Source organism: Verminephrobacter eiseniae EF01-2 (assembly GCF_000015565.1).
In the GTDB taxonomy this organism is placed as follows: domain Bacteria; phylum Pseudomonadota; class Gammaproteobacteria; order Burkholderiales; family Burkholderiaceae_C; genus Acidovorax; species Acidovorax eiseniae.
This window is the reverse complement of sequence record NC_008786.1, coordinates 5448908-5564250: the sequence shown is the minus strand read 5'-3', so window position 1 is coordinate 5564250 and position 115343 is coordinate 5448908. Positions and strand designations below refer to the sequence as shown.

Genomic DNA, 115343 nt, shown 5'->3' with positions numbered 1-115343 from the left:
TGGTGCTGTACTGGCTGACCAACAACATCCTGTCGATTGCGCAGCAGTGGATCATCAACACCCGCATGGGCGTGCCGCCGCAGTTCAATCTGCCCAAGTTCCGGTGAGGCGGCATGACCCCATCGTGGCCATCGCCAGCGCTGCCGGACGCGGGGCGATCGGCATCGTGCGGGTCTCGGGCAACGCGCTCGGCGCGCTGGCGCAGGCCCTGTGCGGGCGCGCGCTCCAGCCGCGCATGGCGACCTACCTGGCTTTTCGCGACGCCCGGGGGCAGCCCATCGACCAGGGGCTGGCGCTGTACTTTCCAGGCCCGCACAGCTACACCGGCGAAGATGTGCTGGAGTTGCAAGCCCATGGCGGGCCGGTGGTGCTGCAACTGCTGCTGGCGCGCTGCCTGGAGGCCGGCGCCGGCGCTGATCCGGCCACCGGGCGGCCCTGCCTGCCCGGGCTGCGGCTGGCGCAGCCGGGAGAGTTCACCGAGCGCGCCTTCCTCAACGACAAGATCGACCTGGCCCAGGCCGAGGCCATTGCCGACCTGATCGACGCCAGCACCGAGGCGGCGGCGCGCAGTGCCAGCCGGTCGCTCAGCGGGGCCTTTTCCGCCGGAATTCATGGCCTGTGCGATGCGCTGATAGCGCTGCGCACGTTGGTCGAGGCCAGCCTCGACTTTCCGGAAGAGGAGACCGATTTCCTGCACCAGGCCGACGCGCGCGGACAACTGTCGAGACTGCGGCAAGCGCTGGGCGCGGTGCTGCAACAGGCGCGCCAGGGCGCATTGCTGCGCGATGGCATCGAGGTGGTCATTGCCGGCCAACCGAATGCGGGCAAGAGCTCGCTGCTCAACGCGCTGGCCGGGGCCGAGTTGGCCATCGTCACGCCGGTGGCGGGCACCACCCGCGACAAGGTGCAGCAGACCATACAGATCGAGGGCGTGCCGCTGCGCATCATCGACACGGCCGGCTTGCGCGCCAGCGACGATGAGGTCGAACGCATCGGCATCGCGCGCAGTTGGGAGGCGATGGCCGCTGCCGATGCCGTGCTGTTCCTGCACGACCTGGCGCGCGCGCAGACGCCAAAATACATCGCTGACGACGCCGAAATAGAACGCGCGCTGGCCCGGAAGCTGCCTCCAGGCGTTGCCGTGATCGATGTCTGGAACAAGCTCGACTGCGTTGCCGCTCCGGCCGAATTGGCCGCACCGACCGCACCGACCGAATCGGCCGCCGTACCCCCCGCATCCGCCCGCCCTGCACCTGCCCCGCGCCCGGCGGTGCAACTGTCGGCCCGCACCGGTCAGGGGCTCGATGGCTTGCGGCGCATCCTGCTGGAGGTGGCGGGCTGGCAATCGGTCCCCGAGGGCATTTGCATCGCCCGCGCCCGGCATGTCCAGGCGCTGCAAATGGCGGCGGCCCATTTGGAGCAAGCCGCAGACCAGTTGCAGGCCCGGGGTGCGGCGCTGGAACTGCTGGCCGAAGAACTGCGGCTGGCGCAAAACGCGCTCGACAGCATCACCGGCGCGTTCACCAGCGACGACCTGCTCGGGGCCATCTTCGCGCGCTTTTGCATCGGCAAATAGGGGTCAGGCTGCTGCGACCAGCGCCTGGGCGGCAGCCCCCGTCAGCGCCGCAGACAGCGCATCGAGCAAGGCCGATTCCAGGTTCCAGCAATGCCAATACAGCGCAATCGGCAACGACCTGCCGGGCGCCAGGTCGACCATGCTGCCGTCGGCCACCGGGCCACGGGCCAGTAGTTCGGGCACCACGCCCACGGCCCAGCCTGCGGCCACGGCGCGCATCTGTGCCTCCGACCCCGGCACGAACAATTGATTGAGCGCCACGCGCCTGAGCCCGAACGCGCGCGCCACGAACTCGGCGGCCATGTCGTCCTTGCGGTTGAACGACAGAAACGACACCGCCCGGAAGTTATGGGCGCTCAGCCCCTGCGGCAGGTGCTGCTGCGCGTAGCCCGTCGCCGCCACGGCCACGTAACGCATGGCCCCCAGCGGCACCATCTTGCAACCGCGCAAAGCCTGGCGCAGCGTGGTCACGCAGCCGAGCACCTGGCCGCTGCGCAGCCATTCCTGGGTGAAGTCCTGGTCATCGACGATGATCTCCAGCGGCAGACGCTGCTGCACCAGAGCGTGCAACGCGCCCATGGCCCAGGTGGCAATGCTGTCGGCGTTGATGGCGATCGCGATGCGCTCGTCCTCGCGCGTGCCAGCGGGGGCGCTCGGGGCCAACTCTTGCAAGTCGCGCTCCAGGCCGGCGCGCAGCAGCCGCAACTGCTTGGTGTGCTTGAGCAGCAACTGCCCGGCCGGGGTGGGCCGCAGCGGCCGGCTGCGCACGATCAGCACCGAGCCTACCTGGGCCTCCAGCACACGCAAGCGCTGCGACACCGCCGACTGCGTGACATTCAGGCGCTGCGCGGCACGCTCGAAACCGCCCTCTTCGACGATGGCGGCCAGGCATTCCAGCGCGGCGGGATCGTAGCTGCTCATGGTCCTTGAACGTGCTCGGCAAGCCTTGCCGCGTGCGTGCTTGTATTAGGTTTGTATTAGATGTGCTGATGATTTTTGAAGAAGTTTAATCCCGCTGTTGCTGGCGCGCGATCGGGCGCACACTGCGCGCGATGAAAACCATCGTTCTGGGCGCCGGCATCATCGGCATCAGCACCGCCTGGCAGTTGCTCGAGCGCGGCCACGAAGTCACCGTGGTCGAGCGCCAGCCCGACGCTGCGCTGGAGACCAGTTTTGCCAATGCCGGACAGATCTCGGTGAGCTACTGCGAGCCTTGGGCCAACCGCTCTGCGCCGCTCAAGGCGCTCAAGTGGATGTTCGACAAAGAGGCCCCGCTGCTGCTGCGCCCGCAGCTCGACTGGCAGCAATGGCGCTGGGGCCTGCAATTTCTGGCCCAGTGCAACGACGCGGCGTTCGAGCGCAATGTGGCGCAGATCGTCGCGCTCGGCGCCTACAGCCATGCCGCGCTCAAAGAAGTGGTGCAGGCCACGGGCATCGAGTACCACCGGCTCGAACGCGGCATCGCCCATTTCTACACCGACCAGAAGTCGCTCGATGCCGCCGGCCAGGCGGTGCAACTGATGCGCAGGCATGGCGTGCAGCGCCGCCTGGTCAGCCGCGATGAACTGCTGCAGATCGAGCCTGCGTTCAAAGCCTATGGCGCGCACATCGCCGGCGGCACTTACACCAGCAGCGATGAAAGCGGCGACGCCCATGTCTTCACGCAAGCGCTGGCCCGGCGTTGCGCCGCGCGCGGCGCGCAGTTCCTGTACGGCCATGAGGTGCGGCAGTTGCACAAGACCGGGGATGCGATCGATTCCGTCACCGTCATGCCGCAACCCTCCGGCGCCGGCGCCGGCAAAGCGTTCATCGTGCAAGCCGACGCCATCGTCGTCGCATGTGGCTCGTACAGCGCGCCGCTGCTGCGCAGCGTGGGTGTGGATTTGCCGATCTACCCCGGCAAGGGCTACAGCGCCACGTTCCCGTTGCTGCGGCCTGAGGCTGCGCCTTGGGTGTCGACCATCGACGACGGGCGCAAGATCGCGCTGACCCGCCTGGGCGACAGGCTGCGCGTGGCCGGCACCATCGAGCTGGGCGGCTTCGACCTGACGCTCGACAGCGCCGTGGCCAAGGCGCGCTGCCACATGCTGTCGCGCCGCATCGAAGAAATCCTGCCCGGCGTGTGCGACACCCGCAATCCCGGGCAGGGCGGCAACCCGCAGTACTGGTGCGGCCTGCGCCCGGCCACGCCGAGCAACATCCCGTTCATCGGCCAGACGCGCCTGCGCAAGCTGTGGGTGAATGCCGGCCACGGCACGCTGGGCTGGACCCATGGCGCCGGCTCCGGCAAGGCGCTGGCCGAACTCATCAGCGGCGAGCAGCCGGCGCTGAACTTCGGCTTCCTCGGTCGGGCGCAATCCCCCCGCGCCCCCTTCGACGCCTCGGGGGCGACGACCTGACGAAGCCGGTCGCGCAGCGGCCTGCGCTGGCGTAAAACGCGGCCGTCGTGCGGCACTGCCCGCCCGCCCGACCGACCGACGGATTGCGCCGCCGCGTCGATCGCGCACGGCGAGGCCCCGCACCCGTCGCCGGGGCGGTGGCGCGGCAGCCCCGCCACGGCACTTGGGCGGGCCGGCGCTGATAATGGCGGCATTCCTGCCTGCCCGCCTACCTGCTTGGCTGCCCGCCAGCGCACCACCGTCGCCGCCGTTTTCGTGAACCGCTCCTGCTCCCACCCTGCTCTGGCTCAGCCGCCGAGTTTTTCCCCCCGCGAGTTCCGAGACGCCCTGGGTATGTTTGCCACGGGCGTGACCATCGTGACTGCCCGCAATGCGGCGGGCAAGTTGGTTGGGTTGACGGCCAGTTCCTTCAATTCGGTGTCGCTGGAGCCGCCGCTGGTGCTGTGGAGCCTGGCGCATGGCGCCAGCACCATGCCGGTCTTTGCCAACGGCTCGCACTACGCCATCCATGTGCTGGCGGCAGACCAGAAGGCCCTGGCCCAGCGCTTTGCCACCCGCGGCATCGACCGCTGGGCCGGTCTGGAACACCGCCCCGGCATCCACGGCGCCCCGCTGCTGGCCGGTGCGGCGGCCACGTTCGAGTGCTTCAACCGCAGCCGGCACCAAGAGGGCGACCACATCATCTTTGTCGGCGAGGTCGAGCGCTGCGCGCACCGCCAAGGCGTACCGCCGCTGCTGTACCACGGGGGCAAGTTCTACACCGAGCATCCGCTGTGAGGCCGCGCGCGGCCCGCGCTCACCCGCAGGCGCCGAGTTGGCCGCATTGGGTGCAGTAGTCGCAGCCGTCCTTGCGGATCACGGCATGGGCGCCGCATTCGTTGCATTTCTTGCCGATCATGGCCTGCGGCACGGGCAGGGGGGGCGCCGGTTCGTCCAGCGGCAGCCGTTGCTGCACCGGGTCGCGCACGCGGCGCGCCAGGATGTTCTGGATCGCATAGGCCATGGCCGCCACTTCGGAGTCGTGCCACATCGGCACCAGCGTGCCGTCGTCCTTGCGGTGGCTGCCCAGGCGCACCGGGCCCCGGTCCCAGGCCACCTTGCGCATGTCGCCGAGCGCGCGCTCCAGAAAGCCGCCGCGCGCTGCCAGCGACAGCATGCGCATGCTCGACGTGATCCACTGCTGGGATTCGCCGCTTTGGCCCACCGGCATGAAAAACTCGATGGCCCGGTCGACGCTGCCCTGGCCCGTGGCAACGGGCAGGAACGAGACGATCAGGTACAGCGTCTTGTGGCCTTCCTGCGTCCAATACTCCAGTTTCTCGGCCACTGCCGGCAGACCGCCCTGCGGCCGGCTTTCGATCACGGCGCGCATCGGATCGACCGGGGGCACCGCAGGCGCTGCCGCTGGTGCAGCAGGTGACGCAGCCGGGACCGTAGCCGGGGCCGCATCGGTCTCCAGCACCGCGCCCAGGATGGCATTGGGCCGGTAGGTCGCCAGGCCCTTGAGCCGCGCGCGCCAGGCTTGCAGGTACAGGTCTTTGAAGTCTTCGTAGGGGTAGTCGACAGGAATGTTGACCGTCTTGGAGATGGCCGTATCGACCCAGGGCTGCACCGCCTCCATCATCGCAATATGCGCCTGGACGGGCATGTCCAGGGCCGAGACGAAATAGTCCGGCAGGGCCTGCGCATCGCCGCCGAGTTCGCGGTACAGGCGCCAGGCATGGTCTTGCACCGCGTACTCGGTGCTGCCGCCGTCGGCCGCGCGTTTTTTGCGCTTGTAGGTCCACGCGAACGAAGGCTCGATGCCGTTGGAGGCGTTGTCGGCAAAAGCCAGGCTGACGGTGCCGGTGGGGGCGATCGACAGCAGATGGCTGTTGCGGATGCCATGCTGGCGGATCGCGGCCTTGAGCGCCTCGGGCAGGCGGCTGGCAAAACGGCCCTCGGCCAGGTACGGCCCGGCAGAAAAGTGGGGGAAGGCCCCTTTCTCGCGTGCCAGGTCGACCGACGCGCGATAAGCGGCATCGCGCATGCACCGGGCAATGCGCACCGCCATGGCGCGGCCCTCGGGCCGGTCGTAGCGCAGGCACAGCATGGCCAGCGTGTTGCCCAGGCCGGTAAAGCCCACCCCGATGCGGCGCTTGGCCATGGCCTCCTCGCGCTGCTGCGGCAGCGGCCAATAGGTCAGGTCGAGCACATTGTCCAGCGCCCGCACCTGCAACGCCACGGCCTGCGCGAAAGCCTCGAAGTCGAAAGCCGCGGCACCGCCAAAGCCAAAAGGGTGGCGCACGAAGCGGGGCAGGATGACGGGGCCCAGGTCGCAGCAGCCATAGGCGGGCAGGGGCTGCTCGCCGCAGGGGTTGGTGGCCGTGATGGTCTCGCAGTAATGTAGGTTGTTGTCCTCGTTGATGCGGCCCAGGAACAGGATGCCCGGCTCGGCATAGTCGTAGGCCGAACGCATGATGCGCTCCCACAGCGCGCGCGCCGGCACGCTGGCATAGACCCACTGGCCGTCGGCGCGCTGGTGCGCGCCCTGGGCCAGCAAGGCGGCGCCGGGGCGGGCCTTGTGCACCAGATCCCAGGCAGCGTCGTCTTGCAGCGCCTGAATGAACGCATCGGGCACGCTCACCGACACATTGAAGTTGTTCCACCGGCCCGGCTGGCGCTTGGCGCTGATGAATTCGTGCACATCGGGGTGGTCTATGCGCAGCACGCCCATTTGCGCGCCCCGGCGCGCGCCGGCGCTCTCCACGGTGGCGCAGGACTGGTCGAACACGTTCATGTAGCTGCAAGGCCCCGAGGCCATCGACGCCGTGGCCATGACCCGCGCGCCCTTGGGCCGGATGCGCGAGAAGTCGTAGCCCACGCCGCCGCCGCGCCGCATGGTCTCGGCCGCCTCGCGCAGCGCCTCGTAGATGCCGGGAAAGCCGTCCTCGTCCTGGCCCTGTATGCAGTCGCCCACCGGCTGCACGAAGCAGTTGATCAACGTGGCCTGGATGTCGGTGCCGGCGGCGCTCATGATGCGGCCCGCGCCAATCGCTCCGGCTTGCAGGTTGGCCAGGAACAGGGCCTCGTATCGGCTGCGCAGTTCCGGGGCTTCCACCGACGCCAAGGCCCGCGCCACGCGCTGGTAGAGCATTTGCGCCGTGGTTTCACCGGGCTTGAGGTATTTCTCGCACAGCACATCCTGGCTGATGGGCTGCAAGCCGAGGTCGGGACAGGGTTGGGGTTCGCGTTGCATGGGGGGCAGATGGTTCGGGGTTCATTCCATTCCTGAATCGTTCGTGAACGCGAAGGCGCAGCGCAGACAGTACAGATGTACGGCAAGCGACGCCGACACAGTGCACGGATGCTTCAGGAATGGAACCAGACCGGGCTTGGCACCCGGCCGGGCGCTTTCGGCAAAGGTCAAACCGTACCATACGGCGGCCCGGTGACCCCGGGCGGAGGATTGCCGTCGCACCGCTGCCGAGCCTGTCGCGTTGGAGACAACGAACGATGAGACCTTGGTTTGCGTGTTTCGTCCGGACGATCGGGCGCCGGTTTTGGCGCCGGTGGGAAAGGGCCGCCTGCCAGCGCACCGCTGCCGTGGCCTTGCCCTGGACCGATGCCGCCGGCCCCCGCCGGGTTCTGCGGGGGGGCTACGAACGGCTAGTGTCGCGTCACCGATCAGATGTCGTAGGCTGCGCGCAGCCATCGGAGCGCAGCGCAAGGCGCATCGCTTGCCCATACCGAGCTGTATTGGCAAGCGATGCAACGCCGCGATGCGCTTCGATGGCCAGCGCAGACCGACAGATGACCGGTGACGCGACACTACGGCTTGTCGCCGCCCGGGATCTTGCCTTCCACGCCCTTGACGTAAAAGTTGATGCCGCCCAGGAATTTGTCGTCGGCCACGGCGTCCGTTGCCAGCACGGGCTTGCCGTCCTGGCCCAGGATCGGGCCTTTCCAGATCTGGTAGCTGCCGTCGGCCAGGCCCTTTTTCACGGCGTCGACCTTGGCCCGGGTTTCGGCGGGCACGTCATCGGCGATCGAGACGATGTCGATCGCGCCTTCCTTGACGCCCCACCAGCTTTGGCCCGTGGCCCAGGTGCCTTCGAGCGCATCCCGGGTGGCCTTGACATAGTAGGGGCCCCAGTTGATCACGGCCGATGCCAGGTGGGCCTTGGGGCCGTAGGCGGTCATGTCGGAGTCCCAGCCAAAGGCGCGCTTGCCCTTGTCCTGCGCGGTCTTGAGCACGGCGGCCGAGTCGGTGTTCTGGAACAGCACATCGGCACCGCCGTTGATCAGCGTGGTGGCGGCCTCGGTTTCCTTCGGGGGGCTGAACCATTCGTTGACCCACACGACACGGGTCTTGATCTTGGGGTTGACCGATTGCGCCCCGAGCGTGAAGCTGTTGATGTTGCGCAGCACTTCGGGAATGGGCACCGAGCCGACCACGCCGAGCTGGTTCGTGCGGGTCATCGCGCCGGCGATGATGCCCGCCATGTACGCGCCTTCGTAAGTGCGGCTGTCATAGGTGCGCATGTTCTCGGCGGTCTTGTAGCCCGTGGCATGCTCGAACCGGACGCCCGGGTTGTCTTGCGCCACCTTGAGCATCGGCTCCATGTAGCCGAAGGTGGTGCCGAATATCAGCTGGTTGCCCTGGCCGACCAGATCGCGCAGCACGCGGTCGGCGTCGGCCGACTCGGGCACGCTGTCGACGAAACTGGTGGCCACCTTGTCGCCGAACTCCTTTTCGATGGCCTTGCGGCCGTTGTCGTGCGCAAACGACCAGCCCCCGTCCCCCACCGGGCCGACATAGGCAAAGGCGATCTTCAATGGCTCGGGCTTGGGCGCCGGCGCCTGTGCCACAGGGGCCGGTGCCGGGGCCGGTTCTTCCTTCTTGCCACAGCCCGTCAGGGCGGCCGCAGCGGCGGCAAAGAGCGCCGCCAGTTCGCAGCGTTTGCGCAGATCAGTCATATCGGATCCTTCTTCAGAACATCAGGGGTTGAAACACCGGCAAAAGCGGGGGGGGGGGGGATTATCAGCCGGGATGGAACGGCTTGCCGAGGGCCGCCGGCATGTTGGCGCGGATCCAGGCCGGGTTGCGCGAGATCAGCGCCAGCACCACGATGGTGGCCAGGTACGGCAACATGCTCAGCCACTGGCTCGGCAGTTGCACGCCGCTGGCTTGCAGATGAAATTGCAGCATGGTCACGCCCCCGAACAGGTAGGCGCCGAGCAGCACCCTGGCCGGGCGCCAGGTGGCGAAGGTGGTCAGTGCCAGCGCGATCCAGCCCCGGCCGGCGACCATGCCTTCGACCCATAGCGGGGTGTAGACGATGGCCGCATAGGCCCCGGCCAGCCCGCACAGCGCGCCGCCTGCCAGCACGGCGGCCAGCCGGATGCGGCGCACCGGGTAGCCCAGGGCATGGGCGGACTCGGGCGCTTGCCCGACCGCGCGCAGCACCAGCCCGGCGCGCGTGCGGTACAAGAACCAGACCAGCCCCGCCGCCAGCAACATGCTCAGGTACACCAGCGGGTGCTGGCCAGACAGCGCCGGCCCGAGCAGTGCGATGTCGGCGAGCCAGGCGATGCCGTAGCGGGGCAACTCGGGCAGCCTGGCCTGCACGTAGGCGATGCCGGCAAACGCCGAAAAGCCGGCGCCGAACAGGCTCAGCGCCAGCCCCGTGGCGTATTGGTTGGTGTTGAGCCAGATCACCAGCAGGCCAAACAGGGCGGCCAGCAAGGCGCCTGCGGCCATGCCGGCGGCAAAGCCCAGCCAGGGGTTGGCCGTGTGCACCACGGTGGCAAAGCCGGCCAGCGCGGCGCACAGCATCATGCCCTCGGCCCCCAGGTTGACGATGCCGGCCTTTTCGTTGATCAACAGCCCCAGGGCGGCCAGCGCCAGCACGGTGCCGGCGCTCAGCGTGGCGCCAATCAGCAGGGCGTAGGATTGCATCTTCAGTGCTCCGGAACGCATGAAACGCATGCAATGGGCAACCGGCGCAGCCCGGGCCAGGCAGGCAGCGCAGCCGGCGTCGCCGGGCCGCAGGCGCGGGGCGGGCGCGCCATTTCAGGCACCGCCTTTGGCGCCTGCGCCCCGGCGCACGCGGTATGCGATCAGCGTGTCGCAGGCCAGCAGCGTGAACAGCAGCAGCCCCTGGAACACGCCGGTGAGCGATTTGGGCAGCCCCAGGCGCGATTGCGCCAGCTCGCCGCCGATGTAGAACATGCTCATCAGCAGCGCCGAGACCATCATGCCCGCCGGGTGCAGGCGCCCGACGAAGGCCACGATGATCGCGGCAAAGCCGTAGCCCGCCGGCACATGCGGCGTGAGCTGGCCAATCGGGCCGGCCACCTCCAGCGCGCCCGCCAGGCCGGCCGCGCCGCCGGAGATCAGCAGCGCCGTCCACAGCGCCCGGCGCGGGCAAAAGCCGGCGTAGCGGGCCGCTGCCGGCGCCAGCCCGCCCACTTGCAGCGCAAAGCCGGCACGGGTGCGAAACAAATACACCCACAGCGCCGCCGCCCCGGCCAGCGCCAGCAGCAGGCCGATCGTCATGCGCGAGCCTGGCATCAGCCGCGGTATCTGCGTGCCTTTGTCAAACATCCGGGTCTGCGGAAAGTTGTAGCCCAGCGGGTCTTTCCAGGGGCCATAGACCAGATAGCCCAGCACCAGCGCGGCCACGTAGACCAGCATCAGGCTGACCAGGATTTCGTTCGCATGGAACCGGTCGCGCAACAGGGCCACCAGCGCCGCCCAGGCCATGCCGCCCAGCACGCCGGCGAGCAAGATGGCCGGCCAGATCCAGGCGCCCGTGCGCTGGTTGGCCAGCAGCGCCACGCCGCCGGCGGCGACGGCGCCGATCACGTACTGCCCCTCGGCGCCGATGTTCCAGACGTTGGCGCGAAAGCACAGGGCCAGCCCGAGCGCGATCAGCAGCAGCGGCGTGGCCTTGACCATCAACTCGCCGAGCGCATAGCGCGACTTGAGCGGCTCCCAGAAGAACAATTGCAGCCCGCGCACCGGGTCCTTGCCCAGCGCGATGAACAAGGCCGTGCCGATCAGCACCGTCAGCGCCAGCGCCAGCAGCGGCGAGCCATAGCTCCAGAGCCGGGAGGCTTCGGGGCGCGGCTCCAGCCTAAACATGCGGCACCTGCCGTGCCGGCGCCGGCGCCGGAGGGGTTTGCATATCGGCCTGCCACAGCCCGCTCATCCATGCGCCGATGCGCTCGACCGTGGCCTGCCCGCGCGGCACCGGGGGCGACAACTGCCCCTTGGCCAGCACTTGCAGCCGGTCGCAGAGGTCGAGCAATTCGTCCAGGTCTTCGCTGACCACCAGCACCGCGCAGCCGGCCTCGCGCAGCGCCAGGATGGCGCCACGGATCTGCGCGGCGGCCCCCACGTCCACGCCCCAGGTCGGCTGCGCGACGATCAGCAGCCGGGGCCGGGCGTCGATCTCGCGCCCGACGATGAACTTTTGCAGGTTGCCGCCCGACAGCGACCTGGCCGCCGCGTCCGGCCCGCCGGCCTGCACGTCAAAGCGCGCCATCAGGGCCTGGGCCTGCCGGCGCAGCGCGCCCAGCCGAATCCAGCCGCCGCCGGCGAGCGCCTCGCTGCGCGTGAGCAGCAGGTTGTGCGCCAGCCCCAGGCTCGGCACGGCGCCACGGCCCAGCCGCTCTTCGGGCACGAAGTGCAGGCCCAGCGCGCGGCGCTCGCGCGGGCCCAGGCGGCCGGCGTCGTGGCCGCACAGTTGGATGCTGGCCGCGTCGGCGCGCGTGTCCTCGCCCGACAGCGCATACAGCAACTCTTTTTGCCCGTTGCCCGAAACCCCGGCAATGCCCAGCACCTGGCCGGCCTGCAAGTCCAATTGCAAGTCGATCAGATCCACGCCGAACGGCTCGGCGCGGGGCAGCGACAAGCCCTGCACGCGCAGCACCGTGGCGCCGGCGGGCCGCGCGCGCGCTGGCAGCGCGGCAGGCTCGGCGCCTATCATCAGCCGCGAGAGCGAGGCCACCGATTCGTGCGCCGGGTTGCACTGCCCCGTCACCCGGCCGCCGCGCAGCACGGTGCAGGCCGTGCACAGCGCCCGGATCTCGTGCAGCTTGTGGCTGATGTACAAGATGCTGCAACCCCGGGCGGCCAACTGGCGCAGCACGACGAACAGCCTGTCTGCCGCCTGCGGCGTGAGCACCGAGGTCGGCTCGTCCAGAATCAGCAGCGCCGGGTCGGCCAGCAGTGCGCGGATGATTTCCACCCGCTGCATCTGGCCGACGCTGAGCGTGTGCACCGGGCGCAGCGGGTCGGTGTCCAGGCCGTACTCGGACGCCTTGGCGCGGATGCGCCCGGTCACTTCGGCCAGCGACAGGCGCTGGTCCAGCCCGAGCCAGACGTTCTCGGCCACCGTCAGGCTATCGAACAGGCTGAAATGCTGGAACACCATCGCAATGCCCAGCGCCCGAGCCTGCTGCGGGTGGCGCAGCCGCACGGCCTGGCCGTTCCAGTGCATGCTGCCCGCGTCCGGCGCCAGCGCGCCGTAGATGATCTTCATCAGCGTGGACTTGCCCGCGCCGTTTTCGCCCAGCACCGCATGAATCTGGCCCGGCTGCACCGTCAGCGACACGCCGCTACAGGCGAGCACGGCCGGGTAGCGCTTGGTGATGCCGGCCAGTTGCAACCGGGCCGGCGCTGCGCGCGCCGGCCCGCAAGGGGGCGGGCAGGGCATGTCCAAGACCTCTCGATGCGCTCGTTGCATATCCGCGTAGAAACTATCGTCAGCCCATGTCAGCTATCGTTTTTGCAGCCGCCTGGCGCGCCGCACCCATGCCGCACAGCGCTGTACTGGGGCCGGGCGGCGCCCGCAGCATCGGGGCGCCGTTGCACATGATATGCAGCGGCGTGAGACACTGGAAAACCCTTGCCAACCGCCTTCGCATTTGTCATGCCAGCACCCCCCTTGCAATTCATCCGACGCGGCCAGCCGGTGGCGTTGCGCAATGTACCACCCGATCGCACGCTGCTGGACCTGCTGCGCGAAGACCTGGGCTGCACCGGCACCAAAGAAGGCTGCGGCGAAGGCGACTGCGGTGCCTGCACCGTGGTGCTGGGCGCAGCGCGGGGCGGCCGGCTGCACTACAGCGCCGTGAACAGTTGCATCCGCCTGGCGCACTCGATCGCCGGCCAGGCGCTGTGGACGGTGCAAGACCTGGCCCAAGACCCGCTCATCTGGCCCGACGGCAACCCGGCGGCCCGCCTGCACCCCGTGCAAGAGGCCATGGTGCAGTGCCATGGCTCGCAATGCGGCTTTTGCACGCCCGGCTTCGTGATGAGCTTGTTCGCGCTGTACCAGAACCACCTGTGCCAAGGCCGGCCCGTCACGCGCGAACTGGCCCGGCAGGAACTCTCGGGCAACCTGTGCCGCTGCACCGGCTACCGCCCGATCCTCGACGCCGCCGAGCAGATGGCCCGCCTGCCTGCGCAGGCGCTCGATGAGCCGGCGTTGCTGCGCAGGCTGGAACACATCGCGCATCCCGAGCCTGCGCCAGCGGGCGGCGAATGCTTTTACCTCGCCCCCACCACCGTGCCGGACTTGCTGGCCGCGCGGGCCGCGTTTGCCGGCGCGCAAATCGTCGCCGGCGCCACCGATGTGGGGCTGTGGATCACCCGGCAGCATCGGCAATACGCGCAGTTGATCGATGTCACCCGCGCCGCGCCATTGCAGCAAATCGTGCAGCACCCGGAGCACATCGCGATCGGCGCCGCCGTCACGCTGACCGATGCGTTCGCCGCGCTGACTGCGCAATGGCCCCAACTGCACCGCTTTGCCACGCGGTTTGCGGCGCTGCCGGTGCGCAATTCGGGCACGCTGGGCGGCAACGTGGCCAACGGCTCGCCGATTGGCGACTCCATGCCGCTGCTGATCGCGCTGCGCGCCCAGGTGGTGCTGGCCAGCACACGCGGCGAGCGCCGGCTGGCGCTGCAAGACTTCTACACCGGCTACCGCCAGACCGTGCTGGCCCCCGACGAACTGCTGCTGCGCATCCTGGTGCCACGCGCTGCGCCTGCGGGCATCGGCACCAGGCAACTGCGGGCCTACAAGGTTTCCAAACGCTTCGACGATGACATCTCGACCGTCTGCCTGGTGCTGAACCTGGACATTGCCGACGGCGCCGTGCAGCGCGCCTGCATCGGCGCGGGCGGCGTCGCCGCCACCCCGGCGCGCGCGCGGCAGACCGAGGCCGCGCTCATCGGCCAGCCATGGAACCCGGCCACCGTTAGCCGAGCCGCCGCCGCATTGCAGGCCGAATTCCGCCCGATCTCCGACATGCGCGCCAGCAGCGCCTACCGCAGCGCAGTGCTGGCCGGCTTGCTGCAACGCTTTTGGCTCGACAGCCAGGAGCGCCCGCACCTGGCCGGACAGCCGCCCCTGCCGCTGAGCCTGGAGGACTTGCGCCCGCACCATCTGGAGACGGTGGCATGAGTGCCGCCCGGCCGCCCGAAGGCGCTCATACCGCAGCCGGAGGCGAAGGTGCTCCATCCTTTGCCGCCCGGCCGCCCGAAGGCGCTCATACCGCAGCCGGAGGCGAAGGTGCTCCATCCTTCGCCGCCCGGCCGCCCGAAGGCGCTCATACCGTAGCCGAAGGCGAAGGCGCAGGCATTCCAGCGAACCCCGGCGTGCCGACCCGGGCCGCGATGGGCCAGTCGCATCCCCATGAAAGCGCCCGCGCCCAGGTCGCCGGCGCGGCCCATTACATCGACGACCTGCCCGAACTCAAAGGCACGCTGTACGCCGCGCCCATCGTCTCCACCGTGGCCCATGGCCGGCTCGATGGCGTTGACGCCAGCGCCGCGATGGCGCTGCCCGGCGTGCGCGCCGTGGTGCTGGCCGCCGATGTGCCGGGCGACAAAATGCTGGCCGCGCCCGAGCGCGACGAGCCGGTGTTCGCCATCGACAGCGTGCAGTTCGTCGGCCAGGTGATCGGCCTGGTGGTCGCCGGCTCGGTGCAGCAAGCGCGCCGCGCCGCGCGCGCCGTCAAACTCGACATCACGGCGCTGCCGGCCATCTTGTCGGTGCCCGATGCGCTGGCGGCCGACAGCCATGTGCTGCCCCCGGTATCCCTGCGCCGGGGCGACGCCGCCCGGGGCCTGGCGCAAGCGCAGCACCGCCTGAGCGGCCGCCTGGAGGTCGGCGGGCAAGAGCATTTCTACCTCGAAGGCCAGATCGCCTACGCCCTGCCGCTGGAGCAGGGGCAGTGGTGCATCCATTCGAGCACCCAGCACCCCGGCCAGGTGCAGCACTGGGTGGCCCAGGCCTTGGGGCTGGAGCGGCACGCCGTGCATGTGCAGTGCCGCCGGTTGGGCGGAGGCTTTGGCGGCAAGGAGACACAGGCCGGGCATCTGGCCGTATGGGCCGCAGTGGCCGCGCACCGGCTCGGCTGCCCGGTCAAGCTGCGGCTGGCCCGCGACGAAGACTTCATCATCACCGGCAAGCGCCACCCGTTCTGCTACCAATACGACGTGGGCTTCGACGACACCGGGCGCATCACCGGCCTGCGGCTGCAAATGGCCGCCAACTGCGGCTTTTCTGCCGACCTGTCCGGCCCGGTGGCCGACCGCGCCCTGTTCCACTGCGACAACGCCTACTACCTGAGCGACGTGGAACTGACCTCCTACCGCTGCAAGACCCACACCCAGAGCCACACCGCCTTTCGCGGCTTTGGCGGGCCGCAGGGCGTGATCGTGATCGAAACCATCCTGGGCGACATCGCGCGCGCGCTCGGGCAGGACGCGCAGGACGTGCGCCTGCGCAACCTGTACGGAGAAGGCCGCAGCGTCACGCACTACCAGATGCCGGTGCAAGACAACATCCTGCCCGCGCTGCTGCCGCAACTGGAGCGCCAGGCCCGCTACCGCCAGCGCCGGCAAGAGATAGCGCACTGGAACGCGCGCAGCCCGGTGCTCAAGCGCGGCATCGCGCTCACCCCGGTCAAGTTCGGCATCAGTTTCACGGCCACGCTGTTCAACCAGGCCGGCGCGCTGGTGCATGTGTACACCGACGGCAGCGTGCAGGTAAACCATGGCGGCACCGAAATGGGCCAGGGCCTGCACACCAAGGTGGCGCAGATCGTGGCCGACGAACTCGGCCTGCCGCTGCACCGGGTGCAAGTCACGGCCAGCGACACCAGCAAAATCCCCAACGCCAGCGCCACCGCCGCATCCAGCGGCACCGACCTGAACGGCCGCGCCGCGCAAATCGCAGCGCGCCAGGTGCGCGACAACCTCGCCGCCTACCTGAGCGCGCTCGACGGCTGCGCCGCGCACGACATCCGCTTCGAGGACGGGCAGGTGCGCACGCCCCGGCAGCAGCGCCGCTTCGACGCCGTGGTGCAAGCCGCCTATGCCCAGCGCATCCAACTGTGGAGCGACGGCTTTTACCGCACGCCCGGCATCCACTACGACAAAGCCACGCTGACCGGCCAGCCGTTTTTTTACTTTGCCTATGGCGCCGCTTGCAGCGAAGTGGTGCTCGACACGCTGACCGGCGAGAACCGGGTGCTGAAGGTAGATATCCTGCACGACGTGGGCCGCAGCATCAACCCGGCCATCGACATCGGCCAGATCGAGGGCGGCTTCGTGCAAGGCATGGGCTGGCTGACCACCGAGCAATTGCAGTGGGACGGACAAGGCCGGCTGACCACCCATGCGCCGAGCACCTACAAAATCCCGACCACCGGCGACATCCCCGCGCATTTCCGGGTCGAACTATGGCCCGAGGCCAACCGCGCAGACACCGTAGGCGCCAGCAAAGCCGTCGGCGAGCCGCCGCTGATGCTGGCCATCAGCGTGTTCGAGGCGCTGCGCAACGCCGTGGCCGCCGGGCGTGGCACAGATGCCCAAGCGCCCGTGGCCCTGAACGCGCCGGCCACTGCAGAAAACCTGCTGCGCGCCTTGTCCGGGCAGTGAGCATATGCAACGCAGGCTGCGACTGCTGCTGCTGCGCCGGCCTTCCTCATGGGTCTGACGGTTTTGTGGACCTGACGGTTTTATGGACCTGACGGGTGGGCCTTGGTTTGCGCGCACACCGCATCCGGCGCCACATCAATCCCGCCCGGCCAGATGACCGCGCCATGTTCGACAAAGACTTGCTCGAACGGCGCCGGGTCGGCCAGCGCCGAAAACACGGCGGCATTCGGAGCATGGACCCAATGCAAAAGGTCCATGATTCCTTGCGTGCCATCGACGAAATGCACGCGAAGCCTGAACTGCATTCATGGGGCTGTGCGGTCAGAGGGGTGTGCTCGCACTTCCCCCTGGAGCCTCGCCCCGGCTGAAACCCGAATGGGTCGAGACAGCTACGCAGGCTCGATGCGCAGCACGGTGGCGGGACAGGTTGCTTTGCAGTCGTAGCGCCAATTCAAAGCGCGACAACTCATCCGGCATGATCTACCGGATTTTGTTGCTCCTTTGGGCCACAATCAGGGCTTCATCGACAGGAGGCCCACCATGGCTGCAACGACATTTGTCCGGGCGCGGATTGATGAAGCGCTAAAAAACGAAGCCGCCGCCGTACTGGCCGGCATGGGCCTTACCGTGTCCGACGTGGTGCGTATCGCACTGACCAGGATTGCGAAGGAAAAGACGCTTCCATTCGAGATGCGTGTTCCTAACAGGCAGACAGCGCAGACACTGGCCAAGAGTGAGCGGGGTGAGGATGTGCACCATGCCAAAGATGCGAATGACCTGTTTGGGCAACTTGGCATCTGATGCGCCAGCCCGGCTATTCCGACCAGTTCAAGCGCGATGTAAAGCGGGCGCAAAAACGCGGCAAGGACATGGGCAAGCTCAAGACCCTGTTGAGCTTGCTCATCGAGGGCAAGCCGCTATCAGCATCCTATCTCGACCACCCACTGAAAGGCGACTGGCGTGGTTTCCGAGATGCACACATTGAGCCTGATTGGCTGCTGATCTACAAGATTGCCGGGGATATTGTGAGGTTTGAGCGCACCGGGCGGCATTCAGACTTGTTTGACGAGTGAGAGCAGTGAACAATCCCATCAGAAGCCAGGCGACTGTTGAATAGCGCCAACCTGTTCGAGTTCTGTCCCGTAAGTTGCTTCGTCGAATGTGACAGTTTCTCCGGGAGTCATCGAACCCATCCCTGTCGTGGTGCGGTGGCGAGCCGGCAGATTTTGCCCATCTGCCGGCTTTTCTTTCTCCGGCCCCGTGCCGCTCAAGCAAACATGACAGCGACACGTTCGACTGGCGCCGCACGGCGAGCCGGCCCGGCGACGATTTGCGCGTCCTGGCCAGGCGGGGTGAGGCCATCGGGTATCTTCGCTGTGCTGATTCTGCGAAACTGGCCGCGCAGCATCCTGGATAGTTTCGCTTGCGGGATGCCGGGAGCGTCAGCGGCCTGCTGCTGGCTCCATGGATGGCTCTCGATGATTTCTGACTACAAGCTACGCTTTGACAAGCATTTCTTGCGCGTCTGCCATGCCCAAAGCGGTGTAAACGCTGCCGGTGGTTTCTTCCATTTCAATCATCTTCGTCATTCTTCATCCTTTTCGTGGGGCGGAGTGGTTCGCCCTGTCCGGGCATTTGCTGATTCCTCAAAATCTCGATGCTCTGTGTCGGGCAGATTTCTTTCAAGTGCCGGTTCATGCGTATCAAATCCTTGAACAGCCTCGGCTTCATTCGTTCACGGCGGGTGGTCAGGTACCACTGTTTATTTTTCGCCCATTTGAATTGGACGATGACGTAGAACCCGTCCGTCGTTTCAGCGACGGTGATTTTATCCAGGGCCTGCTGCTGCACGGCTATTTCCAGATCACCCTCCAAAATGCTGTTGGCGGGACTGCATGGGATTCGGTTCATGGATGCGCTGTCGTTGGATGTGGTCATGTCTGGGACTCTCTTTCTTGAGGGGACCGGGTCGGCGCTAAAACTGGCGCTTGGCCGCTTCCTTGCGATAGGCTTCGTCGCTGTTCAGGCGCTTGCAGGTATCCGCCAGGCCCTGTATCCATTGGGCGGTCGTGCTGCCGGTCGAGTGGTTGGAGTCCTTTTGCTTGCCGGTATGCCGGTTCGCTGAGGTGTGGACGGTGCTTTTCAAGGGCATCGTCAAGGCGCTGTCTGACTCGTTCATGGTTTCCTTCCGATCGGAGTAAATCCAGGTTTTCCCATCCCGTCAATACCTTCGGGCGGGCACGGTTCCGATGGTCGGCAATGTGCAGTTTCACCTTGTCGCCGAAGTGTTTTTGCACGGCAAGGAGGTCATCGGGCAAGCCTGCCAGCATTTCTGCCATCACCTCGATGCCCGCTCCCCGGCCATATTCGTCAAAGCGTTGCCGCGTGCTTTCGAGTGCTTTTTCGGGCCGCGCATGAATGGCAACGATTCGAGGCGTCGAGCCGGCATCGAGCGCCTGCTGCATTTTGGTGACGATGGACGCTGGCCGTGGTATTTGCCCATCGAATATCGCGCGACAGTCTTTGGGGAATTTCCGGTTTTTCGATACCGACGTGGTCTTGCCCGCCCCCGGCACGCCAGTCAGGAAAACGACCTGATCGCGTTTCGGCTCCGAGCCATCCGCCACGGCACGCCGGAACTGCTCGGACGAAAGCACGGCGGCAGGGTTGTGCACGGGCGTGTCGTAGCGATTGCGGCTGTCTTTTGATGCGCCAAACTGCGCAAAGACTTCCTTGAAAAGATCGGCAGAGACATACCGGCCGCCATGGCAACGATCATCCGCCAGACAGGCGCGCAGGAATCGTTCCGGGGCGGCCGGGACGGCCTCGATGACGGCATCCTGCACAGCCTGCTGGTCGGGCTGTTCAAATTCTTTTCTGGTGATGAATTTCAACGCGACCACCTTTTCATTCAGCAAAAAGATCGGCATGCAAACCGGCACGCATGAAGTTGAGAATATCGATATCGGGCTGGCAAATCAGCAGGCAGGCGTCGCCGATGTGACATGCCCGATGGGAGGAAGGCGAAAGGGTGAAGGCGCACGCCAGCGGCTCGTTCCCCTTGGGCGGCGCGGCACTGGCTGCGCCTGTTGCTTCGGGGTGGGCGCTGGCCCTGCCGATCTGCGCGAATGTGCGCGCAACCTTCCTCCTTCCTCCTTCCCGCACCAGCGTCAGAACCAAAACCCGTGTTGCTCCGCCGTGGGCGACTGCCCGACGATGGACAACTGCATTTGCGCTGCAGCGCCGCCGGGGATGGCGATGACGCCATTGGCCTGGCCGTCGGCATCGAACTGCCCGCCATCGGTGATCTGAAAGTCCAGCCGCAATCGATCGCCCTCCATCACCATCTGGCCGCCGTAGGGTGCGCTGGCCAGGTTGACCCAGACACCGGTTTGGTCTTTGACCCAGTACCCGTTGATGCCGCGCGCCGGGTCCACATACAGGCTGAAGCTCTCGCTGCCGCCGGCGGTGGGTATCGTCGCGTCGAAGTGCAGTGTCCCCATCGGCATCTCCAGACCCTTGGGCAAATCGGCGGGGGCCTCGCGCGTGTGGAGCATGTTCGATATCTGCGTCTGGTTGCCGGGTTTGATCTTGCCGTTCTGGCTGCCGGCCACCAGGGTCATGCCGTTGATCGAACTGACTGCCGATTGTTCGCTGTCTTTGATGCCGTCGCCGTTGCCGTCGCCGGCGACGGTGGTGCCATCCGCGCGGGCAAGGCCGTGCGCCGCGTCCTCCTGCTCATTCGATATGCCGTCGCGGTCACCGTCCGGCCGATCGGTCGGCGTCGTCGGTGTCGTCGGCGTCGCGGGAGCGGGCGTGCGGTTGACCACGGATGTGACCGTGAAGTCGCTCACGTCATTGCCGGTGGCGTCCTGTATCGCGTCGGTATCGTTGCCGGTCGTGCGATCCGTGTAGCGGACGGACACCTTATCGCCGGAGCTTACGGCGCGCGCCAGTGTCAGCGTGACGGTTCTGTCCTGTGCGTTCACGCTCACATCCAGCACGCCGATGTCGGCCCCATTGCTGCTCACCGAAAAGGCGTTGATTTCCGGCTTGTTTGCAGCGTCCAGCAGGTTGTCTTCGGCGAAGGTGAGCGTCAGTTCGCGGCCGCGGACCCGGGGGGCGTTGTCGCCTGCGGTGATCAGCACCGGGGCCGTCCTGTCCGTTCCGCTTCTGACGGCCACCGGGCTCGTCGTGCTGGCGGCGTCATTGCCTGTCCGGTCCTGTATGGCGTTGATGGTGTCGCTCGCCGGCTTGGTGTAGGTGACGGTCACTTGCGCGCCCTCGGGCACGGGGGTGCGCAGCGTCAGTATGACGGTCTTGCCCGCTGCGTCCACGGTGACTTCGGTGACTTCGGCGCGAACTCCATTGACGAGCACGGCAAAGGCGCCGGGGCTCGCCTTGTTCTCCGGGTCCAGCGTGTTGGCTTCGGTGTAGGTGAGCGTCAGTTGGGTGCGGGCGGCGCCGGTGATGATGGGGCGGTTGTCGCCCTCGGTGATCAGCACCGGGGCCGTGCTGTCGGGAGCGTTGCGCACGTTGGTCTGCGGGATGCTGGCCGCGTCATTGCCTGCCGCGTCCTGTATGTCGCGCGGGTCGTTGCTGTCGGTCGGGGCGGTGTACGCGACGGTCACGGTCTCGCCGCCGGTCACGGCGCGGGTCAGTATCAGCGTCACGGTTTTGTTCGTTGCACTCACCTCGACCCCGGTGACGGCATTGCGCTCGCCATTGACGAGCACCGTGAAGGCCGTCCCGCCTGGCTTGTGCCCGTCGCGATTGTCCAGCAGGTTGTCTTCGCGGTAGCTGAGCGTCAGTCGGTTGCCGTCGATCCTGGGGGCGTCATCGCCGGTGGTGATCAGTTGCGGGGCGGTCTGGTCCTGTCCGCTGGCCACATCGACCGGCGAGCTGGTGCTGAGGGCGTCGTTGCCAGCCTCGTCCTGTATGACGGTCGTGGTGCCATCGGGCTTGGTGTATCTGACGGTCACGTGCGCACCGAGCGGCACCGGGTCGCGCAGCGTCAGCGTGACGGTTTTGTTCAATCCCACCACGGAAACGTTGGTGACTTCATTGGAGACTCCATTGACGATCACCTCGAAGGCGCTCCCGGGCGCCTTGTTGGATTCATGGAGATTGTTCGCGTCGGTGTAGGTGAGCACCAACTGGTTGCGGGCGTTGTCGGAGATCTTGGGGCGGTGCGTGCCCGTGGTGACCAGCACCGGGGCCGTGTTGTCCACTCCGCTGTCGACGGGGATCGGCCCGGTGCTGGCGGCGTCATTGCCTTTCGCGTCCTGTATGGCGCGGGTGTCGTTGCCGGTGGTCGGGTCGGTGTACTCGACGGTCACGACCTCGCCGCGGGCCACGGCGCGGTCCAGCGTCAGCGTGACGGTTTTGGCCGTTGCATTCACGGCGACGTTGCGGACATTCACTTGGGTGCCGCTGACCATCACCCTGAAGGCCGTCTCGAGTGGCTTGCTGCCGTCGCGATCGTCGAGCAGGTTGGTGTCGGTGTAGGTGAGCGTCAGTTTGTCGTCGACGACCTTGGGGGTGGTGTTGAGGCTCGGGGAGGCGATCTGTTGCAGTTGCGGGGGCGTGGTGTCTTCTCCGCTGTTCACCGTGGTCGCCGGGGTGTTGGCGGCGGGGTTGCCCGCCTTGTCTTGCAGGACATCGCCGGTCGCGGGCTTGGTGTAGGCGACGGTCATCTCCGCACCTCTGGGCACGGGGTCGGTCAGCGTCAGCGTGACGGTTCTGTTCGTTGCATTCACGCTGACTGCGGTGACCTGGTTGTTCGCGCGATTGACGGTCACCGTAAAAGCCCCCGGAACCGGCTTGTGCTCATCGTCCAGCAGGTTGGCTTCGGTGTAGGTGAGCGTCAGTTGGGTACGGGCGTCGCCGGTGACCTCGGGGGCGCCAGCGCCGTTGGTGATCAGCACCGGGGCGGTGCTGTCCGTTCCGCTGGCCACATCGACCGGCGAGTTGGTGCTGGGGGCGTCATTGCCTGCCGCGTCCTGTATCGCACTGGTGTCGTTGGCGCCCGTCGAGGGATCGGTGTAGGTCAGGCGCACTTGCGCACCCACGGGCACGGGGTCGCGCAGCGTCAGCGTGACGGTTTTGTCCGTCGAATTCACCGCGTGGCTGACGATCTCGGCGCGTTCTCCATTGACCAGCACCGTATAGGCATCCTTGAGGCCGGTGGCGTTCCCGTCCATCAGGTTGTCTTCGGTGTACGTGAGCGTCAGTTGGGTGCGGGTGGTGCCGGTGACCGTCGGGGCGCCAGGGCCGTTGGTGATCAGCATCGGGGGCGTGCTGTCCTGTCCGCTGTCCACGCTGAGGTTCGTGATGCTGGCTGCGTCATTGCCCACCACGTCCTGTATCGCGGCGGTGTCGTTGCCGGTCGTCGGATCGGCGTAGGACAGGCGCACGACCGCCCCTTCGGGCACGAGGTCGGTCAGTGTCAGCGTGACGGTTCGGTTCGTCGCATGCACGTTGACTGCGGTGACGACGTTGTTGCGTCCGTTGACGGTCACCGTAAAGGCACCGGGGGCCGGCTTGTTGACCGTGTCCAGAAGGTTCACGTCGCTGTAGCTGAGCGTCAGTTCGCGGCCGCTGACCTTGGGGCGGTCAGCGCCCGTAGTGATCAGCAGCGGGGGCGTGTTGTCGGTTCCGTTGTACACCTCGATCGGCGTCGTGGTGCTGGCGGCATCGTTGCCGCGCGCGTCCTGTATCGCGGCGGTGTCGTCGCCGGCCGTGGGATCGGTGTAGGTCAGGCGCACTCGCGCACCCTCGGCCACGGCGGCGCCGCTGAGCGTCAGCGTGACGGTTTTGGCCGTCCGGTTCACGGTGACATTCGTGACCGTCCTGGGGTCTCCATTGACGGTGACGGAAAAGGCGCTGGGCAGCGGCTTGTTGACCTCGTCCAAGAGGTTCGCTTCGGTGTAGGTGAGCGTCACCTGGGTGCCGTTGCCGGTGACCTGGGGGCGGCGGGCGGCATCGGTCAGATCGGTGATCAGCAGCGGGGGCGTGTCATCGCTGCCGCTGTCCACCGCCGTGAGCGTCTGTGTGGGGGCCGGATTGCCATAGGCGTCCTTGATGCTGCTGCCAGTGGCGGGCTGGGTGTACTGGACGCTCACCTGCGCCCCGGCGGCCACGGCGGAGGTCAGCGCCAGCGTGACGGTTTTGGCCGCCCTGTCCACGGTGACCCCGGTGACGGCGTTGGTCTGCCCATTGACGGTCACCGTAAAGGCATTGTTGCCTGCTCCGCTGTTTGCGTGCAGAAGGTTCGCTTCGTCGTACCTGAGCAGCAACTGGTTGCGGCTGTTGCCGGTGACCTCGGCGCGGTCGATGGTCGGTGGCGTCTCGTCCGGTCCGGTGTTTACCGTCGGCGAGGTCGTGAAACTGGCGGCGTCGGTGCCGCCCTCGTCCTGTATGACGTTGTTGCCGGTGGCTTGCTTGTTGTAGGTGACCTCCACCACCGCGCCGGCGGGCACGGGGGTGGTCAGCTTCAGCGTAACGGTCTTGTTCTGTGGATGCACGACGACTTCGGTGACGGCGTTGGCGACCCCATTGACGGTCACCGCAAAGTCTGCGGCGGCGGCCTTGTTTTGTCCGTCCAGGTTTCTCTCTGCGGAGTACTGGAGCACCAACTCACGGCCGTTGGCCGAGGCGCTGGTGAGCACCGGGGGCGGCGCGGCCGTGTGGTTGACCACGTTCTTTTCGAAGGAGGGCACGTCGCGGCTGGCGCTGTCTTCCAGCGCGCCGCTGCCGGCGTTGCTGTCGGGGTTCGGGTCGGTGTAGCGGATGCTCACCGTCTCGCCGTTGGCCACGGCGCGGTTGAGCGTCAGCGTGAGGGTCTTGTCCGTCGCATTGAAGGCGCCGATGGCCGTGACGCTCAGCGGCTGGCTACCGGAGCCGACGATCAGTTCAAAAGCGCTGTTCGACACGCCGGTCGTGACCAGGTTGCCGACCAGGTCGAAGCGCAGCACCAACTGGTTGCCGCTGACCGTGGCGCCGGTGCACACCGGCGGGGTGTTGTTGGTGACGGCCTGGTTCTGGAAACTGCTCGCGTCGGTGTGGGCAGGGGTCGTGTCCTGTATCACGCCGGAGTCGTCGTTGACGGTGGGGTTCGGGTCGGTGTAGCTGACGGTCACCGTCTCGCCGTGGGCCACGGCGCGGCTCAGTGTCAGCGTGACGGTCTTGTCCGCATTCACCCGGACGCTGTTGACGGTGATGGCGGCGCTGCCGGTGGTGCCGCTGGCCACCGTAAAGCCCGCGTTGCCCGGAGGCAGGGCGGTAGTGTCCAGTCCGTCGGTGGCGGTGAAGGTCACCACCATCTGGTTGCCGTTGACCTCGGCCCTGCTGAACGCCGGGGGCGTCGCGGGCGTGTTGTTGATCGCCGCCATGTCGAAGGAGGGCACATCGCGACCGTCGGTGGTGGCGTCCTGCAGCACGTTGCTGTCGTTGCCGGGGGTCGGGTCGGTGTAGCGGATGCGCACCGTCTCGCCGTTGGCCACGGTGCGGTTGAGCGTCAGCGTGAGGGTCTTGCTGGTCGCATTGAAGTCGCCGATGGCCGTGACGCTCAGGGCTTGGCCACCGGCATCGACGGACAGCGCAAAAGCGGTGATCGGCACGCCGGCCTTGCTCAGGCTGCCGGCATTGGGGAAATGGAGCACCAACTGGTTGCCGTTGACCGTGGCGCTGGAGCACACCGGGGGCGTGTTATTGGTGACGTCCTGGTTCTGGAAACTGCTCGCGTCGGTGCCGGCAGAGTCCTGGATCACGCTGCCGGAGGCGCCGTCGCCGGCGGCGTCGGTGTAGCTGACTTTCACCGTCTCGCCGTTGTTCACGGCGCGGGCCAGCGTCAGTGTGACGGTCTTGTCCGCATTCACCCGGACGCTGCTGACGGTGATGGAGCTATTGTTGGCGCCGGTCACCACAAAACCTGCGCTGCCTGTCAGGGCGGCAAGGTCCAGGTCGTTGCTGGCGGTGAAGACCACCACCAACTGGTTGCCGTTGACCTCGGCCCTGCTGAACGCCGGGGGCGTCGCGGGCGTGTTGTTGGTCACCTCCTTGACGAAGGTGGGCACGTCGCGGCTGGCGCTGTCTTCCAGCGCGCCGCTGCCTTCGTTGCTGTCGGGGTTCGGGTCGGTGTAGCGGATGCTCACCGTCTCGCCGGGGGTCACGGCGCGGCTGAGCGTCAGTGTGAGGGTCTTGTCCGTCGCATTGAAGGCGCCGATGGCCGTGACGCTCAGCGGCTGGCTACCGGAGCCGACGACCAGTTCAAAAGCGCTGTTCGACACGCCGGTCGTGACCAGGTTGCCGGCCAGGTCGAAGCGCAGCACCAACTGGTTGCCGCTGACCGTGGCGCCGGTGCACACCGGGGGCGTGTTGTTGGTGACGGTCTGGTTCTGGAAACTGCTCGCGTCGGTGCCGGCAGAGTCCTGGATCACGCTGCCGGAGGCGCCGTCGCCGGCGGCGTCGGTGTAGCTGACTTTCACCGTCTCGCCGTTGTTCACGGCGCGCGATAGCGTCAGCGTGACGGTCTTGTCCGCATTCACCCGGACGCTGCTGACGGTGATGGCGGCGCTGCCGGCGGTGGTGCTGGCCACCGCAAAGCCCGGGTTGCCCGTGATGGCGGCAAGGTCCAGGTCGTTGCTGGCGGTGAAGGCCACCACCAACTGGTTGCCGTTGACCTCGGCCCTGCTGAACGCCGGGGGCGTCGCGGGCGTGTTGTTGGTCACCTCCTTGACGAAGGTGGGCACGTCACGGCTGGCGCTGTCTTCCAGCGCGCCGCTGCCTTCGTTGCTGTCGGGGTTCGGGTCGGTGTAGCGGATGCTCACCGTCTCGCCGGGGGTCACGGCGCGGCTGAGCGTCAGCGTGAGGGTCTTGTCCGTCGCATTGAAGGCGCCGATGGCCGTGACGCTCAGCGGCTGGCTACCGGAGCCGACGACCAGTTCAAAGGCGCTGTTCGGCACGCCGGTCGTGACCAGGTTGCCGGCCAGGTCGAAGCGCAGCACCAACTGGTTGCCGCTGACCGTGGCGCCGGTGCACACCGGGGGCGTGTTGTTGGTGACGGCCTGGTTTTGGAAACTGCTCGCGTCGGTGCCGACAGAGTCCTGGATCACGCTGCCGGAGGCGCCGTCGCCGGCGGCGTCGGTGTAGCTGACGGTCACCGTCTCGCCGTTGGCCACGGCGCGCGATAGCGTCAGCGTGACGGTCTTGTCCGCATTCACCCGGACGCTGCTGACGGTGATGGCGGCGCTGCCGGCGGTAGTGCTGGCCACCGCAAAGCCCGGGTTGCCCGTGATGGCGGTCAGGTCCAGATCGTTGCTGGCGTTGAAGGCCACCACCAACTGGTTGCCGTTGACCGTGGCGCCCTTGACCGTCACGGGCGCGGGCGCGGGCGTGTTGTTGGTGACGGCCTGGTTCTGGAAACTGCTCGCGTCGGTGCCGACAGAGTCCTGGATCACGCTGCCGGAGGCGCCGTCGCCGGCGGCGTCGGTGTAGCTGACGGTCACCGTCTCGCCGTTGTTCACGGCGCGCGATAGCGTCAGCGTGACGGTCTTGTCCGCATTCACCCGGACGCTGCTGACGGTGATGGCGGCGCTGCCTGCGGTGGTGCTGGCCACCGCAAAGCCCGGGTTGCCCGTGATGGCGGTGAGGTCCAGATCATTGCTGGCGCTGAAGGCCACCACCAACTGGTTGCCGTTGACCGTGGCGCCTCTGAACGTCACGGGCGCAGGCGCGGGCGTGTTGTTGGTGACGGCCTGGTTCTGGAAACTGCTCGCGTCGGTGCCGGCAGAGTCCTGGATCACGCTGCCGGAGGCGCCGTCGCCGGCGGCGTCGGTGTAGCTGACGGTCACCGTCTCGCCGTTGGCCACGGCGCGCGATAGCGTCAGCGTGACGGTCTTGTCCACATTCACCCGGACGCTGCTGACGGTGATGGCGGCGCTGCCGGCGGTGGTGCTGGCCACCGCAAAGCCCGGGTTGCCCGTGATGGCGGTCAGGTCCAGATCATTGCTGGCGTTGAAGGCCACCACCAACTGGTTGCCGTTGACCGTGGCGCCCTTGACCGTCACGGGTGCGGGCGCGGGCGTGTTGTTGGTGACGGCCTGGTTTTGGAAACTGCTCGCGTCGGTGCCGGCAGAGTCCTGGATCACGCTGCCGGAGGCGCCGTCGCCGGCGGCGTCGGTGTAGCTGACGGTCACCGTCTCGCCGTTGACCACGGCGCGCGATAGCGTCAGCGTGACGGTCTTGTCCGGATTCACCCGGACGCTGCTGACGGTGATGGCGGCGCTGCCGGCGGTGGTGCTGGCCACCGAAAAACCCGGGTTGCCCGTGATGGCGGTCAGGTCCAGATCATTGCTGGCGTTGAAGGCCACCACCAACTGGTTGCCGTTGACCGTGGCGCCCCTGACCGTCACGGGTGGGATCACGGGCGTGTTGTTGGTGACGGCCTGGTTCTGGAAACTGCTCGCGTCGGTGCCGACAGAGTCCTGGATCACGCTGCCGGAGGCGCCGTCGCCGGCGGCATCGGTGTAGCTGACGGTCACCGTCTCGCCATTGACCACGGCGCGCGATAGCGTCAGTGTGACGGTCTTGTCCGCATTCACCCGGACGCTGCTGACGGTGATGGCGGCGCTGCCGGCGGTGGTGCTGGCCACCGTAAAACCCGGGTTGCCCGTGATGGCGGTCAGGTCCAGATCATTGCTGGCGTTGAAGGCCACCACCAACTGGTTGCCGTTGACCGTGGCGCCCTTGACCGTTACGGGCGCAGGCGCGGGCGTGTTGTTGGTGACGGCCTGGTTCTGGAAACTGCTCGCGTCGGTGCCGGCAGAGTCCTGGATCACGCTGCCGGAGGCGCCGTCGCCGGCGGCGTCGGTGTAGCTGACGGTCACCGTCTCGCCATTGACCACGGCGCGCGATAGCGTCAGCGTGACGGTCTTGTCCGCATTCACCCGGACGCTGCTGACGGTGATGGCGGCGCTGCCGGCGGTGGTGCTGGCCACCGTAAAACCCGGGTTGCCCGTGATGGCGGTCAGGTCCAGATCATTGCTGGCGTTGAAGGCCACCACCAACTGGTTGCCGTTGACCGTGGCGCCCTTGACCGTCACGGGCGCGGGCGCGGGCGTGTTGTTGGTGACGGCCTGGTTCTGGAAACTGCTCGCGTCGGTGCCGACAGAGTCCTGGATCACGCTGCCGGAGGCGCCGTCGCCGGCGGCGTCGGTGTAGCTGACTTTCACCGTCTCGCCGTTGGTCACGGCGCGGGCCAGCGTCAGCGTGACGGTCTTGTCCGGATTCACCCGGACACTGCTGACGGTGATGGGGCTATTGTTGGCGCCGGTCACCGCAAAGCCCGGGTTGCCCGTGATGGCGGTCAGGTCCAGATCATTGCTGGCGTTGAAGGCCACCACCAACTGGTTGCCGTTGACCGTGGCGTCCCTGACCGTCACGGACGCAGGCGCGGGCGTGTTGTTGGTGACGGCCTGGTTCTGGAAACTGCTCGCGTCGGTGCCGGCAGAGTCCTGGATCACGCTGCCGGAGGCGCCGTCGCCGGCGGCGTCGGTGTAGCTGACGGTCACCGTCTCGCCATTGGCCACGGCGCGCGATAGCGTCAGTGTGACGGTCTTGTCCGCATTCACCCGGACGCTGCTGACGGTGATGGCGGCGCTGCCGGCGGTGGTGCTGGCCACCGTAAAACCCGGGTTGCCCGTGATGGCGGTCAGGTCCAGATCATTGCTGGCGTTGAAGGCCACCACCAACTGGTTGCCGTTGACCGTGGCGTCCCTGACCGTCACGGACGGGAGCTCGGGCGTGTTGTTGGTGACGGTCTGGACCTCGAAACTGGTCGCGTCGGTGCCGTTCCTGTCCTGGATCACCGTGCCGGCGGGGTCGTCGACGGAGGGCCTGGGGTCGGTGTAGCGGACGGTCACCTGCTCGCCTCTGACCACGGCGCGGGCCAGCGTCAGCGTGACGGACTTGTCCGCATTCACCCGAACGCTGCTGACGGCGATGGGGCTATTGTTGGCGCCGCCCACCGTAAAGCCTGCGCTGCCTGTCAGGGCGGTGAGGTCCAGGTCGTAGCTGGCGCTGAAGTACACCACCAACTGGTTGCCGTCGACCGTGGAGCTTTTGTACGTCACGGTCGGCGCGGGCGTTTCGCTGGTGACCTGCTGGCGCGCAATATCGGCCATGTCGTTGCCGGCGGCGTCCTGTATCGCGTTGGTGTCGTTGCCGGGCGTGGGGTCGCGGTAGGCGACGAACACCGTCTCGCTGCGGGGCACGGAGCGCTCCAGCGTCAGCGTGACGGTCTTGGCCGTTGCATCGACGCGGACGCTCAGCACGCGGATGCTTGTGCCATTGGCGTTGGTCACGTCAAAGGCTGTGGCGGGCGCCGGGTTGACCGCGTCCAGGCCGGATTGGGTGTCAAAGCGCAGCACCAGTTTGTCGCCGTTGACCGTGGCGCTGCGGAACGTCGGGGGCGTGGTGTTGGTGACGGGTTGGCGCAATACGTTGGCGGCATCGTTGCCGGCGGCGTCCTGTATCGCGAGCGCGTCGTCGCCGGTATCGTTAGAGGGGGTGGCGCTGAAACTGGGGTCGGTGTAGGTGACCTTCACTTGTTGGCCGGATGTCACCGGGGTGGTCAGTGTCAGGATGACTTTTCGCCCGTCCACGGCCACGGCCCTGACGCCGCCGTCGGCTTGGTCTCGGCCATCGATGTTGACGATAAAGCGCCCGATCTCCGGCTTGTTGGTTCCGTCCAGCGCTTCGCTGTAGACAAGCTCCAGTTGGTCGCCGTTCACCGTAGCGCTGGTGAACGTAGGCGCGCGGGTGTCTACGGTGTAGGCGGCGGCGGGGGCGTTGTTCGTGACCGCGTTGCCATTGGCATCCTTGACGCCGCTGAGGTTGACGTTGATGCGGTTGTCGGTCGATTCGGTGTTGGCAGGCGGGGTCAGTTCGAACTGCCATGTCGCGCTTCTGAGCCGGCCGTCGCTGTCGGTCGCACCGTTGACGGCGCGGACGTTGGACACGGCGGTGCCAGCGGGCAGGACCAGGTTGGCCGCAGTCAGGCCATCCACCGCCGTGTTGAACGTGAGGGTGACGATGGCGGTTTCGCCGGCTTTCAGGTTCGGGTCGCTGATGGCGATGCTGTCCAGCGTGCTGGCGCGGGGCGTGTCGTTGGTCGCCGGCAACGATTCGGATTTCGCATCGTTGCCGATCGTGTCTTGTACCGCGTTGCGGTCGTTGCCGTCCGTGGGGTCGGTGTAGCTGACGGTCACCTGCTCGCCTTTGACCACGGCGCGGGCCAGCGTCAGCGTGATGGTCTTGGCCGCTGCATCCACCTGGATGCCTTTGATGCCGATGGTTTCGGGTGCTGTGCCGCCCGTTTGAACCTCGAAAGCCGTGGCCGCCACCTGGCTGAACGCATCCAGGCTGTTGGTCAGGTAGGTGATCGTCACCTTGTCGCCGTTGACCCTGACATCGTCCATCCTCGGGCCCGTGCGGTTGATCACATCGCGGGTGAAGGTGGGCAGGTCGGCGCCGCTGCTGCTCTGTATCACGCCGGTGGTGTTGTCCCCGGCCGGGTCGGTGTAGGTGATGGTCACCGCTTCGCCGTTGGCTACGGCGCGGCTCAACGTCAGGATGACGGTTTTGTTGGCCGTATCCACCATAGTGTCGATGACGGAGAGGCCGCCACTGCTGCTCAGGGCAAAGGCCGTTGCGATCGGCTTGATAGCGTCGAGCTCGGTGCCTTGGGGAAAGGAGAGGACCAGCTTGTCGCGGTCGACCTCGGCCTTGGTGCACGCAAAGCGCGTGGTGATGTTGTCGACAGCGCGCGCTTCGAAATTGGCTGCGTCGTTGCCGGCGGCGTCCTGTATCGCGTTGTTGCCGGTCGTCGGGGCGTGGTAGGCGACGGTCACGGCCTGGTTCGCTGCCACGTTGCTGGCCAGCGTCAGCGTGACGGTTTTGGCTGTGGCATCCACCAGGACGCTGCTGACGGTGACGGGCTGGCCACCGGCGGTCACCGTAAAGGCTGTGGCGGGCGCCGTATTGACTGTGTCCAGGCGGTCGTTTTCGGTATAGCGCAGCACCAGTTGATTGCGGTCGACCGTGGCTTCTGCCAGCACCGGAGCCGTGGTGTCGTTGGTGACTGGCCTGGCGCTGAAGCTGGCGGCGTCGTTGCCGGCGGCGTCCTGCACCGCGCGCGGGTCGTTGCCGTTCGTGGGGTCCGTGTAGGCGACGGTCACTTTCTGGCCCTGTGTCACGGTACGGTCCAGCGTCAGCGTGACGGTCTTGTTCGCTGAATTCACAGTGACGACCTGGACGCTGGCCCGTGTCGTTCCATCGATCAGCACCTCAAAGGCGCCGGCAGAGGGCCGGCCGGCTTCGGTTTCATCCAGATTGTCGGTGTCGTAGCGGAGCACCAGTTGGTTGCCGGTGACCGTGGCGCTGGTGCACACCGGGGGCGTTTCATTGGTCACGGCCCGGTTCTGGATGTTGGCCGCGTCGTTGCCGGCAGCGTCCTGTATCACGTTGTCGCCGGTCGCGGGGCGGGTGTAGTTGACGGACACCGTCTCGCCGTTGGCCACGGGGCGATTCAGCGTCAGCGTGACGGTATTGTTCACTGCATCCACACTGACGTTGCTGACGCCGATGGGGGTGGTGGTGCCAGCGCTGGTCACCGCAAAAGCGCTGGCGGGCGGTGGGTGGACCGCGTCCAGGCCGGAGAGGGTGGTGTAGCTGAGCACCAACTGGGTGCCGTTGACCGTGGCGCTGCGGATCACCGGGGGCGTCTCGTTGGTCGCGACCTGGTTGCTGAAACTGGCGGCGTCGTTGCCGGCCGTGTCTTGTATTGCGCGCGTGTCGTCGCCCGGGGCGGAGTCTCTGTAGCTGACTTTCACCTGTTGGCCGGATGCCACGGCGCTGGCCAGCGTCAAGGTGACGGTCCGTCCATTCACGACCGGGCTGCCGGTGACGTTGATTCTTGTGCCATTGGCGAGCACCGACTTGTCATCTGCGGTCACGACAAAGCGGTCTGCGAGCGGCGCGTTGGCTGCGCTCGTATCCAGGTTTTCGTTGTAGGTCAGCACCAGTTGGTTGCCGGTCACCTTCGCGCTCTGGAGCGTGGGTTTTATGGTGTCTACGGTGTAGGTGACGGAGGCGGCGTTGTTCGTCGGGACCGAGCCGTTCTGATCGGTCACACCGGTGAGGCTCATGCCGAGGGTGTCGTTGGTCCTTTCGGTGTTGGCAGGCGGGGTCAGTTCGAACTGCCATGTCGTGCTGCGGCCGTTGCTGTCAGGGCCGGAGGCGGTCGGGGTGGTCAGCATGGTGCCCGGGGGCACCACTACATTGGCCGCAGTGACGCCACCCACCCTGGAGTCAAAAGTGAGGGTGACGGTGTAGGAGTAGCCGGTTTTGAGGGTGGCGTTGCCATTGTTCAAGGAGATGTTGGTCAGGCTGCTCATGGTGCTCTCGGTGGGATGGTTGAATGGTTGATACGGGCGTGCGCGCAGGGCTCATGGCTTGGCGCGGGGCTCGATGGAATGCTTGATCGGGGCGTTGGCGCATGGCCCGATGGACCTGTGGCCCCATGGGCGGGGGACTGGTGCGAAAAATCCGGACGATTCACAGGGGCCTGACTGCGCGTGGATGCGGGCCTGCGGCAGGCCCCAAGCCCTTTCAGCGGGCCGTGCCAGGAAGGCGGTAACGCGGCCCGGGCGACGGGCTGTCTGCGCAGACCCGGCAAAGGCGTGAACGGTGTGAGCGGTGTTTGACGGCTGTGGGCACGGACCCACCCGGGCCGCAGCGCCGGCGGGGGTGCGATGGCACGGTGCGGCGGGGTTGCCTGTGCGCTGGTGGCACTGAAGGCGCTATGGGCACCAAAAAGGGTGCCGTTGGCAGACCAGGACCTGTTGCGCCCTGGCCACCGTATAGATAGTTGGTCAGCGGTTGGCGGGCAGTGACTGTATACTGCGGGCTGCGGGCTGCGGGCTGCGGGCTGCGGGCTGCGGGCTGCGGGCTGCGGGCTGCGGGCTGCGGGCTGCGGGCTGCGGGCTGCGGGCTGCGGGCTGCGGGCTGCGGGCTGCGGGCTGCGGGCTGCGGGCTGCGGGCTGCGGGCTGCGGGCTGCGGGCTGCGGGCTGCGGGCTGCGGGCTGCGGGCTGCGGGCTGCGGGCTGCGGGCTGCGGGCTGCGGGCTGCGGGCTGCGGGCTGATGTGACACTGGCAGCACCGCCGCCCATGTGCATGTGTGGTGCGAGCCGGCGGCCAAAGCCGGGCGGGCACTATCCCCGGTCAGTCCTGGCGGACAGGCCCCGGCCTGCGCCAGGCGGCGCAGGCAAAGGGCTTGGGGAAAGGCAGGGGGGCACGGCATGGGCGCACATCATACGTGATGATGTGAAACTTCATGCCGGCAAATGTTGTCGTTGCTCGTTTTATGGCGTATTTCCCGATCGGCGCTCTTTCGGGGGGGCCTGAAAACCGCCGCCAGCGCTTCGCTACATCTCGTCGATGCGCTTGACTTTCGGGGCGGCGTAGGTCAGTGGCTCGTCGTTTCTGGCCTGCGCGGCCAGGCGCTCTTGTAGTGTCGTTTTATTGATGGCCTGCGCCATTTCGACCGCGCTGCCGCTGGCGCGCCACATCGAGCGGATGAGTTCCAGCAATTGTATATAGATCGGCTCCTTGGGCGGCTCGGGTGGGTCTTTTTTTTTGACGGTGGTCCAATCATGGCTGGGCAGATCGGGTGCCACGGCCTTGTCTGGCGCCTGCACGGTGGTGCCGATGGCGCTGGTGTTGGCGGTGGTGCCTGGGGCGCGCCGGTCGCCGGTCTCGGCCGGGTCGGGGGCGTCGGGCGCTCGCGCGGCGCCTGCGGGTGGCACATCAGCGCCCTGGGGAGGACGCCAGTTCGGCGATCGATCGACAGGTGGCATTTGCATGGCTGTGGCCCGGGTGGTTGAGGTGCTCTGAGGGCTTGCGCGGGCAGCACGGGCAGTGCCAGGCAGCACGGGCAGCGCAAAGGGGCTTGCGGCCTCTTCGTACCTGCATTACGGCCAAACGAAGGGAAGGTTGAGGGGTTTTTCAGCCTGGCGCATATGGTTTTGGGGCATTACGACTTCACCACGGCAGTGAAGTCAGACCACTGCTCGATACGGAAAGCGCGGATATCGCGCACGGACTTTGGGAACCACATCCGGGTTCTCAGCGCCTGGATGGCAAGGAACAGGTTCGCCATGTTCTCGTCATCGGTGACGTACAGGCTACCCTGTACGCGGCGAAAGCCATACTCGCCAAGCACCGCGCCAATCTCGGTATACGCCTGTGTCACGCCCTTGGGGTGATGCTTGGCAGTGTCGGCCACCACCAGGTCGAAAGCTAGCGCGTACATCAGTGAGCCTGCGGGTCATCGATCAGATGCGACCAACGGTATTCCGCTTTCTCGCCCGTTTCGATCATCGTGATCTCGATCATCCAGTCCCCATCGCCCAACTGGCGAATGGCTCGACCCACTTCGTATTTCGGGCCCAACGGCCCAAAGCTCTTGAATTCGCCGACCGGAACGGCGGGCGGTGTGATGGCTGTCTGCATGACTTTGCCCCTATGGCGAAGGCCCCGGCATATGCCAAGGCCCCCTGATGACGAATTGAACGCCTTGACGATGGCCTGGGTTTGATCGTACAGGTACTGGTCCTTGGCTGCTTCGACAAAGGCTGCCGCGCCAGACTCCTGCACTGCCTGTCATGAATGATGGGCAGCGATCGGCGAAGCATCACCAGCGCTGGGGGTGTCGATCACGGCGCCGGGGGTCACTTTGGTGGCGTCTCGTGCCGAGGCAGGGCCGTCGGCGGTCGGCACGCCCGGTTCACAGAAAGCGCTCCAGCAGCCGCCGTGAATGCCGGTCCAGCGCTGTGCTGTCCTCGATGCAAAACTGCAGGCCGTCGCCGCTGGCGATCAGCAGTTGCGTGCGCGCGCCCAGGCGGCGGATGTCTTCTTCGGCCTTGAGCACCAGGCGGGTCAGGCCCCGGTCGGTTTCCACCTCCCAGGTGCTCGGGGTGGCAAAGCTGGAGACGGTGAGGATTTTTTCGATGACCGGCACGAACTCGCGCAGGGCCAGCGCTTGCTCGATCTGCGCGCGGACCGGGGCGGCCAGTTGATCGAGCCGGGCAATCCACAGCAGTTCGTGGCCGTCCTGGCCGAGCAGCGCAAGCCCCTGGGTCGGCGCGGCGATCGGAAAGGCGCGCACCGGCGTCACGCCTTCGTGCGCCGTGCCATCGGCGAATGTCAGCACCAGGCGGCCATGCGGGTTGCGCGCCAGCGTGAAGGCGGGCGGTGGCGGCGGCGGGGTGGTGGTGTTCATTGCGACATTCTCATCGTGGCATGGTGGCATCGATGGTGGCCGGCGGCTGTGTCATCGGTGGGCCGCCGGCTGGGCCGGGTGCGGCGGGCAGCGGGCGCTGGTCTGGTGGGTCTGGCTGTCCTGGTCGTTTTGGCTGCCCTGGCTGCCCTGGCTGTCTTGTCCGGTGCGGCGGGCCTGGGCTTCATGGAGCCGCCAGTAGGCGCCGCGCTGTTGCATCAGCGCGTCATGCGGGCCGACTTCGACCACTGCGCCTTGCTCCATCACGACCAGCCGGTCGGCTTTGCGCAGCGTTGACAGGCGGTGCGCGATGGCGATGGTGGTGCGGCCTTGCACCAGGTTGTCCAGCGCTTTCTGGATTTCGGTTTCGGTTTCGGTGTCCACGGCCGAGGTGGCTTCGTCCAGGATCAGGATGCGCGGGTCGATCAGCAGCGCGCGGGCGATCGAGATGCGCTGGCGCTCTCCGCCCGACAGGCCCTGGCCGCGTTCGCCGACCAGCGAGTCGTAGCCCTGCGGCAGGCGCAGTATGAATTCATGCGCATGCGCGGCGCGGGCTGCGGCCACGATGTCCTCGCGCCGGGCCTCGGGTTTGCCGTAGGCGATGTTCTCGGCAATCGTGCCGAAGAACAAAAATGGCTCTTGCAGCACCAGGCCGATGTGGCGGCGGTAGTCGGCCACGGCAAAGCGGCGGATGTCGATGCCATCGACCTGTATCGAGCCGGCACTGACGTCATAAAAGCGGCTGATCAGGTTCACCAGCGTGCTTTTGCCCGAGCCGCTGTGCCCGACCAGGCCGAGCATTTCGCCGGGGCGGATGTCCAGTTCCAGGTCTTTGATGACGGCGCGGTTGCCATAGCGAAAGCCCACGCCTTGCAGGCGGATGGCGCCCTGCATCCGCCCGATGGGCACGGGCTGCGCGGGGTCGGGCACGTTGCTCACATGGTCGAGGATGTCAAAGATGCGTTTCGCGCCCGCCGCCGCCTTTTGCGTGACCGAGACGATGCGGCTCATCGCGTCGAGCCGCCCGTAAAAGCGCCCGATGTAGGCGATGAATGCGGTCAGCACCCCGACCGTGATTTGCGCGTGCGCGACCAGCCAGATGCCGCAGGCCCAGACCACCAGCAGGCCGATTTCGGTCAGCAGCGTCACGGTGGGCGTGAACAGGCTCCAGGTCTGGTTGAGCTTGTCGTTGACTTGCAGGTTGTGCTGGTTGGCGTCGCGAAAGCGCCGGGCTTCGCGCTGTTCCTGGGCGAAGGCTTTGACCACGCGGATGCCCGGTATGGTGTCGGCCAGCACGTTGGTGACTTCGGACCAGACGCGGTCGATTTTCTCGAAGCCGGTGCGCAGGCGCTCGCGCACGCGGTGGATCATCCAGCCGATGAATGGCAGCGGCACCAGCGTGACCAGCGCCAGCCAGTGGTTGATGGAGAACAAGATGGCCGCGGTCATCGCGATCATCAGCAGGTCGGTGACGAAGTCGAGCGCGTGCAGCGACAGGAAGACGTTGATCCGGTCGGTCTCGGAGCCGATGCGCGCCATCAGGTCGCCGGTGCGCTTGCCGCCAAAGTAGTCCAGCGACAGGCGCAGCAGGTGCTCGTAGGTGCTGGTGCGCAGGTCGGCGCCGATGCGCTCGGATACCAGCGCCAGGATGTAGGTGCGCGCCCAGCTCAGTCCCCAGGCGGCCAGCGCCGACAGCAGCAGCGCGCCCAGGTAGAGCAGCACCAGGCCGGGGGCGATCTGCCGGCCGTTCTGGAACGGGATCAGGATGTCGTCCATCAGCGGGATGCTCAGGTACGGCGGCACCAGCGTCGCCGCCGTCGAGGCCAGCGTCAGCGCAAAGCCGGCGGCCAGTTGCCGGCGGTAGGGCCGCGCAAAGCGCCACAGGCGCAGCAGCACCCAGGTGGAGGTCGGCGCGGGTTGGGCGCGGGCGCAGGCCGGGCAGGCGTCGCTGTCGGGGGGGAGCGGGGTTTGGCACAGGGGACACAGGGGACACAGGGGGCACGGGGGGCCAACGGGGCCAACGGGGTCGGGGGCGGCGGCGCAGATGGCGGCCTTTTCCTCTTGCGCTGCGTTGCCGCCGTCCGCCCGGTCGTCCGCCCCGCCGGCGATCCGGGCGCTTTGCTGCTCAAAGCATTGCACCAGCCGCAGCGCCTGCGTGTGCCGGGCCAGCGTGAAGCGCCACTGCGCCAGGCGCGCCTGCGGGTCATGCAACTCCAGCGTGCCGACGCCGCCATGGTCTTGCAGGCGCAGCGTCAGCGCGGCGTTCAGCGGCCAACTGCGCCAGTGCGGGCTGCCCGCATCGCAGGTCAGCAGGCGGTCGGTGCTGAGCACCACCCAGGCTGCGGCAAAGCGCAGTGCGGCGCTCAGGTCAACCTTTAGCAGCGCCAGCACGTTCTCTTGGGGCATGAGCATGGCCCGCAAACCGGCCCCCACAGGGTCAGCAAAGACATCCGAGGCGTCCACACAATGGTGATGTTGCATTTTTGGCTGGTATTTCTGCCACTGGCAGTCTGCGCTGAGCGATTTCGTCGGTCGCGCCGGTCCCATCGCTGGCCCGGCGCGCGCCGGTCGCATGAAGCCGCGCATTGTCCCCGATACGGCAGGCCGGGCACCCTGGCGCAACGCTTCGGGCCGCCATTGGGCTGACGGCGCACCGGCCCGCGCTGCGACGCCCGCCACGAAGCCTTTCACGAAGCCCCTCCACGCATCCACCCGCAAAGCCCGCACCAGGGCTGGGAACACAGCCTCTGCACTGTCTTGTTTTCATGGCGACATTCGACGACATCCAACTGCTGCGCATCCAATACCTGCGCGGCCCGAATATCTGGACCTACCGGCCGGTGCTGGAGGTCTGGCTCGATCTGGGCGCGCTGGAGGAGCATCCCTCGCACCGCCTGCCCGGTTTCAATGAGCGCCTGACGGCCTGGCTGCCGGCGCTGATCGAGCACCACTGCGGCGTGGGCGAGCGCGGCGGGTTCTTGCAGCGCTTGCAGGAAGGCACCTGGTGCGGCCATGTGCTCGAGCACATCGTGATCGAACTGCTCAACCTGGCGGGCATGCCCACCGGTTTCGGCCAGACGCGCAGCACTTCGCAGCGCGGCCGCTACCGCATGGTGTTCCGGGCGCGCGACGAGAGCGTGGCGCGGGTGGCGCTGGCCCAGGGCCACCGTCTGATCATGGCCGCGATCAATGACCAGGCTTTTGACGTGCCGGCTGCCGTGGCCCGCGTGCGCACCGAGGTCGATGACCAGTACCTGGGCCCGAGCACGGCCTGCATCGTCGCGGCCGCGACCGAGCGGGGCATTCCGCATATCCGGCTCAACGATGGCAACCTGGTGCAACTGGGCTACGGCGCAGCACAGCGGCGCATCTGGACGGCCGAGTCCGATTTCACCAGCGCCATCGCCGAGGGCATTGCCAGCGACAAAGAACTGACCAAGGGCTTGCTGGCGTCGTGCGGCCTGCCGATCCCCGAGGGCCGGCTGGTGCACAGCCCGGAGCAGGCGTGGCAGGCGGCGCAGGACATCGGCCTGCCGGTGGTGCTCAAGCCCTCGGACGGCAACCACGGCCGAGGCGTGACGCTGGACTTGCACAGCCGTCAAGACATCGAGGCCGCGTACCGGCTGGCCGAGCCCGAGGGCAGCCAGGTGATGGTCGAGCGCTTCATCGCCGGCGCCGAGCACCGCCTGCTGGTGGTCGGCGACAAACTGGTGGCCGCAGCGCGCGGCGAGGTGGTCAGCATCACCGGCAACGGCCGCTCGACGGTGGCCGAACTGATCGATAGCCAGATCAACGCCGACCCGCGCCGGGGCTACGAAGAGGCGTATCCGCTGGAAGTCATCGACATCGCCACCCATGAGTCGGTGCAACTGGAGCTGCGGCGCCAGGGGCTCGAAGGCGATGGTGTGCCCGCCGCCGGGCGCAAGATCGTGGTGCAGCGCAACGGCAATGTGGCCATTGACTGCACGGACGAAGTGCACCCCGAGGTCGCCTACAGCGCGGTGCTGGCCGCCAAGGTCGTGGGGCTGGACATAGCGGGCATCGACCTGGTGGCGCAAGACATCGCGCGCCCGCTGCAAGAGCAAGGCGGCGCGATCGTCGAAGTCAACGCCGGCCCTGGCCTGCTGATGCACCTCAAGCCAGCCGTGGGCGCGCCGCGCCCGGTGGGCCAGGCGATTGCAGAGCATCTGTTTGCTGCGCAGGGGCAGGAGCCGGGCGAGCGGGCCGGGCGCATTCCGGTGGTGGGCGTGACCGGCACGCGCAGCACGGCGACCATCGCGCGCCTGGTGGCTTGGCTGCTGCACCTGAGCGGACGCCACACCGGCCTGGCCTGCCGGCAGGGCCTGTTCCTGGACCGGCGCTGCGTGCAAAGCGGCGACTGCACGCACTGGCAAGCCAGCCACCGCCTGCTGATGAACAACCTGGTGCAGGCCGCCGTGATCGAGAGCAACGCCCACACCATCTTGCGCGACGGCCTGGCCTATGACCGCTGCCAGGTGGGACTGGTGACCGACATGGACGGCCTGGAGCCATTGGCCGAATTCGACGTGCACGATCGAGCGCAGATGAGCCGGGTGCTGCGCACCCAGGTCGATGTGGTGCTGCCCGAGGGCGCCGCCGTGCTGAACGCTGCCATCGCCCAGGTGGCAGAGCTTGCCGCGCTGTCCGACGGCGCAGTGCTGCTGTATGCGCAGGACGCCAGCCTGCCCGTGATCTGCGCGCACCGCGAGCGCGGCAATGGCCGCGCCGTGCTCGTGAAAAACGGCCAAGTGGTGCTGGCCAGCGGCAGCGCCGAGCAGTGGCTCGGGCCGGTGTCGGAACTGCGCTTTGGCCGCCATGCGCTGCTGCCCGATATCGACGCGCTGCTGGCCGCCATCGCCGTCTGCTGGGCCTTGGGCATTGCCCCGGAACTGATCTGCGCGGGCATCAAGACCTTCGAGCCTGCCGAAGAAGAACTGCCTGCCGGAGCCGGTGGCGCGTGCGCAGCATGAACCCGCGCCCCGGCGCGCCGACCGCCCGCCGACCGACCCGCTGACCGACCGAGAGAGCAAGCCCATGGAAGTATCCCGAACCCGAGCGCTGCGCGGCCCGAACCTGTGGAGCCGCCACATGGCCATCGAGGCGCTTGTCGACTGCGCGCCCGCCGAGCGGGCCGTGGGCCGGATGACCGGCTTCGAGGCGCGGCTGCGCGCGCTGTTTCCGGCCATTGGCGCGCTGCACCCCGAAGGCGGCGACAGCGACATCACGCTGGCCCATGTGCTGCAAGCTGCCGCGTTGGCATTGCAGGCGCAGGCCGGCTGCCCGGTGAGCTTTGCGCGCACCACGGCCACCACCGAGGCGGGCCGGTATCAGGTGGTGGTCGAGTACAGCCAGGAGGCCGTCGGACGCCAAGCCTTTGCCGACGCGCAGCAACTCATCGAAGCCGCAGCAGGCCGTGGCCGCTTCGACGCCGCCGAGGCCGTGGCCGCCTTGCGCGAGCTCGATGCCGAAGAGCGGCTGGGGCCGAGCACCGGCGCGATCGTCGAAGCCGCGCTGGCCCGTGGCATCCCCTACCGGCGCCTGACCCGGGGCAGCCTGGTGCAGTTTGGCTGGGGCGCCAGGCAGCGCCGCATACAGGCCGCAGAGATCGACAGCACCAGCGCCGTGGCCGAATCCATCGGCCAGGACAAGAACCTGACCAAACGCTTGCTGCACGCCGCCGGTGTGCCGGTGCCGCTGGGCCAGCCTGTGCACAGCATCGGGCAAGCCTGGGACGTTGCGCTGCAAGTGGGCCTGCCAGTGGTGCTCAAGCCGCAGGACGGCAACCAGGGCAAGGGCGTGACGGTGAACATCGGCGAGCGCGCCCAGCTCGAGGACGCCTACCGCAATGCCGCCCGGCATGGCACGGTGATGGTCGAGCGCTTTCTGCCCGGCCATGACTTTCGCCTGCTGGTGGTGGGCGAGCAATTGGTGGCCGCCGCGCGCCGCGACCCGCCGCAGGTGCTGGGCGACGGCGTGCACAGCGTGCGCGAACTGGTCGAGCAGGTCAACCAGGACCCGCGCCGTGGCACGGGCCATGCCACCGCGCTGACCAAAATCGCGCTCGACGACATCGCCGTGGCCCGTCTGGCGCTGCAAGCGCTGACCCCGGACTCGGTGCCCGCCAAGGGCCAGCGCGTGATCTTGCGCAACAACGCCAACCTGTCGACCGGCGGCAGCGCCACCGATGTGACCGAGGACGTGCACCCCGAAGTGGCCGCCCGCGCGGTGGCCGCCGCCCGGATGGTGGGCCTGCATATCTGCGGCGTCGACATGGTGGCCGAGACCGTGCTGCGCCCGCTGGAAGAACAAGGCGGCGGCATCGTCGAGGTCAACGCCGCCCCCGGCCTGCGCATGCACCTGGCGCCCTCGTATGGCAAGCCGCGCAACGTGGCGCAGGCCATCGTCGAGCGCCTGTACGCCCATGGCGACGACGGGCGCATCCCGGTGGTGGCCGTGACCGGCACCAACGGCAAGACCACCACGGCGCGCCTGATCGCCCAATTGTTCACGGCCCAGGGCCTGCGCGTGGGCATGACCAACACCGATGGCGTGTATGTGAACGGGCGCCAGATCGACAGCGGCGATTGCAGCGGCCCGAAAAGCGCGCGCAACGTGCTGTTGCACCCCGAGGTGGACGCTGCGGTGTTCGAGACCGCGCGCGGCGGCATCTTGCGCGAAGGACTGGGCTTCGACCGCTGCCAGGTGGCCGTGGTCACCAACATCGGCACCGGCGACCACCTGGGCCTGAACTACATCACCACGGTGCAAGACCTGGCCGTGCTCAAGCGCGTGATCGTGCAGAACGTGGCCCCCGGCGGCTATGCGGTGCTCAACGCCGCCGACCCCATCGTCGCCGCCATGGCCCCGGCCTGCCCCGGCAAGGTGATCTACTTTGCCGGCGGGCGCCACCACCCGGTGATGGTCACGCACCGCGCCCAGGGCCACCGCACCGTGTATGTCGATGGCGACTGCATCGTGGCCTCGGAAGGCTCGTGGCGCGAGACCATCCATCTGCGCGACGTGCCGGTCACGCGCAACGGCACGATCGCCTTCCAGGTCGACAACGTGATGGCCGCCGTGGCCGCCGCCTGGGGCGTGGGCCTGCCGTGGCAGACGCTGCGCCGTGGCCTGTCGGGCTTTGTCAACGACAGCGACAACGCCCCCGGGCGCTTCAACATCATGGACTACCGGGGCGCCACCCTGATTGCCGACTACGGCCACAACCCCGATGCGATGCGCGCGCTCGCCAGCGCCGTCGAGGCCATCGACGCCGCATCCGGCAAGCGCCGCAGCGTGGTGATCAGCGCCGCCGGCGACCGCCGCGACGAAGACATCCGCCAGCAGAGCGCGATTTTGGGCGCCGCGTTCGATGAGGTCATCCTGTACCAGGACGCGGCCCAGCGCGGCCGCAGCGACGGCGAAGTGATGGCGCTGCTGCGCCAAGGCCTGATCGGCGCAGCGCGCGCGCGCCACATCGAAGAAATCCACGGCGAATTCAACGCCATCGACACCGCGCTGGCGCGGCTGCAACCGGGCGACCTGTGCCTGGTGCTGGTCGATCAGGTGCAGCAGGCCCTGGCCCATCTGACCCGGCGCTGCGCCGAAGCCGCCGCAACCCCATGATCGACACCATGACCGACCCGACCGACACCATGACCGCCCCGGCATCGACCCGCAGCCGCAAAATCACCGCCGCCGCATTGCTGGCCTTGGCCGCAGCGACCGGGCAGGCCGCATCGGGCGAGAAGATCGGCGCCGTGGACACGGCGTTCCAATGGATCGGCCGCGACCACGACATCATCGTCGAAGCCTATGACGACCCGGGCGTGCAGGGCGTGACCTGCTACGTCTCGCGTGCGCGCACCGGCGGCATCAAGGGCACGCTGGGGCTGGCCGAAGACCGCGCCGAGGCATCCATCGCTTGCCGCCAGGTCGGGCCGATCCGCTTTCCCGAACCGCTGCGTCAACAGCAAGAGGTGTCCAGCGAACGCATGTCGATACTGTTCAAGCGCCTGCGCATCGTGCGCATGGTCGATGCCAGGCGCAACACGCTGGTCTACCTGACCTACTCGGACAAACTCGTCGACGGCTCGCCCCAGAACAGCGTCACCGCCGTGCCGGTGGACCCGGCGCAGCCCATCCCCGTGCGCAAATGACCGGATGCGCGCCGATGCCGGGCCTGGACCGGTAGCCGGCAACCCTGCGGCAGCCGGCCAACCCTGCGCCGCCGTCGTCTGAAACACCTCCCTGGCCGTCGCCGGCGGGGTGCATGTGCCGTGCCTGACCCCGGGCATGGGCCTGGGCCATTCCGGTGGCAAAACCAACCGTATCGAGGCGCATGGCCATGCGCCGTCACCGGTCGCGCAGTCCCGTGAGGGCATGCGCGCCGCCGGCGCCTGCCGGCAAGGCCAGGCGCCGGGCATGCGCTGCCAGGGCCATCGCATCAGAGCAGCAGAACTTCCACCGCCTGCGAAGCAATGGACGGCGGAATGCGGTCATCCCAGGCTGCGTGCCCGATCTCGGCGCGCACGGATACGCACAGATGGCGTGGGAGTCTGGCCGGGCTTGACCCAGTGGGGCCTGTAGCGGCGCAGGGTGGCCGGATTCGCGGCAGCGTTGCCCTTGCGGACCCGGCATGTGTCCTCGCCCAAGGTCATGTCCAGCGACCAATGCCACCGTGATTGCGGATGGCCGGAGATCAAATTGATATGTCTTGGTCTTCCAAATTGCCGGTTTTGGCATTACCATCGCGACACTTTCAATGTTTCGAGTTGTCAAAGATGTCACGCGCTGTCTCCGGACAGAAAAGGAACTTCGCTGACACGCTTGCGCTGTGGTGCTGGCCACGGCGGATGACCGAAGCCCGATCGACCCCCTCTTCATCCCACCAATCCATTCCATCGAAAGGAACACACCGTGGCCCACAGCATCTACATGAATGACTCCGCCCTCAAAGCCGGCGAAACGGCGAGAGTCACCGTCTTCATCGACAACACGTACAACCCGGTATTGCGATGCACAGGGGTGCACCTTCGGCTCGATGGCCTGGACTTTTCGCAGGCCCCTGGCACGGTGGAATATGTGACCAGCGCAACGCTCGCCGGGGGTACCAATTACTACTTCGACCTCACCCCCACCCCGAACACGCAGAACGCCGGCGGCACCATCCGCATGAGCATTCCCGCCGCAGGTGACCGCCCTGCCAGCAACCTGATCAAGACCTACACCGCCGACACACAGCGGCCCACTCTCGCCTCCACCTACCGACTCTCGCCCGACTGCGACTTGAGCGCCGGCGATACAGCCACCATCACCTTCAGCTTTTCCGAGCCGGTCACCGGCTTGATCATCGATGACCTGACGATACCGACGGGCAAGGGCACGCTGAGCGACCTGCGCACCACCGACGGCGGCACCAATTGGACGATAGACCTGAGGGCGCCGGCCACCTTGCCGGCCAACACCCCTGAGGATGTCCAGATCACCGTCAACATGGACGGCATCACCGATGCTGCGGGCAACGCGGGCACGGGAAGCGCAACCCTTGCCACCTACAGCCTCGGCAACAAGCCGCCCAGCATCGTCTCTGTGGTCGGCCCCAGCTCCATCGTCTTGGAGGACACCGACGTCACCATTACCTTCACCTTCAGCGAGGCAGTCACCGGCTTCACGTTGGCCAACATCAATTTGGACAACTCCAGTGCCTCTCCCTACATCACCTTCAGCCCGAAAGCGCCGGTCAGCGCAGATGGTGGCCGCACCTGGACCATCACCTACCATGCCAGTCCGCATGTCGCGGGTGATTCCACCAACACCGTCAGCATCCGCAACCTCGATGGCGTGCGTGACCTCGCAGGCAACGCCGCAGTGCCTAACTCCAGCGCCAGCACCGACAACTACGAGGTCGACGCCGTGGATCCCCATCCCACCAGCGCCACGTTTGACAAAGCGCGCCTCACCGCTGGCGAAACCGCCACCGTCACCGTCACCTTCAACGAGAGCGTCAGTGACTTCACCGAAGCTGCCATTCAGATCGCCAACGGTTCTGTCAGCGACCTGACGCCGGTCGCCGGCTCCGACAACCGCATCTGGACAGCCACCTTCACCCCCACGGCCGACCTGGCGCGCACCAGCAGCGAGATCAGCATCGAGCTGGACGGCCTCAGAGATCGCGCCGGCAACGTCAACAGTGGTATCCAGCCGTTCTACGACTCCACCATCGCCATCGACACCAAGGTCTTTGCCGTCAACGACGCTACGGTGAACGGCAGGCAATTGGTCTTGCGCTACAGCGATGAAACCGCGCTGGACCCGGACCAGGCACATAACGCGCCCAACGATGCCTTTGTGGTGCTGGTCGATGGTGTGCGCAACGATGTCGCCGGCGTGGCCGTGGATGCAGCGGCCAAGACCATCACGCTGACGCTGGTCAACGCCGTGCGCGGGGGCCAGCGGGTGAGCGTCGCCTACAACGACCCCAGCACCGGCAACGACCTGCAAGCGGTGCAGGAAGCCGGCACCGGCACCACCAGCGGCCACGACGCGGCCAGTTTTGCGGCCAGGTCGGTGACCAACCTCAGCCCGGATAGGATTGACGACGATACGTCGACGCCGGACTCCGACCACGACAGTGTGCCCAACGTCCAGGAGGACCAGGCCCCCGGTCTGCTGCGCCCCGATGGCTCGGCCGGCCCGGATGGCGACGGCAACGGCGACGATGTCCAGGACAGCCAGCAGGCCGCCGTCGCTTCGACCCGCGACCTGACCCTGGTGGCCGGCAGCCAGGACGGCAAGCTGATCCCCGACAGCAACGCGCGCATCAGCGAAATGGCGTTCAACGAACCCCCCGCCAATCAGCCCAAGGGCATGGAGACGCCGATCGGACTGACGCAATTCAAGGTCGACCTGACCGAAGGTCACAGCACCGAGAGCTTCAGCCTGTACGTAGACCAGGCGCTTGGCGTCAACGGCTTCTGGGTCAAGGACAGCGCCGGCACCTGGGTGAACCTGGCCAGCGAACCCTACGGCGGCAAGGTGGCCAGCGAAGGCGGGCGCACGCGGCTGGACTTTCAGATCGAGGATGGCGGCCAGTACGATGCCGACGGCCAGGCCGATGGCAACATCACCGCCCTTGGCGCCGCAGCGAAGATGCCGCTGTCCATCGTCGGGCAGGCGCCCCAGGTCGAGTCGCATGGCTTTTGGTACTGAGGGCACTGATGGCACTGAGGGTTGCGCAGGCGCCAATTGCGCTGATGCCTGACAACCCGCTGGCAGACCCGGCGGGCGATGACGGCGCCGCGCCTGCGTTGCAGCCGTTCGCTCGTTGGCGATTGCCAGGCCAGCGCCCGATCGCCTTGCATGCGCTGCATGGCGCAGCAAGGTTGACGCTTTGGCATCGGTACAATCGCGCAGATGCCAAGCCCCCCAAACCCCTGGAGCGCTCAGATGTCCGACCCCCACCACTTGCCAGCCCCCGCAGCGCCATCGGACGACCCGGTGGAGAGCATCGTCCCGGTCGTCCCGCTGGTGCTGCCGGTGGTGGGCGGCATCATGATGTTCCTGCTGGCCTTCATCGCCGTGACGATGGCCTGAACGAGCCTTCTTCGGGGGGCTGATGCCTGCCTTGATCTCGTCCGCGCCATCCACCCACCCGCAGGGCTTGGTGCTGGTCGTGAATGCCCTCTTGCATCTCCGTTCGCGCTTTGTGCTCCCGCCACGGGGATGAAGCGCCGCGCACCCCATGAGAGCCGGACACGCACTCGTTCTTTTCTCCGGCGGCCAGGACTCCACCACCTGCCTGGCCTGGGCGCTGACGCAGTTTGCCCACGTGGAGACCATAGGCTTTGACTACGGCCAACGCCACCATGTCGAACTGCAAGCGCGCCAGACCGTGCTGGCGGCGATCCGCTCGCGCTTTGCGCAATGGCGCGAGCGGCTGGGCGCAGACCACATGATCGATCTGTCCGTGCTGGGCCGCATCAGCGACACCGCACTGACGCGCGACAGCGCCATCCAACTGAGCGCCGCCGGCCTGCCGAACACCTTCGTGCCGGGGCGCAATCTGCTGTTCTTCAACCTGGCCGCCGCCGTGGGATACCGGCGCGGGCTGCACACGCTGGTGGGCGGCATGTGCGAGACCGATTTTTCCGGCTACCCCGACTGCCGCGACGACAGCCTCAAGGCCCTGCAGGTGGCCGTGTCGTTGGGGCTGGGGCAGCGCTTTACGTTCGAGACGCCGCTGATGTGGCTGGACAAGGCCGCAACCTGGGAACTGGCCCGCTCCCTGGGCGGGCAGGCTCTGGTGGAACTGATCGTGCGCGATTCGCACACCTGCTACCACGGCGTGCGCGGCGTATTGCATGCCTGGGGCCATGGCTGCGGCACCTGCCCGGCCTGTGTGCTGCGCCAGACCGGCTACGATCGCTGGCAGGCCCGCCCGGTCGCTGCACCGTAGTTTTTTCTCCATGACCCAGGAAACGGGCGCAGTCCACGCCGAGGACGCCGCATCTCAATCCATTGCACCACCATGACCCATGCCCGATCGAAAACCGTCCCCCTCAATGGTTCTCCGGACGAGACCGAATCTGCGTTCTACGAGGCCCTGCGGCATGGCGACATCGAGGAACTGATGGCCTGCTGGTCGGACGATGACGACATCGCCTACGTGCGGCCCAGCGGGTCGCGCCTGCTGGGCGCCGGCGCCATCCGTGACGAGTTCACGGCGGTGTTTGCCAAAGGCCCCGTGGTTTTGCGGCGGATGCAGGTCAACCGCGTGCTGACCCTGTCGAGTGCCGTGTACAGCGTGGTCGAGCAGTTGCGGCTGACGCAGCCCACCCCGCGCCTGGCCGTGTTGCTGGTCACCACCGTGTACCACAAAACCCCGCAGGGCTGGCGCATGGTGGTGCGCCATTCCAGCCCCGGCAGGCTGCCCGCCGCGCATGTGATCGACACGCCGCGCCCTGCGCTGCTGCACTGAACTGCCTGTGCTGCGGCGCAGGCCGGCACCTGTGGCCATCCGGACAGGTGGTGCCATGGTGGCCGGCAGCACGCAAAGCAGCAGCAGGCAGCAGAGGCAGCACAATCGGCCCATGGATGACATCGTCAAACAGGCATTGGCCAAATGGCCCCAGGTGCCCGACTGCTATGGCTGGCTGGGGCTGGATATGCGCGGTCGCTGGTACCTGCGCGATGACGCTGCGCAGGCGGGCGGCCCGTTTGCGCAGAGCAAAGGCGCGCTGTTGCAGCATGACAAGCTGATCGCGTTCATTGCGCGCAATTACGAGCCTGATGCGCAGGGGCGGTGGTTCTTCCAGAACGGGCCGCAGCGCGTGTATGTGGAGTTGGCGCTCACGCCCTGGGTGTGGCGCTTGCAGGCCGATGATTTTTCCGTGCTCAGCCACACCGGCCGCAAGGCCGTGGCGCTCGATTGCCTGCTCGATGCGCAAGGCCGCGTTTATCTGGCCACGGATATCGGCGTCGGCCTGGTGCACACGCTGGATGTGGGCATTGCCGCAGAGGCGGTGGCTGCCGGGCATTGGACGCCCCGGCCGGTGCTGGCCGAGGAACTGCCGGCACGCTATCGCTACACCCCGAGCCCCTGCGCATTGCGGGATGCGGGCAGGCGCTGACGCCGGGGGAGGTGCCCCGGCTGCGCGCTACTTGGCGGCAGCGGCGGTGGATTCGGTCGCCGGTGCGCTGGCTGCGGCGGCCGGGGCCGCAGGTTCCTCGAAATGGGCGCCGGCCGTATTGGCCATATGAACGACGGCGCGGGCGATTTCGGTGTCACTGAAGTCGCCGCCTCCCTGCGGGGCCATGGCCCCCTTGCCCTTGAGCGCAGAGTGCAGCAGCGCATCGAGGCCGGTCTTGATGCGCTCGGACCAGGCAGCGGTATCGCCCAATTTCGGCGCACCCGCTACGCCGGCGGCGTGGCAGGTCATGCATTGCGTCTTGAACACCTCTTCGCCGCTTTTGAGCGGGCGGTTGGCATCGCGGATTTCGACAGCGCCGACCTTTTGCAGGCGCTCGGCAATGGCGCGCTCGGGATTGGCAGCGCCGGCAGCGGGCTGGTCGGCCGACGCGACATACAGCACCAGGCCAATGATGCCAAAGATCGGAATCAGAAACGAGAAAAGAACCGCAGCCAGCAATTGCCTGGGGTTCTTGATCGGGCCGATATGGGCTTCTTCTTGGTGGGGGGTGTCGCTCATGACGTCCTCAGGAGTATCGGGGGCTTGAATGTCATCAATCCGAAAGTATATCTGCGGGGCCGGTGCGTCCGGCGGCAATTCGCGCAACGCGCGCAACGGCCGGCGGCGCCGGGGCTGCGCCGGCGCGTGGCGGCGCTGTGCCTGCGGCGACACCGGCCGTCAGGCCACGGCGAGCGCCAGTTCCAGCCCCGAGACGAAAGCATCTTCCAGCCGGTGCCCCAGGCACCAGTCGCCGCAGACGCCCAGGCGCAGGTCTGCGTCCCACAGATGGCTGCGGCCCAGGGGGCGGGTGGTTTGGGCGTGGCGCCAGCGGCGCGTGTCGGCATGCGCCGGTTCGGCGCGGATGCCGGTGACTTCGGCAAAGGCTTTGATCAGCTTGGCCTGCACGCGGGCCGGGTCGTCTTCCAGATGTTCGGCCGACCAGACGGGGCTGGCCTGCACGGTCCAGCGCTCGATCACCTGGCGGCCGGGCTTGGACGATTCGCGCGCCAGCCAGGCAATGCGGTGGTGCGTGCTGCGCGCGGCATTCCATTGCGGGCCGAGCGTGGTCAGGCCCGGGCGCACGGCCTGGGGGTAGGCGAGCATCAGCGTCCAGCAGGGGGCCGTGGTGACAGGCTCCAGCGCGTCGCTCAGGAAGCTGCTGCGCCCCGCGTTCTCGAGCAATGCCTGCGCCGGCAGCGGGGGCTGGGCCAGCAGCACGGCATGAAAGCCGGCATGGCTTTGTCGGCTGCCATCGGGGCCTTCGGTGCGCAGCTTCCATCGGGGGTGGGCCGGCGCGCGGGACGGGTCATGCTCGGGTTCGATGCGCGTGACGCGCGCGCCGGTCATGAGCCGATCGGCTTGCCGCAGCGGCTCGGCCCAGCGGGCCACCAGCGACTGCATGCCCGGGCTGGCCACCCAGTGCGCTTCGCGCCGGGGCAGACCGCTGGCGGTCACGCGCCCTGCGGCGTCGAGCATTTGCACGGCGTTGGCGCTCCAGCGTCTGCACAGGCCGGGCAGCATGTCCACGGCCTGGGCAAAGCGCGGATCGCGCACGGTGAAATACTGGGCACCGGCGTCAAAGCTGCCAAACGGGGTGTCGATGGTGGCGGTGCGGCCGCCGGCCTCGGCGGATTTCTCGAACACCGTGACCTCGTGCCCGGCCTGCGCCAGCGTGCGCGCGCAGGTGATGCCTGCCATGCCCGCGCCGACGATGGCGAAATGGCGCGGGGTTTTGCCGGCAGGCGTGTTGCGCCGCAGCCGTGGGGCGGGTGGGGAGATGCTCATGGAGGGCCTTTCGGTGCCGGGCGGCAATGCCAAACCTGGGTATGGTCACTCTACAGCACGGCAAAGGCCGGGCGCCTGAAAATGGCGGCGGCTTTCCAGCAGTGCGCGCCCTGCGGGCCGGGCCAGTCCCGCCGATCCGGCCCCGGTTCATGGGCGCGTTTTTTCGTTCCCTTGCACCATCAGGAGTCGTTTCATGGCAGAGATTGCAGTTGTCTTCCACTCTGGCTACGGTCACACACAGCGCCTGGCACAGGCCGTGGCCGAGGGCGCTGGCGCCCGGTTGATCGCCATCGATGCCGCAGGCGATGTGCCCGCAGCGGGCTGGGAGACCCTGGCGGGCGCCAGCGCCATCATCTTTGGCTCGCCCACGTACATGGCAGGCCCGAGCTGGCAGTTCAAGAAGTTCGCCGAGGCCTCGTCCAAGCCCTGGTTCAGCCAGGCCTGGAAGAACAAGCTGTTCGCGGGCTTTACCAACAGCTCCAGCATCCAGGGTGACAAGCAGGTGACACTCGACTATCTGTTTCACTTGGCGATGCAGCATGGCGGCCTGTGGGTCGGCCCGGGCATGATGCCGGCCAACTCCAAAGCGGCAACGCGCAACGATGTGAACTGGATCGGCAGCTTCAGCGGTGCGATGGCGCAGTCACCGTCGGACGCCTCTGCGGCCGAGATGTTTGCCGGCGATTTGCAGACCTGCAAGCAGTTTGGCCAGCGCGTGGCCGAGATCGCGGCCAGGATCGGCCGCATCTAGACAAGTGCCGGCGGCGCGGCCTTCGGAGCAAACCCAAGTAACATGGGCAGACAGCCCGGTGCGATGGCCGACCTGAGGGTACTGATGGTCGCCTGACGCCGACCCGCAGACCGCGCAAGAAGCCGCGACCCAAGGCCAGCCATCGACCCGCCCCGAAGCAACATACCCAAGGACCCGATGGCATGAGACAGCCCGTTTTGCAGGAACCGGATTTTCCGGATGTTTCACTGGTGGAAGATTACGCCGAATTGGGGGCCGACCTGTTTGCCCGGCGTTTCCAGGCGCTGCATGAGAAGATGGATGAGCATTCCATCGGGTATCTGGTGATTTATGCCGATCGGGAGCATGCCGCCAATTTCAGATACCTGATGAATTTCGAGCCGCGCTTCGAGGAAGCGATCCTGGTGGTGCCGTTGAAATCCAGGCCGGTGGTTTTCCTGGGCAATGAGAACCGGCTGGTACCGAATCATTTCACCAGGGTCGAGCATGAGGTGGTGCATTTTCCTTCACTGAGTCTGCTCGATCAGCCACGGATCGGCAGGAATTCCTTCAAGGATTACCTGATGCAGATGGGGATCGGAAATGATGCCCGCATCGGCATCGTCGGCTGGAAGTATTTCACCAGGGCTGACGGCATGGAATCGGCTTTCGAAGTGCCGCACTACCTGGTTGAAACACTGCGTTCCCTGGTCGGGCAGGCCAATGTGGAAAATGCCACTGCGCTTTTCATGCACGCCGGCCATGGCCTGCGCAGTGTCGTGGAGCCGGCCCAATTGGCAGAATATGAATATGCCGCATGTCTGGTGTCCGGGTCGGTGCTTGCGGTGCTCGATAACGTGCAGCCAGGGCAGAGCGAACTGGCCCTGGCGCGCCATTTTCAGACGCGGGGGCTTCCGGCCTGCTGCCATCCGATGCTTTCCGTCAAGGAAAAAGCGCGTCTGGGACTCCCGAGTCCCTCGACACAACGCATCGACCGGGGTGATTTTCTGACGGTCGCCCTGGGCCTCAGAGGCGCACTCAGTTGCCGCGCCGCGTATGTCGCGGGCGGCCCCGATGACATGCCGGCGGACTGCCGGGACTGGGTCGGGCAAGTGGTGCGTCCGTACATGAGCGCCGCATATACCTGGATAAAAAGCCTGAAGGCCGGCGTCACCGGCGGTGAAATATACCAGGCCATCGAGCAGGCATATCCCCGGGAACGCCATGGCTGGCCGCTGAATCCCGGGCACCTGATCGCAGACGACGAATGGGTGTCTTCGCCGATTTACCAAGGCTCGACCATCGCCATCAAGTCGGGAAGCTATATGCAGCTCGACATCATACCGGCGCCGGCCAGACCCTGGTTCGGTGCCAATATCGAAGATGGCTATTACGTGGCAGACAGCAGTCTGCGCCAGCAACTGGCGGCGCAGCACCCCGCGCTGTATGCCCGCATGCGGCAGCGCAGAAGCTACATGATGGAAAAGCTCGGATTTTCCGTCAGTGAGGATTTGTTGCCGGTCAGTCCCGGCTGCGGATATTACCGCCCTTATCTGCTGGATAAAAGAAAGGCTTTTGTCTTTGAATGAGCGGTGGCGGCGCCGTTTCAACGGCCGGCGCGCAGGTCGCGCGCTGCCCGGGCCACGCCGCGCTGCGGGTCGTAGCCCCGCAGTGCGAGTGTGAAGAACAGCGCCGCACAGCCTGCCACCACCGCCAGGCTGCTCCATTGCGCCTGGCCGTACAGCGCGAAGCGGATGGCTTCGACCGCGTGCGTGAACGGGTTGGCGCGCGCCAGTTGGTAGACGATGGTGGCGCCCGATTCCTCCAGCTTCCACAGCGGGTAGAGGGCCGAGCTGATGAAGAACATCGGGAAGATCACGAAATTCATCGTGCCGGCAAAGTTCTCCAACTGCCGCACATGCACCGATAGCAGCAGGCCGAGCGCGCCCAGCATCAGCGCCGCCAGCGCCATCACCGCCAGCGCGCCCGGCAGGTCTTGCCATGCGAACGTCACGCCAAAGCCTAACGCCACCAGCAGGAAGGCCAGCATTTGCAGCAAGGACAGCAACATGCCGCCGAGCAGTTTGCAGGCCAGCAGCCAGCCGCGCGGCAGGGGGGCTGTCAGCAGCAGCAGCATCACACCCATCTCGCGGTCGTACACCATCGCCAGCGAGGACTGCATGCCGTTGAACAGCGCGATCATCGCGAGCAGCCCCGGCGCCATGTAGACCTTGTATTCGATATAGGTCTGGTAAGGCGCGATGATGGCCACCCCGAAGATGTTCTGGAAACCGGCGGCAAACACCAAAAACCACAGCAGGGGCCGCACCAGCGACGAGAGCATCCGGCCAGGCTGCTGGAAGAACTTGCCTATCTCCCGGCCCGCCACCGCCCGCAGCGCGCGCATCCGATGCGTGACGGGGTGGGCCATCGCCTGCTTCAACGGGCTTTGCGGCACGCTGTTTCCGGGGCATCCGCACCGAGCGTGTCGAGGTCGTTTTTCGGATGCAGGAAGCCCTCCAGCGGCGCCGTGGCGATCACGCCATCGGGGTGGGCCAGAAACAGCGGCTGGCGCAATTGCCCGTCCCAGGGGCGAAAGCTCAGGCGCGGCCCTTTGAAGCCGTCGAGCACCACTTCGCCGGAGATCAGCGCCTCGCGCTGCCGGGCAAAGCCCGCTTGGGGCCAGAGCGTCACCGCTGCCACCACTGCTTTCACGGCGGCCCAGGCGGCCCAGTCGAAGCTGGTCATCGGCCGGCCGGCCGATTTGCCAAAGCGCCGGCTCAGTTGCGGCCCGCCGTTGCGCTCCCAGGCCCAGTGCCAGGCTTGCGCGGTCAGGCCGTTGGCGCCGGCCACCGGGCGCGGCAACGCGCTGGCATAGGGCAGCGAGCGGGCAAATTCGCCGGCGCTGTCGGCGACCACGATGGCGTCGTAGTCGACCCCGGTGGTCAACAGGTTCAGGTTGGACAGGTCGCGCTCGCGCGGGTCGTTGGACAGTTTGAACGGGCGCTGCGCGGACCAGGCCACGCCGAAGCGTTTGGCCGATTGCAGGAATGCGGCCTGCTGCTGCCGGTCCGCCGGCAGCGGGCCATGCAACAGCAGGCCCTTGCGCCATTTGCGCGCGGCCAGGTATTGCAGCAGCGCGTCGCTGCGCATGCGCAGACTGGGCAGGGTGTGCAGCAGATGGGGCGCGCAGTCGGCGCCGCGCAAGCTGTCGTCGTCGGCAGAGACGTTGAGCAGCAGCGCCTGCGCCGCCGCAGCGGCCCGGGTGGCCTGCACCACGGCAGGCGCGGGCAGGTCGAGCACGAAATACTGCACGTTCTGGCGCAGCAGATCGCTCACGGTGGCGGCGATGTCGGCGGCGGCACGGACTTCGATCGGCTCCAGCACCAATGTCACGCCGATGGCATCGAGCGCGAAGCGCGATTCGGCGGCGGCGACCTTGGCGCCATCGAGCGGACGCCCTTCGGGGTGTCCCGGGTAGCGTTTTTCCAACTGCCGGCGGTCATAGCGCGGATCGTCGGCCAGCGACACCACGGCGATGCGCACTGGCGGCGCGGCTGCGGCCCAGGAGCACAGGCAGGCCAGCAGCCATGCCCATGCCCATCGGCCGTTGCGCAGGAACCCGTTTTTGCGCATGCCCGGCCTGCCGGTTTCAATCATCGATCACCACCGAATGCGGCACCCGCCCGACCCGGATGGTGGCGATTGCCTTGTTGCTTGCGGTGTCGACCACGCTCACATCGTCGGACAGGCCATTGACCACATACAGCAGGCGGTTGTCGCGGGTCAGCCCCAGGCCCCAGGCCCGCTTGCCGACCAGGATGTAGTCTGTCGCGCGCTTGCTCGCGGTATCCACCACGGCCACATGGTTGGCGCGGCCCAAGCCGACATAGGCGCGCTTGCCGTCGGCGGACATGATGATGCCGACCGGCGTGATGTTGTCGATGCGCAAGCCCTTGGGCGCGAACTCTATGGTCTGCGCAACCGTCAGATGGTCGGTGCGGATCACGCTCACGCTGGCGCCGAGTTCGTTGCTGACCCATAGCTCCTTGCCGTCCGGCGTCAGGGCGAAGCGGCGGGGCCGGTTGCCGACCTGTATGTTCTTGACCAGCTTGCGCGTTGCGACATCGATGACATGAACCATGTTCGCCACCTCGGAGGTGACATAGACATGCTTGCCGTCGGCGCTGGCCTTGACGCCTTCAGGCTCTTCGCCGACTTCGACCTCGAACAGCTTCCTGCCGGAAGCCACATCGAAGGCCGACAGCAGCGCATCGTCCTCGTTCGATACATACAGGGACTTGCCGTCGGGGCTGAGGTCGAACAATTCCGGGTCCTCGCCGACCGACAGTGTGTCGACCGTCTTGCGGCTGGCGACATCGATCACGTCGATGCGGTGGTCGTCGCTGCAAGCGACGTACAGGCGGCTCCGATCCGGCGACAGTTGCAGGTGGCGCGGCCGTTTGCACTGCGCCTGGGTGCCCGTCACCTGGCGCGTGTCCGCCCGGATCAGGGTCAGGCTGTCGTCCTTCTCGTTCGAGACGAAGATCTGGCCGGTGCCGGCGCTCAAGGCCAGCCCGGGGGCCAGGCAGAGCCCGGCCAACAGTGCCCGCAGGCGGGCCGGCAACGCAGAGGGGGGCGTGATTTCGGTCATGTCGGTCATTTCAGTGATCGTTGGCAGTCCCGGTCAGGGACAGGAATGCGGCTTCCAGGCTGGCGCCGCCGGTGGTACGCAGCAGTTGCGCCGGCGCGCCGTCGAAGCGCACCAGGCCGTGGTGCAGCACCACGACGCGGTCGCTGACTTCGACCTCCGGCACCAGATGCGTAGCCCAGAGTATGCCCACTTGGCTGTGCGTCGCCAGGCGCCGCGCCTCGGTGACGATCTGCATGCGCGAGCCAGGATCGAGCCCCACCGTGGCTTCGTCCATCAGCAGCAGATCGGGCTGGTGCAGCAGCGCCCGCATCAGTTCCACCTTGCGCCGGTTGCCGCCCGACAACTCACGCACCCGCGTGCGGCGCCGCTCGCCCAAGCCCAGGCGCGCAAGCAGCGGCGCCATGCGGGCGTTTGCCTGCTGGCGCGACAAGCCATGCAGATCGGCATGAAAGCGCAGATTGGCCTCGACCGACAGATCGAGATCGATGGCCGGTTGCTGGAACACGATGCCGATATGCGCCAGCGCCTGGACCGGCGCCGCACGCATGTCGGCGCCCATGACGCTGACCTGGCCCTCGTCCTGGACAAACAGTCCGGTGAGGATTTGGAACAATGTGGTCTTGCCCGCGCCGTTCGGGCCGAGCAAGGCCACGAATTCGCCGCGCCGCACGCGCAGCGACACGCCGGCAAGGGCCGACCGGGCCGCAAAGCGCTTGTGCACGCCTTGGCAGTTCAGCGCGTCGGCTGCGGTTTCGGCAAGGGCTGGCACAGTGGTCATGGCGGGTGGCAATAGTCACGGCAGCGCCTGCGGCGTGATTCCGAGGCCCAGGCGTTCGACGAATGCGCGTTCCTTGGCCCGGGCACGCTCCAGGTAGGCTTGGGGACTGCTGCGTGTTCAGGTAGCTCGGTTCCGGGTCGTATTGGGCCAGCTCGGCGACATGGCGGGGCTGGAACAGCGCGTGATGGAACGCATCGTGCCGGCGTTTGACGATATGCGGCCCGGCGCCATACGGCAGACCGATGCCGTATGGCGCATTGTAAACGGCACCCGGAAACCCCCGTTCCTCCACGGCCGGCACCTCTGGCCAGCGCCTGGAGCGGGTGGCGCTGCATACGGCCAGCAAACGCATCTGCCCGCAGTCCACGAACGGCGCGAAGCCGGTGGAGTCGACGTCGACCATCAGCGCATGGTTGGCCACCGCCAGCATCTGGTCGGCGGTGCCGCGATAGGGCACATGCACGTAGCAGATGCCGCTGCGCGAGAGTATGTCTGCCATGCCCGGATGCGCCGTGGTGCCGACCCCGGTGGAGCCGACCGTTAGTTGCCCCGGATGGGCGCGGCCCCAGTCGAGCAGCGGGCTGTCGGCCGGCACCAGGATGCCAAAGGTGACGCCCGAGATCATCAGCACCGGCTGGATGTCGCGCAGTGGCTGCCAACTGGTTTTTGCTGGTGCGGCAGCCGGTACGGCGTCAGCGGCAACTGGCCGATGGGGTGTGCTGCACGCCTTACGGTGCCGAGCCGCCGGCCACCGGCCCGACAGCAACCGGATGGCCTCGTTCGTCCACCAACGGAATCCGGTAACTGGCCAAAATCGCATCGATCTTCTCCTGGTTGCCTGCAATCCAGCGATCGACCTCGTCCTTCCACTCCTTTTCGCCAAAGCGCACGCCCATTGCGATCCGGTAGTCGAACTTGATCTGCGCATCGGGCTGAAACGGCAGCATCACCCAGTCGCCCGCGCCCGCATGCTGGCGCGCCAGGTACCCGGCAATAGGCCCCCACAGAATGGCGATGTCGATCTTGCCGGCCAGCAAGTCGCGCTCGACCACGCCGCCCGGCACCTCGTCGGGGTCGCCGCTTTGCTGCTGATAGACCACGGCCTGCTCGAACAGTTGGTGGCGCAGCAGCCAATCGACCGACGGCGCGCGCGAGAAGATGCCAAAGCGCAGCTTGCCCAAGGTCTCGGGCGGCAGTTTCAGCAGGTCCTGCGGCGTGGCCAAGCCGCGCAGCGCGTCGCGCTGGCGGAACACCAGCGCATAGGTCGAGTGCATATAGGGCCGCGTGTTGGCCGTCAGTTCATAGTCCTTGGGCACGCCAATGATCAGGTCGCATTTCCACTGGCCGGTATCGGGGTCCTTGGCCCGCAGGGTGTTGCGCACGAAGCCCATGCGCTGCGGGAAGAAGGTGTAGACGAGCCTGCGGCCCAGATCCTGGGCCATGGCCCGGGCGATCTCGTTCTCGTAACCTTCGCCGTGCCGGTTCGACGACGGCAGGCTGTTCGGGTCGGCGCAGACGCGCAACGGTCCGTCCGCTGGCGCTGCCGGCGCTGCCGCCGTCAGCAGCATCAGCGCCGTTGCCAGCAGCAATCGCAGGTTTCGCATCGTCGGCTCCTGTGGTGCGGTGTCCGGCGCGCCGGACCGGTCATCGTTTATTTGTCGGCCGGGTAGACACGGCCCGGCATGATCTTGCCGTCCGAGCGGCCCTTCAGGTAGGCATACAGGTTTTGCCAGTTCTTTTGCATCGCATCGGAAGCTGCGAAATTCGGCATGCCTTTGTCGATCTTCCCTTGCATCACCAAATCGTGGAACGCATCGGGCGATAGCTTCTTGAGCGACTCCAGCAGCGAGGGGCCGACCAGGCCCTCTTGCTGCGCGCCATGGCAGCGTTCGCAGGCCAACGCGCGCCAAGTTTTCCAGCCTTCCAGGGTCTTGGCGTCGACCTTGTTGCCTTCAGTCACCTGATACAGGGGTTGCGCGCTTTCGCCCTTGCCCTGGGCCGCGCACAGGCTGCAAGCGAGCAGCGCAAGAATGATCACGCAGGAGGAGCGCAGCATGTCGATCAAGTCTTTATTGGTAAAGCAGATGCAGGGCGGCAACGCTTGGGGTGGCCGCCCTGCACGCCGATTGCGTGCCGGTTCAGGAACCGGTTGCTTGGCTGTTGCTCGGCAACGCAAAGATGAACAAGGTGCCGCCGAGATCGGTGTACTTGGCCAGGTCCCTGTAGCCGCCGACTGCGCCCAGGCCATCGGAGGAATTCTCCAGCCCGGCCGCCATGCCGATGCCGGCCCAGCCGCCGATGCCCGAGTAGACGCCGACATACTGCTTGCCTTCGAACAGATAGGTGAAGACGTTGCCAATGATGCCGGAGGGGGTCTTGAACTTCCAAAGCTCCTTGCCGTCCTTGATGCTGACGGCCTTCAGGTAGCCTTCCAGCGTGCCGTAGAACACGATGTCGCCGGCCGTTGCCAGCGCGCCGGACCAGACCGAAAAGCGCTCCGGCTTGGACCACAGGATTTTGCCGGCGGCCGCATCCCAGGCAATGAAGTTGCCCATGCCGCCGTGGCTTTTCGGCGTCGGGTACATCGCCAAGGTGGCGCCCACATAGGGCTGGCCTGCGGTGTATTCGACCTGGAAGGGCTCGTAGTCCATGCAGACATGGTTGGTCGGCACCAGGAAGATGCCCGACTTGCGGTCGTAGCTCATCGGCTGCTGGTCCTTGGTCCCGAGCGCCGACGGGCAGATGCCCTTGACGTTGACATCCGGCCCCGTGGTGGCGGGCGAATATTTGGCGTTGACGACCGGGCGCCCGCTCTTCATGTCGATCTTCGATGCCCAGTTGATGGTCGGGTCGAACTTCTCGGCCACCAGTAGTTCACCGGTTTCGCGCTGGAGCGTGTAGGCGTAACCGTTGCGGTCCATGTGCACCACGGACGGCACCTTCTTGCCCTTGATGTTCAGGTCGGCCAGCACGAGCTCGTTGACGCCGTCATAGTCCCACTCGTCGTGCGGCGTCATCTGGTACACCCACCTGGCTTTGCCGGTGTCGAGGTCGCGTGCGAACAGCGTCATCGACCACTTGTTGTCGCCCGGGCGCTGCGACGGGTTCCAGGTGCCCGGGTTGCCGCTGCCGTAGTAGACCAGGTTCAGCTTGGGATCGTAGGAATACCAGCCCCAGGTGGTGCCGCCGCCGAGCTTCCACTGGTCGCCCTTCCAGGTTTTGAGCGAGGAGTCCTTGCCGACCGGCGCCATCTTGCCGTCGGTCCAGGTCATCGTGGTGGCGGGATCGAACAGCATGTCCTCGTCCGGGCCGGTGCTGAAAGCAGTCCAGACTGTCTTGCCGGTTTTCAGGTCATAGGCGATCAGGCGGCCGCGCACGCCGAACTCGCCGCCGGAGATACCGGTGATGACCTTGTCCTTGAAGACATGCGGAGCGTTGGTATTGGTCTCGCCGATCTTGGGGTCGCCATTTTTGACGCTCCACACGACCTTGCCGGTGTGGGCATCGAGCGCCACCAAGGTGGTGTCGGCCTGCTGCAGCAGTATCTTGCCGTCGCCATAGGCCAGGCCGCGGCTGACGGTATCGCAGCACATCACCGGCACCACGTTGTTGTCCTGCTTGGGCTCGTACTTCCATTTGAAGGTCTGGTCCTTCAGGTTCAGCGCGATCACCTTGTTCGGAAACGGCGAGTGGATGTACATCGTGTCGCCGAACACCAGCGGCGAGCCTTCATGGCCGCGCAGCACGCCGGTGGACACCGTCCACGCGACCTGCAGGTTCTTCGCGTTGCCGGCATGGACCTGCTTGAGTTCACTGTAGCGGTGATTGGCGTAATCGCCCGCCTGCGCGGCCCAGTTGGCCGGGTTGGCGATCAGCTTGTCGAGCTCGGCGTCTGCGCGTGCGGTGATCGACGCGGTGGCTGTGGCCAGCATTGCCAGCCCCACCATCATGGTTCGGAATTTCATATGTCTTTGCTCCGATTGTCTCTACCTGACGGAATGTGGATACCGCTTTCTGCGCGCCGGGGGCAATGGCTGGCAATTGCTCTGCCGCTGGGCGCACGGGCCACGGGCCTGGCGGTCCCCCACTCGCAAAGCTTTGCAAAGGCGCCACGCAGTGCACCGCACAATCCATGCCCGAGTCGGATGGCCGCCCACAACGCGGGATTTGTTCACGGCATCGATCGGAATTTGTCCCGGGTCAGGGCCTCATTTGATGACAACCTGTGTCATAGCTGGATCAAAAGGATGGCGGCGCGGGTTCGGGCGGCGCCGTGGCGCGGTGGCGCGTGATTTGCATCACCGGCACATGCACAGCACATACCACGAGGATTCCCGACGCCTGCAAGGCAGCCGCTTCGGCCTGCGGCCACTGGCCTGTCTGCTGGCGGCATCGGCGATGGCGGCTGCCGGTGCGCAAACCGGTCAGAATCCATCCGCCCCCCCGGCCAACGACTATCCGACCAGCGCCCGCGTCGAGTACGTGGGCGAGTGCATGGCCAGGAACGGCGGCGCCTATGTGTACCTGCACAAGTGCTCGTGCGCGCTCGACCGGATCGCCGCCCAGTTGCCCTACGACGAGTATGTCGAATCGTCCACCTTCGCCAGGTACGCCACGCTCAGCGGCGAAGCCGGCGGGATATTCCGGGACCCGGAGCATGGCAAGCAGGCCGCCAAGCGCTATCGCGGCGTACAAAACGCTGCGCTGCGCGCCTGCGGCGTCTCGTTGGCAACACCGGCGCTGCGCTGAATGCACCGATTGAACAGAAGGCAGGTCATCGCCACGGCGCTGGCCTGCCCGGTGGCCGGCACGGCCCGGGCGCAAGACTATCCGGCCAGGCCGGTACGCATGATCGTTCCGTTCCCGCCGGGCGGACCCACGGACATCGTCGCGCGCCCCACCGCGCTGCTGCTGGGCCATGCGCTGGGGCAGCAGATCTTCGTGGACAACCGCGGCGGCGCGGGCGGCTCGATAGGGGCCGACTTCGTCGCCAAGGCCGCGCCCGACGGCTACACGCTGCTCATGGGCACCGTCGGCACCAACGCCATCAACGGCGCGCTCTACCCCAGGTTGCCGCACGACCCGATCGAGGACTTCACGCCCATCGCCAGCGTGGCCAGCGCGCCGGTGGCCATCGTCGTGCATCCCGACGCGGGCTTCGCAACGCTGGCGAGCCTTGTGGCCATGGCCAAGGCCGCGCCCGATGCCATTCAGTACGGCTCGGCCGGCGCGGGCACGCCGGGCCACCTTGCCGGCGCGATGTTCTGCAGCACGGCGGGCATCGGGATGCAGCACATCCCGTACAAGGGCAGCGCCCCGGCGATCACCGACCTGCTGGGCGGGCAGATCAAGGTGATGTTCGATCCGCTGCAGTCGGTGCTGCCGAACGTGGCGGCGGGCAAGCTCAAGGCGCTGGCGCTCACGAGCCGGCAGCGCTCGCCGCTGTTGCCTGCGGTGCCCACGGTCAGCGGGTCGGGCTGGCCCCACTTCGAGTCCACGGCGTGGTGGGCCGTGTTCGCACCGGCGCGCTTGCCGGCCGGCATCACCACGCGGCTGCGCACGGCGCTCGAGAAGATCGTGCGCTCCGACGACTACCGCAGCAAGCTCGGCAACGTCGGCGTGCAACCGCTGAGCGTGCCGCTGGCCGAGTTCCAGAAATCAGAAACCGCCAAGTGGAGCGTCGCCGTGCGCAACGCTGGCATCGCCCTCGAGTAAGCACCATGATCCTCGATGATGAAGAACAGGCCATCCTCGGCGGCGCGCTGGGCGTCGTCGCGCAAACGGCCCTCGGGCACCAGATCGCGGTGGGCGATTTCTTCGGCGCGAAAGACTTCGTGCCCGTCACGCAGGCGCACATCATGGCCGACACCGAAAGCCTCGGCCAGGCCGGCGTGCAATGGCTGGAGCGGCTGGCCGATGCGCAAGAGGGCGGCGTGCGCATCCCCACCATCACCGATCCGCGCGGCACCGATTTCAGCAAGGCCGGCGACCTGGGCCAGGCCGACTGGATGCTCGAATTGGAGCGCCGCGCCATCAGCGCCTTCGAGCGGCTTGGCGTGAGCATGACCGACACCTGCATCAACTACCAGACCGTGCTGGCGGCCACCCGCGGCGAGCATGTCGCGTTCGGCGACACGGGCGTGGTGATCTATTCGAACTCGGTGGGCGGTGCGCGTTCGAACTTCGAGGGCGGTCCGTCGGCCTTGTCTGCGGGGCTGACGGGCCGCACGCCGCGCTACGGCTATCACCTCGACGCAAGCCGCCAGGCCACGCTGCGCATCCGGGTCGGCTGGACGCCGCGCGCGCTCGATGACTGGGGCGCGCTGGGCGGCGTGATCGGCCGGCTGGCGGGCAACTACTGGGCCGTGCCGGTCGTCGAAGGCCTCGACACCGCGCCCACATCGGACGAGCTCAAGCACTTCGGCGCCGCGATGGCGAGCTTCGGCTCGACCGCGCTCTATCACCTCGTCGGCATCACGCCCGAAGCCTTCACGCTCAAGGATGTCGGCGGCGACCGTCTGCCCGTCGCGCACCGCATCGGCCAGGCCGACGTGGCGGCGCTGCGCAGCGGCTACGCCGGCGAGAAAGGCGTCGACGTGGTCGTGTTCTCCGCGCCGCAACTGAGCATCTACGAGCTGCGGCAGCTTGCGGCGCTGTGCAAGGGGCGCAGCTTCAGGCGGCCCTTGCTGGCCATCACCAGCCCGCAGGTCAAGCCCGACTGCGACCGCTTCGGCTACACCAGGCTCATCGAATCCGCCGGCGGCATGGTGCTGTCGGGGATGTGCTTTTACCAGTCGTATGCGCGCGAGATGGGCCAGGCCAAGGGCTGGAAACGGCTGGCCACGAACAGCGCCAAGCTCGTCAACATCCTCGGCGGCTACGGCTACGCCCCCATGCTGGCGTCGATGCAGGAATGCGTGGACGCCGCCGAAACAGGGGAACTGAAATGATGGAATTCATCGCCCGCCATGCCATGGGCGAGAAGGTGTCGGGCACCGCGCTCGTCGCCAACGACGGATTCTCGGCGCGCTACGACCTGAACCGATGGACCGGCCTGTTCTCGCGGCCGGCGCACAAACTGGTCGGGCTGTCGTATGTCGACCGCATCCTGATACTCGACACCGCCAAGGGCGGCGTTGCGTCGGCCTGGATGCTGCACGAAATGAAGTCGCGCCACATGGCGCCCAAGGCCATCGTTTTCAACACGGTCAACACGATCCTCGCGCAGGGCGCGGCGTTGGGCGGCATTGCGCTGCTGGCGGGCTTCGATGTGGATGTGACGGCGGCCATTGCGCATGGGTCCATCGTCGAGGTCGACCCCGGGGCGCGGATGCTGCGCGTGCTGAAGGTCGGTGACGGCACGGTCGCTGCGGCGCAGTCCGGGCAGCGCACGGAACCGGTCGTGCGCGTGCAAGGCCGCTGACGAAGGCTGCCGGGGCGCAAGCGCGTTCCGGATGGCTGACTGCACGCAGTTTCAGCACGCGCGCATCCCTGCCCGCTGCCGGTGCCGCGGCTCCTCGATGCGCAGGACCATGGCCAGCGCAAGCGTCTTGAAGGCCAGCGCCATCCAGAAGATCGGCGCATAGCCCAGTTGCGTGGCGATGATGCCGCCCACCAGCGGGCCGATGGCCATCATCAGGTGCGAGGCCGTGTCGGAGATGGCGATCAGCATCGGCAGTTCGTGCGCCTTGCCGAATTCCAGCACGAAGTTCTGCGCGGCCACCTGGTAACCGCCGAAGCCCGCACCCAGCCCGCAGAAGGCCAGCAGGAACAGCGGCAGCGAGCCGCCCAGGACCAGCAGCAGCGTGGCACCGCACCACATGCACACGCCCAGGATAAAAACGAGCCGGTAGCCATGCCGGTCCGCGATGCGGCCCCAGGCCAGGTTGCTGATCATTTGCGACAGCAAAAAGGCCAGTGAGAAATAGCCCAGCGTGGCGCCCGACAGGCGCACGAACTGGCCCGCGTGCAGGATGTAGAAAGGCACGGCGGACGTGCCCAGCGCCGCCAGCGCGCGCGCGAAAAAAAAGCGCCGGTAATGCGGATCGGCGCGCAGCAGGCCGGGCACATCGGCCAGGCGCTGCATGAAGCGCGAGGGCGAGGCCCGCACCGTCAGCGACTTGGGCTCGCGCACGAAGGCCAGCGCGCTGATGCCGATGCTGGTCAGGATGAAGGCCAGCATGAAGGTGGACGCATAGCCGTTGCCGAAGGCGTTGGAGCCGACCAGGTACTCGCCGCCCAGGTAGGCCACGCCCGAGGCCGTGAGCCCGCCCAGGAAGTTGCGCATGCCCGTGAGCCGGCCGCGCTGCGTGACCGGGATCACCTTGGACATCAGCACGTTGAAGGTCACACCCTGCACACCGCCGAAGAAGCCGAACAGCGCCAGGAACACGCAGGCCGCCCCCAGCGCCCAGGAGCCTGAGAGCACGAAGGCACTGAGCGCCAGACCCAGGATCTGCAGCCGCATGAGCCAGCCGACCGCGTAGACGACGCGCATCACCTGGTTGCGGTGTTCGATCAGCGTGGCGCCCCAGATGGAGGACAGGGTCATGCCCAGGAACTGCGCACCCAGGGCCAGGCCCACGGCCAGCTTGGAGCCCGACAGCATGTAGATGTAGGCCGGCACGAAGGTCGGCGCGCTCATGAGCCGGAACCCGGTCATGCCCAACATGCCATGCGCCAGGTTGGCTGCGAAGTTGCGCGGCAGGTCGCGCAGCACCTGCGCGTCGTACCGGGCCTCGTCGCTGGCGGAACTGTCCGGTGTGGCGGTCGCGTTGGGGTCACGGTGAGAAATCATGGTGTCGGTACGTTTTTACGGCAGCCGCGCCGCCTGCGTTTCGAAAAGTCATTCATGGACAGGGACTTGGATCATCGATCTGCCGGATTCCGAATTCCCGTGAACGGAATGAGAAATAGGTACGTCTATTAGCTGTCGTGGTATATGCCATTGAATTCTTGTACAAGCTGCTGAATCGCACTTCTTCGGTAGAGTGTGCCACATTTTTTCAAAGTCGGTTTGTCTCGAAAAGATCTGGACGATCCGGTCAGATGGCCCTTCGAAGACCCGTTCCACCGAAAGTCCGGTCGAATTTCTAGGTGAATACCCTGGGAAACGGACTATGTCGACGGATTGTTTTGACAGAATTAGTGTTTTAGGTATCATCCATCTGCTTGACTCACCAGGGTGAGTGGACGGGGCCAGGCCCCGCCACTGCACAGATTGGCTTTCGCGGTACGCCGCCCCACGCGGATGGGCGTCCAGCGATGGGGCAGGCCAGCAGCGGCGCCAGACCGGCCGATGGTTCGACGAGCGAAGAACAGGAGACAACGGTGAAAACTGAACCCAAGCGGGCCGCCGCACGGCCCTTTGCCAGAGCGCGGCACGGCCAGGACGGCCGCCTCGCGGCCGCGCCTTCTTCCGGCCTGCGGCCGGGCGGCAGGTGAGCCGTGCAGGCCTACATCCTGCGGCGGCTCCTGGCCCTGTTGCCCACGCTGTTCATCGCCAGCGTGATCGTGTTCGCGATCGTGCGCATGGTGCCGGGCGACGTGGTCGACCTGATGCTGAGCCAGAACGACGCCGGCGCCAACCAGCGCACGCGTGACCAGTTGCTGCAGACGCTGGGCCTGGACAAGCCCATGTGGCAGCAGTACGGCATCTGGATCGGCCAGCTCGCCTTCCATGGCGACCTGAGCCACTCGCTCTGGCAGGGCGATTCGGTGATCAGCATGATCGCCACGCGGCTGCCGGTCACGTTCGAACTGGGCCTGCTCGCGATGCTCATCGCGCTGAGCGTGGCGATTCCGGTCGGCGTGTACTCGGCCGTGAAGCAGGACGCTGCGGGCGACTACATCGCGCGCTCGTTCTCGCTCTTGATGCTGGCCATGCCCAGTTTCTGGATCGGCACCATGGTCACGGTGTTCCCGTCGATCTGGTGGGGCTGGTCGCCCGAGATCCACTACATGCCGCTGCGCGAAGACCCCGTGCAGAACCTGCGCCAGATGATCATTCCGGCCGCGATCCTGGGCCTGTCGCTGTCGGCCATCACCATGCGCATGACGCGCACCATGATGCTGGAGGTGCTGCGCCAGGACTACATCCGCACGGCGCGGGCCAAGGGCATGAAGGAATCGCTGATCCTCACGCGCCACGCCATCCGCAACGGGCTGATCCCGGTCGTCACGCTGATCGGCGCCCAGACGCCCATCCTGATCGGCGGCGCCGTGATCCTGGAGCAGATCTTCGTGCTGCCCGGCATGGGCATGCTGCTGCTCGATGCCGTCAACCAGCGCGACTACCCCGTGGTCACCGGCGTGTTCCTCGTCGTCGGCCTGGCCGTCATGCTGATCAACCTGCTCGTGGACCTGAGCTACGGCCTGATCGATCCCAAAGTGAGGCAACGGTAATGGCAGCCAACATGCAGATCCACCAGGCCGTCCAGGCACCCGGTCTCGCGCCCGCCGCCCGCCCGGCACCCGTGCGCCATGGCAAGTTCCAGTGGTTCGTGCGCAAGCTGTTCCGCGAAAAGCGCCTGGGCGCGGCCGGTTTCATGATCACCGCTGTGTTCCTGTGCTGCGGCCTGTTTGCCGACGCGCTGGCGCCCTACGGGATGAACGAGGTCGACATGGGCGCGCGGCTGCAGGCGCCGTCCTGGGCGCACCCGTTCGGCACCGACAACCTGGGCCGCGACCTGCTGTCGCGCTGCATCTACGGCGCGCAGATCTCGGTGGTCATCGGGCTCATGGTGGCGGCGATCTCGACCTGCCTCTCGGCCCTGATCGGCATCGTCTCGGGCTATTTCGGCGGCAAGGTCGACATGCTGGTGCAGCGCTTCGTCGATGCGTGGATGAGCTTCCCGGGCCTGATCGTGCTGATCGTCGTGGCCTCGGTGTTCGGCTCGGGCATCACGCAGATCATCATCACGCTGGGGCTGCTGATCGGCATCGGCGGCTCGCGCATCGTGCGCGGTGCGGTCGTTTCGGTGCGCGAGGACATGTACATCCACGCCGCCAAGTCCATCGGCGCGTCGCCCTTGCGCATCCTGTGGCGCCATGTGCTGCCCAACGTGCTCGCGCCCTTGATCGTGCTGTTCACGTCCAGCGTGGGCACGGCCATCCTGGCCGAGTCCGGCCTGTCCTTCCTGGGCCTGGGCGTGCCGCCGCCGCACCCGACCTGGGGCGGCATGCTGTCCGGCAACGGCCGCACGTACATGCTGCAAGGCCCCTGGCTGGCGCTGGCGCCCGGCCTGTGCCTGACGCTGGCCGTGTATGCCATCAACGTGTTCGGCGATGCGCTGCGCGACATGCTCGACCCGCGGATGCGGGGCGCGCGTTGAAGCGCCCCATCCTGGCCACCACCCCCCAAAAGGAGACACAACGCATGAAAACGAACAGGAACTTGCTCGCCCGTCTGGCCCCGCTGGCTGCCGGCATTGCCATGGCGGCTGCAGCCGGCACCGCGCAGGCCCAGGCCCACGCCGAGACGCCCAAGTACGGCGGCTCGCTGGATGTGGCCACCACGAGCACGGGCGTCGCGACCCTGTCCTGGGACCTGGCCGACTGGCAGGCCACACTGCAGACGCGTGACACGGGCCAGTTCTACGAGCAGCTGTTCTCGGTCGATCTCTCGAAGGCCAAGAGCCGTGGCGGCAAGTACCCGTTCACGATCAGCGGCTGGCAGCCCACCGACGCCGTGCGCGGCGAACTGGCCGAAAGCTGGAATTGGGTCACGCCGCTGGTGCTGGAGGTCAAACTGCGCCAGGGCGTGAAGTTTCCGGCCAAGCAGGGCGTGATGGCCGAGCGGGAGTTCGTGGCCGACGACGTGGTCTACAGCTTCAACCGGCTCAACAACAGCCCGAAGAAGACCCAAGGCTACTACGACCACCTGGACAAGGTCGAGGCCAAGGACAGGCACACGCTCGTCTTCACGTTCAAGCAGTTCCTGGCCGACTGGGACTACCGCTTCGGCAACGGCTTCTTCTCCGGCATCATGCCCAGGGAGGTCACCGAGGCCGGCGGCGGCAACTGGAAGAACGCCAACGGCACGGGCCCCTTCATGCTCACGAACGTGGCGCAGGGTAATTCGCTGACCTTCACCAGGAACCCGATCTACTGGGATCAGGAAGTCATCGGCGGCAAGCCCTACAAACTGCCCTTCGTCGACAAGCTCACGCACCGCGTGATCAAGGACGAGGCCACGCAGCAGGCCGCGCTGCGCACCGGCAAGCTCGACATCCTGTCCTCGATCTCCTGGGAGGCCGCGCGCGAGCTGAAAAAGAGCACGCCGCAGTTGCAGTGGAACCGCTGGCTGTCCATGGCCGCCGCGCGCGTGGCGCTGCGCGTGGACACCAAGCCCTTCACCGACGTGCGCGTGCGCCGCGCGCTGAACATGGCGGTCAACAAGCAGGAAATCATCGACAAGTTCTACGGCGGCGAAGGCGAGATGTTCGTGTTCCCGATGAACCCGGCATACGTGGGCTACCACACGCCGCTGAAGGACATGCCGGCCTCGGTGCAGGAACTGTTCAAGTACGACCCGGCCAAGGCCAGGAAACTGCTGGCCGAGGCCGGCTACCCCAAGGGCTTCGCGTTCAAGATGCAGATCTGCACCTGCACCACCGAGCAGATGGAGCTGATGCCGCTGGTCGCGGCCTACCTGGAGATGGTGGGCGTGAGGATGGAGATCGTGCCCATGGAATACGGCGCGCACCTGTCGGCCATGACCAGCCACGTCAACGGCGCGGGCTACCTCACGACCGTTTCCGACGTGAACCCCACGACCTCGCTGCGCATCAACTTCGGCAAGGGCCAGGTCTACAACGCGCCGATGTGGAACGACGCCAGGTTCGACGCGCGTGTGGCCGATGCGCTGGCCGAGCGCGACGAGCCCAGGCGCCAGCAGATCCTGCGCGAGCTGACCGCGCAGATCGTCGAGCAGGCGCCCGCCATCTGGATGCCGGCCCCGTACCGCTACACGGCCTGGTGGCCCTGGGTCAAGAACTACGGCGGCGAGCTGTTCGTCGGCGCCGGCCGCAGCGCGCCCATCCATGCGCGTGTCTGGATCGACCAGGACCTGAAGAAGACGCTCGGCTTCTGAAAGAACGCACATGGCCACCCCCGTACTGCAGGTGCGCAACCTGACCACCCGCTTCAAGACCGAGCGCGGCGTCGTGACCCCCGTCGACGGCGTCTCGTTCGACGTGAACGCCGGCGAGACGCTGGCCATCGTCGGCGAATCGGGCTCGGGCAAGAGCGTGACCTCGATGTCCATCCTGCGGCTGATCCCGTCGCCGCCGGGCCGCATCGAGGCCGGCGAGATCTTGTTCGACGGCAGGGACCTGCTCAGGCTCAGCGAAGAGCAGATGCGCGCCATCCGTGGCGACCGCATCGCGATGATCTTCCAGGACGCCATGTCCTCGCTGAACCCATCGATCACGATCGGCAAGCAGATCGCCGAGCCGACCACGCTGCACCGCAATGCGTCCTGGGCCGAGGCCTACAGGAATGCCCGCGAACTGCTGGACAAGGTGCAGATCCCCGACGCCGAGAGCCGGCTCGGCGCTTATCCGCACCAGTTCTCGGGCGGCATGCGCCAGCGCGCCATGATCGCGATGGCCCTGGCCTGCGGGCCGCGGCTCATCATCGCGGACGAGCCCACCACGGCGCTGGACGTGACGGTGCAGGCGCAGATACTGGACCTGCTCAGGCAGCTCACGCGCCAGGCGCAGATGTCCATGATCCTGATCACGCACGACCTGGGCGTGGTCGCGCGCTACGCCGACCGCGTGGCCGTGATGTACGGCGGGCGCATCGTCGAGCAGGGCACGGCGCGCGAGATCTTCAACCGGCCGGCGCACCCCTACACGCGCGGCCTGCTGGCCTCGATCCCGCGCATCGACAGCGACACCGGCCAGCCGCTGCAGGCCATCGAAGGCATGCCGCCCGATCTGTCGGCGCTGCCACCGGGCTGCGCGTTCGGCCCGCGCTGCCGGCTGGCGAGCGCCGCCTGCGTGGCCGCGCGCCCGCCGCTGACGGCAGTCAGCGCTGCCCGGCCGCCCGAAGGCGCTCACACCGCAGGCGAAGGTGCTCCAGTGAGCGCATCGCATGTCAAAGCCTGCTTCAACACCTGAGGAACGGGACACCATGGAAGACATCCTGAAAGTCGAAGACCTGCAGGTCCACTTCCCCGTCATGAAGGGCGTGCTGTTCAAGAAGCAGGTCGCCACCGTCAAGGCCGTGGACGGCGTGTCGTTCTCCGTCCAGCGCGGCGAGACGCTGAGCGTGGTGGGCGAGAGCGGCTGCGGCAAGTCCACCACGGGCCTGGCGCTGATGCACATGCTGCACAGCACCAGCGGCCGCATCCTGTTCGAAGGCCAGGACGTGACCAGTTTCTCGTGCGCGCAGGCCAAGCAGTTCCGCCGCCGCGTGCAGATGGTCTACCAGGACCCGTATGGCTCGCTGAACCCGCGCATGAAGGTCAAGGACATCATCGGCGAGCCGCTGCAAGTGCACGGCCTGGACAAGGACCGCCAGGCCTACGAGCAGCGCATCGCCGACCTGCTGCGCATGGTGGGCCTGCTGCCCGACATGGCCGAGCGCTACGCGCACGAGTTCTCGGGCGGCCAGCGCCAGCGCATCGGCATCGCGCGTGCGCTGGCGCTGGAGCCCAGCCTGCTCGTCTGCGACGAGCCGGTGTCGGCGCTGGACGTGTCGATCCAGGCGCAGGTCATCAACATCTTCAAGAACCTGCAAAAGCGCCTGGGGCTGACCTATGTCTTCATCGCGCACGACCTGGCCGTGGTGCGCCACATCAGCGACCGCATCGCCGTGATGTACCTGGGCCGCGTGGTCGAGATCGCCGCGCGCGACGACCTGTACCAGACGCCCAAGCACCCCTACACGCAGGCGCTGCTGTCGGCCGTGCTGGTGGCCGATGTGGACGCCGAGGCCAGCAAGGAACGCGTGGTGCTCAAGGGAGAAATTCCCAGCCCGCTGCGCATCCCGAGCGGCTGCCGCTTCCACACGCGCTGCCCGGTGGCCATGGAGCGCTGCAAGACGCAGGACCCCGGGATGAGCGAACACGGCCGTGGCCACGCCGTGGCCTGCCACCTCTACACCTGAACCGCCTTCATCCAGAACAACGCCGGTGACGCAGTCGCAAGCCGCCGCACCACCAGGAAACGGAGACCCCATGGAACACCGGACCTTCCCCGAGTTCAGCACCAACTACCCGCTGCTGCTGACGACTTTCATGAAACGCCCGGTGCGCTACTACCCGGACCAGATCGGCGTGGTCTACCGCAACCATGTGAGCGGCGCCTACCAGCGCTTGACCTGGCGCGTCTGGTACCAGCGCGTGTGCCGACTCGGCCATGCGCTGCAGGGCCGGCTGAAGATCAAACCGGGCCAGCCCGGCCGGCTCGGCGACCGCGTGGGCACCATGGCCTACAACACGCACCGGCACCTGGAGCTGTACTACGCCGTGCCCTGCATCGGCGCCACGCTGCACCCGATCAACATCCGGCTGTCCGAGGAGCACATCGTCTACACCATCAAGCACGCGCAGGACACGGTGATCTTCGTCGACGACATGGTGCTGCCGCTGCTGGAGAACATCTACGAGCGCATCCAGGACACGGTGCAGGTCTTCGTCTACATGTCCGACAAGCCCGGCCTGCCGCAGACCAGGCTGCCGAACCTGATCGAGTACGAAGAACTGATCGCGGCCGAGCCCGGCCAGTTCGACTGGCCCTACCTGGACGAGGACACGACCGCCACGCTGTGCTACACGACCGGCACCACCGGCCAGCCCAAGGGCGCGACCTTCACGCACCGCCAGCTGTACCTCATGACGCTGCACAGCATGGCGCGCCAGAGCATCGTGAACACGCCGGGCTTCGTGGCCGTGGAGCGGCTGGGCGAAAACGCCGTGCCCATGCTGAACACGCCGCTGTTCCACATCCACGGTTGGGGCGCGCCGTTCACGACCGTGTTCAGCGCGCAGAAGATCGTGCTGCCCGGCACCTTCACCGTGCGCGGCTTCTGCGAACTGGTGGAGCGCGAGAAGGTGACCTCGGTCGGCATCGTGCCGACGATTGCCGCCCTGCTGCTGGAGTTCACGGACTTCGACAAGTACGACCTGTCCAGCCTGGTCAACGTGGGCGTGGGCGGCGGTGCGCTGCCGCTGGGCCTGAAGACCAAGCTGGAGAAGGCGCTGCCGCACTTTCGCGCCGGCTCGGGCTATGGCATGACCGAGACCGCGCCCGCGTCCATCGGCGCCTTCGTCAAGAAGCACATGGTGCAGTGGCCCAAGGAGGCCATCGACGAGGTCATGGTCAAGACCGGCCTGCCGTCGCTGGGCCTGGAAGTCGAGGTCGTCGACGAGCAGGGCGTGCCCGTGCCGTGGAACAACCAGACGGTCGGCGAGATCGTGATCCGCGGACCCTGGGTGACCAAGGAGTACTACAAGGCCCCCGAACGCACGGCCGAGGTCTGGTACGACGGCTGGTTCCACACGGGCGACCTGGCCAAGGTGGACGAGGAGGGCTTCGTGGTCATCGCCGATCGCTTGAAGGACGTGATCCGCAGCGGCGCCGAGATGGTGCCCACCGTGCTGCTGGAGAACCTGATCGCGATGGCCGACTTCGTGCTGGAGGCTGCCGTGGTCGGCGTGCCCGACCCGGTCTGGGGCGAGGTGCCGATGGCCGTGGTCAGCCTGCGGCCCGGCAGCGCGGCGACACCAGAAGACGTCGTCGATTTCCTGGCCGAGCACGGCGTGCAGACCGGCAGGATCACCAAGTGGATGCTGCCGCGCCTGGTGGCCCTCACGCGCGAGATCCCCAAGACCAGCGTCGGCAAATACGACAAGAAGGCCATCCGCGAAAACCTGCCGCAGTTCCTGGCGATCGCAAAGGACATGTCGCGACAGCCCGCCTGGCCCGCCCCGACTTAGCGTCGGGTTTCGTTTGTTTCGTTGGTGATCTACAGGAGCCAGACATGCGTGAAGCCGCGATCGTTTCGACCGCCCGCACACCGATCGGCAAGGCCTTTCGGGGGGCCTTCAACAACACCCAGGCGCAGGAACTGGGCGCGCATGCGATTGCGCATGCCGTGCAGCGCGCCGGCATCGACCCGGCGCTGGTCGACGACGTCGTGATGGGCTGCGCCGCGCAGCAAGGCACGAGCGGCGGCAACACCGCGCGCCAGAGCCTGCTGCGCGCCGGCCTGCCGCAGACCGTGTCGGGCATGAGCATCGACCGCATGTGCTCGTCCGGCCTGATGGCCGTGGCCACGGCGGCCAAGCAGATCGTCGTGGACGGCATGCAGGTGACGGTGGGCGGCGGGCTGGAGTCGATCTCGCTCGTGCAGTCGGGCAAGCCCAACACGCACCGGGCGCGTGATCCCCACTTGGTCAAGAACATCCCGCAGCTCTACATGGCGATGATCGAGACGGCCGAGATCGTGGCCGAGCGCTACGGCATCTCGCGCGCGCAGCAGGACGCGTACGCGGTGGAGTCGCAGGCGCGCACGGCGAAGGCGCAGCGTGAAGGCCGCTTCGACGCCGAGATCGTGCCCATGTCCACCGTCATGACCGTGACCGACAAGGCCACCGGCGCCGTGTCGGAAAAGCCGGTCACCATCGCCGCCGACGAAGGCAACCGCCCCGGCACCACGCTGGCCGATCTGCAGAAGCTGAACCCGGTGTTCAAGGACGGCCAGGTCGTCAAGGAAGGCCGCTTCATCACGGCCGGCAACGCCTCGCAACTGTCCGATGGCGCATCGGCCATGGTGCTGATGGAGGCCAGGGAGGCCGAGCGCCGGGGCCTCGCGCCGTTAGGCGCCTACCGCGGCATGGCGGTGGCCGGCTGCAACCCCGACGAGATGGGCATCGGCCCCGCGTTCGCGATTCCCAAGCTGCTCAAGCTGCACGGGCTTACGGTCAACGACATCGGCATCTGGGAACTGAACGAGGCCTTCGCGAGCCAGGTGATCTATTGCCGCGACAGGCTGGGCATCCCGGACGACAGGCTCAACGTGTCGGGCGGGGCCATCTCCATCGGCCACCCGTTCGGCATGTCGGGCGCGCGCATGGCCGGCCATGTGCTGATCGAGGGCAAGCGCCGTGGCGTGAAGTTCGGCGTGGTGACGATGTGCGTGGGCGGCGGCATGGGCGCGGCCGGTCTGTTTGAAATCTACTGAGGAGGCATCCATGGTCCGGATCAACGACGTGACGAGCTACACCCACATCGACGGGGTCGGCGTGATCGTGCTGAACTCGCCGCCCGTCAACGCCTTGTCGGCCGCCGTGCGCGACGGCATCCATGCCGGCGTGCGGCAGGCCATCGCCGATGCGCACGCCAGCGCCATCGTGCTGCGCTGCGACGGCAACACCTTCATCGCCGGCGCCGACATCCGCGAGTTCGGCAAGCCGCCCGCCGGCGTGGGCCTTGGCGAGGTGCAGCGCGCGCTGGAAGAGTCGCCCAAGCCGGTGGTCGCGGCGATGCACGGCACGGCGCTGGGCGGCGGGCTGGAGGTGGCGCTGGTTTGCCACTGGCGCATCGCCGTGCCGAGCGCGAAACTGGGCCTGCCCGAGGTCGGCATCGGCCTCTTGCCCGGCGCCGGTGGCACGCAGCGGTTGCCGCGCATCGTGGGGCCCGAGGTGGCGCTCGAGCTGATGACCTCCGGCGCGCAGGTCGAAGCCGCCGACGCGCTCGGGATCGGCCTCATCGACGAACTGGCGCCCGAGGACGACCTGCAGGGCGCGGCCGTCGCGCTGGCCAAGCGGGTCGTGGCCGAGAAGCGCCCACTGCGCAAGCTGCGCGATCAGAACGACAAGGTCGAGGCCGCGCGCGGCAACCCGGAGCTCGTCGCGGCCTTCCGCAAGGCCAACGCCAAGAAGTTTCGCGGCTTCGCGGCGCCCGAGAAGATCGTGCAGTGCGTGGAGGCCGCCGTGAACCTGCCGTTCGACGAGGGCCTGAAGCTCGAGCGCAAGCTCTTCGTCGAGCTCATGCAGGGCGAGCAGTCGGCCGCGCAGCGGCATTACTTCTTCGCCTCGCGCCAGGCCTGGAAGGTACCGGGGCTGAAGAAGGACGCGGCCATCGTGCCGGTGCAGACGGTCGGCGTGATCGGCGCCGGCACCATGGGCGCCGGCATCGCGATGAACTTTCTGAACGTGGGCATCCCGGTCCATATCGTCGAGACGCGGCAGGAGGCGCTGGACCGGGGCCTCGCGACCATCCGGACCAACTACGGGAACACAGCGAAGAAGGGCCGGCTCGAGGTCGGGGCCATCGAAGAGCGCATGGCGCTGGTCACCGGCTCGCTGGAACTGCAGGACCTGTCGGGCTGCGAGCTCGTGATCGAGGCGGTGTTCGAGGACATGGAGGTCAAGAAGCACCTCTTCGGGCGGCTGGATCGCGTGGCCAAGGCCGGCGCGATTCTCGCGTCCAACACCTCGGCGCTGGACCTGAACCAGATCGCCTCGGCCACCGCGCGGCCCGAGTCCGTGATCGGCCTGCATTTCTTCTCGCCGGCCAACGTCATGAAGTTGCTGGAGATCGTGCGCGGCGACCAGACTTCGGACAGCGTGATCGCCACGTCCATGCAACTGGCCAGGAAAATCGGCAAGGTGGCCGTGCTGGTCGGCGTGTGCCCGGGCTTTGTGGGCAACCGCATCCTGGGCCAGCGCCAGCGCGAGGCCAACCAACTGATCTTCGAAGGCGCCACGCCCTGGGCGGTGGACCGCGTGCTGTACGACTTCGGCTTCCCGATGGGGCCATTCGCGATGAGCGACCTGGCCGGCCTGGACCTGGGCTGGAACAAGGACAAGTCCACCGGCGCCACGCTGCGCGAAGTGCTGTGCGAGATGGGCCGGCGCGGCCAGAAGACCGGCGCCGGCTTCTACGACTACGACGGGCAGCGCACGGCGCAGCCGTCCCAACTGGTGGAGGGCGTGATCCGCGACTTCGCCCGCAAGAAGGGCATCGCCCCCCGCCAGGTGTCGGACGACGAGATCCTGGAGCGCTGCATCTATCCCATGATCAACGAGGGCGCCAAGATCCTGCAGGAGGGCGTGGCCGTGCGTGCCTCCGACATCGACGTGGTGTGGATCAACGGCTACGGCTGGCCCGTGTACCGCGGCGGCCCCATGCACTACGGCGAGCGCATCGGCCTGCCCAAGGTGCTGTCCAGGATGCGCGAGTTCGAGGCCAGGCATGGGCCGCAATTCAAGCCCGCGAAGTTGCTGGAAGAACTGGTGGCCAGCGGCCGCAAGTTCAGCGACCTGAGCCCACTGGCCCGAACCCCGGCATTCCAAGCCTGACGGCTGGCCTGCACGCCAGCCGCAGGCAAGGCTGCGCCCATTTTTCATCCAAAGGAGCCGCGATGGACCTGGAGTACAAAGAGGAAGACCTTCGTTTCCGCGCAGAGGTGCAGGCGTTCTTTCGCGAGAACCTGCCCAAGGAACTCAGCGACAAGGTGCGCGCGCGCCGCCACCTGAAGCGTGAGGACGCCGTGCGCTGGCACAAGATATTGGCCAAGAAGGGCTGGATCGCGCCGGGCTGGCCCCGGCAGTACGGCGGCACGGGCTGGAGCGCCATGCAGCGCCACATCTGGGCCGAGGAATACGCGCTGGCCTATGCGCCGCCCACGCTGTCGTTCGGCCTGAACCTGCTGGCCCCGGTGCTGCTCGGCTTTGCCAGCGAGGAGCAAAAGCAGCACTACCTGCCGCGCATCTACGACGCCGAGGACTGGTGGTGCCAGGGCTATTCGGAGCCGGGCGCCGGCTCGGACCTGGCCTCGCTCAAGACGCGCGCCGTGCGCCAGGGCGACCACTACATCGTGGACGGCCAGAAGACCTGGACCACGCTGGGCCAGCACGCCGACATGATCTTCTGCCTGGTGCGCACGAGCGCGCAAGGCCCCAGGCAGCAGGGCATCTCGTTCCTGCTGATCGACATGAAGACGCCGGGCATCACGGTGCGGCCCATCATCACGCTGGACGAGGCGCACGAGGTCAACGAGGTTTTCTTCGACAACGTGAAGGTGCCGGTGGCCAACCTGATCGGCGAGGAGAACAAGGGCTGGACCTACGCCAAATACCTGCTGGGCCACGAGCGCACGGGCATCGCGGCGATCGGCAATTCCAAGCGTGAACTGAAGGTGCTCAAGCGCCGCGCGGCCAAGGCCCGGGTCGACGGCAAGCCGCTGCTGCAGGAGCCGCAGTTCGCCGCGCGCGTCGCCGATGTCGAGATCGAACTCATGGCGCTGGAGATGACGGCGCTGGGCCTGGTGGCCGATGGCGCCCGCAGCAAGATCGGCCCCGAGGCCTCGCTCCTGAAGATCGAGGGCACGCAGATCTCCCAGGAGATCAGCCAGTTGCAGCTCGAATCCGCCGGCCCCACGGGCCTGGCTTTCGATCCGGCCTACCTGGATGGCCGGACCGAGCACGCCGTGAACGGCGACGACGACGCGGCGCCGCTGGCCGCGCACTACTTCAACCTGCGCAAGATCACGATCTTCGGTGGCTCCAACGAGGTCCAGCGCAACGTGATTTCCAAAATGATTCTGGGTCTGTAAGGGGACAAGCATGGATTTGCGACTTTCCGAAGAACAGCAGCAGTTCGCCGACTCGCTGCGCCGCTGGATCGAAAAGGACTACACCTTCGAGGCGCGGCTGAAGATCATCCGGTCCGACGCCGGCGTGTCGCAGCCCGCCTATGCCGCGCTGACCGAACTGGGCGCGCTGGCGCTGGCCGTGCCCGAAGAGGCCGGCGGCATGGGCGGCAGCTCCGAAGACCTCATGATCGTCATGAAGGAGATCGGCCGCGGCCTGGTCGTGGAGCCTTATTTCGCGACCATCCTGGCCGCCGAGTTCTTCAAGCAGGCCGGCGCGCACAAGCCCATCCTGGAACGCGTGGCCGCCGGCGACATGAAGCTGGCCTGCGCGCTGAACGAGAAGGGCGCCGGGCACGAGCTGTTCAACATCGGCCTGGCGGCGCGCCAGGACGGCGCGGGCTATGTGCTGAACGGCGCCAAGTGCTCGGTCGTGCACGGCGGCCAGGCCGACGGCTTCGTGGTCTCGGTGCGCACCGGCGGCGGGCAGCGTGACCGCGATGGCATCACGCTGGTCCATGTGCCGCGCGCTGCGCAGGGCCTCACGGTGACGGACTTCCGCACCTTCGACGGCCAACGCGGCGCCGACCTGGCGTTCGCCGATGTGCGCGTGCCGGCGTCCGCCGTGGTCGGCCAGGCCGGGCAGGGCTGGGACATCCTGGAGGCCGTGACCGACTACGGCGTGGCGCTGTTGTGCGCGGAGGCGGTCGGCGCCATCGAGCAGGCCAATGCGCTGACGCTGGACTACCTCAAGACACGCAAGCAGTTCGGCGTGCCGATCGGCACCTTCCAGGTGCTGCAGCACCGCATGGCCGACATGTACATCCACCAGGAGCAGGCCAGGTCGATCGCGGTACTGGCTGCGGTCAAGGTGCAGACCGCCGCGCCGGATGAGCGCCGCAAACTGGTCTCGGCCGCCAAGGTGCGCGTGGGCAAGGCGCTGCAATTCGTCGGCCAACAGGCCATCCAGATGCACGGCGGCATGGGCATGACCAACGAAATGTCCATCTCCCATTATTTCAAGCGGCTGACCGCCATTGAGATGACGCTGGGCAACACCGACTTCCACCGAAGTCGATTCATCAGCCAGCCCGGTTTCGCGGCTGTCTGATGGGCAACCGGGCCTGTCACTCTGACACGCCCTCGTCCTCCGGCCGGGCTTGCGCCCGGATAGATCCTCTGCAGGGAATGTGGGGCTGCGCCTATCCGGGGCAGGCTCGTGTCCGTCGGTTCGCGTCGATAGCAACGAGCAAAGGAGTTTCGTGATGAAAAGATGGGTAGTGACCTGGGTCGTGGTGGCTGCTTCGGCCAGCCCCGCATATGCCCAGTCTTCGGTGAGGATTTCGGGGTCCGTCTACGGCGGTGTCGGCTTGAACTGGGGCGGGCCGTCGCGCACGCACTTGGCAGGCCCCGGATCCATCATGTTCAGCGGCAAGGAAGATATGGGTGGCGGCAACGCCGTGCTGTTCAAGCTGGAGAACGGCTTCAATGCCGGCACCGGCACGAACGCCAGCGCGACGACCTTTTTCGACAAACAGTCCTTCGTCGGGCTGCAGGGCGATTGGGGTACGCTGCGCGCCGGGCGCGTCTACACACCGGCCTTTGCCACGCTGGCGCTGGTGGCCGACCCGAGCGGCACCTTTTCCGTGCTGACCAGCACCGGCCTGATGGAAAGCCATGGCGTGCGGCTGAACAACGGCATCATCTACAACTCGCCCGGCTTCGACCCGTGGACCTACCGGCGCACCGGCGTGTATGGCGCGCTGGCGCATTACTTCGGCGAATCGTCGACCGGCGGCGCGTCACGCAACGCGGCGACGGGTCTGAACCTGGGCTATGGCAAGGGGCCGCTGGTGCTGGAACTGTCGCACCAGCGCACCAACCGGTACACCTCGGAGAGGCAGGACGTGGATGCGCGCAGCACGCTGCTGGCGGCGAACTACGATTTCGGCCCGGTCACCGGCTACATCGCGTATTCGGACAACGACGCGCGCAACGTGATCGCCGGCGTAAAGACCAAGGACAGCAACGACCTCCTGCTCGGGGCGACAGTGCCGGTCGGCGCGGGTCTGGTGACGGTGCTGTACGTCCGCAAGCACGACAAGCGGGCCATCGACAACGACGCGAACCTGATCGGTGCGGCCTACGACTACCCGCTGTCCAAGCGCACGAAATTCACGATCGGCTACGCCAGGATCCACAACGAGAACCCTGCCAACCACTACAAGTTGGCCAACGGCTACACGGGCACGACAGCGGCCAACGGTGGCACCTCGGCCGTGCAACTGGGCGTGACGTACAGGTTCTGACCGGCCAGGCGCCACCGCAGGCAGGCCGGGCCGGCTTGCGGCGCCCTCAGTCGGAGCAGATCCCATGGAAGAAGGGCTTCAGGTACAGCGCAACCGCGTCGGTCTTTTCGGACCCGGGCACCCACTTGTCCAGCGTGGTCGAGCCGTTGATCGCGCCCACGACCATCCAGGCCGCGATCGCCTGGTGCGTGGGGCGCACCGAGCCGTCCATCATGCCGGTGGCCAGAAAGTCGACCACGGTCTGCGTCAACTGGCGTATGGGCTGGACCTGACCGGAGAACTGTTCCAGGTTGGACAGCTCGGTCCAGGCCGTCATGCGCAGCAGCGGCCCGCGTGGCGAGAAGTGGTAGCCCACCAGCGAACGCGCCAGCGCGGCCAGTTTGTCGCCGCCCGAGCCTTCGCCGGCGATGGCGGCGGCCTGCATGCCCTCGACCACGGCCAGCGTGCGGCTCACGCATTCGGCGAACAGGTCGTCCTTGCTCGGGATGTGGTGGTAGAACGAGCCTTTGGTCACGGACAGGCGCGCCGATATGCGGTCGATGGACGCGCCGTTGTAGCCCACCTCGTTCAGCAGGCTGATGGCAGCGGCCAGGAAGCCGTGGTTCGAGGGCTCGGGCAGTTTGATGGAGGCCACCTTCCGGTCCAGCGCTGTCGGCCCCCAGGGCTTGCCGGGCGCGGCCAGGCCGTTGATCAGCACGTCGCACATGTACGCGGCCAGGCGCTCGTAGTCGGCCACGCTGAAGTTCGACAGCCAGGTGCGCGCCCATTGCGTGGATGTCAGCAGCAGATGCGTGCGGATCGTCAGCGACATGCGGTTGTCCGACGTGACCGGGCCGGTGGCCAGCAGTCCGCGCACGCGCCGGAACATGTCGCCATAGGCCGAGAAGATGATCTTGGTATAGGAGGCGTCGAGCTCGCCCACGTCGCGGAACGACATCGTGGCCGGGTACTGGCCCTGGGCGGCCTCGGCCAGTTTCTTCCAACGGCCGGTCACGAAGCGCGTCACGCGCTCCTCTGGCGTGGCGGCGGTGTCGCTGTCGGCCGCGAGCGCGGAAATCGTGTTCGTGGTGTGCATCAGGCACTCGAACACCAGGTCTTCCTTCTTCTTGAAGTAGTAGGTGATGCTGTTGGTGTTGAGCCCGACCTGCTGCGCGACCTCGGACAGCATGGTGCCCTTGATGCCGTTCTCGTCGAACAGCCGGGCCGCCGCGTTCAGGATGGCTTCGCGCTTTTGCTTGTAGCGACCCGTCATGCGATCGCCGGCTTCGGCTGATGGGAAATTCATGGTCGGACGTATGGAGATGGGACGGTGAGACGGCATTCTAGTGTCGCGTCACCGATCAGATGTCGTAGGCTGCGCGCAGCCATCGGAGCGTAGCGCAAGGTGCATCGCTTGCCCATACCGAGCCGTATTGGCAAGCGATGCAACGCCGCGATGCGCTTCGATGGCCAGCGCGGACCGACAGATGATCGGTGACGCGACATTAGGGGTGGCGCCTTGTCGAACGGCCAGGGTCGTCGCCAGACACGCCGCAGGTCGAAACGCGGCTCCCCGATGCGGTGCCCGATCAGCGTGGCGCCCCGGATGGAGGACAGGGTCATGCAGATGCAGGCCGGCACGAAGGTCGGCACGCTCACTGGAGTACCTTCGCCTTCGGCTACGGTGTGAGCGCCTTCGGACGGCCGGGCGGCGAAGGATGGAGCACCTTCGCCTTCGGCTGCGGTATGAGCACCTTCGGGCGGCCGGGCGGCGAAGGATGGAGTACCTTCGCCTTCGGCTGCGGTATGAGCACCTTCGGGCGGCCGGGCGGCGCTCATGGGCCGGAACCCGGTCATGCCCCACATGCCGTGCGCCAGGTTGGCTGCGAAGTTGCGCGGCAGGTCGCGCAGCACCTGCGCGGTGCAGGCGGCTTCGCCTGCGGCGCGGGGTGGCCGCAGGCCGTGGTTACGCCGGGACGGGCTGGGGCAGGGCGCTGGCGTACATGCGCCAGGCGTTCGCGGGGTCCACCGGTGCGCCGCCCAGCACGTCGACGACGGCCTGCAGCCAGGGCGGCTGCTCGCGTGTGCAGACCGTGATGGGCCGGGGCAGGTGCGAGCGCTGCGAGGCCAGCCGCGCGAAGTGGGCCGCGTATTCGGGCGGGCGCGCGTCGGTGGCCAACTCGGCGATCGCGAAGGGGTCGGGCGGCGCGGGCTGCGTGGTGTCCACCAGCGGGATGTAGGGCGTGGACGCGGCGCAACTGCCGGCCATGCCGGGGCCGTCGAGCAGGATGGCGCCGAGCACACGGTCGGGCCGGCCGCCGGCGATCAGCAGCGCGATGTAGGCGCCCAGGCCACGGCCGCAGACGGTGGCCGGGCCGATGTGGGCCAGCGCGATGTCCACGTCGCCCATCAGCACCTCGCAGCTGTAGCCGCCGCCGGCCGGGATGGTGGAGTCGCCATGGCCCGTGAAGTCCAGCGCGTGCACGGCGCCGGGCCATTGGGCGTAGCTGAACGCAGGGTGCGCGGCATGCGACTCGCCCAGGGCGTGCAGCAGCAGCAAAGGGTGGGCGCCGGGCGCGCGTGCGGGCTGCAGGCGGTGCAGCGCCAGGCGGATGCGGCCGTGGGGGAGGAATTCGGTCATGTGCGCAGGAAATCGATGACGAGGTCGGCGGTTTCACGCGGGCGCTCGATGTGGATGAAGTGGCCGGTGTCGGCCATGGCCAGGCCGCGTGCAGAGGGGGGAAGGTACGGGACGAGGTCTTCGTAAGTGCAGTCCCAACCCATAGGCTCGGCGATGGTGCTGAACAGTGCCAGCAGCGGCACCGGGAAGCCGGGCAGGCGGTCGGTCATCCAGCGCGAGCGCATGGGGCCGAAGCCGCCGGGGCGGATGGCCGGGTCCAGCTTCCAGCGCCAGCCGTCGGCGTCGTGCTGCGCGCCCTGCGTGACCAGGTAGCACAGCCAGTCGTGGCTGAGCCGCGGGTTCAACCGGGCGCGGCGGCGCGCGATGTCCTGCAGCGGCGAGGGCTTGCGTTGGGCCGACGCGGCCGTGTGCCGGTGGTTCAGCCAGTTGCTGATGATCTCGGGCGACATGTAGCGCTTCTCGTGCATGGCCGTGTCCGGGTGCGGGCTGCGGAACGGCATGCCGTCGATGCAGGCGAAACGCGTGAAGCGGTGCGGCAGCGCCTCGATGGCATGGATCAGCAGCGAGCCGCCCTTGCTGTGGCCGATGGCCGGGATGGGCGCGCGCGTGACGGCGTCGGCCACGGCCAGTAGATCGCGTTCGTCGGCGACCCAGCCGTACAGCGCGGCGTGGGCCGAATCGCCATGGCCGCGCTGGTCGTAGGACACGACGCGAAAGCCGGCATCGGCAATCAGCGGCGCGAATACGTCGAAGGTGCGCGCGAAGTCGAGCGCTCCGTGCACCAGCAGCACGGGCGGCGCGTCGGCGGCGCCCCATTCGTAGACGGCCAAGCCCACACCGTTGGCGTCGATGCGGCGCTGGCGCTCGGGGGCGCGGGCGCCCGCGTAGTGGAAGAAGCGCGCGTCCGCAGGTGCATGAACCGGGGGAGGCGCAACGGTCGAAACGGTCGCGGCGGGCGATGCGGGCGATGCGGGCGATGCGGGCGATGCGGGCGATGCGGGCGATGCGGGCGATGCGGGAAATTGCATGTCTTGTGTTTGTGGTATGGACAATTCATGATGATAAGCCGCTTGCCACACGCTGTCACCCAAAGTATATCTGCATAATTTTCCATTGACTAGGTTATATGGTACAGCCATAAGTGTTTGTAGTATGCCAATGGCAGCAGCATTGCAACCGATGTGCTGGCTACTACGTGGCGGTGCCTGCCGGTCGTGGTGCGGGCGATGCGCGGACGGCATGGCGTGGCACGGTGTCACAAATGCAAATACAGACCAATCCACAGAATCATTGAATTGGCATCTGCCGAATGCGCCGTGATGGATCGTCGTACTTCCACTTGATGGGCTTGGGATTCTTGTGGTGTTCGCGGATGTAGCGCATCAGCTTTCGCCCCAAGTCCTTCGCCGAGGTAAACCCGCCGCAGGTTATGACATCACGCTGAATGCGCGAGAGCCAGTTCTCCACCTGGTTCAGCCACGACGAGTACGTGGGTGCGGCCACTTGTCATCTACACGGCGTTTGATGCTCAACAGAACTGCGTGGGCGCGACGATGCCGTGTCGCTTCATGCGCCTGTACACCGTGGCGCGGCACGTGGACAGCTCGCGCGCCACATCGGCGATCACCCAATGATGGCGCCGCAGGGCGCCCAGCAGTTGGTGCACCTCGGGGCTGGCATCGGCGTCCTCCCCACCGGGGGCTACGTCGATGGCGGGCGGTGCGGGCACAGTCGCCAGCAAGACTGGGGCCGGCGCATCGACCAGTTGCACCTCCAGTGGCAGGTCGCGGGCGCCGATGCCATGGCCTTCAGCCATCGAAAGGGCGTAGCGCAGCACGTTGCGCAACTCGCGGATGTTGCCAGGCCAGGGATAACGCAGCAGCAGTTCCATCGCTTGCACGGTGAGGTGGCCGTTGGCGTCGATGGCGGTGGCCTCTTCGCCAAGGATGCGGCGGACCAGGTACGCGCGGTCCTGCCGCTCCCGTAGCGGCGGCAGGCTCAGCGTGGCGCCGCTGAGACGGTAGTAGAGGTCTTCGCGGAACTGCCCGGCTGAAATGCGCTCGCGTAGGTTGCGGTGCGAAGCTGCCAGTACGGTCAAGGCCAAGGGGATGGGTTTGTCGGCACCCAGGGGCAGCAGCTCGCGTTCGGCCAGCACTCGCAGCAACCGCGTCTGCAGTGCCAGCGGCATGTCGCCGATCTCGTCAAGGAACAAGGTGCCGCCGTCCGCCCGCTGGATCAGGCCCACCATGCCGCGGCTGCGCGCACCGGTAAAAGTACCCGGCAGGTAGCCGAACAGTTCGCTTTCGATCAACGATTCGGGGATGGCCGCGCAGTTGATGGCCACGAAGGCCCGGTCTGCGCGCGAGCTGGCCTGGTGGATCGCCTGGGCAAGCACCTCCTTGCCGGTGCCGGTCTCGCCCTGGATGATCATGTTGATCGACCTGCCGGCCAGGCGGCGGGCTTGGGAGATGAGCGCGTCCATCTTCGGGTCGCGGTCGGACAGAGCCTCCAGCGCAGACACATCGCCCTGCGGCGCAGCCTGCAGGTGATCAGCCTGGACGGAGGTGGCACCCGACATGCGCGTCCTGCGCTGCGGCCCACGCACCATGGCCTGGCGCGGCTCGCCCAGCCAGGGGTGCAGCAGTGCACTGCTGTCGCCGTTGCCGGCGCGCGCCAGCCGCATGACATCGCCCAGCGGGTTGCGGAACACGGCCGACAGCGGCTGGCCGAGCAGCGCCCCCACGCTCTGCCCGTCCACGGTCTGCAGCAGCCGGCGCGCGCCGCTGTCGGCACCGACGATCACGCCGTCGGCATCGAAGGCCAGCAAGGCCTCGGCATTGACCTCGACGAGCGACGCGGCGCGTCCCAGCCGCAGGACCCACCGGTGGCCGAAGTGCCGCAGGAAATTGGCATCCTCGATCATGCGGCCATACATCGAGGCCATGTGGCCGATCAGATGCTGGCTCGCGCGTGAATCGGGTGTTGTGAGCGAGGACAGATCCAGCGCGCCCATAAGCTCGCCCTCAGGATCGAACAGCGGCGTGGCCGTGCAACTGAGGTCGAGGTTGCCGGCATAGAAATGGTCGTCATAGTGGCAGGTCAGCGTGCGGCATTCCGCCAGGCAGGTGCCGATGCCGTTGGTGCCGGCGTGCGCCTCGTGCCAGTTGGCGCCGACCACCAGGCCGGCGCGGATCGGCGAATCGCCGGCCCGGTGGCCCAGGTAGTCCAGCGTGATGCCGTCTGCATCGGCCAGCAGCAGCACATAACCCAGGTCGGCCACGCGCGCGTAGAGCTCCTCCATCGCGGCGCGCGCGGTGTGCAGGTAGGCCAGGTGCTTGGCGTGCCGGTCGCGCAGCGCACCCGAGCTTTCCACGCGCATGTGCTGGCGCCCGGCGGGATCCAGCCCGTAGTCGTTGTAGCAGCGCAGCCACGAGCGGTGGATGGGGTTGTCGAGGGCCAGCGCGGTCAAGGCAGCCTCGTTGCCCACGACGTTCATCACGACATCGAGATGCTCCCGAGAGGGCGTCATACTGTTGTCTCCTTCGGAGTGTCGGCGCCTCTGGTTCCCTGCGGCATGCGCCGCGTGGCTGTGCGCTTGGTCCGAGCGAGTATAGGGTTGCAGCGCGCGCAAGCCAAGGCAAGCCCCGGCATGACGCCCTTGTACACCACTCAATCCAGCGCGAAGACCCAGACCGAGCCGCCTTCGGGAACGGCCTTTTCCCACCCGGCCAAGCCTTCCATCTTGCCCTGGATCCACTGCGCATCGACGCCCCAGCCGGACACCACCGCGATGTACTGCTTGCCACCGATGGAGAAGCTGCTGGGCGGCGAGATGATGCCCGACGGGGTCGGGAACTCCCACAGCAGCTTGCCGCTCTTGGCGTCGTAGGCGCGGAACATGCGGTCATTGGTGCCACCGGCAAACAGCACGCCGCTGCCGGTGGTGAGGATCGAGCCCCAGTTCCACGAGTGCGGGTACTTCTGGCGCCAGACCTCCTTGCCGCCATCGACGCTCCAGGCCTGGATGCCGCCGATGTGGTCGAAGCCGGGCTTGACCGAGAGGTCGAGCTTGTTGATGTCCACCCCGGCCGACCACTGGCCCGGCACGATCGACTGGACCATACCGGTCAGCGTGAGGCAATGGTTGTCGTTGTAGGGCACGTACAGCATGCCGGTCTTGGGGTTGTAGGCCTCGTACGGCCAGTCCTTGCCACCCCACAGGCTGGGGCAGTAGGTGCGCGTCTTGCCGGTGGCCGGCTTGGCCTCTTCGTTGTAAGTCGGGCGGCCGGTCTTGGGGTCGATGGAGGCGAACACCGTGTTGGTCACGTAGGCCTCGGACTTGTTGTAGGTGATCTTGCCCTTGCCGTCACGCTCCAGCCAGTACAGTCGACCGTTGCGCTGCGCGCTGATGAGGCCGCTGACCTTCTTGCCACTGCGGTTGAACTCCACCAGCGTGGGTGCGTTCATGCCGGCCCAGTCCCACGAGTCGTTCCAGTGGTACTGGAAGTGGCTCACGATGTTGCCGGTGTCGGGGCTGATCGCCAGCACCGAGGCCAGGTACAGGTTGTCGCCCGGCCGCTGGTCGCCCAGCCACGGCGCGCCGTTGCCCACGCCCCAGTAGATGACGTCGTTCTTGGCGTCGTAGTTGCCGGGCATCCACATGGTGCCGCCACCGTTCTTCCAGGCGTCCTTCCACTGCCCGTCCTGCGGCCAGGTCTCGAAGCCGGCCTCACCGGGACCAGGCACGGCGTAACGCGTCCAGGCCAGCTTGCCGGTCTCGGCGTCGAATGCCTTGAGGAAGCCGCGCACGCCGAACTCGCCGCCCGACGGGCCGATCAGCACCTTGCCTTTGACGACCAGCGGCGCCGAGGTGATGTAGGCGCTGTCCTTTTCCCAGTCGCAGACCTGGGCGTCCCACAGCAGCTTGCCGGTCTTGGCGTCGAGCGCGCTGATCATGCAGTCGATGCTGCCGACATAGACCTTGTCGCCGTACAGCGAGACGCCGCGGTTCGTGCGGTGCAACGCGCCCAGGCCCTCGGGCACTTCGCGCACGAACTTCCACAGCACCTTGCCGGTCTTGGCGTGGTAGGCGATGACCTGGTTGTGCGGCGTGGCGACGAACATGTACTCGCCGTTGACGATGGCGGGCGCCTCGTGGCCCGAGTTGACGCCGGTGGCGGCCGACCACACCGGGCGCAGCCGCTTGACGTTGGCCGGCGTGATCTGCTCCAGCGGGGTGTAGCTCCAGCCCGCGTAGTTGCCCTTGGTCAGCAGCCAGTTTTCGGGCTCGGGGTTGGCCAGGCGGGCCGCCGTGACGGGCTTGTAGTCGGGCGTCGGGCCGGCGGCCATGGCACTGGCCGTGAGCAGGGCGCCCAGGATGGCGAGAGTCTTGTGGGTTCTCATGGTGTGTGTCTCCGTTGATGGATGGGGGATGCGAGCCAGCGGTCTGTGGCCGCGGTGTTCAGGTGGGAGGGCCGATCGGCCCGTCGAAGCGGCCGGCAATCGTCAGCACGCCGTCTTTCAATGCCAGTGGCAGCATGGCGAGACGCCGCGTGGCGGGGCCGTTGATCACGGTGCCGCGGTCGCACGCGTCGAACACCGAGCCGTGACAGTTGCAGACCAACTGCGTCTTGCTCGGATGCAGCGACGTGACCGGGCAGCCGGCGTGGGTGCACAGCGCCGAGAAGGCCACCACGCCGTCGGCCGCGTTCTTGGCGCTGGTGGGCTTGAGCGCATCCGGCGCGATGCGTGTCACCGTCAGCAGGTTGGCGCGCGAGACCAGCGCCTTGCCGCTGGTCGGGTCCACCGGATAAGCCATTGTTGGCGCCGCGCCTACCACCAGGTCGGCCAACTTGAGCGGCTGGCCCTGGCGATCGTCGGCCTGGAAGGTCAGGCGGTCGCCGGGCTCGGGCTTGCGCGTGCCCGCCTGGCCCAGCGCGGTCGCAGGCACCAGCACCGCAAGGGCACCGGCCAGGGTCTGGCGCCGGCCGGGGTCGTGGGGTGCTGCCTTGCAGGCGCAGCGGCAGACACCGGGGCTGGAGGAAGACATCTCGGGGTTCATCACAGGGTCGTTCCTCATGCGCTCAGGTGGTCTGCATGTAGACAACATGCGTTTCGGTGAACTCCAGCAGCCCATGGCGGCCGTCGGCTCCGCCGATGCCCGACTTCTTGCGGCCGGCGTGGAAGCCCTGCATCGCCTCGAAGTGCTCGCGGTTGATGTAGGTTTCGCCGAACTGCAGTTCGCGGCACGCCTTCATCGCCGCGTTCAGGTCGCGCGTGAAGATGGACGAGGTGAGGCCGTAGTCAGAGTCGTTGGCCAATGCGATGGCTTCGTCCATGTCGTCGACCGCCTGCAGCGGCAGCACCGGACCGAAGATCTCGTCGCGCATGATCGACATGTCCTGCCGGCAGCCGGCTACGACGGTGGGAAGATAGTGGTAGCCGTGGCCCACGTCGGCGCGGCGGCCGCCGGTCAGCACTTCGGCGCCCGCGGCGCGCGCCTCGTCGACCAGCCGGGCCACCTTGTCGAGCCCGGCCTGGTTGATCAGCGGGCCCATGTCCAGCGTCTCGTCGAGCAGCGGGTTGCCAAAGCGCGTGGCGGCCATGCGCTGCACGATCTTGTCGGTCAGCGCGCCCAGCACCTCGCGCTGCACGTAGACGCGTTCGGCGCAGTTGCAGACCTGGCCAGTGTTGATGATGCGCGAGGCCACCAGCGCCTGGGCCGCAAGGTCCAGGTCGGCATCCTTGAGCACGATGGCCGGTGCCTTGCCGCCCAGTTCAAGGTTCACGCGCGTGAGGTTGGGTGCCGCCGCCTGCATGATGCGCACGCCCGTGGTCACACTGCCGGTGAAGGTGATGAGGTTGACGCCCTTGTGCGCCACTAGCTCGGCCCCGGTGCTGGCGCCCTTGCCCGACACCAGGTTGAACACGCCTGGCGGCAGATCGGTCTGCGCCAGCAGTTGGGTGAATGCGAAGGCGTTGAGCGGCGTCTCCTCGCTCGGCTTGATCACCACGGTGTTGCCGGTGATCAGCGCCGGCGCCATCTTGCGGGCGATTAGGAAGAACGGGAAGTTCCACGGCAGGATGCCCGCCGCCACGCCGATCGGCTTGCGCAGCAGGAACATGTGTTCATTGGGGCGGTCGCTCGTCAGCACCTCGCCTTCGAGGCGGCGCGCCCACTCGGCCATGTAGTCGATGTAGTCGGCGGTGAAGTTCACCTCGACGCGCGCCAGCGGCATGACCTTGCCCTGCTCGCGGGCGATGGTGGTGGCCAGCGCTTCGGCGTGCTCGCGCAGCTTGACTGAGATCTGCCGCAGGTAGCCGGCTCGCTGGATCGCGGGCAGCCTCTCCCAAGCTGGCTGGGCGCGGCGCGCGGCAGAAACGGCTGCGTCCACAGCAGCGGCATCGCCGTCGGGCACCTCGGCGATCAGGCGGTGGTCGGCCGGGTTGTGGACGGCGATGGTGGCGCCGCGGTGCGGCACGAAACGGCCGTCGATGTAGTTCTGGTAGGTGTCGGGCATGTCGATGGTCTCCTGGGGGTGGTGGTCGAGGTCGGGGTATGGGCGACTGGCCTGCGCCTGCGGGCCGCCCGGGGACAGGTGATCGCTCAGGGTTGGGCGGCAGTGCGCTGGGTCAGGCGTGCGCCCAACCACTCGGATGCATAGCCGAGCAGCACGCCCGCGATCCAGGTCAGCGAGACGAACGCGATCGACAGGTCCGGCTTGCCGCCGGAGCCGAAGAACGCGGCGGCACCGAGGAAGGCCGCGGGTGTGTAGGCCAGCAATGGCATCTGCGCCATCGCCACCAGCACGAAGGCCAGCACGGGCACCAGCAACAGCAGCAGCAGCAGCGCCGTGAGGTCGCCGCCGGCCTGCTGCACACCGGCCATGGTCAGCGCCGTCAGCAGCACACCGGCCAAGCCGGCGCCGAGCGAGTGCCGTGCACCGCCCTTGCCGCCGCCTGCGGCGAAGAAGGCCGCCCAGGCGACGAAGCCGATCCAGGGGCTGAACTTGAGGTCGGGCAGGCCGATGCTGACGTACACCCACACCGCCACCAGAACGGCGATGCTGAGGGCCAGCGCATGCAATTGCTTCATTGGTTTGTCTCCAGTCGTTGTCAGGCTTGTCGTGAACGCCCACCGGGGTGGTGGACGCACTGGCTTAGGCAGCTTCTGTGCCATGCGGCCGCACCGCCTGCTGCGCACGGCGCGGCAGAGTGCAAGTGCTTGTTCCGATGGGGAAACCTGCGCGGCTAGCCGCGTGGGCGCAGGGATTGCCCGGGTGCGACAGATGTCGCAGTGCGCGAGGCGCGTGGCGACCAAGGCGCGCGGAGGTGTGACACCTGTCGCAGGCAGCAGCTGATTAGTCCAATGTGTCATTGAATTGGCACCTGTCGAATACGCCGTGATGGATCGTCGTACTTCCACTTGATGGGCTTGGGATTCTTGTGGTGTTCGCGGATATAGCGCATCAGCTTTCGCCCCAAGTCCTGCACCGAGGTAAACCCGCCGCAGGTTATGACATCACGCTGAATGCGCGAGAACCAGTTCTCCACCTGGTGCTCTCGGCACGCCCTGGCGACAGCGGCAGCATCCGGTCCTGGCGATCGAGTGCCTGGATGGCGGTCTTCTCATCGACGCAGAACACCACGGCGTGCGCCGGTGGATGGAGGTACAGCCCGATCACATCGGCCGCCTTGGTCTCGAAGTCCGGGTCGTTGGACGCCATGTGTCGATCCAGTCTTTGTCACCTTCCGCGACAGCTTCAATCCGAACTGACCCCGGTCAGTCCTCCGCCGCCCTGTCCTTGCGCAGGCTCGCGAACAGCGACCCCGCCATGCCTGCGAGCGCCAGCAGGCCGATACCCAGCGCACCCCAGAGCCACCATTTGCGCGACGGATCGTGCGGCGCCGTCGCGGGAACGGGCGCGAGCGTGGCGGCTGCGACGACGGCCTGCACCGCAGCCACCGGCAGCGTGACCGAGGCGTCGTCGGCTGCGATGGGCTTGTCTGCGGCGTGGCCCGGGATCAGCGTGGACAGCGCGAGCGGCGCACCCGGCGCCGCACCTTGCACTGCCCCCTTGTCGGCTACCGCGCTCCAGGCCAGCGAGAACGGCGCGCCGCCCTGCGCGAGAAATACCAGCGTGCGCGGCGTGGCCCCCACGGCGATGGTCGGCGGCGTGGCGCCGAGCACGCTCACCGGGCCGGAAGTGCGCAGCCGCAGACGCGAATGCACAGCGCCGTCGAGCGCCAGCACCGGCGAACGCGCCTCGCCGCCGGCTTGCGCGAGGCGGTACACCACCGTATCGAGCAGCGACACCTCGCCGGGGCCGCTGGGCAGCGGGTTCGTTCGGCGCTGCTGGTGCCGCAACGCGTAGAGCGGGTTGCGCGGCGCGAACTGCGGCGGCGGCGCCGAAGCCGGCGTGGCATCGACCAGGCCCGACACGCCCACCTGCGCCAGCGTGTTGATGTCGGCCAGGTCGATGCGCAGGCTCTGCAGCGGCAGGCCGCGCGGCAGCAGGTAGTCGCAGTAGTTTTCCGCGCAGCGCTCCGGCTTCAACGCGCCGGACCATTCGATCGGCGCCACCGGCTCGACCTCCTGCACGCTGTCGATTTCCACCTTGGCGAGCGGCGCGCCATGCTGTGGATCGCTCCAGCGCAGGCGCAGGAAGCGCGCGTGCAGGTTGCCCAGCTCGACCGCCATCCGCTCGATGGTCTGGCCGCCATGGGCCAGGCGCACCAGTTGCTCCTCGCCCCCCACCGGACGCCATCGCCGCAGGTCGTCGCTGGCTTCCAGCCGGAAGGCGAACAGGCCGCGTGCATCGGGCGCGACCTGGAAACGCGCCTGCAGCAGGCGGCCCTCGACCTGGCGCACGTCGATGAGCCACTGCGTTGCCTCGCTCGCCTTGGCGGCGGGCTTGCCGTCCAACGCCAGCGAGCCGTCCGGGCGGACGGTGAAAACCATCGCGGTGTCACCCGATGCGGCGTTGCCGGGCAACGCGAAGATCGGCACCGCTTGCGAAGCTGTGCGCGGTGCGGCTGCTTCGTTGCGCAACCAGGCATAGGGCACCGCATGCCCGGCGGCGTTCTGCACCCGCAGGTCGCTCAAGTCGCCATGAGCGGCGTGGCCGTAGATGGCGAGCGGCAGCGTCAGCCGGTGGTACGGTCCGGCGCCCTGCAGCGCGATGGGTGCGGAGGTGATTGGCTGCGCCTGGGCGACGCTCGCCACTGCCGCCAGCGCAACGAGGATCACGCGAATCGAATGGCCGGTCATGCCGCGCCTCCTTCAGCCGGCGCCTCTTCCTTCGGCCCCGCCTCTTGTTTCTTCGGCGGCACAGGCGCGAAGTACCCGACCAGCAGCAGCAGCGCGCCGACCGCAATGAACGACACGATGCGGAACAGCCCGCCGCGGTCCGCCAGTTCGACGAAGAACAGCTTCAACACCACCACGCCGAGCAGCGCGGCGCCCGCGATCCACAGCGTGCGCACCCGGCGCCCGTGGCCGAGCACCATCGCGACCACACCGCAGATTGCCCAGGTGATCGACAACGCCGCCTGCGTGAGCCACGAGGCATAGAGCGTGTCGAAGCGCCATTCGACGCCCGCATAGTGATGGCAGGTGCGCAGCACCATGCCGGTCAGCAGTGCGAGGCCGGTGCAGCCGACGGCGCCCTTGGCGACCATTGGCTGTACGCGCGCGAACGAGCCCTGCGGCAGCGCGCGCCACCAGAGCAGCAGCGCGAATAGCACGAGCCATTGCGCGAGTTCGAGCGGATCGAGCAGCGGCACATAAGGCAGCGGCGCCGCAGCGCCAGGGCTGGCGGCGTTGGTCACCCACACCCATGCGAGCAGGTACACCGCCACCGGTGTCACGGCGAACTCCAGGTAGGCGCTGCGGTACTCGCTGAGCGGCCAGCGCTGCAGCAGCACGCGCGAGCGCAGTGCCCACAGCGCGAGCGCCGGCACGATGGCCCAGCCCAGCAGTTGCCAGTTCGACCACTCGGCGCCGATGCGGCCGAGCTGCCATTGACATTCGCGCGCTGCGAGCAGCAGGAAGAGCCAGAAGCCCGCAACGTGGAATGGCGTCAGCGTCGATGCATCGAACCAGCGCTTTTGCGCGCGCAGCAGGCGCAGGTGCCACACCAGCGCCAGCGGCCACGCGATCCAGCCGAGCGCGCTCGACGGCACGTAGAACGGCGTCGGCTCGCCTGCGATGCCGTAGACGGCGATCAGGCTGAAGCCGGGCAGCGTGGCGCTCGTCGCCTGACCGAGCTGCGGCCAGTCGCGCCGGTGCGCCACGAGCGCAGACAGCACGGACGTCACGAGCACCACCGCCATGACGGCCGCCGGCATATGGCTCGCCAGCGCGTGGAGGTTCAGCACCCGGACGCTTTCGCCCAGCATGCCGAACAGCCACCAGCCCAGGCCCCAGATCACGGGCACCCACGGCACGACAGGGTTGGTGCACCAGGCATCGACCCAGCGCTTGCGCGCCACGCCGATGGGCTCGCCCGCACGCGGCCGCGCCTCGTCGCGCAACCAGTCGCCGGCCAAGAGCGCCGTCAGGCCCAGCACCACCGGCGTCCAGAAGCCGAGATGCCCGAAGGCGGGGCGCAACACGCGCATGTCGCCCCCCATCACTGCCAGCACGATGAAGAGGATCGACGAGACCGCATGCAGCACGCCCGCGAACGCCGCGAGCGGCAGGTGCGCCATGCGCAGCGCCACCCACAGCACGACGGTGGCGGTCAGCGGCCACAGCAGCGCGGCCTGGGTGAGGCTGATCTGGAACAGCATCGCAAGGTGCAGCAGACCCACGCCCGCGATCACGCTCACCACATTGCCGGTCGACCACACAGGCTGCACGCCGCGCGCCCGTGCCGCGCGATGCGCCTGCGACATCGACCAGGCGGCGCTGCCGAGCACGCTGAACGCGATCAGGCAGGCGGCCGCAGCGCCTTGCCAGCCGCTTTCGAGCGCCTGCTTGGCATCGAGCCCATCGCCTGTGCGATGCAGCGTGGTGATGAAAACCACCACTGCCAGCGCTTGCATGCCGAAACTCACAGAGGTGAGTGGCAGCAACGCGAAGCGCACGGCGACGGCAAAGGTGACCGAAGCCAGCACGGCCGTCGCGGCCGCGGCCCAGGGCGGCATGAACCACTGCCACAAGAGCAGCGTGAGCGCGGCCATGCCGAACCACGGCAAGGCGCTGCCGACGATGGCTTCGAGGCTGTCGCCCTCGTCGAGCTTCGCGCGACGCTGCATGGCCCACATCGCGAAGGCGCTCGCTGCCACCAGCAGCGGGCCGATCACGGAGCCCTGCAGCAGCGGATGCCCTGCCGCCCCGTCGAGTTGCGTGGCTTCGAGCAGCTTCCACACCGCACCCGCGAACACCAGGAACGAAAAGGCACGCGCGTAGACGCGCCCTTGCCGCGCGCCCAGCCAGTACATGCCGGCCGCCTCGACCGCCCATGTCGCGCTGCTCCACTGCCCTTCGAGGCCGAGCGGAATCGCAAGCGTGCCGAGGATCACGCCGACGATGGCATAGGCCTCCGCCAGCAGCGCGAGGCCCTTGGGCTGCGAGGCGAACACCAGCCGGCCCAGCACGAGATAGAGGGCCGCGAGCGCCATCGCCGAGAAGGCGGCGCCGTATTCCCACGGGCGCATCAGCAGGTACTGCATGCCGAATGCGACCATCGGCGTGCCGAACACCAGCGAACTGTCGACCCGGCCGGCGCGGCGCAGCGTGTCGAGCGCGCGCGTCGCGAGCGGCTGCGCGGGCTGCACCGGCGCATCGAACAGCGTGCGGCGCGCGAAGAACAACCCGATGGCGGTGAACAGCAGGAAGAACACGACGAGGAACGGCTGCACGGTGCCGTACTGGTCGTCGGTGTAGTACTTGTGCGCCCAACTGGACGCGAGCGTGAAGGTACCCACGAAACCGATCAGGTTGAGCACGCGCCAGGCTTTGAACCACGCGATCAGCACGATGCCCACGTCGAGCACCAGCAGGTAGGTGAACAGGCCTACCGGCTGGTTCGAGCCGGTCGATGCCAGCACCGGCGCGGCGAAGCCTTCGAGCGCGGCCACGATGGCCAGCAGCGGCGCGTTCTGCAGCACGGCCAGCGCGGCGCTGAGCACCGCCACGCCGAACAGGAACGCGAAGCCCACGCTGGTCGACAGCAGGCCGCCGAACTTCATGGCCGCGAGCGTCGTGAGATAGAAGACGCCGATGCCCGCGCCCTGCAGGATCAGCGCATAGCCCGCGCGCTTGTGGCGCAGCAGCCAGCCCAGCACCAGCAGGCCCGCGCCCACCAGCGCGACTGCGGCGTAGCGCAGTTCGATCGGCACCGTGACGCGCTCGGCCGTGTAGCGCAGCAGGAAAACCAGGCCGAGGAACAGGATCAGCACGCCGAGCTTGACCAGCATGTTGCCGTTGAAGATCAGGTTGGCGATCGGCGCAGGCAGGCGGTCGCGCAGCGGGACCGGTGGCGGGGGAGGGCGGTGAACCAGCGGCGGCCCGACGACCGGCGCAGGGGCAGCGACGGTTTCCGGCGGACGCGGCGCGTCGGGTTCGTCGACAGCAGGAATGGCAGGCGCGGCCGGCGCTTCTGCCGCGGGATCCTTGGCAACGACGACAGGTTGCGAAACCTGCATGACCGAGATGCGGGGCCGCGTCATCTCGGCGGCGCGCGCGGTCGCCGGTTGACCCAACGGCAATGAAGGCGACTCGGCCACTGGCGTGCTGGCCATGGAGGCGGCGCGATCGCTGACCGGCGCGGCCGGTGTCACGGCCACTTCACCTGCACCCTGCGCGAGCTGGCGTTCGAGCTGGCTGACCCGCTCTTCGAGTTCGCTCACCCGCTGCTGTAGCTTCAGCACACCGCCTGCGGGCGCTCCCGCTGCCGCCGGTGCACCAACGGCTTGGTCGTCCGACAGCGCGCTTTCAGCCTCGGTGCGCTGCGGCGCGTCCTTTTTCTTCTTGCCGAACATCTGCGAGAATGCGTACGCGCCGACGAGTGCGAGAATCAGCGCCACCGGCATTGATTTGAACAGCGCCCCAATGAACAGGCCGGCAATCATGCCCATGAACCACATTCCTGATCCCCCATGCTTTGGTGAGTCCGGAGTGTACGGCTGATCCCGGCTGATCCCGCCGCGGCGCCCGCCCTATGCCGTTAGCTATAGGTTTGGCAGCAATTTCAAACCGGCGTGGGCTTGGCCACCGACAGCGCCAGCCACTTAGCACCAGCCACTTCACGCCGTGGCGGGCGAACCTGACCTGCGCCCGCGCATCGTCGCCGGTGCCTTCGGGGGCCAGCACCATGCCCTCGTCGAACTTGTTGTGGAACACCTGCATGCCCGAGCGCAGACCGTGCGAGGGCGCGGCCTTCTGCGGCGGCATTGGCGGGCTGGCGAAGATGTCCTTGCTGCCGCCGTAGCTGTTGCCGCCCCCACCATACCCACCGCTGCCGCCGCGCGTGCTCGCGTAGCCGCTGCCGTAGCCGAACGCCGACGGCGTGAAGCCCTGGTTCTTCGGCGTGAGCCACTTGAGCGCGCTTTCGGGCAGTTCGTCGAAGAAACGGCTCATGACGCCGTAGCGGGTCTGGCCGTGCAGCATGCGCGTCTGCGAATGGCTCAGGCAGCCGCTGCCGCTGTCTACCTGAGCCAGCCCCGCATCGCGCGGCGCGTCGTAGGGCGCGGTCTGGTCGGCCAACTGGTTTGCCAAGCGGTCGGCCAGTTCGATCTGGCGCACCAGCGCTGCAAGGTGCTCGCGCTCCAGGGCATCGTCGGCGCAATCCGGGTGCAGCACCGCGAGCGACAGAACCAGAGCGACCGGGGCCACGGTCATCGTGCGACGCCAGGCGGATGTGCGGCGGCAGGTCGATTGCATCGTGCCATTCCTCGTTGAAGCCTCGGCAAGGCGAATGGTGTCGATGCTCCGGCGGGCACTCGGCCAGCGCCGCAGGGAATGGGCATCCGAGGGCTACCGGATTCATGCGGGTCTGACAGCGGATTCCCGTATAACCGACCCGTTGGAGCTTGTTTTTTGGCTTAAAAGCTCCCCTGGAGTCGGTTATATCAATTCAAGTCATAATCGCTTCCATCGAAACATCGATGTTTCATTAACGTCCCGAAGGAGTTCTTAAAGTGGATTCACCGCTTCCACTTCCCGTCGAGCGGGCCATCCAGAAGCTTGGCGGTGACATTTCCCTCGCCCGCCGGCGGCGCCACATCTCCCAGGCGTCGTTGGCCGAGCGCATGGGCGCTTCCCTGAGCACCGTGCGTCGCATGGAAAAAGGCGATGTGCGGGTGCCCATCCACTTCTTCGCCCGTGCGCTGCACGTTTTCGGCGAAATTCAGGCGCTGGAGAACCTGCTGGATACCGCCAAGGACGACATCGGCCTGACGTTGATGGACGCGAGCCTGCCCAAGCGCGTGCGCGCCAAGTCCGGCACCTCGGGAGCACTCTGATGGCCGCAGCAGCGCAGGTGCGTCGGCAGGTTCAACTGTGCATTGGCAAGGCGGGGCTGGCAGTCGGCTCGCTGGTGTATGTCCGCCAGGGACAGCGCGAGAACAGTGCTTTTGCCTACGATGAAAGCTGGCTGGCCAGCCCGCCACGCTTCAACGTGTCGGCCGATCTGCAACTGATGCCGGGCCATCAAATGCACAAGGCCGCCTCGCCGCACGATTCGGTGTTTCACGGAGCGATCGCCGACACCGCGCCGGACGCATGGGGCCGGCGCGTCATCGCCCGCGACCACGCCAAGCGCCGCAAGGACGATCCGAAACTGCTGGCCCTCACGGAACTGGACTACCTGCTGGCGGTGGACGACTTCAGCCGCGTCGGTGCGCTGCGCTTGCGCGACCCGGATGGCACTTGGCACCGCACGGTGCAAGCCGGCCGCCGCAACACGCCGCCGCTGATCGAACTGGAACGAGTCTTCCAGGCCAGCCGCGCAGTGGAGCGCGGCCAGGAGACCGCCGAAGACCTGCGCTATCTGCAGGGCAAGGGCACGTCGCTGGGCGGCATGCGGCCCAAATGCACGCTGGTGGACGAGGACGGCAGGCTTGCCATCGGCAAGTTCCCGAGCGTGGGCGACACGCGCAGCGTCACCCGCGGCGAAGTGCTGGCCCTGAAACTGGCGGCGCGGGCTGGTATCGACGCGGCGCCGGCACGGGTCGTTTGTCTGGGGCCATCGGGAAGCGAAGTACCGGTAGCCGTCATCCAGCGCTTCGACCGCGACGAGGCCGACGGCCGCATCCCCTACCAGTCGGCCGCCTCGCTGTTGCAGGCTTCGCGCGAGGAAGATCGCAGCTACACCGAGATCGCCGATGCGATCCGCACCCACGGGCAGGCCCCCACCCAAGACCTGCAACAACTCTGGCGCCGGTTGGTCTTCAACCTGCTGATCACCAACGTGGACGACCATCTGCAGAACCACGGGTTCCTGCACGTGGCGCATGGCCAGTGGCGGCTCGCTCCCGCCTTCGACATCAATCCGTTCCCGGACAAGGAGCGCGAATCAAAGACCTGGTTGTCCGAACGGGATGGACCGATCACCGACGTGCGGATGCTGCTGGCCCGCGCCTCGTACTTCGCCCTGGACGAGCAACAGGCTTTGGTCGTGCTGGGCGAAGTGCACGCCGGGGTATCGAACTGGCGCCAGGTCGCGCTCGGCGCGGAGGTCGGATTACCTGCAGCCGAACTGGACGACTTCGAGCTTGCCTTCGAGCACGAACAGATGGATGCAGCCGCAACGCTGCTCGGGCGGTGACGCGAACGAGGACAGACATGGAGTGCTTTCACATCGACGAGAGCGGCTACACGGGGTTCGACCCATACCATTACACACAACTTTCCCCCTCGAATCGCCCGCGCCTGTGCCAGCAATAGACGAGAAGTTCAGTCTGGCATACCTTTTCCCCGCTTGATTCATTTTTAGACGAAAGAGACCGCAATGACATGGGCAGCAAAAGAATTTGCAGGAGCGCAGTTGGGAGATGCGCGCTTGAATCATCGCTTGATCAAACACACGGAGCGATTTGCCGACAAACCCACAGCCAGCATTCCTGGCGCATGTCCGGATTGGAGCGAAACGCAAGGGGCGTATCGATTTTTCGATCAAGCCAACAACGCCAAACGGCCCTTGAAATGGGAAACGGTGTTGGCCCCGCACATCGAGCTGCACCGCAGCACGGATGCGACAACACCGCGTCGTGCTGTGCCTGCAAGACACCACCGAGCTGGATTTCAACGGGCAAAGCATCGAAGGCCTCGGGCCCTTGTCCTACGAAGCCCAACGCGGCATGTACCTGCACCCGACCTATGCCGTCACGCCCGAACGCGAACCGCTGGGCATCACCGACGCTCGGATGTGGGCACGCACACCCAAGGCGGACGATGGCACGCGAGCCGGTGTGCGGGAGAGTCTGCGCTGGAGCGAGGCTTACGAGCGCATCGGCGAGATGGCGCAAAGCCTGACCGATACGCGCCTGGTTTGCGTGGGCGATCGAGAAGCGGACATCGTTGAAATGATGCGCCGTGCCCGCGATCTGGGGCATCCGGCGGACTGGCTGATTCGCTCGAAACACAACCGCACCTTGCCCGACGGCAGCAAATTGTGGGCGCAAACCATGGAGGCCACTCCCTTGGGCGAGATTGAATTCACCCTGGCAGCGCGCACCGCCGAGGCTGCCCGCGTGGTGTGCCAACAGATTTGGGCGCGGGCCTTGAACATTCCCGATGGGGCGGGTGGCCAGTTGACGGTGACCTGCGTAGTGGCCAAGGAAACGAACCCGCCGGCAGGCTGCAAGGCGGTGCAATGGCATCTGCTGACCAATCGCATGGCGAGCGACTTTGCCGAGGTGGTGGAGTGGATCGACTGGTACCGCTGTCGCTGGGAAATAGAAACGTTTTTCAACGTGCTCAAAAACGGCTGCCGTGTCGAAGCCCTGCAACTGGGCAGCGTGGCCAAGCTGGAGTTGGCGCTGGCCGTGTATATGCTCGTGGCCTGGCGTCTGGCGCGCTTGGTCAGACTGGGGCGCACCCATCCAGACTTGAGCGCCAGTGCGCTGTTGACCGAGGCAGAGTGGAAGTTTGAGTTTGAGCCAGGCCCTGGCGATCGTCTCAAAAGAAGGCACAGCGACCGCCGCCGGAACCACACCATCGCGCGCTGCGGCGTGGGCTTTGCGGGCCTCGGCCAGGCTGACATCCGGCCATCGGCCATAGGTGCGCGTTGCCTGCTTGCCCTCGCGCAGATGGTTGGCGCGCCAACTCTTGCCACCGGCCGGGGTGACGAAAAGGTACAGCCCCACACACTGTCACTGTCGGGCAACTTGTAGCCCTTGTCATGCGGTTTGGCCGCATCCACTGCGCGCACGGTCAACGTCATGGTATCGCCCCGTCAAATGCCACGCCAGATACCATGATCGACGCCTGGCTTGCGCGGTATCGGCATGGCATGTTTTGGACGATGATGGACGACATCTTCAATGAAAAAGCCCCGTCGCGTATACGGCGCGGGGCTTTGGTGGACTGGCTTGGGCCACTTCTGGCGGAAACGGAGGGATTCGAACCCTCGATGAGGCTCTACACCCCATACTCCCTTAGCAGGGGAGCACCTTCGGCCACTCGGTCACGTTTCCAGTGGCGCGATTATGCCTTATTTCATGGTTCAGGCCGCTTCCTGGTCCAGCCCGAAGGCTTGGTGCAGGCTGCGCACGGCCAGCTCCATGTATTTTTCGTCGATCACGACCGAGGTCTTGATTTCGGATGTGGAGATCATCTGGATGTTGATGCTTTCTTCGCTGAGCACGCGAAACATCTTGCTGGCCACGCCCACATGGCTGCGCATGCCGATGCCGACGATGCTGACTTTGCAGATGTTGGTGTCGCCAACCACTTCGTGCGCGCCCAGCACGGGGAGCACTTTTTCCTTGATCAGATCGATGGCGCGGGCGTAGTCGTTGCGGTGCACGGTGAAGCTGAAGTCGGTTTTGCCATCCTTGCTCAGGTTCTGGATGATCATGTCGACATCGATGTTGGCATCGGCCACGGCGCCCAGGATCAGGTAGGCGATGCCGGGCTTGTCGGGCACGCCGAGCACGGAGAGCTTGGCTTCGTCGCGGTTGAAAGCGATGCCGGATACGACGGCTTGTTCCATTTTTTCGTCCTCCTCGAAAGTGATCAGCGTGCCGGAGCGGGCTTCTTCGTCAATGTCCATGTCCCAGGGGGTGAAGCTCGACAGCACGCGCAGCCGGACCCTGTACTTGCCGGCGAATTCGACCGAGCGGATTTGCAGCACCTTGCTGCCCAGGCTGGCCATTTCAAGCATTTCCTCGAAGCTCACCGTCTGCAGGCGCCGGGCCTGGGGCACCACGCGCGGGTCGGTGGTGTATACGCCGTCGACGTCGGTGTAGATCAGGCATTCGTGGGCTTTCATCGCCGCCGCCACGGCCACGGCCGAGGTGTCCGAGCCGCCACGGCCGAGCGTGGTGATGTTGCCTTCGTCGTCGATGCCTTGAAAGCCGGTCACGATGACCACCTTGCCATGGGCCAGATCGGCACGCACACGCTGGTCGTCGATGGATTCGATGCGGGCCTTGGTGTAGCTGCTGTCGGTGCGGATCGGCAACTGCCAGCCGGCGTAGCTGACCGAGCCCAGGCCCTCGGCCTGCAGCGCAATGGCCAGCAATGCCGATGAAGCCTGCTCGCCGGTGGCGGCCAGCATGTCGAGTTCGCGGTGGTAGGCATCGGTGGCGCGGGCGGGGGCGAGTTCCTTGGCCAGCGCGAGCAGGCGGTTGGTTTCGCCGCTCATGGCGCTGGGCACCACCACCATCTGGTGGCCTGCGCGGGCCCATTTGGCGACGCGCTTGGCAACGCAGCGGATGCGCTCGGGTGAGCCCATCGAGGTGCCGCCGTATTTGTGAACGATCAATGCCATTGGAGTTTTTGCGGGATGACGAATCCGAAACCACGGCGCTGGCGTCCTTGCCCTTGCCCTGTGTGGGCGCGCCGCCGTGGTTCCTGCCTTTCGTGCGTTGAGGGGAGACAGGCAGGGGAAGGCGCAGCAGACATGCTTGCAGCAGATGAACTGCTCCTCCCCAAGCAAGACGCTATGAATTGTACCAATCGAGTTGCGGCCCGCAGCGCACGACAAAGCCGCGCCCGACCTTGATGTGGATGCGGTGGCCGCGCGTGGTGCAGGCCTCGATCTGGTCCAGCAGTTCATGGAGTTGGGCCGCAGCCGGTGTGGTGTGGTGGGCGTTGCGCAGCCAGTGGCGCAGCACATTCGCCTGGCGCGCACGGCTCAGTCCTTGCAAGGGCCCGATCTGCGGCGGCCTGCCGACCTGGGCCTGGTCCTGCTGCGCCAGCGTCTCCAGCAATTGGGCGGCCTGCGCGGCGTTGGCGGCCGACCGGGCAAAGGTGTCGCGGAAAGTCGGGAAGGCTGCATCGAGCGCAGGCATCAGCTGCGCCCGGATGCGATTGCGGGTCAGGCGCTGGTCGGCGTTGCTCGGGTCTTCCACCCAGGTTTGCCCCTGGGCGCGCAGCCATTGGCGCACATCGGCAGCCGTCACCTGCAGCAAAGGGCGGTGCCAGGTCAGACCCGCCATCTCCCAACGGGCAGGCATGGCGGCCAAGCCCGCCACCCCCGCGCCGCGCAAAAGGGCCAGCAGCACGGTCTCGGCCTGATCGTCCGCATGTTGTCCGATGACTATTGATTTAATAGCATCATGGGTTTGATTTGCTTGCGCCAGCGCAGCCAACGCTTGGTATCGGGCCTGGCGTGCAGCGTCTTCGGGACTCTGGCCGGGGGCCGGGCTTGCGCGCAGGTGCTGCACCATCAGCGGCACCTGCAAGCGCTGGCACAGGGCGGCGCAATGCTGCTCGAAGCCATCGGCTGCGGCCTGCAGGCCGTGGTGCACATGCAGGGCCTGCACCTGGCCGGGCCAGCGCCGCGCGCAGGCCAGCAGCAGGGCGCTCGAATCGGCGCCGCCACTGAGCCCCACCGCCAGCGGCAGCGCCGGCGCGAAAGCCTGCATGGCGGCAGCGAAGGCTTGCGTCAATCTAGCGCGCCTCGGCCTTGGTGTCGTTGAAGCGCCCATAGCTTTGCAGGCGCTCATGGCGGCGTTCGAGCAGGTCCCGGGGCTTGAGGTCGGCCAGTTGCCGGAAGGCATCGCCCAGGGCGCGTTTGAGGAAGGCGGCCATTTGCTTGTGGTCACGGTGGGCGCCACCGACCGGCTCGCTGACGATCTTGTCCACCAGGCCCAGCGCCTTCAGGCGGTGCGCGGTGATCGCCAGCGCGTCGGCCGCGTCGCGGGCTTTGTCGCTGGTCTTCCAGAGGATGGAGGCGCAACCCTCGGGACTGATGACCGAATAGATCGCATATTGCAGCATCACGACCTGGTCCCCCACGCTGATGGCCAGCGCGCCGCCCGAGCCGCCTTCGCCGATGATGGTGGCGATGATCGGCACTTCGAGCTGCGTCATCTCGAAGATGTTGCGGCCTATGGCTTCGGACTGGCCGCGCTCCTCGGCGTCTATGCCGGGGTAGGCGCCGGGCGTGTCGACAAAGGTGAACACCGGCAGTTTGAATTTCTGGGCGGTCTTCATCAGGCGCAGGGCCTTGCGGTAACCCTCGGGCTTGCTCATGCCGAAGTTGCGCGTTGCGCGCTCTTTGGTGTCGCGGCCCTTCTGGTGGCCGAGCACCATGCAGGCATGGCCGTTGAAGCGCGCCAGGCCGCCGACGATCGACAGGTCATCGGCGTAGTGGCGGTCGCCGTGCAATTCGACAAAGTCGGTGAAGATGTCGCGCACATAGTCCAGCGTGTAAGGGCGCTCGGGGTGGCGCGCAATCTTGGTGATCTGCCAGGGCGACAACTCGCTGTAGATGTCCTTGGTCAACTGCTGGCTTTTTTTGCTCAACTGCTCGATTTCTTCGGAGATATCGACAGCGCTCTCGGTCTGCACGTAGCGCAGTTCTTCGATTTTGGCTTCGAGTTCGGCAATCGGTTGCTCGAAGTCCAGAAAGGTCTTTTTCGCCAATGTCGTTCTCCTTGGGGTCGCGCGCTGCTAGTGTCGCGTCACCGATCAGATGTCGTAGGCTGCGCTTCGATGGCCGGCGCAGACCGACAGATGATCGGTGACGCGACACTAGGGCCGACCATGGCGTCAATACACCACCGGCAGCGGGTCCAGCGAGCGCCAAATATACCAAGTCGCCACGCTGCACCAAGGCTTCCAGGCCTGGGCCACTTCACGGGCATCGCTGCGGCTGACGGGGTCGCCGGAAAAGTAATTCAGGCTGATGCCATTGATCAGCCCCAGGTCGTCCAGCGGCAATACGTTGGGCCGCATCAGGTAGAAGATCAGGAACATCTCGGCCGTCCAGCGGCCAATGCCGCGAATCGCGATCAGTTCGGCAATGATGGCTTCGTCGTCCATCGCCGCCCAGTCCTTCACATGCAACTGGCCGCTCTCGAAGTGCATCGACAGGTCGACCAGATAGTCGACCTTGCGGGCCGACAGGCCGGCAGCACGCATGTCGTCGATCCTGAGCTTGAGCACGTTGGCCGGCTTCATGCTGCAAGGCAGCAGGGCGAAGCGCTCCCACACGGTTTGCGCCGCCTTCACCGAAATCTGCTGCCCGACGATGCTGCGCGCCAGCGTGGTGAACGCATCGCCCCGGGTTTGCAATGTGGCGTTGCCGGACTGGGGGATCAGGCGCTTCATCACCCGATCCTTTTTCATCAACTGCTTGCAGGCTTCGGCCCAATAGCCGGGGCGGGCATCGGGGCGGATATCGGGGTGGACGCCGGGGCTGGCCTCCGTGCCGGCCTGCGCCGCCGCAGAGGTCGTTTTCTTAGCAGCCGCCATCGGGCGCTCCCTTCGCCCCGGGGGCGTTGGCCGCAAACAGGGCAAAGATCACTGCGCGGCTTCCCATGTGGTTCCTGTCGCGCCGTCCTTGAGCACGATGCCCTGGGCCAGCAGCGCATTGCGGATGCGGTCGGCCTCGGCGAAGTCGCGCTGCGCCTTGGCTGCTGCGCGGGCTGCGATCCGGGCCTGGATGTCGGCCTCGTCGGGCGTTCCCGCCCCGGCCTGCAAAAAGGCCCGGGGGTCGCCTTGCAGCAGTCCCAGGCAGCCGCCGAGCGCTTTGAGCAGACCGGCCCGTTGCGGCGAGTGGCTCTTGTTGACCTCGACGGCCAAGTCGAACAGCACGGCCACGGCCTCGGGCGTGCCGAAGTCTTCATCCATTGCCGCCTGGAAACGCGCGGCATGGGGCTCGGTCCAGTCGATGGCCGCTACCGGCGCGGGGGGCACCAGGCTCAGCGCGGTGTACAGGCGCTTGAGGGCCTGGCGTGCATCGTCGAGATGGGCGTCGCTGTAATTGAGCGCGCTGCGGTAATGCGCGCGCACGATGAAAAAGCGCACGGTCTGGGCGTCATACTGCGCTAGCACATCGCGGATGGTGAAGAAGTTGCCCAGCGACTTGCTCATTTTCTCGTTGTCTACCCGTACAAAACCGTTGTGCAGCCAAAAGCGTGCCAGCGGCTTGCCGGTGACCCCTTCGCTCTGGGCGATCTCGTTCTCGTGGTGGGGAAATTGCAGATCCGCCCCGCCGCCATGGATGTCGAAGCTCTCGCCCAAGGTGGCGCAACTCATGGCCGAGCACTCGATATGCCAGCCGGGACGCCCGCGCCCATAGTCGCTGTCCCATTGGGCCTCGGGTGGCTCATGCGGCTTGGCCGACTTCCACAGCACGAAGTCCAGCGGATCGGTCTTGCCATCGGCCAGCGCCACCCGCGCACCGGCGCGCAACTCGTCCGGCGACTTGCCCGAGAGCTTGCCGTAGCCCTGGAACTTGCGCACCGCATAGTTCACATCGCCATTGCTGGCGCGGTACGCCAGGCCCTTGGCCTGAAGTTGCCCGATCAGCGCCAGCATCCGGGGCACATACTGCGTGGCGCGAGGCTCCAGCGTGGGTGGCTCCAGCCCCAAGGCGCCGATGTCGGCATGCATCGCGGCGATCATTTCGTCGGTCAGGGCGCCGATGGTGATGCCGCGCTCGAGCGCCCGCCCGATGATCTTGTCGTCGATATCGGTGATGTTGCGCACATAGGTGACCTTCAGACCCCGGGCCTTGAGCCAGCGCTGCACCACGTCGAACGCCATCATCATGCGGGCGTGGCCGATGTGGCACAGGTCATAGATGGTCATGCCGCAGACATACATGCGCACATGGCCCGGTTCCAGCGGGGAAAACTCCTCCAATGCACGCGACAGCGTGTTGTAGATGCGCAAACTCATGGGATTTCAGTCACGGGGACTCAGGGTGTATCGATGAAGGATCTGAGGGGGATGGACGAGGCGGTGCACCCGGCAGCAGCAGCGTATCACCATGGTACCCGGCTCACACCACGTCACCGCGTTGGACGATGCCGGACCAGACTAGTGTCGCGTCACCGATCATCTGTCGGTCTGCGCTGGCCATCGAAGCGCATCGCGGCGTTGCATCGCTTGCCAATACGCTCGGTATTGGCTGCGCGATGCGCCTTGCGCTGCGCTCCGATGGCTGCGCGCAGCCTACGACATCTGATCGGTGACACGACACTAGCCGGAAAACCAACCACAACCAGCCAGCCAACATGCGCGCCGCTGCCCAGTCTACCCGGCTTGTCGGGTGCCCGGCGATGATCATCGTCAAGCGATCGCCAGTCAGTCCGCTGGCCGTTCACCGCTGCCTGGTGTGCTGCCAGCGGGGCCCCGACGCACCACGGTGGTCTGCCCGCCCGAAGCCTTCGGCGGCAGCCAACGACAAACCCCGTGCTGCTTGTCCAGACATTGCGCCACCGTGCGGCACGGGCCTGCGGTGCGGGGGTACGGCGCGGGCAGGGGTAGGCGCGGCACCGCAGGTTCTTACAATGTCAGGCTTGTAAACCCCAAGGGTGCGCAGGCGCCCTGTGTATGGAAATAGCAATACTGGTGGCCCTCATCTGTCTGAACGGACTGTTCGCCATGTCCGAGATCGCGCTGGTCACGGCCCGCAAAGTCCGGTTGCAAAAGTTGATCGAGGAGGGCGATAGCGGCGCCGCCGCTGCCGTGAAGCTGGGGGCCGACCCCACCCGTTTCCTGTCCACGATACAGATCGGCATCACCTCGATTGGCGTGCTCAGCGGCATCGTCGGTGAGTCCGCGCTGGCCGAACCGCTGGCCGCGTGGCTGGCATGGATGGGAATGCCGCTGCGCTACGGCCATTACGTCGCGACCGGGTTGGCGGTGGTGCTGATCACGTATTTCTCCATCGTCGTGGGCGAACTGGTGCCCAAGCGCATCGGTCAGTCGCATCCCGAGACCTTGGCGCGTCTGGTGGCGCGGCCGATCAACCTGCTGGCGCTGGCCACCAAGCCGTTCGTGCTGCTGCTGTCCACCTCCACACGCACGCTGCTGCGCCTGCTGGGCGTGAAAGAAACCAGCGGCAGCCCGGTGACCGAAGAGGAGATCCACGCGATGCTGGTCGAGGGCACGACGGCGGGCGTGATCGAGTCGCACGAGCACACCATGGTGCGCAATGTGTTCCGGCTCGATGACCGCCAGATCGGCTCGCTGATGGTGCCGCGCGGTGACGTGGTGTGCCTGGATGTCGATGCGCCGTTTGCCGACAACCTGCAGCGCATCGAAGAATCCGACCACGCGCGCTTTCCGGTGGTGCGCGGCGGCATGGATCGCATCCTGGGCGTGGTCAACGCCCGCCAGTGGCTGGCGCGCCGGATCCGCGATCAGGCCCATGGCCTGGCCGAGCAGCCGATGCAGACCGCGCTGTATGTGCCCGAGACCATCACCGGCATGGAACTGCTGGACAACTTCCGGCTGTCGGATGTGCACATGGCCTTCGTCATCGATGAATATGGCGAGGTGCAGGGCATCGTGACGCTGCAAGATCTGATCGAGGCGATCACCGGCGAATTCCAGCCGCGCGACCCCGAGACCTCGTGGGCGCTGCAGCACGAGGATGGCAGTTGGTTGCTCGACGGCCATATCCCCGTGCCCGAGCTCAAGGACCGCCTGGGCCTGGCGGCCGTGCCCGAGGAAGAGCGCGGCCGCTACCACACGCTCAGCGGCATGATCATGCTGCTGACCGGCCGCCTGCCCAAGGTGACCGACACGGTGCAATGGGAAGACTGGAAGCTCGAGGTGGTGGACATGGATGGCAAGACCATCGACAAGATCCTGGCAACCCGCCTGTCCGGCGAAGACCAGACCCAGACCGGGGCCGGTATGGGCCCCCCCGCCGGTTGACGCTTGGCTGCCGACATGATCCGCCCCCCCGGCGCGCCTGCGGCGCCTGGCTTGGGGGCACATGCCCGTTGCACGGGGCATGAAGCCCTTATTCGCTGTCGGCAAAGACCGTCAGCACCCCGGTGTAGCCATACAGGTGGTGGTGCGCGATTTCGCCCCCGGCGAAGAATCCGGCCAGCGGCACATCGCCCAGCGCATGGCGCACGATGTGCAATTCGGCGCCAGGCCCGCCAAAGTGCGGGCCGCCACGGCCCGAGCAACTCACATAGATCGCGCCACAGATGCGCCGCTGTGTTTGCGGTGCCGCATGGCGGCCTGGCATGTCGGGCGCGAGCGCCAGTTCCTCGGGCGAGAGCTCTTCGCGGATCTCGGCGCAGATGCGCATCAGGTCGGCGCGCGCTGCGGCGGCATTGCGCTGGCAAAACGCCAGTTGCATGCCTGCTTGCACGGCGTCGGCCAGGGCCACGCCTCGGCGCAAGCCGTCCAGCCCCACGATATGGCGCACGCGCGTGTCGGTGCCGAAGTGGCCCATGCGGCGCTGGCCCCGGGGCTGCTCGCCGGCGTCGACCAGCCCGGCCAGCGTGGCGCGCACCTTGCGCAGCGCGGGCTGCGGGTCGCTTTCGAGGGACACCCCCAGTGTGTCGAGCAGCATGTCCAGCGCCGGTTTGTCGTCGAGCGTCAGCACCAGGTTGTTCTGCGCTGCCGTGATGCGGTGCAGCGCACTCACGGGCTGGCAACCCTGCGTGACGCGCGAAACCAGCGCCACCCCGGCGCCAAACGCCACGCCCGACAGGCCCGCGTCGAACACGCCGCCGGCGCCGCCCTGCCCGGCCATGTTGCCGTCCCCGCCAACGGCGAACTGCACGCTGGTCGTGCGACTGGCGCTCAGGCCGCCAAACAGGTAACCGGTGTCGGTGCGCGCAGCCATCTCGGCCAGCAACTGCGCCAGCTCGGGCGTGTGGCCATCGGCATGGACCAGCGCCGTGTGCGCGGCAAAGCCGCCGTTGCGGCGGTGCGTGGGCAACGGCGCCACGCCCGAGAACACGCGGTACTGGTCGGCCGGCACATCGAGCAGCATCACCGATAGCCCGGGCTGGTCGAAATACTCGGCGTTGTTGGCCGCCACGCCCACACCCACGGTGCCGCTCCAGTCGGTCACCCCGGGCAGTTCGCCGCTCAGGTGATCGAGCAGCGCCCGGGCTTCGTTGACGTAATGGTCGGTGATGTAGAGCAGGCCCAGCGTTGGAGCGCTGGCGTATTCAGGCTGGGCCATCCGGGCCCGCAGTTGCTCCAGCACCAGGGCCGCAGCCATGCGCCAGCGGGGGTGCGTGGCGTGGCCGCAAGGAAAGAGTTTCATAGGCGAATCCCACGGGGGAGATGGCGGGGCGGCAGACCACCCATCCGCCCGTCAGCCTGCATGTCGGCGCGCAGCGGTGCTGCGGACGGGGGTTTTGCGCTCCGCAGATCGGGGGACAGGCTTGACCGCAGGTTTCTTGCCCGCCGCCTTCTTGGCGGCAGCCGGCTTGGGGGTGGCAGGCTTTGGGGTGGCATTTGTCGTGGAACGCTTGCCCTGCGGCATTTGCGCAAGACCTGCCGCAAAACCTCCTTTGGCGGCGTCCTTCAGCGCATCGGCAGCGATCTGCTGGAACTGGCTGGTGAGCGCGCTCCACCATTGCAACGGGTCCACCACGGGCTGCCCGGCTGCACTGGATGTTTGCCCGGCTGCGTTGGATGTTCGTCCGGCTGCGCCGGGGGCCTGACTTTGGGCCTTGACCGGCTCGGCGGGGTGCGCCGGGGCGTCGGGCGTGGCTTGCGCCTGGCTTGCACCGGCCTGTGTCGGGGCGGCATCGCCGGCGCGGTCTGCCGTCTTGGGCTTGAAGGCATTGGCCACATCGCCGATGCTGAAGTTCATGCCCTCGAGCGTGGCCAGGGTCATCTTCTGCACCTCCAGCGCCTGTATGGTGGCCGCCAGCGCGCGGGAGTTTTGCTCAAGCCAGAACTGCACGGCCTTGAGCTCCTGTATGCGCTTGTCGAGCTCTTGCACATCGATCGTGGGCGCCACCCAATTGGAGAGCTTGGGCAACTGCGCCATGCTGCTCGAAGCCCCTTTGGCGAGGCTTTGCAGAAAGTCGAAACCGGGGACGAATTTGCCGAAATCGAAGTGGGGTGTGTCGCTCATGGCCGCTCCGCGGGAGATGGGTCTGTGGTGGGGCACAGCTTACTCCACTGCGTTGCGGCCACGAAGGCGCCGCCGGGCGCCGGCGCTCAGTCGCTCAGTGTTTATGCCCATCCACGGGGCTGGCCGCGTCCGGGGCGGCGCTGCGCACCGGCACACTCAACCCGATCCGGCTTTGCGCCGCTTTGGCGTCCTGAAACACCAGGGTGATCGGCACCGTGCTGTCCTGGACCAGCGGGGCCTTCAGGTCCAGCAGCATCACATGGTAGCTGCCGGGCTTGAGCTCCACCGTCTGGCCGGCGGGCAGGTCGAGTGCGGGCAAGGCGCGCATTTTCATGATGCCGTCTTCCAGCTTCATCGCGTGCACTTCGGCGCTGCCTGCGGCGGGCGACTCGACGCCCACCAGGCGGCTGTCCGCCTTGGCCGTCAGGCGCATGAAGACGCCGGTGACCTTGCGGCCCGCCGTGCTGGCGCGGGCCCAGGCGCCGTCGACCTCGACCGGTGCGGTCTGCGCAAGGGCAGCGCCGCTGATCAGCGCGCCCACCAGGGCGGCCGTGTGAAACAGTTTTTTCATGGCTATCTTTCTCTATTCGGTGGAATGCCAACGGGGCCGTGAATGTGCCGGCCCGACAAAATACTGGCGCTTGATTCGCTTGCGCCAGCAGCTATCAAAATACAGCTGATCAGAGGCCGGCCGGGGGCCCGCGCGGCGGCAGTGGCGCGGCAGTGCGCGCAGCGATATGCGTGGCAGCGCGGGCGCGCAGGCCCTGTGCCAAGGGGTGGGGCCGGGGCTGGTCGGCCAGCCGCCCGGGTGCCGGGGCGCCCACCTGGACGCACAGAGGGCAATCGGGCTGGTGGCCGGACTGCGGCACGGCGCCGCCATCGGTGTGCGCTCGCAGTTCGATGGCGCCCGCGCCGGAGCAGATCAGTTCCAGCGCCTGCGGATGGAGCATCGGCGACGCCACCGCCACACCGATGGACATGACGAACCCCGCCAGCACCAAGCGGACGAGCCAGCGAACGCGGCGCAGGGTTTGCATCGGGGACAGCAGCATGAGGCCGCGATTGTAGGTCCCCGGCTTGGCGCCATGTCACCAGGCCAGGTGATCTGCGCGCTAGACTTTGCCCCGGCAACCGCCATGGACAACCCGACAATGGAGACTATTCACCATGCTGACACTTTGTGGCTTTGCAGCCAGCAACTACTACAACAAGGTCAAACTCGCCCTGCTCGAAAAGGGCCTGCCGTTCACCGAGGAACTGGCCTGGGTGGGCGAGACCGATCGCAGCGCGACGCCGCTGGGCAAGGTGCCCTATCTGCGCACGCCCCAGGGCCCGTTGAGCGAATCGACCGTCATCGCCGACTACATCGAGGCGGCCCATCCCCAGCCCGCGCTGCTGCCCGCCGACCCGTTTGCCGCCGCCAAGGTGCGCGAACTGATCCAGTTCATGGAGCTGTATCTGGAAATGGTGGCGCGCAAGCTGTATCCCCAGGTCTTCTTTGGCGCCAGCGTGAGCGAATCGACCCGCACGCAGGTGGACGAGCAGCTACGGAAGAACATTGCAGCCTTTGGCCAGTTGGCAAAGTTCAGCCCCTATGTGGCGGGCGACAGCTTCACGCTGGCCGACTGCGCGGCCATCGTGCACCTGCCCCAGGTCAGCGCGGTCACCCGGGCCATCTATGGCCGCGACTACCTGGCCGACCTGCCGGTGCCCGCTTACCTCGCCCGGATGGCCGAACGCCCCCAGGTGCAGCGCATGAAAGCGGACCGCAAGACCAACGCTGCCGCGATGCAGGCGCGCCAAAGTCACTGAGCGCCTGGCCGCAGGGACGGGCGCTCAGGCGCACCATGGCATGGCGGCGGGGCTGCTATGCTTGGCGCGATGCGCAGCCTGTTTCACCTCGCCTTTCACGTCACCGACCTGGACGCAGCCCGCCGCTTTTACGGTGACGTGCTGGGGTGCCGGGAAGGCCGAAGCACAGCCACCTGGGTCGACTTCGACTTCTTCGGCCACCAGATCTCGTTGCACCTGGGCCAGCCCGGTGCCAGTGCTCGTACCGGCCAGGTCGGCGAGCACATGGTGCCCATGCCCCATTTCGGGGCCATTTTGGAGTTGCCTGACTGGCAGGCCCTCGCTGCGCGCCTGCGTGCTGCCGGCACGGCCTTCGTGCTGGAGCCGCAGCTACGCTTTGCCGGCCAGCCCGGCGAGCAGTGGACGATGTTCTTTCATGACCCGAGCGGCAACCCGATAGAGATCAAGGGCTTTCGCTCGCTCGATGAGGTGTACGCGGCCTGAGTGGCATGCCCGCGCATGGCGCAGACGCATTTCGTGTGGCGGCCCGAGCCCCATGGCCCGGGCTCCATGTCCTGTCTGGCGCCCGATAGCAGACTGCTCAAGACCGCGGCGAAATCATCCCT

89 protein-coding genes, 1 tRNA gene and 6 pseudogenes (2 of these 96 running past the window's edge) are annotated in these 115343 nt (G+C 67.0%); 40 read left to right on the top strand and 56 right to left on the bottom strand.

The window, feature by feature from the left end:
• Nucleotides 1-107: the 3' end of a membrane protein insertase YidC gene (gene yidC, locus VEIS_RS24340; RefSeq protein ID WP_011812676.1), read on the top strand. The gene continues 1597 nt to the left of window position 1, outside the view; 107 of the gene's 1704 nt are visible here — the last part of the coding sequence; its start codon lies beyond the left edge, outside the window; the stop codon is at nucleotides 105-107.
• Nucleotides 104-1576: a tRNA uridine-5-carboxymethylaminomethyl(34) synthesis GTPase MnmE gene (gene mnmE / locus VEIS_RS24335; protein WP_011812675.1), complete on the top strand. Its 1473-nt coding sequence runs from the start codon at nucleotides 104-106 to the stop codon at nucleotides 1574-1576. The genes yidC and mnmE overlap by 4 nt, the downstream gene beginning before the upstream one ends.
• Before the next feature lie 3 nt (nucleotides 1577-1579).
• Here mnmE and VEIS_RS24330 read toward each other — a convergent pair whose 3' ends face one another.
• Nucleotides 1580-2497 carry a LysR family transcriptional regulator ArgP gene (locus VEIS_RS24330; RefSeq protein ID WP_011812674.1) on the bottom strand — a complete coding sequence of 306 codons (918 nt, stop codon included), beginning with the start codon at nucleotides 2495-2497 and terminating at the stop codon, nucleotides 1580-1582.
• A 131-nt stretch (nucleotides 2498-2628) separates the two neighbouring features.
• Between VEIS_RS24330 and VEIS_RS24325 the strand changes: the two genes are divergently transcribed.
• Both VEIS_RS24325 and VEIS_RS24320 read left to right on the top strand, forming a co-directional pair.
• Entirely contained in the window at nucleotides 2629-3975 is a 1347-nt protein-coding gene (locus VEIS_RS24325) for a D-amino acid dehydrogenase (RefSeq protein WP_011812673.1), read from the top strand.
• 255 nt (nucleotides 3976-4230) lie between these two features.
• Nucleotides 4231-4752 (top strand): flavin reductase family protein, encoded by a 522-nt coding sequence (locus VEIS_RS24320; RefSeq protein ID WP_011812672.1) that lies wholly within the window; start codon nucleotides 4231-4233, stop codon nucleotides 4750-4752.
• A gap of 19 nt (nucleotides 4753-4771) precedes the next feature.
• On the opposite strand, the gene VEIS_RS24315 is transcribed toward VEIS_RS24320, so the two are convergent.
• From VEIS_RS24315 to VEIS_RS24295, 6 genes are all read right to left on the bottom strand, one after another.
• Nucleotides 4772-7213, bottom strand: a complete 2442-nt coding sequence (locus VEIS_RS24315) for an adenosylcobalamin-dependent ribonucleoside-diphosphate reductase (protein WP_011812671.1) — start codon at nucleotides 7211-7213, stop codon at nucleotides 4772-4774.
• 21 nt (nucleotides 7214-7234) lie between these two features.
• Nucleotides 7235-7786: a hypothetical protein gene (locus VEIS_RS29460; RefSeq protein WP_157048665.1), complete on the bottom strand. Its 552-nt coding sequence runs from the start codon at nucleotides 7784-7786 to the stop codon at nucleotides 7235-7237.
• Nucleotides 7786-8934, bottom strand: coding sequence for a BMP family ABC transporter substrate-binding protein (locus VEIS_RS24310; protein WP_011812670.1), 1149 nt, complete (start codon nucleotides 8932-8934; stop codon nucleotides 7786-7788). The genes VEIS_RS29460 and VEIS_RS24310 overlap by 1 nt, the downstream gene beginning before the upstream one ends.
• 64 nt (nucleotides 8935-8998) lie before the next feature.
• Nucleotides 8999-9916, bottom strand: coding sequence for an ABC transporter permease (locus tag VEIS_RS24305; RefSeq protein WP_011812669.1), 918 nt, complete (start codon nucleotides 9914-9916; stop codon nucleotides 8999-9001).
• A 114-nt stretch (nucleotides 9917-10030) separates the two neighbouring features.
• Nucleotides 10031-11104, bottom strand: a complete 1074-nt coding sequence (locus VEIS_RS24300; protein WP_011812668.1) for an ABC transporter permease — start codon at nucleotides 11102-11104, stop codon at nucleotides 10031-10033.
• On the bottom strand, nucleotides 11097-12680 hold the full coding sequence (locus VEIS_RS24295) for an ABC transporter ATP-binding protein (protein ID WP_011812667.1): 1584 nt from the start codon (nucleotides 12678-12680) through the stop codon (nucleotides 11097-11099). Before VEIS_RS24295 ends, VEIS_RS24300 begins: the two co-directional genes overlap by 8 nt.
• A 216-nt stretch (nucleotides 12681-12896) precedes the next feature.
• Here VEIS_RS24295 and xdhA point away from each other — a divergent pair, with 216 nt between their 5' ends.
• Nucleotides 12897-14435: a xanthine dehydrogenase small subunit gene (gene xdhA / locus VEIS_RS24290; protein WP_011812666.1), complete on the top strand. Its 1539-nt coding sequence runs from the start codon at nucleotides 12897-12899 to the stop codon at nucleotides 14433-14435.
• Between the two features lie 212 nt (nucleotides 14436-14647).
• Nucleotides 14648-16918: a xanthine dehydrogenase molybdopterin binding subunit gene (gene xdhB / locus VEIS_RS24285; RefSeq protein WP_041950334.1), complete on the top strand. Its 2271-nt coding sequence runs from the start codon at nucleotides 14648-14650 to the stop codon at nucleotides 16916-16918.
• Between the two features lie 80 nt (nucleotides 16919-16998).
• On the opposite strand, the gene VEIS_RS24280 is transcribed toward xdhB, so the two are convergent.
• The gene (locus VEIS_RS24280) at nucleotides 16999-17223 is read right to left on the bottom strand and encodes a DUF2442 domain-containing protein (protein ID WP_011812664.1); all 225 of its coding nucleotides are present in this window, start codon (nucleotides 17221-17223) and stop codon (nucleotides 16999-17001) included.
• Between the two features lie 235 nt (nucleotides 17224-17458).
• Here VEIS_RS24280 and VEIS_RS24275 point away from each other — a divergent pair, with 235 nt between their 5' ends.
• Nucleotides 17459-17719, top strand: a complete 261-nt coding sequence (locus VEIS_RS24275; protein WP_011812663.1) for a type II toxin-antitoxin system RelB/DinJ family antitoxin — start codon at nucleotides 17459-17461, stop codon at nucleotides 17717-17719.
• Nucleotides 17719-17991, top strand: coding sequence for a type II toxin-antitoxin system YafQ family toxin (locus VEIS_RS24270; protein ID WP_011812662.1), 273 nt, complete (start codon nucleotides 17719-17721; stop codon nucleotides 17989-17991). The genes VEIS_RS24275 and VEIS_RS24270 overlap by 1 nt, the downstream gene beginning before the upstream one ends.
• 194 nt (nucleotides 17992-18185) lie before the next feature.
• On the opposite strand, the gene VEIS_RS31030 is transcribed toward VEIS_RS24270, so the two are convergent.
• From VEIS_RS31030 to VEIS_RS24215, 11 genes are all read right to left on the bottom strand, one after another.
• A complete protein-coding gene (locus tag VEIS_RS31030; RefSeq protein WP_232287985.1) occupies nucleotides 18186-18350 on the bottom strand; it encodes a helix-turn-helix domain-containing protein in 165 nt (54 codons plus the stop codon).
• A 140-nt stretch (nucleotides 18351-18490) separates the two neighbouring features.
• The gene (locus VEIS_RS24265) at nucleotides 18491-18856 is read right to left on the bottom strand and encodes a hypothetical protein (RefSeq protein ID WP_157048664.1); all 366 of its coding nucleotides are present in this window, start codon (nucleotides 18854-18856) and stop codon (nucleotides 18491-18493) included.
• Complete coding sequence (locus VEIS_RS30080) at nucleotides 18853-19848, bottom strand: hypothetical protein (RefSeq protein ID WP_198137937.1); 996 nt, start codon at nucleotides 19846-19848, stop codon at nucleotides 18853-18855. The genes VEIS_RS24265 and VEIS_RS30080 overlap by 4 nt, the downstream gene beginning before the upstream one ends.
• Complete coding sequence (locus VEIS_RS29455; protein ID WP_157048663.1) at nucleotides 19826-20098, bottom strand: type II toxin-antitoxin system RelE/ParE family toxin; 273 nt, start codon at nucleotides 20096-20098, stop codon at nucleotides 19826-19828. The genes VEIS_RS30080 and VEIS_RS29455 overlap by 23 nt, the downstream gene beginning before the upstream one ends.
• Complete coding sequence (locus VEIS_RS29450; RefSeq protein ID WP_011812661.1) at nucleotides 20089-33375, bottom strand: SwmB domain-containing protein; 13287 nt, start codon at nucleotides 33373-33375, stop codon at nucleotides 20089-20091. The genes VEIS_RS29455 and VEIS_RS29450 overlap by 10 nt, the downstream gene beginning before the upstream one ends.
• A gap of 477 nt (nucleotides 33376-33852) precedes the next feature.
• Nucleotides 33853-34149, bottom strand: coding sequence for a hypothetical protein (locus tag VEIS_RS31790; protein WP_408644638.1), 297 nt, complete (start codon nucleotides 34147-34149; stop codon nucleotides 33853-33855).
• Between the two features lie 255 nt (nucleotides 34150-34404).
• On the bottom strand, nucleotides 34405-34842 hold the full coding sequence (locus tag VEIS_RS24235) for a hypothetical protein (protein WP_041950330.1): 438 nt from the start codon (nucleotides 34840-34842) through the stop codon (nucleotides 34405-34407).
• A gap of 170 nt (nucleotides 34843-35012) precedes the next feature.
• Nucleotides 35013-35291 (bottom strand): virulence factor, encoded by a 279-nt coding sequence (locus VEIS_RS24230; protein WP_011812658.1) that lies wholly within the window; start codon nucleotides 35289-35291, stop codon nucleotides 35013-35015.
• Nucleotides 35291-35491 carry a DUF5397 domain-containing protein gene (locus VEIS_RS24225; RefSeq protein ID WP_041951271.1) on the bottom strand — a complete coding sequence of 67 codons (201 nt, stop codon included), beginning with the start codon at nucleotides 35489-35491 and terminating at the stop codon, nucleotides 35291-35293. Before VEIS_RS24225 ends, VEIS_RS24230 begins: the two co-directional genes overlap by 1 nt.
• A gap of 274 nt (nucleotides 35492-35765) precedes the next feature.
• Nucleotides 35766-36260 carry a cyanophycin metabolism-associated DUF1854 family protein gene (locus tag VEIS_RS24220; RefSeq protein ID WP_041950329.1) on the bottom strand — a complete coding sequence of 165 codons (495 nt, stop codon included), beginning with the start codon at nucleotides 36258-36260 and terminating at the stop codon, nucleotides 35766-35768.
• A gap of 51 nt (nucleotides 36261-36311) precedes the next feature.
• Nucleotides 36312-38738 carry a cyanophycin metabolism-associated ABC transporter gene (locus VEIS_RS24215; RefSeq protein ID WP_011812655.1) on the bottom strand — a complete coding sequence of 809 codons (2427 nt, stop codon included), beginning with the start codon at nucleotides 38736-38738 and terminating at the stop codon, nucleotides 36312-36314.
• Between the two features lie 284 nt (nucleotides 38739-39022).
• Here VEIS_RS24215 and VEIS_RS24210 point away from each other — a divergent pair, with 284 nt between their 5' ends.
• The 8 genes from VEIS_RS24210 to VEIS_RS24180 all read left to right on the top strand — a co-directional run bounded on the left by VEIS_RS24210 (nucleotide 39023) and on the right by VEIS_RS24180 (nucleotide 49906).
• Nucleotides 39023-41248 carry a cyanophycin synthetase gene (locus VEIS_RS24210; RefSeq protein WP_011812654.1) on the top strand — a complete coding sequence of 742 codons (2226 nt, stop codon included), beginning with the start codon at nucleotides 39023-39025 and terminating at the stop codon, nucleotides 41246-41248.
• A 64-nt stretch (nucleotides 41249-41312) separates the two neighbouring features.
• Entirely contained in the window at nucleotides 41313-43901 is a 2589-nt protein-coding gene (gene cphA / locus VEIS_RS24205; protein WP_041951269.1) for a cyanophycin synthetase, read from the top strand.
• A gap of 29 nt (nucleotides 43902-43930) precedes the next feature.
• Nucleotides 43931-44434: a CreA family protein gene (locus VEIS_RS24200; protein ID WP_041951268.1), complete on the top strand. Its 504-nt coding sequence runs from the start codon at nucleotides 43931-43933 to the stop codon at nucleotides 44432-44434.
• A 760-nt stretch (nucleotides 44435-45194) separates the two neighbouring features.
• Nucleotides 45195-47486 (top strand): Ig-like domain-containing protein, encoded by a 2292-nt coding sequence (locus tag VEIS_RS24195; protein ID WP_011812651.1) that lies wholly within the window; start codon nucleotides 45195-45197, stop codon nucleotides 47484-47486.
• Nucleotides 47487-47723: 237 nt separating this feature from the next.
• Nucleotides 47724-47870, top strand: a complete 147-nt coding sequence (locus tag VEIS_RS30075) for a hypothetical protein (RefSeq protein ID WP_198137935.1) — start codon at nucleotides 47724-47726, stop codon at nucleotides 47868-47870.
• Nucleotides 47871-48018: 148 nt separating this feature from the next.
• Nucleotides 48019-48732 (top strand): 7-cyano-7-deazaguanine synthase QueC, encoded by a 714-nt coding sequence (gene queC, locus VEIS_RS24190; RefSeq protein ID WP_011812650.1) that lies wholly within the window; start codon nucleotides 48019-48021, stop codon nucleotides 48730-48732.
• A 72-nt stretch (nucleotides 48733-48804) separates the two neighbouring features.
• Nucleotides 48805-49254 carry a YybH family protein gene (locus VEIS_RS24185; RefSeq protein ID WP_011812649.1) on the top strand — a complete coding sequence of 150 codons (450 nt, stop codon included), beginning with the start codon at nucleotides 48805-48807 and terminating at the stop codon, nucleotides 49252-49254.
• A gap of 112 nt (nucleotides 49255-49366) precedes the next feature.
• The gene (locus VEIS_RS24180) at nucleotides 49367-49906 is read left to right on the top strand and encodes a DUF2946 family protein (protein ID WP_041951267.1); all 540 of its coding nucleotides are present in this window, start codon (nucleotides 49367-49369) and stop codon (nucleotides 49904-49906) included.
• A 27-nt stretch (nucleotides 49907-49933) separates the two neighbouring features.
• On the opposite strand, the gene VEIS_RS24175 is transcribed toward VEIS_RS24180, so the two are convergent.
• Nucleotides 49934-50485: a c-type cytochrome gene (locus VEIS_RS24175; protein ID WP_011812647.1), complete on the bottom strand. Its 552-nt coding sequence runs from the start codon at nucleotides 50483-50485 to the stop codon at nucleotides 49934-49936.
• A 159-nt stretch (nucleotides 50486-50644) separates the two neighbouring features.
• The gene (locus VEIS_RS24170) at nucleotides 50645-51751 is read right to left on the bottom strand and encodes an NAD(P)/FAD-dependent oxidoreductase (RefSeq protein WP_011812646.1); all 1107 of its coding nucleotides are present in this window, start codon (nucleotides 51749-51751) and stop codon (nucleotides 50645-50647) included.
• 193 nt (nucleotides 51752-51944) lie between these two features.
• Here VEIS_RS24170 and VEIS_RS24165 point away from each other — a divergent pair, with 193 nt between their 5' ends.
• Nucleotides 51945-52502, top strand: coding sequence for a flavodoxin family protein (locus VEIS_RS24165; RefSeq protein ID WP_011812645.1), 558 nt, complete (start codon nucleotides 51945-51947; stop codon nucleotides 52500-52502).
• Nucleotides 52503-52684: 182 nt separating this feature from the next.
• Nucleotides 52685-54070, top strand: a complete 1386-nt coding sequence (locus VEIS_RS24160) for a M24 family metallopeptidase (RefSeq protein WP_011812644.1) — start codon at nucleotides 52685-52687, stop codon at nucleotides 54068-54070.
• Between the two features lie 17 nt (nucleotides 54071-54087).
• On the opposite strand, the gene VEIS_RS24155 is transcribed toward VEIS_RS24160, so the two are convergent.
• The 8 genes and pseudogenes from VEIS_RS24155 to VEIS_RS24125 all read right to left on the bottom strand — a co-directional run bounded on the left by VEIS_RS24155 (nucleotide 54088) and on the right by VEIS_RS24125 (nucleotide 61878).
• Complete coding sequence (locus VEIS_RS24155) at nucleotides 54088-54912, bottom strand: ABC transporter permease (protein ID WP_011812643.1); 825 nt, start codon at nucleotides 54910-54912, stop codon at nucleotides 54088-54090.
• An 8-nt stretch (nucleotides 54913-54920) separates the two neighbouring features.
• Nucleotides 54921-56117 carry an ABC transporter substrate-binding protein gene (locus VEIS_RS24150; protein WP_049774123.1) on the bottom strand — a complete coding sequence of 399 codons (1197 nt, stop codon included), beginning with the start codon at nucleotides 56115-56117 and terminating at the stop codon, nucleotides 54921-54923.
• Between the two features lie 16 nt (nucleotides 56118-56133).
• Nucleotides 56134-57144 (bottom strand): PQQ-dependent catabolism-associated beta-propeller protein, encoded by a 1011-nt coding sequence (locus tag VEIS_RS24145; protein ID WP_011812641.1) that lies wholly within the window; start codon nucleotides 57142-57144, stop codon nucleotides 56134-56136.
• Between the two features lies 1 nt (nucleotide 57145).
• The gene (locus tag VEIS_RS24140) at nucleotides 57146-57913 is read right to left on the bottom strand and encodes an ABC transporter ATP-binding protein (protein WP_011812640.1); all 768 of its coding nucleotides are present in this window, start codon (nucleotides 57911-57913) and stop codon (nucleotides 57146-57148) included.
• A 163-nt stretch (nucleotides 57914-58076) separates the two neighbouring features.
• A pseudogene (locus VEIS_RS31405) lies at nucleotides 58077-58538 on the bottom strand (tripartite tricarboxylate transporter substrate-binding protein); the annotation flags it as partial.
• A gap of 103 nt (nucleotides 58539-58641) precedes the next feature.
• Nucleotides 58642-59481 (bottom strand): substrate-binding domain-containing protein, encoded by an 840-nt coding sequence (locus VEIS_RS24135; RefSeq protein ID WP_232287984.1) that lies wholly within the window; start codon nucleotides 59479-59481, stop codon nucleotides 58642-58644.
• Between the two features lie 83 nt (nucleotides 59482-59564).
• A complete protein-coding gene (locus VEIS_RS24130; protein ID WP_041951264.1) occupies nucleotides 59565-59969 on the bottom strand; it encodes a c-type cytochrome in 405 nt (134 codons plus the stop codon).
• 82 nt (nucleotides 59970-60051) lie between these two features.
• Nucleotides 60052-61878 (bottom strand): methanol/ethanol family PQQ-dependent dehydrogenase, encoded by a 1827-nt coding sequence (locus VEIS_RS24125; RefSeq protein ID WP_011812637.1) that lies wholly within the window; start codon nucleotides 61876-61878, stop codon nucleotides 60052-60054.
• Nucleotides 61879-62221: 343 nt separating this feature from the next.
• Between VEIS_RS24125 and VEIS_RS24120 the strand changes: the two genes are divergently transcribed.
• The 4 genes from VEIS_RS24120 to VEIS_RS24105 are packed head-to-tail and all read left to right on the top strand — an operon-like array spanning nucleotide 62222 to nucleotide 65336.
• Entirely contained in the window at nucleotides 62222-62662 is a 441-nt protein-coding gene (locus VEIS_RS24120; RefSeq protein WP_041950328.1) for a hypothetical protein, read from the top strand.
• Complete coding sequence (locus VEIS_RS24115; protein WP_011812635.1) at nucleotides 62663-63628, top strand: Bug family tripartite tricarboxylate transporter substrate binding protein; 966 nt, start codon at nucleotides 62663-62665, stop codon at nucleotides 63626-63628.
• A gap of 5 nt (nucleotides 63629-63633) precedes the next feature.
• Entirely contained in the window at nucleotides 63634-64863 is a 1230-nt protein-coding gene (locus VEIS_RS24110; RefSeq protein ID WP_011812634.1) for an aconitase X, read from the top strand.
• Nucleotides 64860-65336: an aconitase X swivel domain-containing protein gene (locus VEIS_RS24105; protein WP_011812633.1), complete on the top strand. Its 477-nt coding sequence runs from the start codon at nucleotides 64860-64862 to the stop codon at nucleotides 65334-65336. The genes VEIS_RS24110 and VEIS_RS24105 overlap by 4 nt, the downstream gene beginning before the upstream one ends.
• Nucleotides 65337-65387: 51 nt before the next feature.
• On the opposite strand, the gene VEIS_RS24100 is transcribed toward VEIS_RS24105, so the two are convergent.
• On the bottom strand, nucleotides 65388-66710 hold the full coding sequence (locus VEIS_RS24100) for an MFS transporter (protein WP_011812632.1): 1323 nt from the start codon (nucleotides 66708-66710) through the stop codon (nucleotides 65388-65390).
• Nucleotides 66711-67360: 650 nt separating this feature from the next.
• Between VEIS_RS24100 and VEIS_RS24095 the strand changes: the two genes are divergently transcribed.
• From VEIS_RS24095 to VEIS_RS24045, 11 genes are all read left to right on the top strand, one after another.
• Nucleotides 67361-68317 (top strand): ABC transporter permease, encoded by a 957-nt coding sequence (locus VEIS_RS24095; protein ID WP_011812631.1) that lies wholly within the window; start codon nucleotides 67361-67363, stop codon nucleotides 68315-68317.
• Nucleotides 68317-69246 carry an ABC transporter permease gene (locus tag VEIS_RS24090; protein WP_011812630.1) on the top strand — a complete coding sequence of 310 codons (930 nt, stop codon included), beginning with the start codon at nucleotides 68317-68319 and terminating at the stop codon, nucleotides 69244-69246. Before VEIS_RS24095 ends, VEIS_RS24090 begins: the two co-directional genes overlap by 1 nt.
• A 44-nt stretch (nucleotides 69247-69290) precedes the next feature.
• Nucleotides 69291-71006 carry an ABC transporter substrate-binding protein gene (locus VEIS_RS24085; RefSeq protein ID WP_011812629.1) on the top strand — a complete coding sequence of 572 codons (1716 nt, stop codon included), beginning with the start codon at nucleotides 69291-69293 and terminating at the stop codon, nucleotides 71004-71006.
• A 10-nt stretch (nucleotides 71007-71016) separates the two neighbouring features.
• On the top strand, nucleotides 71017-72039 hold the full coding sequence (locus VEIS_RS24080; protein ID WP_011812628.1) for an ABC transporter ATP-binding protein: 1023 nt from the start codon (nucleotides 71017-71019) through the stop codon (nucleotides 72037-72039).
• Between the two features lie 13 nt (nucleotides 72040-72052).
• On the top strand, nucleotides 72053-73030 hold the full coding sequence (locus tag VEIS_RS24075; RefSeq protein WP_041950327.1) for an ABC transporter ATP-binding protein: 978 nt from the start codon (nucleotides 72053-72055) through the stop codon (nucleotides 73028-73030).
• 70 nt (nucleotides 73031-73100) lie between these two features.
• Nucleotides 73101-74861 (top strand): long-chain-fatty-acid--CoA ligase, encoded by a 1761-nt coding sequence (locus VEIS_RS24070; protein ID WP_011812626.1) that lies wholly within the window; start codon nucleotides 73101-73103, stop codon nucleotides 74859-74861.
• Nucleotides 74862-74905: 44 nt separating this feature from the next.
• On the top strand, nucleotides 74906-76108 hold the full coding sequence (locus VEIS_RS24065) for an acetyl-CoA C-acyltransferase (RefSeq protein ID WP_011812625.1): 1203 nt from the start codon (nucleotides 74906-74908) through the stop codon (nucleotides 76106-76108).
• A gap of 10 nt (nucleotides 76109-76118) precedes the next feature.
• The gene (locus VEIS_RS24060) at nucleotides 76119-78230 is read left to right on the top strand and encodes a 3-hydroxyacyl-CoA dehydrogenase NAD-binding domain-containing protein (protein WP_011812624.1); all 2112 of its coding nucleotides are present in this window, start codon (nucleotides 76119-76121) and stop codon (nucleotides 78228-78230) included.
• A 62-nt stretch (nucleotides 78231-78292) separates the two neighbouring features.
• Entirely contained in the window at nucleotides 78293-79486 is a 1194-nt protein-coding gene (locus VEIS_RS24055; RefSeq protein WP_011812623.1) for an acyl-CoA dehydrogenase family protein, read from the top strand.
• Between the two features lie 10 nt (nucleotides 79487-79496).
• Entirely contained in the window at nucleotides 79497-80633 is a 1137-nt protein-coding gene (locus VEIS_RS24050) for an acyl-CoA dehydrogenase family protein (protein WP_011812622.1), read from the top strand.
• Between the two features lie 154 nt (nucleotides 80634-80787).
• On the top strand, nucleotides 80788-81831 hold the full coding sequence (locus tag VEIS_RS24045) for a porin (RefSeq protein WP_011812621.1): 1044 nt from the start codon (nucleotides 80788-80790) through the stop codon (nucleotides 81829-81831).
• Nucleotides 81832-81877: 46 nt separating this feature from the next.
• On the opposite strand, the gene VEIS_RS24040 is transcribed toward VEIS_RS24045, so the two are convergent.
• The 14 genes and pseudogenes from VEIS_RS24040 to VEIS_RS31780 form a co-directional block, all read right to left on the bottom strand.
• A complete protein-coding gene (locus tag VEIS_RS24040; RefSeq protein WP_041950325.1) occupies nucleotides 81878-83116 on the bottom strand; it encodes a TetR/AcrR family transcriptional regulator in 1239 nt (412 codons plus the stop codon).
• Nucleotides 83113-83724 (bottom strand): hypothetical protein, encoded by a 612-nt coding sequence (locus VEIS_RS31020; RefSeq protein WP_232287797.1) that lies wholly within the window; start codon nucleotides 83722-83724, stop codon nucleotides 83113-83115. Before VEIS_RS31020 ends, VEIS_RS24040 begins: the two co-directional genes overlap by 4 nt.
• A gap of 52 nt (nucleotides 83725-83776) precedes the next feature.
• Nucleotides 83777-84451 carry an alpha/beta fold hydrolase gene (locus tag VEIS_RS24035; RefSeq protein WP_011812619.1) on the bottom strand — a complete coding sequence of 225 codons (675 nt, stop codon included), beginning with the start codon at nucleotides 84449-84451 and terminating at the stop codon, nucleotides 83777-83779.
• Complete coding sequence (locus VEIS_RS24030) at nucleotides 84448-85479, bottom strand: alpha/beta fold hydrolase (RefSeq protein ID WP_157048662.1); 1032 nt, start codon at nucleotides 85477-85479, stop codon at nucleotides 84448-84450. The genes VEIS_RS24035 and VEIS_RS24030 overlap by 4 nt, the downstream gene beginning before the upstream one ends.
• 259 nt (nucleotides 85480-85738) lie before the next feature.
• Nucleotides 85739-85945: pseudogene (locus tag VEIS_RS29435) on the bottom strand (IS630 family transposase); the annotation flags it as partial.
• 34 nt (nucleotides 85946-85979) lie between these two features.
• Entirely contained in the window at nucleotides 85980-87980 is a 2001-nt protein-coding gene (locus tag VEIS_RS24025) for a sigma-54-dependent Fis family transcriptional regulator (protein WP_011812617.1), read from the bottom strand.
• 140 nt (nucleotides 87981-88120) lie between these two features.
• Nucleotides 88121-89854: a methanol/ethanol family PQQ-dependent dehydrogenase gene (locus VEIS_RS24020; protein WP_011812616.1), complete on the bottom strand. Its 1734-nt coding sequence runs from the start codon at nucleotides 89852-89854 to the stop codon at nucleotides 88121-88123.
• Nucleotides 89855-89912: 58 nt separating this feature from the next.
• Nucleotides 89913-90530, bottom strand: coding sequence for a QcrA and Rieske domain-containing protein (locus VEIS_RS24015; protein ID WP_198137934.1), 618 nt, complete (start codon nucleotides 90528-90530; stop codon nucleotides 89913-89915).
• Nucleotides 90531-90534: 4 nt separating this feature from the next.
• The gene (aldA, locus tag VEIS_RS24010; RefSeq protein WP_011812614.1) at nucleotides 90535-91971 is read right to left on the bottom strand and encodes an aldehyde dehydrogenase; all 1437 of its coding nucleotides are present in this window, start codon (nucleotides 91969-91971) and stop codon (nucleotides 90535-90537) included.
• Between the two features lie 86 nt (nucleotides 91972-92057).
• Nucleotides 92058-92546: a DUF1097 family protein gene (locus VEIS_RS24005; RefSeq protein ID WP_011812613.1), complete on the bottom strand. Its 489-nt coding sequence runs from the start codon at nucleotides 92544-92546 to the stop codon at nucleotides 92058-92060.
• Nucleotides 92547-92824: 278 nt separating this feature from the next.
• Nucleotides 92825-93171, bottom strand: a pseudogene (locus VEIS_RS31785) (IS630 family transposase); the annotation flags it as partial.
• Nucleotides 93172-93233: 62 nt separating this feature from the next.
• Nucleotides 93234-94721 carry a DUF3999 domain-containing protein gene (locus tag VEIS_RS23995; protein WP_011812611.1) on the bottom strand — a complete coding sequence of 496 codons (1488 nt, stop codon included), beginning with the start codon at nucleotides 94719-94721 and terminating at the stop codon, nucleotides 93234-93236.
• Entirely contained in the window at nucleotides 94718-98536 is a 3819-nt protein-coding gene (locus VEIS_RS23990) for a DUF2339 domain-containing protein (protein ID WP_407831834.1), read from the bottom strand. Before VEIS_RS23990 ends, VEIS_RS23995 begins: the two co-directional genes overlap by 4 nt.
• Nucleotides 98537-98687: 151 nt before the next feature.
• Nucleotides 98688-99089: pseudogene (locus VEIS_RS31780) on the bottom strand (DNA helicase II); the annotation flags it as partial.
• Nucleotides 99090-99598: 509 nt separating this feature from the next.
• Between VEIS_RS31780 and VEIS_RS23985 the strand changes: the two are divergent.
• The 3 genes and pseudogenes from VEIS_RS23985 to VEIS_RS31005 form a co-directional block, all read left to right on the top strand.
• Entirely contained in the window at nucleotides 99599-99922 is a 324-nt protein-coding gene (locus VEIS_RS23985; protein WP_011812608.1) for a helix-turn-helix domain-containing protein, read from the top strand.
• The gene (locus tag VEIS_RS23980; protein WP_011812607.1) at nucleotides 99922-101226 is read left to right on the top strand and encodes a type II toxin-antitoxin system HipA family toxin; all 1305 of its coding nucleotides are present in this window, start codon (nucleotides 99922-99924) and stop codon (nucleotides 101224-101226) included. Before VEIS_RS23985 ends, VEIS_RS23980 begins: the two co-directional genes overlap by 1 nt.
• Nucleotides 101227-101409: 183 nt before the next feature.
• Nucleotides 101410-102520 (top strand): annotated as a pseudogene (locus VEIS_RS31005) (IS4 family transposase); the annotation flags it as partial.
• Between the two features lie 156 nt (nucleotides 102521-102676).
• Here VEIS_RS31005 and VEIS_RS31000 read toward each other — a convergent pair.
• From VEIS_RS31000 to cysS, 7 genes and pseudogenes are all read right to left on the bottom strand, one after another.
• Nucleotides 102677-102766: pseudogene (locus VEIS_RS31000) on the bottom strand (hypothetical protein); the annotation flags it as partial.
• A 237-nt stretch (nucleotides 102767-103003) separates the two neighbouring features.
• Nucleotides 103004-103096, bottom strand: a tRNA-Ser gene (locus VEIS_RS23970).
• A 29-nt stretch (nucleotides 103097-103125) separates the two neighbouring features.
• Nucleotides 103126-104394, bottom strand: coding sequence for an aspartate kinase (locus VEIS_RS23965; RefSeq protein WP_011812605.1), 1269 nt, complete (start codon nucleotides 104392-104394; stop codon nucleotides 103126-103128).
• 172 nt (nucleotides 104395-104566) lie between these two features.
• A complete protein-coding gene (gene tilS / locus VEIS_RS23960; RefSeq protein ID WP_041950323.1) occupies nucleotides 104567-105517 on the bottom strand; it encodes a tRNA lysidine(34) synthetase TilS in 951 nt (316 codons plus the stop codon).
• Between the two features lies 1 nt (nucleotide 105518).
• Nucleotides 105519-106496, bottom strand: coding sequence for an acetyl-CoA carboxylase carboxyltransferase subunit alpha (locus VEIS_RS23955; protein ID WP_011812603.1), 978 nt, complete (start codon nucleotides 106494-106496; stop codon nucleotides 105519-105521).
• Nucleotides 106497-106622: 126 nt separating this feature from the next.
• Nucleotides 106623-107327 (bottom strand): DNA-3-methyladenine glycosylase family protein, encoded by a 705-nt coding sequence (locus VEIS_RS23950; protein ID WP_011812602.1) that lies wholly within the window; start codon nucleotides 107325-107327, stop codon nucleotides 106623-106625.
• Between the two features lie 48 nt (nucleotides 107328-107375).
• On the bottom strand, nucleotides 107376-108758 hold the full coding sequence (gene cysS / locus VEIS_RS23945; RefSeq protein ID WP_011812601.1) for a cysteine--tRNA ligase: 1383 nt from the start codon (nucleotides 108756-108758) through the stop codon (nucleotides 107376-107378).
• A 144-nt stretch (nucleotides 108759-108902) separates the two neighbouring features.
• On the opposite strand from cysS, the gene VEIS_RS29425 reads away from it, so the two are divergent.
• Nucleotides 108903-109145, top strand: a complete 243-nt coding sequence (locus tag VEIS_RS29425) for a hypothetical protein (protein ID WP_157048660.1) — start codon at nucleotides 108903-108905, stop codon at nucleotides 109143-109145.
• A 270-nt stretch (nucleotides 109146-109415) separates the two neighbouring features.
• Nucleotides 109416-110747: a hemolysin family protein gene (locus tag VEIS_RS23940; protein WP_011812600.1), complete on the top strand. Its 1332-nt coding sequence runs from the start codon at nucleotides 109416-109418 to the stop codon at nucleotides 110745-110747.
• 88 nt (nucleotides 110748-110835) lie between these two features.
• Here the strand turns inward: VEIS_RS23940 and VEIS_RS23935 are convergent, their stop codons facing one another.
• The 4 genes from VEIS_RS23935 to VEIS_RS23920 all read right to left on the bottom strand — a co-directional run bounded on the left by VEIS_RS23935 (nucleotide 110836) and on the right by VEIS_RS23920 (nucleotide 113978).
• A complete protein-coding gene (locus tag VEIS_RS23935; RefSeq protein WP_011812599.1) occupies nucleotides 110836-112104 on the bottom strand; it encodes an FIST signal transduction protein in 1269 nt (422 codons plus the stop codon).
• Nucleotides 112105-112155: 51 nt separating this feature from the next.
• Nucleotides 112156-112926, bottom strand: a complete 771-nt coding sequence (locus VEIS_RS23930; protein WP_011812598.1) for a PhaM family polyhydroxyalkanoate granule multifunctional regulatory protein — start codon at nucleotides 112924-112926, stop codon at nucleotides 112156-112158.
• Between the two features lie 94 nt (nucleotides 112927-113020).
• Nucleotides 113021-113497, bottom strand: coding sequence for a copper chaperone PCu(A)C (locus tag VEIS_RS23925; RefSeq protein ID WP_011812597.1), 477 nt, complete (start codon nucleotides 113495-113497; stop codon nucleotides 113021-113023).
• Nucleotides 113498-113606: 109 nt separating this feature from the next.
• Nucleotides 113607-113978, bottom strand: a complete 372-nt coding sequence (locus VEIS_RS23920) for a DUF2946 family protein (protein WP_011812596.1) — start codon at nucleotides 113976-113978, stop codon at nucleotides 113607-113609.
• Between the two features lie 115 nt (nucleotides 113979-114093).
• On the opposite strand from VEIS_RS23920, the gene VEIS_RS23915 reads away from it, so the two are divergent.
• Nucleotides 114094-114738 (top strand): glutathione S-transferase family protein, encoded by a 645-nt coding sequence (locus VEIS_RS23915; protein WP_011812595.1) that lies wholly within the window; start codon nucleotides 114094-114096, stop codon nucleotides 114736-114738.
• Nucleotides 114739-114807: 69 nt separating this feature from the next.
• Complete coding sequence (locus tag VEIS_RS23910) at nucleotides 114808-115221, top strand: VOC family protein (protein ID WP_041951257.1); 414 nt, start codon at nucleotides 114808-114810, stop codon at nucleotides 115219-115221.
• Here the strand turns inward: VEIS_RS23910 and VEIS_RS23905 are convergent.
• On the bottom strand, nucleotides 115152-115343 hold the 3' portion of the coding sequence (locus VEIS_RS23905) for a hypothetical protein (protein ID WP_332253994.1). 171 nt of this gene lie beyond the right edge of the window; only the last 192 of its 363 coding nucleotides appear in the window; its start codon lies beyond the right edge, outside the window; its stop codon occupies nucleotides 115152-115154. The genes VEIS_RS23910 and VEIS_RS23905 overlap by 70 nt on opposite strands.

Excerpts from the sequence above, each read along its gene's own strand:
- VEIS_RS24020 (WP_011812616.1), bottom strand. The coding sequence starts at position 89,854 with ATGAGAACCCACAAGACTCTCGCCATCCTGGGCGCCCTGCTCACGGCC.
- VEIS_RS24215 (WP_011812655.1), bottom strand. The coding sequence starts at position 38,738 with ATGCAACATCACCATTGTGTGGACGCCTCGGATGTCTTTGCTGACCCT.
- VEIS_RS24270 (WP_011812662.1), top strand. The coding sequence starts at position 17,719 with ATGCGCCAGCCCGGCTATTCCGACCAGTTCAAGCGCGATGTAAAGCGG.
- xdhA (WP_011812666.1), top strand. The coding sequence starts at position 12,897 with ATGCCAGCACCCCCCTTGCAATTCATCCGACGCGGCCAGCCGGTGGCG.
- VEIS_RS29450 (WP_011812661.1), bottom strand. The coding sequence starts at position 33,375 with ATGAGCAGCCTGACCAACATCTCCTTGAACAATGGCAACGCCACCCTC.
- VEIS_RS24030 (WP_157048662.1), bottom strand. The coding sequence starts at position 85,479 with ATGCAATTTCCCGCATCGCCCGCATCGCCCGCATCGCCCGCATCGCCC.
- VEIS_RS23915 (WP_011812595.1), top strand. The coding sequence starts at position 114,094 with ATGCTGACACTTTGTGGCTTTGCAGCCAGCAACTACTACAACAAGGTC.
- VEIS_RS23980 (WP_011812607.1), top strand. The coding sequence starts at position 99,922 with ATGGCCGCAGCAGCGCAGGTGCGTCGGCAGGTTCAACTGTGCATTGGC.
- VEIS_RS24325 (WP_011812673.1), top strand. The coding sequence starts at position 2,629 with ATGAAAACCATCGTTCTGGGCGCCGGCATCATCGGCATCAGCACCGCC.
- VEIS_RS24005 (WP_011812613.1), bottom strand. The coding sequence starts at position 92,546 with ATGAAGCAATTGCATGCGCTGGCCCTCAGCATCGCCGTTCTGGTGGCG.
- VEIS_RS24075 (WP_041950327.1), top strand. The coding sequence starts at position 72,053 with ATGGAAGACATCCTGAAAGTCGAAGACCTGCAGGTCCACTTCCCCGTC.
- VEIS_RS23995 (WP_011812611.1), bottom strand. The coding sequence starts at position 94,721 with ATGACCGGCCATTCGATTCGCGTGATCCTCGTTGCGCTGGCGGCAGTG.
- VEIS_RS24065 (WP_011812625.1), top strand. The coding sequence starts at position 74,906 with ATGCGTGAAGCCGCGATCGTTTCGACCGCCCGCACACCGATCGGCAAG.
- VEIS_RS24100 (WP_011812632.1), bottom strand. The coding sequence starts at position 66,710 with ATGATTTCTCACCGTGACCCCAACGCGACCGCCACACCGGACAGTTCC.
- VEIS_RS24110 (WP_011812634.1), top strand. The coding sequence starts at position 63,634 with ATGATCCTCGATGATGAAGAACAGGCCATCCTCGGCGGCGCGCTGGGC.
- VEIS_RS24165 (WP_011812645.1), top strand. The coding sequence starts at position 51,945 with ATGGCAGAGATTGCAGTTGTCTTCCACTCTGGCTACGGTCACACACAG.
- VEIS_RS24120 (WP_041950328.1), top strand. The coding sequence starts at position 62,222 with ATGCACAGCACATACCACGAGGATTCCCGACGCCTGCAAGGCAGCCGC.
- VEIS_RS24055 (WP_011812623.1), top strand. The coding sequence starts at position 78,293 with ATGGACCTGGAGTACAAAGAGGAAGACCTTCGTTTCCGCGCAGAGGTG.
- VEIS_RS23950 (WP_011812602.1), bottom strand. The coding sequence starts at position 107,327 with ATGGCGGCTGCTAAGAAAACGACCTCTGCGGCGGCGCAGGCCGGCACG.
- VEIS_RS24080 (WP_011812628.1), top strand. The coding sequence starts at position 71,017 with ATGGCCACCCCCGTACTGCAGGTGCGCAACCTGACCACCCGCTTCAAG.
- VEIS_RS24025 (WP_011812617.1), bottom strand. The coding sequence starts at position 87,980 with ATGACGCCCTCTCGGGAGCATCTCGATGTCGTGATGAACGTCGTGGGC.
- VEIS_RS24040 (WP_041950325.1), bottom strand. The coding sequence starts at position 83,116 with ATGAATTTCCCATCAGCCGAAGCCGGCGATCGCATGACGGGTCGCTAC.
- VEIS_RS24085 (WP_011812629.1), top strand. The coding sequence starts at position 69,291 with ATGAAAACGAACAGGAACTTGCTCGCCCGTCTGGCCCCGCTGGCTGCC.
- VEIS_RS24225 (WP_041951271.1), bottom strand. The coding sequence starts at position 35,491 with ATGCAGACAGCCATCACACCGCCCGCCGTTCCGGTCGGCGAATTCAAG.
- VEIS_RS24090 (WP_011812630.1), top strand. The coding sequence starts at position 68,317 with ATGGCAGCCAACATGCAGATCCACCAGGCCGTCCAGGCACCCGGTCTC.
- VEIS_RS24265 (WP_157048664.1), bottom strand. The coding sequence starts at position 18,856 with ATGACCACATCCAACGACAGCGCATCCATGAACCGAATCCCATGCAGT.
- VEIS_RS24180 (WP_041951267.1), top strand. The coding sequence starts at position 49,367 with ATGGATGACATCGTCAAACAGGCATTGGCCAAATGGCCCCAGGTGCCC.
- VEIS_RS24050 (WP_011812622.1), top strand. The coding sequence starts at position 79,497 with ATGGATTTGCGACTTTCCGAAGAACAGCAGCAGTTCGCCGACTCGCTG.
- VEIS_RS24135 (WP_232287984.1), bottom strand. The coding sequence starts at position 59,481 with ATGCTGCTGACGGCGGCAGCGCCGGCAGCGCCAGCGGACGGACCGTTG.
- VEIS_RS24130 (WP_041951264.1), bottom strand. The coding sequence starts at position 59,969 with ATGCTGCGCTCCTCCTGCGTGATCATTCTTGCGCTGCTCGCTTGCAGC.
- VEIS_RS24210 (WP_011812654.1), top strand. The coding sequence starts at position 39,023 with ATGGCGACATTCGACGACATCCAACTGCTGCGCATCCAATACCTGCGC.
- VEIS_RS24295 (WP_011812667.1), bottom strand. The coding sequence starts at position 12,680 with ATGCCCTGCCCGCCCCCTTGCGGGCCGGCGCGCGCAGCGCCGGCCCGG.
- VEIS_RS24310 (WP_011812670.1), bottom strand. The coding sequence starts at position 8,934 with ATGACTGATCTGCGCAAACGCTGCGAACTGGCGGCGCTCTTTGCCGCC.
- VEIS_RS24300 (WP_011812668.1), bottom strand. The coding sequence starts at position 11,104 with ATGTTTAGGCTGGAGCCGCGCCCCGAAGCCTCCCGGCTCTGGAGCTAT.
- VEIS_RS24115 (WP_011812635.1), top strand. The coding sequence starts at position 62,663 with ATGCACCGATTGAACAGAAGGCAGGTCATCGCCACGGCGCTGGCCTGC.
- aldA (WP_011812614.1), bottom strand. The coding sequence starts at position 91,971 with ATGCCCGACACCTACCAGAACTACATCGACGGCCGTTTCGTGCCGCAC.
- VEIS_RS23910 (WP_041951257.1), top strand. The coding sequence starts at position 114,808 with ATGCGCAGCCTGTTTCACCTCGCCTTTCACGTCACCGACCTGGACGCA.
- xdhB (WP_041950334.1), top strand. The coding sequence starts at position 14,648 with ATGGGCCAGTCGCATCCCCATGAAAGCGCCCGCGCCCAGGTCGCCGGC.
- VEIS_RS31790 (WP_408644638.1), bottom strand. The coding sequence starts at position 34,149 with ATGGGCGGCGGTGCTGCCAGTGTCACATCAGCCCGCAGCCCGCAGCCC.
- VEIS_RS23925 (WP_011812597.1), bottom strand. The coding sequence starts at position 113,497 with ATGAAAAAACTGTTTCACACGGCCGCCCTGGTGGGCGCGCTGATCAGC.
- VEIS_RS24230 (WP_011812658.1), bottom strand. The coding sequence starts at position 35,291 with ATGTACGCGCTAGCTTTCGACCTGGTGGTGGCCGACACTGCCAAGCAT.
- VEIS_RS24035 (WP_011812619.1), bottom strand. The coding sequence starts at position 84,451 with ATGACCGAATTCCTCCCCCACGGCCGCATCCGCCTGGCGCTGCACCGC.
- queC (WP_011812650.1), top strand. The coding sequence starts at position 48,019 with ATGAGAGCCGGACACGCACTCGTTCTTTTCTCCGGCGGCCAGGACTCC.
- VEIS_RS24045 (WP_011812621.1), top strand. The coding sequence starts at position 80,788 with ATGAAAAGATGGGTAGTGACCTGGGTCGTGGTGGCTGCTTCGGCCAGC.
- VEIS_RS24155 (WP_011812643.1), bottom strand. The coding sequence starts at position 54,912 with ATGGCCCACCCCGTCACGCATCGGATGCGCGCGCTGCGGGCGGTGGCG.
- VEIS_RS24185 (WP_011812649.1), top strand. The coding sequence starts at position 48,805 with ATGACCCATGCCCGATCGAAAACCGTCCCCCTCAATGGTTCTCCGGAC.
- VEIS_RS24280 (WP_011812664.1), bottom strand. The coding sequence starts at position 17,223 with ATGCAGTTCAGGCTTCGCGTGCATTTCGTCGATGGCACGCAAGGAATC.
- cysS (WP_011812601.1), bottom strand. The coding sequence starts at position 108,758 with ATGAGTTTGCGCATCTACAACACGCTGTCGCGTGCATTGGAGGAGTTT.
- VEIS_RS24145 (WP_011812641.1), bottom strand. The coding sequence starts at position 57,144 with ATGACCGACATGACCGAAATCACGCCCCCCTCTGCGTTGCCGGCCCGC.
- VEIS_RS24170 (WP_011812646.1), bottom strand. The coding sequence starts at position 51,751 with ATGAGCATCTCCCCACCCGCCCCACGGCTGCGGCGCAACACGCCTGCC.
- VEIS_RS23965 (WP_011812605.1), bottom strand. The coding sequence starts at position 104,394 with ATGGCATTGATCGTTCACAAATACGGCGGCACCTCGATGGGCTCACCC.
- VEIS_RS23920 (WP_011812596.1), bottom strand. The coding sequence starts at position 113,978 with ATGCTGCTGTCCCCGATGCAAACCCTGCGCCGCGTTCGCTGGCTCGTC.
- VEIS_RS24125 (WP_011812637.1), bottom strand. The coding sequence starts at position 61,878 with ATGAAATTCCGAACCATGATGGTGGGGCTGGCAATGCTGGCCACAGCC.
- VEIS_RS24140 (WP_011812640.1), bottom strand. The coding sequence starts at position 57,913 with ATGACCACTGTGCCAGCCCTTGCCGAAACCGCAGCCGACGCGCTGAAC.
- VEIS_RS24220 (WP_041950329.1), bottom strand. The coding sequence starts at position 36,260 with ATGAACACCACCACCCCGCCGCCGCCACCGCCCGCCTTCACGCTGGCG.
- VEIS_RS24060 (WP_011812624.1), top strand. The coding sequence starts at position 76,119 with ATGGTCCGGATCAACGACGTGACGAGCTACACCCACATCGACGGGGTC.
- VEIS_RS24105 (WP_011812633.1), top strand. The coding sequence starts at position 64,860 with ATGATGGAATTCATCGCCCGCCATGCCATGGGCGAGAAGGTGTCGGGC.
- VEIS_RS24235 (WP_041950330.1), bottom strand. The coding sequence starts at position 34,842 with ATGCAAATGCCACCTGTCGATCGATCGCCGAACTGGCGTCCTCCCCAG.
- VEIS_RS24160 (WP_011812644.1), top strand. The coding sequence starts at position 52,685 with ATGAGACAGCCCGTTTTGCAGGAACCGGATTTTCCGGATGTTTCACTG.
- VEIS_RS24200 (WP_041951268.1), top strand. The coding sequence starts at position 43,931 with ATGACCGCCCCGGCATCGACCCGCAGCCGCAAAATCACCGCCGCCGCA.
- VEIS_RS23990 (WP_407831834.1), bottom strand. The coding sequence starts at position 98,536 with ATGGGCATGATTGCCGGCCTGTTCATTGGGGCGCTGTTCAAATCAATG.
- VEIS_RS24275 (WP_011812663.1), top strand. The coding sequence starts at position 17,459 with ATGGCTGCAACGACATTTGTCCGGGCGCGGATTGATGAAGCGCTAAAA.
- VEIS_RS24305 (WP_011812669.1), bottom strand. The coding sequence starts at position 9,916 with ATGCAATCCTACGCCCTGCTGATTGGCGCCACGCTGAGCGCCGGCACC.
- VEIS_RS30080 (WP_198137937.1), bottom strand. The coding sequence starts at position 19,848 with ATGCCGATCTTTTTGCTGAATGAAAAGGTGGTCGCGTTGAAATTCATC.
- VEIS_RS23940 (WP_011812600.1), top strand. The coding sequence starts at position 109,416 with ATGGAAATAGCAATACTGGTGGCCCTCATCTGTCTGAACGGACTGTTC.
- VEIS_RS24150 (WP_049774123.1), bottom strand. The coding sequence starts at position 56,117 with ATGCGCAAAAACGGGTTCCTGCGCAACGGCCGATGGGCATGGGCATGG.
- VEIS_RS24330 (WP_011812674.1), bottom strand. The coding sequence starts at position 2,497 with ATGAGCAGCTACGATCCCGCCGCGCTGGAATGCCTGGCCGCCATCGTC.
- VEIS_RS24315 (WP_011812671.1), bottom strand. The coding sequence starts at position 7,213 with ATGCAACGCGAACCCCAACCCTGTCCCGACCTCGGCTTGCAGCCCATC.
- VEIS_RS23935 (WP_011812599.1), bottom strand. The coding sequence starts at position 112,104 with ATGAAACTCTTTCCTTGCGGCCACGCCACGCACCCCCGCTGGCGCATG.
- VEIS_RS23930 (WP_011812598.1), bottom strand. The coding sequence starts at position 112,926 with ATGAGCGACACACCCCACTTCGATTTCGGCAAATTCGTCCCCGGTTTC.
- VEIS_RS24015 (WP_198137934.1), bottom strand. The coding sequence starts at position 90,530 with ATGAGGAACGACCCTGTGATGAACCCCGAGATGTCTTCCTCCAGCCCC.
- VEIS_RS30075 (WP_198137935.1), top strand. The coding sequence starts at position 47,724 with ATGTCCGACCCCCACCACTTGCCAGCCCCCGCAGCGCCATCGGACGAC.
- VEIS_RS24070 (WP_011812626.1), top strand. The coding sequence starts at position 73,101 with ATGGAACACCGGACCTTCCCCGAGTTCAGCACCAACTACCCGCTGCTG.
- VEIS_RS24175 (WP_011812647.1), bottom strand. The coding sequence starts at position 50,485 with ATGAGCGACACCCCCCACCAAGAAGAAGCCCATATCGGCCCGATCAAG.
- cphA (WP_041951269.1), top strand. The coding sequence starts at position 41,313 with ATGGAAGTATCCCGAACCCGAGCGCTGCGCGGCCCGAACCTGTGGAGC.